Source organism: Nonomuraea sp. NPDC054003, assembly GCF_055585125.1.
Map to the genome: position 1 here is coordinate 223,878 of NZ_JBVJKR010000008.1, position 111,056 is coordinate 334,933.

General features: G+C 71.6%; 112 protein-coding genes, 1 tRNA gene and 2 riboswitches (2 of these 115 cut by a window edge). Of the genes, 70 read left to right on the forward strand and 43 right to left on the reverse strand.

Translation table 11 applies throughout. The features are described 5' to 3' along the window. The 3 genes in view from ACZ6YG_RS22525 to ACZ6YG_RS22535 are tightly spaced (at most 29 nt apart) and all read left to right on the forward strand, a layout consistent with a single transcriptional unit that may run on beyond the window. Positions 1-1,038, forward strand: the 3' portion of a protein-coding gene (locus ACZ6YG_RS22525) for an ABC transporter permease (protein ID WP_246641218.1). It extends 63 nt beyond the left edge of the window; 1,038 of the gene's 1,101 nt are visible here — the last part of the coding sequence; the start codon falls outside the window, past its left edge; the stop codon is at positions 1,036-1,038. Continuing rightward, entirely contained in the window at positions 1,038-2,210 is a 1,173-nt protein-coding gene (locus ACZ6YG_RS22530) for a sensor histidine kinase (protein WP_148033904.1), read from the forward strand. The genes ACZ6YG_RS22525 and ACZ6YG_RS22530 overlap by 1 nt, the downstream gene beginning before the upstream one ends. Before the next feature lie 29 nt (positions 2,211-2,239). After that, positions 2,240-2,557, forward strand: coding sequence for an STAS domain-containing protein (locus tag ACZ6YG_RS22535; protein ID WP_148033903.1), 318 nt, complete (start codon positions 2,240-2,242; stop codon positions 2,555-2,557). A 63-nt stretch (positions 2,558-2,620) separates the two neighbouring features. On the opposite strand, the gene ACZ6YG_RS22540 is transcribed toward ACZ6YG_RS22535, so the two are convergent. The 3 genes from ACZ6YG_RS22540 to nucS form a co-directional block, all read right to left on the reverse strand. Beyond that, positions 2,621-3,160: a TetR/AcrR family transcriptional regulator gene (locus ACZ6YG_RS22540; protein WP_246641212.1), complete on the reverse strand. Its 540-nt coding sequence runs from the start codon at positions 3,158-3,160 to the stop codon at positions 2,621-2,623. Positions 3,161-3,303: 143 nt separating this feature from the next. Further along, positions 3,304-4,776: an aldehyde dehydrogenase family protein gene (locus tag ACZ6YG_RS22545; RefSeq protein ID WP_271279422.1), complete on the reverse strand. Its 1,473-nt coding sequence runs from the start codon at positions 4,774-4,776 to the stop codon at positions 3,304-3,306. 48 nt (positions 4,777-4,824) lie between these two features. Then, complete coding sequence (gene nucS / locus ACZ6YG_RS22550) at positions 4,825-5,487, reverse strand: endonuclease NucS (RefSeq protein WP_148033900.1); 663 nt, start codon at positions 5,485-5,487, stop codon at positions 4,825-4,827. A gap of 36 nt (positions 5,488-5,523) precedes the next feature. Here nucS and ACZ6YG_RS22555 point away from each other — a divergent pair, with 36 nt between their 5' ends. The 5 genes from ACZ6YG_RS22555 (at position 5,524) to ACZ6YG_RS22575 (ending at position 9,670) form a co-directional block, all read left to right on the forward strand. Further along, positions 5,524-6,972, forward strand: a complete 1,449-nt coding sequence (locus tag ACZ6YG_RS22555) for a 3-hydroxyacyl-CoA dehydrogenase family protein (protein WP_148033899.1) — start codon at positions 5,524-5,526, stop codon at positions 6,970-6,972. Next, on the forward strand, positions 6,969-7,259 hold the full coding sequence (locus tag ACZ6YG_RS22560) for an ATP/GTP-binding protein (protein ID WP_148033898.1): 291 nt from the start codon (positions 6,969-6,971) through the stop codon (positions 7,257-7,259). Before ACZ6YG_RS22555 ends, ACZ6YG_RS22560 begins: the two co-directional genes overlap by 4 nt. Before the next feature lie 32 nt (positions 7,260-7,291). Beyond that, positions 7,292-7,996, forward strand: coding sequence for an alpha/beta hydrolase (locus tag ACZ6YG_RS22565; RefSeq protein ID WP_148033897.1), 705 nt, complete (start codon positions 7,292-7,294; stop codon positions 7,994-7,996). A gap of 40 nt (positions 7,997-8,036) precedes the next feature. Next, on the forward strand, positions 8,037-8,795 hold the full coding sequence (locus ACZ6YG_RS22570) for an SDR family NAD(P)-dependent oxidoreductase (protein ID WP_148033896.1): 759 nt from the start codon (positions 8,037-8,039) through the stop codon (positions 8,793-8,795). A gap of 80 nt (positions 8,796-8,875) precedes the next feature. Beyond that, entirely contained in the window at positions 8,876-9,670 is a 795-nt protein-coding gene (locus ACZ6YG_RS22575) for an alpha/beta fold hydrolase (protein ID WP_219551074.1), read from the forward strand. Here the strand turns inward: ACZ6YG_RS22575 and ACZ6YG_RS22580 are convergent. The 3 genes from ACZ6YG_RS22580 to mce all read right to left on the reverse strand — a co-directional run bounded on the left by ACZ6YG_RS22580 (position 9,630) and on the right by mce (position 12,918). Continuing rightward, a complete protein-coding gene (locus ACZ6YG_RS22580) occupies positions 9,630-10,883 on the reverse strand; it encodes an AI-2E family transporter (protein ID WP_466019114.1) in 1,254 nt (417 codons plus the stop codon). The two genes, ACZ6YG_RS22575 and ACZ6YG_RS22580, sit on opposite strands and share 41 nt — an antisense overlap. A gap of 121 nt (positions 10,884-11,004) precedes the next feature. Beyond that, positions 11,005-12,303 (reverse strand): DivIVA domain-containing protein, encoded by a 1,299-nt coding sequence (locus ACZ6YG_RS22585; protein ID WP_148033893.1) that lies wholly within the window; start codon positions 12,301-12,303, stop codon positions 11,005-11,007. Between the two features lie 192 nt (positions 12,304-12,495). After that, a complete protein-coding gene (mce, locus tag ACZ6YG_RS22590; protein WP_148034891.1) occupies positions 12,496-12,918 on the reverse strand; it encodes a methylmalonyl-CoA epimerase in 423 nt (140 codons plus the stop codon). An 82-nt stretch (positions 12,919-13,000) separates the two neighbouring features. On the opposite strand from mce, the gene ACZ6YG_RS22595 reads away from it, so the two are divergent. After that, positions 13,001-14,191 (forward strand): acetyl-CoA C-acetyltransferase, encoded by a 1,191-nt coding sequence (locus tag ACZ6YG_RS22595; RefSeq protein ID WP_466019115.1) that lies wholly within the window; start codon positions 13,001-13,003, stop codon positions 14,189-14,191. A 113-nt stretch (positions 14,192-14,304) separates the two neighbouring features. Here the strand turns inward: ACZ6YG_RS22595 and ACZ6YG_RS22600 are convergent, their stop codons facing one another. The 3 genes from ACZ6YG_RS22600 to ACZ6YG_RS22610 form a co-directional block, all read right to left on the reverse strand. Further along, complete coding sequence (locus ACZ6YG_RS22600) at positions 14,305-14,457, reverse strand: hypothetical protein (RefSeq protein ID WP_187281349.1); 153 nt, start codon at positions 14,455-14,457, stop codon at positions 14,305-14,307. Between the two features lie 122 nt (positions 14,458-14,579). After that, complete coding sequence (locus ACZ6YG_RS22605; RefSeq protein WP_148033891.1) at positions 14,580-15,251, reverse strand: DUF4230 domain-containing protein; 672 nt, start codon at positions 15,249-15,251, stop codon at positions 14,580-14,582. Positions 15,252-15,275: 24 nt separating this feature from the next. Next, positions 15,276-16,655 carry a hypothetical protein gene (locus ACZ6YG_RS22610; RefSeq protein WP_148033890.1) on the reverse strand — a complete coding sequence of 460 codons (1,380 nt, stop codon included), beginning with the start codon at positions 16,653-16,655 and terminating at the stop codon, positions 15,276-15,278. A gap of 234 nt (positions 16,656-16,889) precedes the next feature. On the opposite strand from ACZ6YG_RS22610, the gene ACZ6YG_RS22615 reads away from it, so the two are divergent. From ACZ6YG_RS22615 to ACZ6YG_RS22635, 5 genes are all read left to right on the forward strand, one after another. Further along, positions 16,890-17,441, forward strand: coding sequence for a MarR family winged helix-turn-helix transcriptional regulator (locus ACZ6YG_RS22615; protein ID WP_148033889.1), 552 nt, complete (start codon positions 16,890-16,892; stop codon positions 17,439-17,441). Next, the gene (locus tag ACZ6YG_RS22620) at positions 17,425-18,357 is read left to right on the forward strand and encodes a tetratricopeptide repeat protein (protein ID WP_397198354.1); all 933 of its coding nucleotides are present in this window, start codon (positions 17,425-17,427) and stop codon (positions 18,355-18,357) included. Before ACZ6YG_RS22615 ends, ACZ6YG_RS22620 begins: the two co-directional genes overlap by 17 nt. 9 nt (positions 18,358-18,366) lie before the next feature. Beyond that, a complete protein-coding gene (locus tag ACZ6YG_RS22625; protein ID WP_219551088.1) occupies positions 18,367-18,996 on the forward strand; it encodes a cytidylate kinase-like family protein in 630 nt (209 codons plus the stop codon). A 56-nt stretch (positions 18,997-19,052) separates the two neighbouring features. Beyond that, complete coding sequence (locus tag ACZ6YG_RS22630) at positions 19,053-20,462, forward strand: NAD-dependent malic enzyme (protein ID WP_148033886.1); 1,410 nt, start codon at positions 19,053-19,055, stop codon at positions 20,460-20,462. A 198-nt stretch (positions 20,463-20,660) separates the two neighbouring features. Then, a complete protein-coding gene (locus ACZ6YG_RS22635; RefSeq protein ID WP_148033885.1) occupies positions 20,661-21,275 on the forward strand; it encodes a TetR/AcrR family transcriptional regulator in 615 nt (204 codons plus the stop codon). A gap of 3 nt (positions 21,276-21,278) precedes the next feature. Here ACZ6YG_RS22635 and ACZ6YG_RS22640 read toward each other — a convergent pair whose 3' ends face one another. Then, positions 21,279-21,782, reverse strand: a complete 504-nt coding sequence (locus ACZ6YG_RS22640; RefSeq protein ID WP_148033884.1) for a hypothetical protein — start codon at positions 21,780-21,782, stop codon at positions 21,279-21,281. 128 nt (positions 21,783-21,910) lie between these two features. On the opposite strand from ACZ6YG_RS22640, the gene ACZ6YG_RS22645 reads away from it, so the two are divergent. Continuing rightward, positions 21,911-22,489 carry a YqgE/AlgH family protein gene (locus ACZ6YG_RS22645; RefSeq protein ID WP_148033883.1) on the forward strand — a complete coding sequence of 193 codons (579 nt, stop codon included), beginning with the start codon at positions 21,911-21,913 and terminating at the stop codon, positions 22,487-22,489. On the opposite strand, the gene ACZ6YG_RS22650 is transcribed toward ACZ6YG_RS22645, so the two are convergent. Continuing rightward, positions 22,490-23,098, reverse strand: coding sequence for a TetR family transcriptional regulator (locus tag ACZ6YG_RS22650; RefSeq protein ID WP_148033882.1), 609 nt, complete (start codon positions 23,096-23,098; stop codon positions 22,490-22,492). Between the two features lie 133 nt (positions 23,099-23,231). Between ACZ6YG_RS22650 and ACZ6YG_RS22655 the strand changes: the two genes are divergently transcribed. The 11 genes from ACZ6YG_RS22655 (at position 23,232) to ACZ6YG_RS22705 (ending at position 32,413) form a co-directional block, all read left to right on the forward strand. Beyond that, positions 23,232-24,836, forward strand: a complete 1,605-nt coding sequence (locus ACZ6YG_RS22655) for a DHA2 family efflux MFS transporter permease subunit (RefSeq protein WP_219546530.1) — start codon at positions 23,232-23,234, stop codon at positions 24,834-24,836. Positions 24,837-24,922: 86 nt separating this feature from the next. Then, the gene (locus tag ACZ6YG_RS22660; protein ID WP_148033880.1) at positions 24,923-25,183 is read left to right on the forward strand and encodes a DUF3039 domain-containing protein; all 261 of its coding nucleotides are present in this window, start codon (positions 24,923-24,925) and stop codon (positions 25,181-25,183) included. A gap of 48 nt (positions 25,184-25,231) precedes the next feature. Beyond that, the gene (locus ACZ6YG_RS22665; RefSeq protein WP_271279919.1) at positions 25,232-26,626 is read left to right on the forward strand and encodes an MFS transporter; all 1,395 of its coding nucleotides are present in this window, start codon (positions 25,232-25,234) and stop codon (positions 26,624-26,626) included. A gap of 71 nt (positions 26,627-26,697) precedes the next feature. Beyond that, positions 26,698-27,333 (forward strand): hypothetical protein, encoded by a 636-nt coding sequence (locus ACZ6YG_RS22670; protein WP_466019116.1) that lies wholly within the window; start codon positions 26,698-26,700, stop codon positions 27,331-27,333. A 123-nt stretch (positions 27,334-27,456) separates the two neighbouring features. Further along, positions 27,457-29,202, forward strand: a complete 1,746-nt coding sequence (locus tag ACZ6YG_RS22675; RefSeq protein ID WP_271280154.1) for a DEAD/DEAH box helicase — start codon at positions 27,457-27,459, stop codon at positions 29,200-29,202. A 148-nt stretch (positions 29,203-29,350) separates the two neighbouring features. Next, the gene (locus ACZ6YG_RS22680) at positions 29,351-29,728 is read left to right on the forward strand and encodes an STAS domain-containing protein (RefSeq protein WP_148033876.1); all 378 of its coding nucleotides are present in this window, start codon (positions 29,351-29,353) and stop codon (positions 29,726-29,728) included. 80 nt (positions 29,729-29,808) lie between these two features. Next, entirely contained in the window at positions 29,809-30,384 is a 576-nt protein-coding gene (locus ACZ6YG_RS22685; RefSeq protein WP_261808803.1) for an RNA polymerase sigma factor, read from the forward strand. Then, positions 30,377-31,195 (forward strand): hypothetical protein, encoded by an 819-nt coding sequence (locus tag ACZ6YG_RS22690; RefSeq protein WP_466019117.1) that lies wholly within the window; start codon positions 30,377-30,379, stop codon positions 31,193-31,195. The genes ACZ6YG_RS22685 and ACZ6YG_RS22690 overlap by 8 nt, the downstream gene beginning before the upstream one ends. A 73-nt stretch (positions 31,196-31,268) precedes the next feature. Further along, entirely contained in the window at positions 31,269-31,628 is a 360-nt protein-coding gene (locus ACZ6YG_RS22695) for a nucleotidyltransferase domain-containing protein (protein WP_466019118.1), read from the forward strand. 132 nt (positions 31,629-31,760) lie between these two features. After that, entirely contained in the window at positions 31,761-31,991 is a 231-nt protein-coding gene (locus tag ACZ6YG_RS22700) for a ribbon-helix-helix domain-containing protein (RefSeq protein ID WP_148033874.1), read from the forward strand. Further along, on the forward strand, positions 31,991-32,413 hold the full coding sequence (locus ACZ6YG_RS22705) for a PIN domain-containing protein (RefSeq protein WP_148033873.1): 423 nt from the start codon (positions 31,991-31,993) through the stop codon (positions 32,411-32,413). Before ACZ6YG_RS22700 ends, ACZ6YG_RS22705 begins: the two co-directional genes overlap by 1 nt. Here ACZ6YG_RS22705 and ACZ6YG_RS22710 read toward each other — a convergent pair. Continuing rightward, positions 32,410-32,979, reverse strand: a complete 570-nt coding sequence (locus tag ACZ6YG_RS22710; protein WP_397198350.1) for a nicotinamidase — start codon at positions 32,977-32,979, stop codon at positions 32,410-32,412. The genes ACZ6YG_RS22705 and ACZ6YG_RS22710 overlap by 4 nt on opposite strands. A gap of 15 nt (positions 32,980-32,994) precedes the next feature. Then, a complete protein-coding gene (locus ACZ6YG_RS22715; RefSeq protein WP_466019199.1) occupies positions 32,995-34,278 on the reverse strand; it encodes a nicotinate phosphoribosyltransferase in 1,284 nt (427 codons plus the stop codon). Between the two features lie 46 nt (positions 34,279-34,324). Here ACZ6YG_RS22715 and clpS point away from each other — a divergent pair, with 46 nt between their 5' ends. From clpS to ACZ6YG_RS22740, 5 genes are all read left to right on the forward strand, one after another. After that, positions 34,325-34,618, forward strand: coding sequence for an ATP-dependent Clp protease adapter ClpS (gene clpS / locus ACZ6YG_RS22720; RefSeq protein WP_148034889.1), 294 nt, complete (start codon positions 34,325-34,327; stop codon positions 34,616-34,618). A 10-nt stretch (positions 34,619-34,628) separates the two neighbouring features. Continuing rightward, positions 34,629-35,153, forward strand: coding sequence for a DUF2017 domain-containing protein (locus tag ACZ6YG_RS22725; RefSeq protein ID WP_219546539.1), 525 nt, complete (start codon positions 34,629-34,631; stop codon positions 35,151-35,153). Between the two features lie 10 nt (positions 35,154-35,163). Continuing rightward, a complete protein-coding gene (locus tag ACZ6YG_RS22730) occupies positions 35,164-35,565 on the forward strand; it encodes a M67 family metallopeptidase (protein WP_148033869.1) in 402 nt (133 codons plus the stop codon). 159 nt (positions 35,566-35,724) lie between these two features. Next, complete coding sequence (locus ACZ6YG_RS22735; RefSeq protein ID WP_148033868.1) at positions 35,725-35,997, forward strand: MoaD/ThiS family protein; 273 nt, start codon at positions 35,725-35,727, stop codon at positions 35,995-35,997. 1 nt (position 35,998) lies between these two features. Further along, positions 35,999-36,946 carry a PLP-dependent cysteine synthase family protein gene (locus ACZ6YG_RS22740; protein WP_466019119.1) on the forward strand — a complete coding sequence of 316 codons (948 nt, stop codon included), beginning with the start codon at positions 35,999-36,001 and terminating at the stop codon, positions 36,944-36,946. A 51-nt stretch (positions 36,947-36,997) separates the two neighbouring features. Here the strand turns inward: ACZ6YG_RS22740 and ACZ6YG_RS22745 are convergent, their stop codons facing one another. Continuing rightward, on the reverse strand, positions 36,998-38,821 hold the full coding sequence (locus tag ACZ6YG_RS22745; RefSeq protein ID WP_466019120.1) for a DUF3352 domain-containing protein: 1,824 nt from the start codon (positions 38,819-38,821) through the stop codon (positions 36,998-37,000). A 265-nt stretch (positions 38,822-39,086) separates the two neighbouring features. Between ACZ6YG_RS22745 and ACZ6YG_RS22750 the strand changes: the two genes are divergently transcribed. The 8 genes from ACZ6YG_RS22750 (at position 39,087) to ACZ6YG_RS22785 (ending at position 46,995) form a co-directional block, all read left to right on the forward strand. Beyond that, entirely contained in the window at positions 39,087-39,878 is a 792-nt protein-coding gene (locus tag ACZ6YG_RS22750) for a thioesterase family protein (protein ID WP_148033865.1), read from the forward strand. A 61-nt stretch (positions 39,879-39,939) separates the two neighbouring features. Then, positions 39,940-40,806, forward strand: coding sequence for a glutamate racemase (gene murI / locus ACZ6YG_RS22755; RefSeq protein ID WP_397198347.1), 867 nt, complete (start codon positions 39,940-39,942; stop codon positions 40,804-40,806). Further along, positions 40,760-41,512 (forward strand): MBL fold metallo-hydrolase, encoded by a 753-nt coding sequence (locus ACZ6YG_RS22760; protein ID WP_397198346.1) that lies wholly within the window; start codon positions 40,760-40,762, stop codon positions 41,510-41,512. The genes murI and ACZ6YG_RS22760 overlap by 47 nt, the downstream gene beginning before the upstream one ends. Before the next feature lie 31 nt (positions 41,513-41,543). Further along, positions 41,544-42,263 (forward strand): ribonuclease PH, encoded by a 720-nt coding sequence (gene rph / locus ACZ6YG_RS22765; RefSeq protein ID WP_148033863.1) that lies wholly within the window; start codon positions 41,544-41,546, stop codon positions 42,261-42,263. Continuing rightward, positions 42,260-42,850: an RdgB/HAM1 family non-canonical purine NTP pyrophosphatase gene (rdgB, locus tag ACZ6YG_RS22770; protein ID WP_397198345.1), complete on the forward strand. Its 591-nt coding sequence runs from the start codon at positions 42,260-42,262 to the stop codon at positions 42,848-42,850. The genes rph and rdgB overlap by 4 nt, the downstream gene beginning before the upstream one ends. Positions 42,851-42,897: 47 nt before the next feature. Further along, on the forward strand, positions 42,898-44,475 hold the full coding sequence (locus ACZ6YG_RS22775) for a molybdopterin-dependent oxidoreductase (protein WP_466019121.1): 1,578 nt from the start codon (positions 42,898-42,900) through the stop codon (positions 44,473-44,475). Positions 44,476-46,075: 1,600 nt separating this feature from the next. Beyond that, the gene (locus ACZ6YG_RS22780; protein ID WP_271279083.1) at positions 46,076-46,729 is read left to right on the forward strand and encodes a toxin glutamine deamidase domain-containing protein; all 654 of its coding nucleotides are present in this window, start codon (positions 46,076-46,078) and stop codon (positions 46,727-46,729) included. After that, positions 46,726-46,995 carry a hypothetical protein gene (locus ACZ6YG_RS22785; protein ID WP_148033860.1) on the forward strand — a complete coding sequence of 90 codons (270 nt, stop codon included), beginning with the start codon at positions 46,726-46,728 and terminating at the stop codon, positions 46,993-46,995. The genes ACZ6YG_RS22780 and ACZ6YG_RS22785 overlap by 4 nt, the downstream gene beginning before the upstream one ends. Before the next feature lie 197 nt (positions 46,996-47,192). Here the strand turns inward: ACZ6YG_RS22785 and ACZ6YG_RS22790 are convergent, their stop codons facing one another. The 4 genes from ACZ6YG_RS22790 to ACZ6YG_RS22805 form a co-directional block, all read right to left on the reverse strand. Next, positions 47,193-49,676 carry an ABC transporter permease gene (locus ACZ6YG_RS22790; RefSeq protein WP_466019122.1) on the reverse strand — a complete coding sequence of 828 codons (2,484 nt, stop codon included), beginning with the start codon at positions 49,674-49,676 and terminating at the stop codon, positions 47,193-47,195. Position 49,677: 1 nt separating this feature from the next. Next, a complete protein-coding gene (locus ACZ6YG_RS22795; protein WP_466019123.1) occupies positions 49,678-50,421 on the reverse strand; it encodes an ABC transporter ATP-binding protein in 744 nt (247 codons plus the stop codon). 108 nt (positions 50,422-50,529) lie between these two features. Next, positions 50,530-51,180 (reverse strand): response regulator transcription factor, encoded by a 651-nt coding sequence (locus tag ACZ6YG_RS22800; RefSeq protein WP_466019200.1) that lies wholly within the window; start codon positions 51,178-51,180, stop codon positions 50,530-50,532. Positions 51,181-51,199: 19 nt separating this feature from the next. Further along, entirely contained in the window at positions 51,200-52,366 is a 1,167-nt protein-coding gene (locus tag ACZ6YG_RS22805) for a sensor histidine kinase (RefSeq protein ID WP_466019124.1), read from the reverse strand. A 146-nt stretch (positions 52,367-52,512) separates the two neighbouring features. Between ACZ6YG_RS22805 and ACZ6YG_RS22810 the strand changes: the two genes are divergently transcribed. The 3 genes from ACZ6YG_RS22810 to ACZ6YG_RS22820 all read left to right on the forward strand — a co-directional run bounded on the left by ACZ6YG_RS22810 (position 52,513) and on the right by ACZ6YG_RS22820 (position 54,948). Continuing rightward, on the forward strand, positions 52,513-52,911 hold the full coding sequence (locus tag ACZ6YG_RS22810) for a hypothetical protein (protein WP_397198342.1): 399 nt from the start codon (positions 52,513-52,515) through the stop codon (positions 52,909-52,911). A 63-nt stretch (positions 52,912-52,974) separates the two neighbouring features. Further along, complete coding sequence (locus ACZ6YG_RS22815; protein ID WP_466019125.1) at positions 52,975-53,928, forward strand: 2-hydroxyacid dehydrogenase; 954 nt, start codon at positions 52,975-52,977, stop codon at positions 53,926-53,928. 33 nt (positions 53,929-53,961) lie between these two features. Continuing rightward, on the forward strand, positions 53,962-54,948 hold the full coding sequence (locus tag ACZ6YG_RS22820; protein WP_466019126.1) for an HNH endonuclease signature motif containing protein: 987 nt from the start codon (positions 53,962-53,964) through the stop codon (positions 54,946-54,948). Positions 54,949-54,952: 4 nt separating this feature from the next. On the opposite strand, the gene ACZ6YG_RS22825 is transcribed toward ACZ6YG_RS22820, so the two are convergent. Together ACZ6YG_RS22825 and bcp are read right to left on the reverse strand one after the other, a co-directional pair. After that, positions 54,953-55,036, reverse strand: a tRNA-Leu gene (locus ACZ6YG_RS22825). 84 nt (positions 55,037-55,120) lie between these two features. Then, a complete protein-coding gene (bcp, locus tag ACZ6YG_RS22830; RefSeq protein WP_148033853.1) occupies positions 55,121-55,594 on the reverse strand; it encodes a thioredoxin-dependent thiol peroxidase in 474 nt (157 codons plus the stop codon). A gap of 112 nt (positions 55,595-55,706) precedes the next feature. Here bcp and ACZ6YG_RS22835 point away from each other — a divergent pair, with 112 nt between their 5' ends. Beyond that, a complete protein-coding gene (locus tag ACZ6YG_RS22835) occupies positions 55,707-56,036 on the forward strand; it encodes a DUF3618 domain-containing protein (RefSeq protein WP_148033852.1) in 330 nt (109 codons plus the stop codon). Positions 56,037-56,039: 3 nt separating this feature from the next. On the opposite strand, the gene ACZ6YG_RS22840 is transcribed toward ACZ6YG_RS22835, so the two are convergent. Then, a complete protein-coding gene (locus ACZ6YG_RS22840) occupies positions 56,040-57,230 on the reverse strand; it encodes an amino acid deaminase/aldolase (RefSeq protein ID WP_466019127.1) in 1,191 nt (396 codons plus the stop codon). A 138-nt stretch (positions 57,231-57,368) separates the two neighbouring features. On the opposite strand from ACZ6YG_RS22840, the gene ACZ6YG_RS22845 reads away from it, so the two are divergent. Both ACZ6YG_RS22845 and ACZ6YG_RS22850 read left to right on the forward strand, forming a co-directional pair. Beyond that, positions 57,369-57,968 (forward strand): DUF6286 domain-containing protein, encoded by a 600-nt coding sequence (locus tag ACZ6YG_RS22845; protein WP_466019128.1) that lies wholly within the window; start codon positions 57,369-57,371, stop codon positions 57,966-57,968. Then, the gene (locus ACZ6YG_RS22850; RefSeq protein WP_148033849.1) at positions 57,968-58,477 is read left to right on the forward strand and encodes a hypothetical protein; all 510 of its coding nucleotides are present in this window, start codon (positions 57,968-57,970) and stop codon (positions 58,475-58,477) included. The genes ACZ6YG_RS22845 and ACZ6YG_RS22850 overlap by 1 nt, the downstream gene beginning before the upstream one ends. A gap of 26 nt (positions 58,478-58,503) precedes the next feature. Here the strand turns inward: ACZ6YG_RS22850 and ACZ6YG_RS22855 are convergent, their stop codons facing one another. The 7 genes from ACZ6YG_RS22855 to ACZ6YG_RS22885 form a co-directional block, all read right to left on the reverse strand. Beyond that, positions 58,504-59,880, reverse strand: a complete 1,377-nt coding sequence (locus ACZ6YG_RS22855) for an L-serine ammonia-lyase (protein WP_148033848.1) — start codon at positions 59,878-59,880, stop codon at positions 58,504-58,506. 57 nt (positions 59,881-59,937) lie between these two features. Continuing rightward, the gene (gene gcvH, locus ACZ6YG_RS22860; protein ID WP_148033847.1) at positions 59,938-60,327 is read right to left on the reverse strand and encodes a glycine cleavage system protein GcvH; all 390 of its coding nucleotides are present in this window, start codon (positions 60,325-60,327) and stop codon (positions 59,938-59,940) included. Continuing rightward, positions 60,324-61,415, reverse strand: coding sequence for a glycine cleavage system aminomethyltransferase GcvT (gene gcvT, locus ACZ6YG_RS22865; RefSeq protein WP_466019129.1), 1,092 nt, complete (start codon positions 61,413-61,415; stop codon positions 60,324-60,326). Before gcvT ends, gcvH begins: the two co-directional genes overlap by 4 nt. Before the next feature lie 32 nt (positions 61,416-61,447). Next, a riboswitch (glycine riboswitch) is annotated at positions 61,448-61,545 on the reverse strand. Further along, positions 61,546-61,643, reverse strand: a riboswitch (glycine riboswitch). A gap of 17 nt (positions 61,644-61,660) precedes the next feature. After that, the gene (locus ACZ6YG_RS22870; RefSeq protein ID WP_466019130.1) at positions 61,661-62,389 is read right to left on the reverse strand and encodes a gamma-glutamyl-gamma-aminobutyrate hydrolase family protein; all 729 of its coding nucleotides are present in this window, start codon (positions 62,387-62,389) and stop codon (positions 61,661-61,663) included. Next, the gene (locus ACZ6YG_RS22875) at positions 62,386-63,150 is read right to left on the reverse strand and encodes a 3-oxoacyl-ACP reductase (RefSeq protein ID WP_466019131.1); all 765 of its coding nucleotides are present in this window, start codon (positions 63,148-63,150) and stop codon (positions 62,386-62,388) included. Before ACZ6YG_RS22875 ends, ACZ6YG_RS22870 begins: the two co-directional genes overlap by 4 nt. Positions 63,151-63,154: 4 nt before the next feature. After that, positions 63,155-64,447, reverse strand: coding sequence for an aldehyde dehydrogenase family protein (locus ACZ6YG_RS22880; RefSeq protein WP_466019201.1), 1,293 nt, complete (start codon positions 64,445-64,447; stop codon positions 63,155-63,157). A 44-nt stretch (positions 64,448-64,491) separates the two neighbouring features. Next, entirely contained in the window at positions 64,492-65,862 is a 1,371-nt protein-coding gene (locus ACZ6YG_RS22885; protein ID WP_271275891.1) for a glutamine synthetase family protein, read from the reverse strand. A 122-nt stretch (positions 65,863-65,984) separates the two neighbouring features. On the opposite strand from ACZ6YG_RS22885, the gene ACZ6YG_RS22890 reads away from it, so the two are divergent. From ACZ6YG_RS22890 to ACZ6YG_RS22905, 4 genes are read left to right on the forward strand one after another with little or no spacing between them, the layout of a single operon-like run. Then, the gene (locus ACZ6YG_RS22890) at positions 65,985-66,689 is read left to right on the forward strand and encodes a FadR/GntR family transcriptional regulator (protein WP_219546595.1); all 705 of its coding nucleotides are present in this window, start codon (positions 65,985-65,987) and stop codon (positions 66,687-66,689) included. 41 nt (positions 66,690-66,730) lie between these two features. After that, positions 66,731-67,489, forward strand: coding sequence for a hypothetical protein (locus ACZ6YG_RS22895; protein WP_148033840.1), 759 nt, complete (start codon positions 66,731-66,733; stop codon positions 67,487-67,489). A gap of 3 nt (positions 67,490-67,492) precedes the next feature. Beyond that, on the forward strand, positions 67,493-67,810 hold the full coding sequence (locus tag ACZ6YG_RS22900) for a hypothetical protein (RefSeq protein WP_148033839.1): 318 nt from the start codon (positions 67,493-67,495) through the stop codon (positions 67,808-67,810). Then, on the forward strand, positions 67,807-68,502 hold the full coding sequence (locus tag ACZ6YG_RS22905; protein WP_466019132.1) for a nucleotidyl transferase AbiEii/AbiGii toxin family protein: 696 nt from the start codon (positions 67,807-67,809) through the stop codon (positions 68,500-68,502). Before ACZ6YG_RS22900 ends, ACZ6YG_RS22905 begins: the two co-directional genes overlap by 4 nt. 12 nt (positions 68,503-68,514) lie before the next feature. Here ACZ6YG_RS22905 and ACZ6YG_RS22910 read toward each other — a convergent pair whose 3' ends face one another. From ACZ6YG_RS22910 to ACZ6YG_RS22920, 3 genes are all read right to left on the reverse strand, one after another. Beyond that, positions 68,515-70,095, reverse strand: a complete 1,581-nt coding sequence (locus tag ACZ6YG_RS22910; protein ID WP_466019133.1) for a High-affinity nickel-transporter — start codon at positions 70,093-70,095, stop codon at positions 68,515-68,517. After that, a complete protein-coding gene (locus tag ACZ6YG_RS22915; protein WP_466019134.1) occupies positions 70,092-71,288 on the reverse strand; it encodes a tetratricopeptide repeat protein in 1,197 nt (398 codons plus the stop codon). The genes ACZ6YG_RS22910 and ACZ6YG_RS22915 overlap by 4 nt, the downstream gene beginning before the upstream one ends. A gap of 115 nt (positions 71,289-71,403) precedes the next feature. Then, positions 71,404-72,780, reverse strand: coding sequence for a DUF4331 domain-containing protein (locus ACZ6YG_RS22920; RefSeq protein ID WP_466019135.1), 1,377 nt, complete (start codon positions 72,778-72,780; stop codon positions 71,404-71,406). A gap of 216 nt (positions 72,781-72,996) precedes the next feature. On the opposite strand from ACZ6YG_RS22920, the gene ACZ6YG_RS22925 reads away from it, so the two are divergent. Genes ACZ6YG_RS22925 through ACZ6YG_RS22935 form a run of 3 tightly spaced genes read left to right on the forward strand, consistent with a single transcriptional unit; the run spans position 72,997 to position 77,288 of the window. After that, the gene (locus ACZ6YG_RS22925; RefSeq protein WP_466019136.1) at positions 72,997-74,703 is read left to right on the forward strand and encodes an ABC transporter ATP-binding protein; all 1,707 of its coding nucleotides are present in this window, start codon (positions 72,997-72,999) and stop codon (positions 74,701-74,703) included. A gap of 26 nt (positions 74,704-74,729) precedes the next feature. Then, the gene (gene hutU / locus ACZ6YG_RS22930; RefSeq protein ID WP_466019137.1) at positions 74,730-76,406 is read left to right on the forward strand and encodes a urocanate hydratase; all 1,677 of its coding nucleotides are present in this window, start codon (positions 74,730-74,732) and stop codon (positions 76,404-76,406) included. Between the two features lie 48 nt (positions 76,407-76,454). Next, positions 76,455-77,288 (forward strand): MurR/RpiR family transcriptional regulator, encoded by an 834-nt coding sequence (locus ACZ6YG_RS22935; protein ID WP_148033833.1) that lies wholly within the window; start codon positions 76,455-76,457, stop codon positions 77,286-77,288. Here ACZ6YG_RS22935 and ACZ6YG_RS22940 read toward each other — a convergent pair. Genes ACZ6YG_RS22940 through ACZ6YG_RS22950 form a run of 3 tightly spaced genes read right to left on the reverse strand, consistent with a single transcriptional unit; the run spans position 77,268 to position 79,505 of the window. Further along, positions 77,268-78,017 (reverse strand): ABC transporter permease, encoded by a 750-nt coding sequence (locus ACZ6YG_RS22940; RefSeq protein ID WP_148033832.1) that lies wholly within the window; start codon positions 78,015-78,017, stop codon positions 77,268-77,270. The genes ACZ6YG_RS22935 and ACZ6YG_RS22940 overlap by 21 nt on opposite strands. Further along, positions 78,014-78,967, reverse strand: coding sequence for an ATP-binding cassette domain-containing protein (locus ACZ6YG_RS22945; protein ID WP_466019138.1), 954 nt, complete (start codon positions 78,965-78,967; stop codon positions 78,014-78,016). Before ACZ6YG_RS22945 ends, ACZ6YG_RS22940 begins: the two co-directional genes overlap by 4 nt. Positions 78,968-78,974: 7 nt before the next feature. Beyond that, positions 78,975-79,505: a PadR family transcriptional regulator gene (locus ACZ6YG_RS22950; protein WP_148033831.1), complete on the reverse strand. Its 531-nt coding sequence runs from the start codon at positions 79,503-79,505 to the stop codon at positions 78,975-78,977. 55 nt (positions 79,506-79,560) lie between these two features. Here ACZ6YG_RS22950 and ACZ6YG_RS22955 point away from each other — a divergent pair, with 55 nt between their 5' ends. Next, the gene (locus ACZ6YG_RS22955) at positions 79,561-80,247 is read left to right on the forward strand and encodes an SDR family oxidoreductase (protein ID WP_466019139.1); all 687 of its coding nucleotides are present in this window, start codon (positions 79,561-79,563) and stop codon (positions 80,245-80,247) included. Between the two features lie 24 nt (positions 80,248-80,271). On the opposite strand, the gene ACZ6YG_RS22960 is transcribed toward ACZ6YG_RS22955, so the two are convergent. After that, a complete protein-coding gene (locus tag ACZ6YG_RS22960; RefSeq protein ID WP_466019140.1) occupies positions 80,272-81,870 on the reverse strand; it encodes a P-loop NTPase family protein in 1,599 nt (532 codons plus the stop codon). A 250-nt stretch (positions 81,871-82,120) separates the two neighbouring features. Here ACZ6YG_RS22960 and ACZ6YG_RS22965 point away from each other — a divergent pair, with 250 nt between their 5' ends. From ACZ6YG_RS22965 to ACZ6YG_RS23025, 13 genes are all read left to right on the forward strand, one after another. Then, a complete protein-coding gene (locus ACZ6YG_RS22965) occupies positions 82,121-83,536 on the forward strand; it encodes an allantoate amidohydrolase (RefSeq protein ID WP_466019141.1) in 1,416 nt (471 codons plus the stop codon). Positions 83,537-83,585: 49 nt separating this feature from the next. Then, on the forward strand, positions 83,586-84,908 hold the full coding sequence (locus ACZ6YG_RS22970) for a formimidoylglutamate deiminase (RefSeq protein WP_466019142.1): 1,323 nt from the start codon (positions 83,586-83,588) through the stop codon (positions 84,906-84,908). Then, positions 84,905-86,053, forward strand: coding sequence for an imidazolonepropionase (gene hutI / locus ACZ6YG_RS22975; RefSeq protein ID WP_466019143.1), 1,149 nt, complete (start codon positions 84,905-84,907; stop codon positions 86,051-86,053). Before ACZ6YG_RS22970 ends, hutI begins: the two co-directional genes overlap by 4 nt. 103 nt (positions 86,054-86,156) lie before the next feature. Further along, positions 86,157-87,098: a sigma-70 family RNA polymerase sigma factor gene (locus tag ACZ6YG_RS22980; protein WP_466019144.1), complete on the forward strand. Its 942-nt coding sequence runs from the start codon at positions 86,157-86,159 to the stop codon at positions 87,096-87,098. Between the two features lie 80 nt (positions 87,099-87,178). Continuing rightward, positions 87,179-87,949, forward strand: a complete 771-nt coding sequence (locus tag ACZ6YG_RS22985; RefSeq protein WP_466019145.1) for an MOSC domain-containing protein — start codon at positions 87,179-87,181, stop codon at positions 87,947-87,949. Positions 87,950-88,125: 176 nt separating this feature from the next. After that, the gene (locus ACZ6YG_RS22990) at positions 88,126-89,436 is read left to right on the forward strand and encodes an ammonium transporter (RefSeq protein ID WP_148033824.1); all 1,311 of its coding nucleotides are present in this window, start codon (positions 88,126-88,128) and stop codon (positions 89,434-89,436) included. After that, positions 89,433-89,771, forward strand: a complete 339-nt coding sequence (locus ACZ6YG_RS22995) for a P-II family nitrogen regulator (RefSeq protein ID WP_148033823.1) — start codon at positions 89,433-89,435, stop codon at positions 89,769-89,771. Before ACZ6YG_RS22990 ends, ACZ6YG_RS22995 begins: the two co-directional genes overlap by 4 nt. 30 nt (positions 89,772-89,801) lie before the next feature. Then, on the forward strand, positions 89,802-92,027 hold the full coding sequence (locus tag ACZ6YG_RS23000; RefSeq protein WP_466019146.1) for a [protein-PII] uridylyltransferase: 2,226 nt from the start codon (positions 89,802-89,804) through the stop codon (positions 92,025-92,027). 133 nt (positions 92,028-92,160) lie between these two features. Next, complete coding sequence (locus tag ACZ6YG_RS23005) at positions 92,161-95,013, forward strand: sensor histidine kinase (protein WP_466019147.1); 2,853 nt, start codon at positions 92,161-92,163, stop codon at positions 95,011-95,013. Positions 95,014-95,035: 22 nt separating this feature from the next. After that, positions 95,036-95,458 carry a roadblock/LC7 domain-containing protein gene (locus ACZ6YG_RS23010; protein ID WP_148033820.1) on the forward strand — a complete coding sequence of 141 codons (423 nt, stop codon included), beginning with the start codon at positions 95,036-95,038 and terminating at the stop codon, positions 95,456-95,458. 27 nt (positions 95,459-95,485) lie between these two features. Further along, complete coding sequence (locus ACZ6YG_RS23015; RefSeq protein WP_148033819.1) at positions 95,486-95,848, forward strand: DUF742 domain-containing protein; 363 nt, start codon at positions 95,486-95,488, stop codon at positions 95,846-95,848. Beyond that, positions 95,829-96,404, forward strand: a complete 576-nt coding sequence (locus tag ACZ6YG_RS23020) for a GTP-binding protein (protein WP_148033818.1) — start codon at positions 95,829-95,831, stop codon at positions 96,402-96,404. Before ACZ6YG_RS23015 ends, ACZ6YG_RS23020 begins: the two co-directional genes overlap by 20 nt. Before the next feature lie 76 nt (positions 96,405-96,480). After that, positions 96,481-97,251 carry a hypothetical protein gene (locus ACZ6YG_RS23025; RefSeq protein WP_466019148.1) on the forward strand — a complete coding sequence of 257 codons (771 nt, stop codon included), beginning with the start codon at positions 96,481-96,483 and terminating at the stop codon, positions 97,249-97,251. Between the two features lie 115 nt (positions 97,252-97,366). Here ACZ6YG_RS23025 and ACZ6YG_RS23030 read toward each other — a convergent pair whose 3' ends face one another. The 6 genes from ACZ6YG_RS23030 to ACZ6YG_RS23055 all read right to left on the reverse strand — a co-directional run bounded on the left by ACZ6YG_RS23030 (position 97,367) and on the right by ACZ6YG_RS23055 (position 104,780). Beyond that, positions 97,367-98,140, reverse strand: a complete 774-nt coding sequence (locus ACZ6YG_RS23030; protein WP_466019149.1) for a TetR/AcrR family transcriptional regulator C-terminal domain-containing protein — start codon at positions 98,138-98,140, stop codon at positions 97,367-97,369. Positions 98,141-98,197: 57 nt separating this feature from the next. Beyond that, positions 98,198-99,850, reverse strand: coding sequence for a choline dehydrogenase (betA, locus tag ACZ6YG_RS23035; protein ID WP_466019150.1), 1,653 nt, complete (start codon positions 99,848-99,850; stop codon positions 98,198-98,200). Further along, the gene (locus ACZ6YG_RS23040) at positions 99,847-100,782 is read right to left on the reverse strand and encodes an ABC transporter substrate-binding protein (protein ID WP_148033814.1); all 936 of its coding nucleotides are present in this window, start codon (positions 100,780-100,782) and stop codon (positions 99,847-99,849) included. The genes betA and ACZ6YG_RS23040 overlap by 4 nt, the downstream gene beginning before the upstream one ends. Positions 100,783-100,846: 64 nt before the next feature. Then, positions 100,847-101,818, reverse strand: a complete 972-nt coding sequence (locus ACZ6YG_RS23045; RefSeq protein ID WP_466019151.1) for an ABC transporter substrate-binding protein — start codon at positions 101,816-101,818, stop codon at positions 100,847-100,849. Then, a complete protein-coding gene (locus tag ACZ6YG_RS23050) occupies positions 101,815-103,728 on the reverse strand; it encodes an ABC transporter permease (protein WP_466019152.1) in 1,914 nt (637 codons plus the stop codon). The genes ACZ6YG_RS23045 and ACZ6YG_RS23050 overlap by 4 nt, the downstream gene beginning before the upstream one ends. Beyond that, positions 103,725-104,780: a quaternary amine ABC transporter ATP-binding protein gene (locus ACZ6YG_RS23055; RefSeq protein ID WP_466019153.1), complete on the reverse strand. Its 1,056-nt coding sequence runs from the start codon at positions 104,778-104,780 to the stop codon at positions 103,725-103,727. The genes ACZ6YG_RS23050 and ACZ6YG_RS23055 overlap by 4 nt, the downstream gene beginning before the upstream one ends. A 354-nt stretch (positions 104,781-105,134) precedes the next feature. Here ACZ6YG_RS23055 and ACZ6YG_RS23060 point away from each other — a divergent pair, with 354 nt between their 5' ends. The 4 genes from ACZ6YG_RS23060 to ACZ6YG_RS23075 all read left to right on the forward strand — a co-directional run bounded on the left by ACZ6YG_RS23060 (position 105,135) and on the right by ACZ6YG_RS23075 (position 109,380). After that, a complete protein-coding gene (locus ACZ6YG_RS23060) occupies positions 105,135-108,032 on the forward strand; it encodes a sensor histidine kinase (RefSeq protein ID WP_466019154.1) in 2,898 nt (965 codons plus the stop codon). Beyond that, positions 108,032-108,454, forward strand: coding sequence for a roadblock/LC7 domain-containing protein (locus ACZ6YG_RS23065; protein WP_148033809.1), 423 nt, complete (start codon positions 108,032-108,034; stop codon positions 108,452-108,454). Before ACZ6YG_RS23060 ends, ACZ6YG_RS23065 begins: the two co-directional genes overlap by 1 nt. A 67-nt stretch (positions 108,455-108,521) precedes the next feature. Further along, positions 108,522-108,830, forward strand: a complete 309-nt coding sequence (locus tag ACZ6YG_RS23070) for a DUF742 domain-containing protein (protein WP_246640374.1) — start codon at positions 108,522-108,524, stop codon at positions 108,828-108,830. Further along, positions 108,811-109,380 (forward strand): GTP-binding protein, encoded by a 570-nt coding sequence (locus ACZ6YG_RS23075; RefSeq protein WP_148033807.1) that lies wholly within the window; start codon positions 108,811-108,813, stop codon positions 109,378-109,380. The genes ACZ6YG_RS23070 and ACZ6YG_RS23075 overlap by 20 nt, the downstream gene beginning before the upstream one ends. On the opposite strand, the gene ACZ6YG_RS23080 is transcribed toward ACZ6YG_RS23075, so the two are convergent. Then, a complete protein-coding gene (locus ACZ6YG_RS23080; RefSeq protein WP_148033806.1) occupies positions 109,374-110,339 on the reverse strand; it encodes an SIS domain-containing protein in 966 nt (321 codons plus the stop codon). The genes ACZ6YG_RS23075 and ACZ6YG_RS23080 overlap by 7 nt on opposite strands. Next, positions 110,336-111,056, reverse strand: partial view of a hypothetical protein gene (locus tag ACZ6YG_RS23085; protein ID WP_466019155.1) — the 3' portion only. Its footprint extends 311 nt past the window's final position; 721 of the gene's 1,032 nt are visible here — the last part of the coding sequence; its start codon lies beyond the right edge, outside the window; its stop codon occupies positions 110,336-110,338. The genes ACZ6YG_RS23080 and ACZ6YG_RS23085 overlap by 4 nt, the downstream gene beginning before the upstream one ends.

Genomic DNA, 111,056 nt, shown 5'->3' on the forward strand with positions numbered 1-111,056 from the left:
CTGCTGGTCACCGTCGTGGTGGTGGGAGCGCTGGCGTTCGCGCCCAAGCTGTTCGACCGTCCTGACTCGTACACGATCGGCACCGTGAACTCGCAGCAGCTGCCGCTGGAAGCGGCGGCGCCGGACATCGAGTTCGAGTGGCGCAGCTTCCCCGACGAGGCCGCGGCCACGCGGGCCGTGCTCGACGGGGACGTGGACGCGGTCCTGGTCGACGGGGCCAAGGTGTTCACCGACGGGCAGATCGAGACCGAGCTGGGCGTCCTCCTGCAGAGCACGCACCGTGAGGCGAAGCTGGGCGCGGCCGGGGTGCAGATCGCGCCCCTGCAGATGGAGTCCGTCGGCGCGGACACCCGCTACCAGGCGGCCAGGACCGGCATCGCCGTGGTGCTGGTGCTGGTGCTGTTCATGCTCATCCTCGGACAGGTCATGATGGTCGCCATGGGCGTGGTGGAGGAGAAGGGCAGCCGGATCGTGGAGATCCTGCTCAGCTCGGTGCGCCCGTGGCAGCTCCTCGGCGGCAAGGTCATCGGTCTGGGCGTGCTCGGGCTGATCAACCTCGGCGCGATCCTGGTGGCCGGCATCGGCGCCTCGTTCGCCTCCGGGTTCGCCGCCGACTTCCCGCCGGGCATGACGGGCATCGTGGCCGGGGTTCTCGTCTGGTTCGTGCTCGGCTACGCGTTCTTCGCCACGCTGGGCGCCGCGCTGGCCTCTCTGGTGTCGCGCCAGGAGGAGGTCGGCAACGTGATGTCGCCGATGACCATGCTCATCATGGCGGCCTACTTCGTGGCCTTCTACGCGACCACCGACCCCACCGGCACCCTCGCCACGATCGTCTCGTTCGTCCCGCCGTTCTCCTCGATGGTGATGCCGGTGCGGATGGCGGCCACCGAGGTGCCCCTCTGGGAGGTCGCCGCGTCCGCCGGGCTCATGGTGCTGGCGGTGCTGGCCATCCTGGCCTTCGGGGCCAAGGTGTACGAGCGCGCCGTCCTGCGTACCGGGGCCAGGGTGAAACTCGGCGAAGTGCTGCGCGCGAAGTAATGAACGAGATCGACCGGGCGCGACGCAAGACCTGGTGGATGCTGGCGACTCTGGTGGGCTTCCTGTGGCTGTTCACCGGCACCCGCGTGGTCTTGTCGGCGCTCAACGGGGAGCCGCTTTCCTGGGCCCGCACCGTGCCCGCGATGATCTTGATTGCTGGTTTCACCTGGGTCTACCTGCGTATCTCCGCGGCCCTGACCGAGCGCCGCTACCCCGTCCGTGAGGTGGCGGTGGCCGGGGCGACGGCCGTCGTGACGGCGGCCGTCGGCGGCGCGGACCCGATGTCCTTCGGCTTCGTCCTGATCGCCTGGCTGGCGGTGGCCTCGCTGGAGGTGCCGTCCAGGGTGGCCATCCTGATGGCGGTGGGCACGTTCGTCACGGGCGTGGGACTGGCCTACGTCACCTACCTGAGCGATCCGGGCCACCTGCTGGGCGGCGACTGGAGCGCGGGCCGGAACCTGCTGTACCTGGCCCTCATGTACGGGGTGTTCTGCGCCGCCTTCCCTCCCACGAACCGGGTGTGGATGTGGTTGCTGGCGCTGACCATCCAGGCGCACGAGGGCAGGGAGGCGCACACCCGCCTGGCCCTGGCCGAGGAGCGGCTGCGCTTCTCCAGGGACCTGCACGACCTCGTGGGGCACCGGCTGTCCGCGATCGCGGTCAAGGCGGGGCTCGCGGTGCGGCTCTCGGACCAGGACCCGGCGGCGGCCAGGTCGCAGATGGCCGAGGTCAACGAGCTCACCAGGACGGCACTGCGCGAGCTGCGGCAGGCCGTGCGCGGCTACCGCGAGCTTGACTTGACCGCCGAGCTGAATAGCGTGAAAGACGTGCTCGAAGCGGCGGGCATCGCCTGCCACACCCGGCTGCCCTATCGTGACCTGCCGGGCGAGGTGGCGCCGGTGTTCGCCTACGTGGTGCGCGAGGCGGTGACCAACGTGCTCAAGCACAGCACCGCCACCCGCTGCGACATCCTCCTGCGGTTCACCGAGGACGAGGCGGAACTGCGCGTGCACAACGACGGCGCCGGCGCGCTGGACGGCGCCGGGACCGGTAGCGGGCTGCTGGGGCTGGAGGAGCGGGTGGCCGCCGTGGGCGGCGAGCTCACCGCCGGGCCCGACGGCGACGGGGGGTTTCTGCTCACCGCTGTCGTGTCCTTGCCCGTACGTGGGTAGGGGGCATATATCCCCATGGAGGAGGTGGCATGCGCGTCCGGGGCAATCCCAAGGGTCAGGTGGTGCGGCTCGGCGCCCGGCTCGACGCGGGCACGTCGGCGGGAGTGCGCGAACGCCTGCACGAGGCGGTCGAGTCCGGCGCCGGCGACCTGATCCTCGACCTTTCCGAACTGGAGATGATCGACGCCACCGGCCTCGGCGTGCTCGTGGGCACGCACAGGCTCGCGCTCGACATAGACCGCCGCGTGGTGCTGCGCGCGGTGCCGCCGCGGATCATGCGGATCCTGGCGGTGACCCGGCTGAACCGGGTCCTCCACGTCGAAGCGCACACCGCCGCGGTGGCGTGAATCCGTATTTCGCCGGATTCGGACGTTGAATAACGGGGGGCCGCAAATTGCGGAGGGCGGCCGTTACGGTGTCAGCGCCCGGAGGAAGAGATGGACGGCCACGCCCACGAGTTCGTCGAGCTCCGGCGGCCGGTCGGCCAGTAGCCATTCGATGAGCAGCTCCTGAAGGCCGCCAATTACCCCCAGCGCCACCAGCCGCCGATTCACCCCCGGCGCCTGCGGGAAATCGGCCCAGGCTTCCTCCACGAGCCCGGCGAAGGAGTCGATGGCGCGCTGCCGCGACATCATCAGCACATCGCCGGATCTGCGCACCTCCACATGCATGATCCGGGCCCTGCGCCAGTCGGCGGTGGTGAACTCGATATAGGCCCGAATTCCCGCCCTGATCCGGCCGTCCAGCGTGTTGGGCGCGTCCTGCACGGCCTTCGACACCACGGCGAGGCTTTCTTCGACGCAGCGCTCGTGCAACGCCTGTAAGAGTTCCTCCCGGCCGCCGAAACATTCATAGAAGGCGCGGTTGGAGATCCGCGCCTCGGAGCACAGCCTTTCGATCGTCGTGGCCGCGAAACCAGGCTTCGCGTATAGCGTGTAGGCGGCTGTCATCAGCCGCTCGCGTCTGTCGGCCAGCCTTTGTTCCGCTGACATCCCCCGGTAAGACCGGTTCACATTCCACCCGTCCAACATGATCGTGGCCCCCGAGCACACAATTATGGATGGATGATCGGATTGTGGAAAGGGCGGGCAGTTTACCTCTTACGTCGTCCGTGCAAGAACGTGACAAGTCTGATCAGCCGCTCAAGCTCGTCAGGCTGCCGGGAGAACGAGGTCAGCCGCATTCCGGGCACCGGGAAGCGCTGCCGCGCGATGGCCTTGGCGCGGGCGAACTCACGCAGCCCGTCGGCGCCGTGGATACGCCCGAAACCGGAGTCGCCCGTACCGCCGAACGGCAGCGAGGCCACGCTCGCGAACGAGATGACCGAGTTGACGGACGCCATCCCGGTGCGCATCGCGCGCGCCAGCGCCATCGCCCTGCGCCGGTTCCCGGAGAACACCGTGCCGGCCAGCCCGTACGCCGTGTCGTTGGCCAGTTCCAGCGCCTCTTGCGCGTCCTTGGTGCGGCGCACCGTGATCGTCGGCCCGAACGTCTCCTCGCGCACCGCCGGTGAGTCCTCGGGCACGTCCTCCACGATCACCGGGTCCACGTACGGCGGCCGCACCGAGTCGGGCCCGCCCGCGACCGTCCTGCCGGACTTGGTGGCGTCGTCGATGTGCCGCTTGATGATGTCGAGCTGCCCCGGCATGGTGATCGGCCCGTAGTGCTCGCCCGCCTTCACCGTGGCGGCCCGCTCCGACAGCGCCCGCATGAACGGCTCGTACACGGCGTCGACCACGTACACCCGCTCCACGCCCACGCACGTCTGCCCGGCGTTCGACAGCGCGCCCCACAGGCACGCGTCCGCCGCCGCCTCGACGTCGGCGTCGGCGTCGACGATGAACGCGTCCTTGCCGCCGCACTCCGCCACCATCGGCGTCAGGTTCTCCGCGCAGGCCGCCATGACCCGCTTGGCCGTCGCCGTCGAACCGGTGAAGGCGATCTTCTTCACCCGGGGGTCCCGCGCCAGGGCCGCGCCCGTCTCGCCCAGCCCCGTCACCGTCTGGAACACCGGCCGCTCCGGCACCGCCTCCGCGAACAGCTCCGCCAGCCGCACCCCCACCCCGGGGGTGAACTCGCTCGGCTTGAACACCACCGCGTTGCCCGCCGCGAGCGCGTAGGCGATGGACCCCATCGGGGTGAACACCGGGTAGTTCCACGGCCCGATGACCCCGACCACGCCCAGCGGCAGGTACTCCAGCGTGGCCGACAGGTTGGCGCCGACCATCCCGGGGGAGACCCGGCGCGGCCCCAGCACCTTCCGCGCGTTGCGGGCGGCCCAGTCGATGTGCGTGATCGCCAGCACGATCTCCAGCGTGGCGTCCGCGACCGGCTTGCCCGTCTCCTCGTGCACCAGCGCGGCCAGCTCCCGCAGCTCGCGCGTGACGACCGCCTTGTAGTCGAGCAGTCTGCGCCTGCGGCCCGCGTGTCCCAGCCCCTCCCACCACTCGGCGGCCTCCTGCGCCCGGGCGACGGCCGCGCGCACCGCCTCGGCGTCGTGCTTGGGGTGACTGGCGACGACCGTTCCGGTCGCGGGATTCAGGGAGTCGAATGTGAGCGTCGTCATGACGCCAACATAGAACGGTAAGCCGTCGCTTACTAGCGGGCCGGCGGCTCAGAAGAGCGTCGGGTTCTCCGGCTCGATGCCGCGCAGTGCCTGGTAGTCGAGCGTGACGCACTCGATGCCGCGGTCGGCCGCCAGCACCCTGGCCTGAGGCTTGATCTCCTGGGCGGCGAACACCCCGCGCACCGGGGCCAGCAGCGGGTCGCGGTTGAGCAGCTCCAGGTAGCGGGTGAGCTGCTCGACGCCGTCGATCTCGCCGCGGCGCTTGATCTCGACCGCCACCGTCGCGCTCTTTGCGTCGCGGCACAGGATGTCGACGGGGCCGATGGCCGTCATGTATTCACGCCGGATGAGCGTGTAGCCCTCGCCGAGAGTGGTGATGTGCTCGGCGAGCAGCTCCTGCAGGTGGGCCTCGACGCCGTCCTTGATCAGCCCGGGGTCGACGCCCAGCTCGTGGGAGGAGTCGTGGAGGATCTCGGCCATCGTCAGGACCAGCTTCTCGCCGGTCTTGCCGTGGGTGACGGTCCAGGTCTCGCCGTCCTCCTTGAGCTTGCACGGCGGGTTCATCCAGTTGAGCGGCTTGAAGGCGCGGTCGTCCGCATGGATCGACACGCTCCCGTCCGCCTTGATGAGCACGAGCCTCGGCGCCATCGGGAGATGTGCCGTGAGCCGTCCGATGTAGTCGACGCTGCATCGCGCGATGACCAGCCGCATGAGAGTCCACCCTAGCGGCTCTGTAAAACTACAAGCATGGCGTTTGAAATGGTGGGAGTGGTCGGGCTCGGCACGATGGGTGCCGGGATCGCGGAAGTGTTCGCCCGGGGCGGGCTGCGGGTCATCGGGGTGGAGGCCGACGCCGACGCGCTCGCCCGCGGCCGGGGCCACCTGGAGAGATCGACGCAGCGCGCGGTCGACCGGGGCAAGCTGGCGGCCGGTGACCGCGACGAGGTCCTGGGCCGGATCACGCTCACCACCTCCCGCGAGGACCTGCGCGAGGCGGACCTGGTGGTCGAGGCCATCCCCGAGGTGCTCGGCTACAAGACGGCGCTGATGAACGACCTCGACGGGATCTGCAAGCCGGAGACGGTGCTGGCCACCAACACCTCCTCGCTGTCGGTCACCGCGATCGCCGCCGCCACCGGGCGGCCCGGCCGGGTGGTGGGCCTCCACTTCTTCAACCCGGCGCCGGTCATGCGGCTGGCCGAGGTGGTGCGCACGGTCGTGACCGACGACGACGTGGTGCCGGCGATGCGCGAGCTGGCCGTACGGCTCGGCAAGACGGCGGTGGTCGTCGGCGACCGCGCCGGGTTCGTGGTGAACCGGCTGCTCCTGCCGTACCTCAACCACGCCGCCGTGCTGATGGAGCAGGGCGTGGCCGGGCGCGACGACATCGACGCGGCGATGCGCCACGGCGCGGGGCTGCCGATGGGCCCGTTCCAGCTGCTCGACCTGATCGGGCTCGACACCGCGTACGAGATCATGGGCGTGCTGTTCGACGAGACCCGCGACCGCCGCCACGCGCCCGCGCCGGTGCTGCGCGAGCTGGTCTCGGCGCGGCTGCTGGGGCGCAAGAGCGGGCGCGGCTTCTACGGCGACGAGCCCCGGCCGCACGAGCCCGCCAAGTCCTCGGTGATCACGTTCGACGTCGCCGGGCAGGGCGGCGACGAACTGGCCGAGCGGCTGGGCACCGCCGGGTTCAAGCGGTCGGCGGAGCCCGACGTGCTGCTCCGGATGGCCGACCGGCCGGTGATCGAGCACGCCGTCCAGCTGTCCGACCCGTCGCGGCTGGTCGGTGTCCACGTGGTGGGCGGCCGGGTGGCCGAGGTCGTCTCCACGGTCCTCACCTCTCCGGAGGCGGCCTTCGCGGCCGCCGACCTGATGAAGGTGATCGGGCTGGCCCCGGTGGCCTGCAAGGACCGGGCCGGGTTCGTGGTGGACGCGCTGCTCTACCCGTATCTCAACGACGCCGTGCGGATGTACGAGTCGGGCTACGCCTCGATCGACGAGATCGACTCGGCCATGCGGCTCGGCTGCGGCTACCCCGCCGGGCCGTTCGAGACGCTGGAGTCCGTCGGCCTGGACGTGGTGCGCGACGGGCTGCGGGCGCTGTACGCGGAGTACCGCGAGCCGGCGTTCGCCCCCGCGCCGCTGCTCGACCAGCTCGTCACGGCGGGCGTGCGCACCTTCCCGCGGCCATGAGCCCGCGCCGCGCCCGGCGCAAGGAGCCCGCCCGGCCCCCCGTCTTCCCGCGCAGCTCCGACCGGGTGGAGGAGTGGCCGGACGGTGAGTGGAAAGTACGCTCACTCACCGGCGGGACCTCCACCAAGGACTACCGCTGTCCCGGCTGCGACCAGGAGATCCGGGGCGGCCAGCCGCATCTGGTCACCTGGCCCGACTGGCCGGGCGGCGAGGACGAGCGCCGCCACTGGCATCCGGTGTGCTGGCGCAAGAGACTGGACCGCGGCCCGGGCCGCAGCCGCTACTGACCGACTCGTACCCCGAAGGACGAAGGAGCGACGTGGAAATTCGCGCGGCGACCGTGCTGCCCGCCCGGCGTGAGCCGATCGAGCTGCACACCGGCGACGGCCTGACCCTGGTGGGCGAGCTCGCCCTGCCCGAGGACCGGCCGCCGGCGGCGACCCTGGTGATGCTGCACCCGCTGCCGACCCACGGCGGCTTCATGGACAGCCATGTCTACAAGAAGGCCGCCAACCGCCTGCCCGCGCTGGCCGATCTGGCGGTGCTGCGCTTCAACACCCGCGGCACCTCCTCCGACCGGGGCACCTCCGAGGGCACGTTCGACGGCGGCGAGGACGAGCGGTTCGACGTGGCGGCGGCGCTGGAGTACGCCGAGTTCCACGACCTGCCCCGGGTCTGGGTGGTCGGCTGGTCGTTCGGCAGCGAGCTGGCGCTCAAGTGGGGGCACGACCCGTTGGTCGAAGGCGCCATCCTGCTGTCCCCGCCGCTGCACCGGGCCAACGAGACCGACCTCGACGCCTGGGCGCGGTTCGGCCGGCCGCTGGTCGCGCTGGTGCCCGAGTTCGACGACTACCTGCGCCCAGACGAGGCCAGGCGCCGCTTCGCGCGGGTGCCGCAGGCCGAGGTGGTCGGCGTCGAGGGCGCCAAGCACCTGTGGGTGGGCGAGCCGTACGTGCGCGTCGTGCTGAACGAGATCGTCCGCCGCGTCGTCCCCGACCGGCACCCCCTCCCCACCGAGGTGTGACCGCCATAGAATCTCGTTCGGTCCGTACGGAGGAGGCAACATGGGCGCGTTCGCTCTCGACGGCAAGAAGGCTCTGGTCACCGGGGCGTCCAAGGGCATCGGCAAGGCGATCGCGCTCGCGTACGCCGAGGCGGGCGCCGACGTGGCGCTGACCGCGCGGTCGGCCGACGCGCTGGCCGAGGTGGCCAAGGAGATCCAGGCGCGCGGCCGCGAGGCCGTGGTCATCCCCGCCGACCTGACCGACAGGGACACCGCCGCCGCCGTCGTGCGCGAGGCCGTCGCCGGGCTCGGCCACCTCGACGTGGTGGTCAACAACGCGGGCGGGTCCAACTTCCTGGTCGAGTTCAAGGACCTGCGGCTGGCCGGCTGGGACAAGATCATGCGGCTCAACCTCGACTCCGCCATGGCCGTCTGCCACGCCGCCGCGCCCCACCTGCTCGGCCGCGGCGGCGGGTCCGTGATCAACATCGCCTCCGCGGCCGCGCTCGGCGCGCCCTTCCTGGCCCCGTACGCGGCCGCCAAGGCCGGTCTGGTGGCCCTGACCAAGACGCTGGCCCTGGAGTGGGCGTCGGCGGGCGTACGGGTCAACGCGCTGTGCCCCGGCTGGACCGCCACCGACCTCAACCGCAACCTGTGGGACGACGAGAGCGGCGGCCAGGCGACGGTGGCGAACGTGCCGATGCGCCGCTGGGCCACGGTGGAGGAGATCGCCCAGCCGGCCGTGTTCCTGGCCAGTGAGGCCTCGTCCTACATGACCGGCCAGATGATGATCGTCGACGGCGGCCTCACCACCGCCTGACGAACCGGACGGACCATTCACCGCATATCGGCACCGGCTGTGGAGTGATTGTCGCGGGGAACCGGGCTACCGTGAGGTCCGTGCAGCTCTACACGAGAACAGCCGGGACCGGGCTCCCGGTCGTACTGCTCCACGCGTTCCCGCTCTCGTCGGCCATGTGGCTGGCCCAGCGGGAGGGGCTGGCCAGGGCGTGCCGGGTGATCACCCCCGACCTGCGCGGCTTCGGCGGATCGCGGCTCGGCGACGACGAGCCGTCACTCGACCTCATGGCCGACGACGTCGCCAGGGTGCTCGACGGGGAAGGCGTCGAGCGGGCGGTCATCGGAGGGTTGTCGATGGGCGGTTACGTGACCATGGCGTTCTGCCGCCGCCACCCCGACCGCGTGCTGGGCGTCATCCTGGCCGCCACCAAGGCGAGCCCCGACGCCGCGCCCGCCCGCGACAACCGCGAGCGCATCGCCCAGGCGGTGCTCGCCGACGGCAGCGGCGTGCTGGTCGAGGAGGTGCTCCCTGGCCTCATCGGGACCACCACCAAGCAGCGCAGGGCCATGGTGTTCGGCCGGGTCAAAGGGCTGGTGCAGTCGGCGCCGCCCAAGGCCGTGGCCTGGGCGCAGCGCGCGATGGCCGCGCGGCCCGACTCCTTCGACACGCTGGCCGCGCTCAAGGTGCCCGCGCTGGTGCTGGTGGGCGACGAGGACGAGCTGGCGCCGCCGGCGGACGCCCGGGCCATGGCCGGAGCGGTGCAGGACGGCCGGCTGGAGGTCATCTCCAAGGCCGGTCATCTGATCGCCGTCGAGCAGCCCGAGGCGTTCAACGCCGCCGTCGAGCGCTTCCTCAGCTCTGAGCTTGCCGGGGTATCACGATCTCACGAATGATCAGGGCGATCGCGGCGGCCACCGGGATGGCCAGCAGCGCGCCCACGATGCCGAGCAGCGTGCCGCCCACCAGGGCGGCGATCACGGTCACCGCCGGGGTCACGTCGACCGAGCGTTTCATCACCTTCGGATAGATGACGTAGTTCTCGATCTGCTGGTAGATCACGAAGAAGATCGCGCAGGCGATGCCGGCGGGGAGCGAGCCGAGCAGCGCGACGCCGGTCACCACCACGGCCCCGATCGTGGCGCCCACCAGCGGGATCAGGTCGGTCAGGGCCACCACGAGGGAGAGCGCGAGCGCGTACTCCACGCCCAGGATCGACAGGAAGATCCACGTCAGCACGCCGGCGATGAGCGAGATGAGGATGTTGCCGGCGACGTAGCCGCCGATGCCGCCCAGGATCTCCTCGGCGATCGCCCCGGTGCGGTCGCGGCGCGAGGCGGGGACCAGCTTGAGCAGGTAGGCCTTGATCGTGTGCAGCGAGCCGAGGAAGTAGAGCATGAGCACCAGCAGCGTCACCGTGGTGAACAGGCCGTCGATCACCACCAGCCCGGCTCCCACCACGCCGGTGGCCAGCGACGGTCCGAGCGTGCTCGTGACGAACGTGGCCAGCTGCGGCAGGATCTGGTAGTCGGCGTCGAGCTCGCGCAGCGTCGGATGGCTGCTCAGCTCGCGGATGTAGCCGGGCACGGCCGCCACGAAGTCGGCGAGCTCCCGGCTGACCGGCGGCACCACGGCCAGGCCGAACAGCACGAACGCCACGATCACCGCGGCGAACACGGACGTGATCGCCCACCGCCTGGCCAGGCCGCGCCGCTGCAGCGCCTCCACCGCCGGGTTGAGGCCGACGGCCAGGAACATCGCCACCACGATCATGATGATCACGCTCAGCGAGCTGACGACCATCTGCGCGATCGCGATGGCGGTGAGCACGCCGAGCCCGCCGGTCAGCCCGAACAGGAACGGGCCCCGGGCCAGCGGCTTCCCCGGCATCCCGTACGAACCCAGCGAGATCCCCGCGGGGACGTCGCCGGGGATGACGGTGTGCGCGCCCTGCTCCGCGCGCGGGGGACGCGGGGTGGCCTGAGCGTGATCTCCGGACCCGGCCGGCGCGGCCGTCCTGGCCCCGTCCGTGAGGGCGGAGGGCGGGTCCGCGGGAGGCTCCGGGCTCGGGAGGGAGTCCGCTCCGGCGGGCTCGGCTGCTGCGGTCACGGGGTCTCCTGCACAAGGGGGGCGCACAACGAGAGAGAGCCTAGCGACCTTGGTCGCCAGGCTCTCTCCGGTTATGCGATCGATCCCCGTGCAGCCGGCCCGGGACGCCCCTCGTGCCGGCCTACTCCTGCCACCACTCGGCGTCGTCGTCGGACTTGCTCTCGGCCTTGGCGGGAGCCGCCGGGGCGGCCACCGGGGCCGGGCGGTCGTCGACCGACGCGGCGGCGATGGCCGGCTTCGGCGGGGCCGCGGTGACGGCGGGGTCGGGGTCGAGGCCCGGCAGCGCCGCGCCGCCGAGCAGCTGGCGCAGCTGGGCGAGGTGGCTGGTGATGCTGTCGCGCTGGCGGGTCAGCTCGTCGACCTGGCGCTGCATCGAGGTGCGGGTGCGCTCGGCTTCGTTCTTCGCCTCGGTGACGATGGTCTCGGCGCTGCTCTTGGCCTCGGCGACGATCTGCTCGGAGTTCTTGCGCGCGTTGGCGACCAGCTGCTTGGCGTGCAGGTCGGCCTCGCGGCGGGTCTGCTCGGCCTGCTGGGTCGCCTTCGTGGCCCGGGACTCGGCGGTGGCGGCGCGCTGCTCCGCCTCGGCCACCAGCTTCTGCGTCGCGGCCTGGGTGGCGGCGTGGCGCTCGGCCTCCTGGCGCTCCGCCTCCTCGCGCCGGGCGGCGAGCTGGATCTCGAACTCGGCCTCGTCCTGCGCCCGCTTGGCCTCGGACTCCTCCAGCACCCGCTGAGCCTGCGCGCGCATCTCGTCGGCCTGCCGCTTGGCGGTGGTCAGGACCTCGTCGCGCTCGCGCTTGGTCGAGGCGCGCAGCTGGGCGACCTCGCGCTCGGTGGTGGTGCGCAGCTTGGCGATCTCGCGCTCGGCGTCGGCCCGCTTCTCCGCGACCTCGTGGTCGGCGGTGGCGCGGAGCTTGGCCACCTCGCGCTCGGTGGTCGCCGTCAGCTCGTCGGACTCGCGGCGGGCGGTCGAGCGGATCTCCTCGGCGTCGCGCTCGGCGCTGGTGCGCATCTCCTCGCTCTCGCGCGTCGCCTGCGCCCGCTTCTCGGCCGCCTCGGCCTCGGCGGCGGCACGCAGGTCGGCCGCCTCGACCTTGGCCGCGGCCTTGATCTCGTTGGCCTCGGACCTGGCCGCCTGGACGAGCTCCGTGGCCTGTTCTTCCGCCAGGCGGAGCAGCTGTTCGATACGGGCGCCGAGACCGGAGTAGGTGGGCCGCTCCTGCTCCTGCAGCTGGCGCTGGGAGTCGGAGAGCTCGCGCTGCAAGGACGTGGTCTGCTCGCGAGCCTGGCGCAACTCGGCGTCGAGCTGCTTCAGGTGGTCGTGGACCTGATGCCGGTCGTAACCTCGGAGCACCACGTCGAACTCGCGGGCTGGTGCGTCCTCGAAGAAGTTGTTGAGCTGGGCGTCGATGTCGGACTGCATGGAGGCTCGATCCTGGGTTGTCGAGACGGCTACACGGGCCGGACGGGGGGTTCGGGGCATCCGAGCCTGGAGCCCGTGCCTCGGGGCAGGCTCCATGTCCGGTGGAAGGCCAGCGTACTCCGCCGATGCCGAGTACGAAGCCCCGTCCGGGTTTCTGCGTGACTAGTTACTTATGAACGATTTTTGCGTTTGCTAGCCCTTGGCCGCTTGCACCAACTCGGTCAGCATTCCTCCCACGTCCTTGGGGTGCAGAAACGCGATCCGGGAGTCCATGGAACCGTGACGGGGGCGCTCGTCGAGCAGCCGGACGCCCTTGTCGCCGATCTTAGACATCGCCTCCGCGACGTCCGGGACGCCGAACGCCACGTGGTGCACTCCCTCACCCCTCTTGGCGAGGAATTTCCCCACGGGGGAGTCGGGCGAGAGCGGTTCGAGCAGCTGGATGTAGGAGCCGCCGCCGTCGGCGTCGGCGATGCGCAGCATGGCCTCCTTCACCCCCTGCTCCTCGTTGACCTCGCGGGCGACCACCTCCAGCTCGAACAGTTCAGAGAAGAGCGCGATCTTCTCTTCGAGGTCGTTGCACGCGATCCCGATGTGGTCGATGCGCATGAACATGTGGGCCACCTCCATAGCGAACACCCTGCTACCGATAGGTATGGTGTCAAAGAGCTCCCCTCGTGTGCACAGGAGGCCCCGCATGTCTGGTTCCGTCATCGTCGCCGGAGCGCGTACCCCCATCGGAAAACTGCTCGGCTCGCTGTCCGGCCTGAGGGCGGTGGACCTGGGCGCCATCGCGGTCAAGGCCGCGCTGGACCGTGCCGGGGTGGCGCCGGAGGCCGTCGAGTACGTGATCCTGGGCCAGGTGCTGCAGGCCGGGTCGGGTCAGCTCCCCTCCCGCCAGGCGGCGGTCAAGGCGGGCATCCCGATGACGGTCCCGTCCATCACGATCAACAAGGTGTGCCTGTCGGGCCTGGACGCCATCGCCATGGCCGACCAGCTCATCCGCGCGGGCGAGTTCGACATCGTGGTCGCGGGCGGCATGGAGTCGATGACCAACGCCCCGCACCTGCTGCCCGGCTTGCGCAAGGGGGTCAAGTACGGAAGCGCCGAGATCCTCGACTCGATGGCCCATGACGGCCTGTTCTGCGCGTTCGACCAGTGCGCGATGGGCGAGTCGACCGAGCGCTACAACACGCGGCTGGGCATCGGCCGCGAGGAGCAGGACGCCGTGTCGGCCCGCTCCCACCAGCTCGCCGCCGCGGCGGCCAAGAACGGCGCGTTCGAGCCGGAGATCGTGCCGGTGGAGATCCCGCAGCGGCGCGGCGAGCCGCTGGTGGTCAAGGACGACGAGGGCGTGCGCGGCGACACCACCGCCGAGACGCTGGCCAGGCTGCGGCCCGCGTTCGCGGCCGACGGCACCATCACGGCCGGCTCGGCGTCGCAGATCTCCGACGGCGCCTGCGCGGTGGTGGTGATGTCCAAGGCCAAGGCCGAGGAGCTGGGCCTGGAGTGGCTGGCCGAGATCGGCCGCCACGGCAACGTCGCGGGCCCCGACTCCTCCCTGCAGTCGCAGCCGGCCAACGCCATCAAGCACGCCCTGGCCAAGCAAGGGCTGAGCCCGCAGGACCTGGACCTGATCGAGATCAACGAGGCGTTCGCCAGCGTGGTGATCCAGTCGGTCAAGGAGCTGGGCGTGCCGATGGACATCGTGAACGTCAACGGCGGCGGCATCGCGCTCGGCCACCCGATCGGCGCGTCCGGCGCCCGCATCGTGCTCACCCTCGCCCACGAGCTGAAGCGGCGCGGCGGCGGCGTCGGCGCCGCGGCCCTGTGCGGCGGCGGCGGCCAGGGTGACGCGCTGATCATCAGCGTGCCGAAGAACGCGTAACACCCGCGCGCCCGCTCCCCGAACCCAGGGGAGCGGGCGCGCCGGTGCGTGTCGCTAGGGGGGGAGATGCGCCCGGCCGCGAGGGAGGGTGCGGCCGGGCGTCCTTGGCATGGTCATGACTCGCGCAGCAGGCCGAAGAGGGAGCGGTGACGGCGCTCGGGCTTGCGCGCCCTGGCCGCCGCGCGGGCCAGCCGGCGCTCGGCGGCCTCCTGGCGCAGCTCGCGCGCCCGATGCTGCATGACGGTGTACTCGAACTCGGCGTTCATGAGAGTGCTCCTCGTGGTCGTTTCTCCGCACTCTCAAGATTCGTCCTAAGGCCCGTGGCGGCACATCGGGCGGATGCCTTATCTCCCGGCCTCAGCCGTGGCCGGCCCGCGTCTAAGGGTGCCTAGGGCTCGTCCGCGAACTTGACCGTGACCTTGGTGAAGCCGAGCGACTTCAGCATGCCCTCCAGCATGGTCCGGGTGTTGGCGTCGGCCCGGGCCCGCAGGTCGCTGGAGGCGGCCGCCTCGGCGATCTTGCGTTCGGCGAGCACGTACAGCTCCCGCTGGTCGGCCGGAGAGCCGGACAGGAAGTCCTCCACCCGGTCGAACAGCCCCCGCCGCTGGGCGAAGACGTAGGAGCGCTCGTTGTCCAGGTTGGGCTTCTCCAGTTGGGCGCGCGGGAGGGTGACCGTGACCGCGGTGCGGTCCTCCGACACGGTCAGCGCGTCGCCGGCCAGGCCGGCGAAGTCGACGTACGCGTCCACGCCGCCGGCGCCGACGAAGAGGGTGCGGGTGCCCTTGACCGCGTCAGGCAGGAAGTTGGCGTCCTTCTCCAGGTCGACCACGACCTGGAAGGTGCCCGTCGCGGCCTCGAACCTGCTCAGGTCCTTGATCGATTCGAGCAGCACCGGCTGGCTGCGGTCGACGGTCTGCGTGCCCATGGGATTGAGCCAGGACCAGGCCAGCCGCCCGGCCACCACCAGCAGGACCGCCACGACCAGCAGCCCCGCCACATATCGCCACGTGCGGCGCCGGCGAGGAGAGACCGCCGAGGGCGCCGTCTGCGAAGTCGTCATGCCCCCTGACTACCCCCGGATCGATCATCTGTGCCACCCATGAGGTGACATCTCCGGTCCCCAGTTCGGCGAGGGGTGCCCGCTCGGGTCAGGGTAGACCGGGTAGACCTGCGGGGCGCTCTCCTGGTGCACCTGCGTGGCCACCGGGGTGGCGGCCTGGGGCGGAGTGCCGGCCGGGCCGCCGCCGAAGTGGGTGGCCGACAGCTTGCAGGCCTGGAAGTCGCTGAAGAACATGCGCAGCCACTCGCGGCGCTGGTGCTCGTTCAGGCCGGAGAACCAGGCGGCGGCGTACTCGTGCTCCAGCAGCGGCCCCCCGGGCAGCGGCTCGCCGCGCAGCCAGGCCGTCACGATCTCGCGGTAGCCGTCGGCCGGCCTGCCGGGACACCGGGCGGCCAGGGCCTCGACGTACTCGTGCACGGCCTCCTCGGCGAACCCCGCCGACAGGTCCGGCACGTGGATCGGCGCCAGCCCGTTCGAGGGCTTGAGCGGGTCGTCCAGCGGCCGCTGCTCCACCCGGGTGAACGCGGCGGGCGTCTCGGCCAGGCGGGAGGCGATCTCGGTGAAGGCGGCGCCGAGCTCGGTCAGCCCGCCCCGCATGCCGGGATGGACGCAGACCGTGATGGGCCACTCCTGACAGCTGTAGGCGATGTCCTGGGCGGCCGCGGGACGCGGCTCGCCGAGCACCCGCGCCACGCCCGTGCCGGCCGCCAGCACCGCCAGCAGCGCGAAGGCCAGCACCACGGCCTGCCGGGTGACCAGCGCGGCCCAGCCCAGCAGCAGCGCCCCGGTCACGCCGAGCAGCCAGATGATCTGGTTGACGAAGACGGTGCCGCTCAGCCCCTGGAACAGGTCGTACGGCTCGCCCGTACCGGGTGCGAGGCGGTCGGCCCAGCCGTCGCCGTCGGCGACCCAGCTGAACAAGGCGTAGCAGCCCAGCCCGGCCAGCGGCGCGGTCGGCGCGTACGGCAGCACCCAGCCGGCCACCCACCCGATCACCGAGTAGAGGGCCAGCCCCGCCATGCCCATGCCCAGGCCCGTCAGGCTGAGCCGGCCCGCCTGCTCGGTGAGCACCGTCTTGACGGCCAGCACCAGCACGGTCGCGGCGAAGGAGCCCAGCACCACCAGCACGATCGCCAGCGGCGCCTTCAGCGCGCGCCAGGTCGTCAGCGGCAGGTCGCGCGAGGCCCGGCGCTTGCGCAGGGCCACCCAGGCGGCGAAGGCGGCGGCGACGGGCCCGGTCAGCCTGAGCGAGCCGATGACCGCCGCCACGATGTTCTCCCACGCGTCCACGCCGGGGATCAGGACGCTCCACGCCGCGACCAGGCCGAGCGCGAGCAATACGGCCACCGTGACGGCCGCGCCCTGCTTCAGCTCCTCGCGTGAAACGCCCCCGTGCTCACGCACGCGTCATCCCAATGAAGTTCATCAAAAGCACCCCCCGTGCCCCGTCGGCGACAGGGGGAGCCGGCAGTCCGGCCGGTCCCCACACGGCTGATGGACTTGGCTCCCCCGTCACCATTCGATGCGAGAACCATAACGGAGCGTGATGAAGGACGCCCGGATTCTTGGCCAAGCGGAGAATGCGATTGCGCTCCGTAAGCAGACGAAACTGGACGAGCAGCGCGCTAACGTATCTGCGTGTCGCAGCCCAAGCCGCTCAACCTGCCGTTCGACCCCATCGACCGTGCCGCGGAGACCTGGCGCGATCACTTCGGGCCCTCGTCCGCCATGGCCGCCGTCACGTCGATCATGAGAGCCCACCAGATCCTGCTGTCCCAGCTCGACTCGCTGCTGAAGCCGTACGACCTGACCTTCGCCCGCTACGAGGCCCTGGTGCTGCTGACCTTCAGCAAGACCGGGGCGCTGCCGCTGTGGAAGATCGGCGAACGGCTGATGGTCCACCCGACGAGCGTCACGAACACCGTCGGCCGGCTGGAGAGGTCCGGGCTGGTGCGCCGCCTGCCCAACCCGCGCGACGGCCGGGGCGTGCTCGCGGAGATCACCGAGGCCGGTCGCGACGTCGTGCGGCGCGCCACGGGCGATCTCATGACCGCCGAGTTCGGCCTGGGCATGTACGCCGAGAGCGAGCTTGGCCGGATGTTCGACCTGCTGCGCACGCTGCGGGTGGCGGCGGGTGACTTCTCGGTCCCCCCGATGGGGCAAGATGAGGAGCATGGCGGACTTCTCTAGGCCCGGATCGCTCTACGGAGCGGTCGATCTGGGCGCACGTAAGCAGGCTCTGGAGGCGCAGGCCCGGCGGGAGACCGGTGGTGCCCAGGCAGCCTCATCGGCCTCGGTCGTCGACGTGACCGAGGAGACGTTCACCACCGACGTCATCGACCGCTCGATGAGCGTGCCCGTCGTGCTCGACCTGTGGTCGCCGCGGGCGCCCGGCAGCGCCCAGCTCAGCCCGGTGCTGGAGAAGGTCGTCGGCGACCTGGGCGGCAGGGCCGTGCTCGCCAAGGTCAACGTCGACGGCAGCCCGCAGATCGCGCAGGCGCTGCGGGTGCAGGCCGTGCCGACCGTCCTGGCGATCTTCCAGGGGCAGGCCGTCACCGGCTTCCAGCAGGTGCTGCCCGAGCCGGAGGTGCGTCGCTGGCTCGACGAGCTGATGGCCGCCGTGGAGCAGTTCTACCAGGCCAACCCGGGGGCCAGGCCGCCCGCCGAGGGGCCGGGCGAGCCGGAGGCGCCGCCCGCCGACCCCGACCTGGTCGCCGCCGAGCAGGCCATCGACCAGGGCGACCTCGACGCCGCCGCGGCTGCCTACGAGCGACTGCTCGCCCGCGTGCCCGGCGACGAGGACGCCAGGATGGGGCTCGCCGGCGTCAGGCTGATCAAGCGCACGTCCGGCGCCGACCCGGACGACGTGCAGCGCCGTCTGCAGGATCCCGCCGACATCGACGCGCACCTGCTGGCCGCCGACCTGGAGATGCTGTCCGGCTCCGTCGACCAGGCGTTCGAGCGGATCATCGCGGTGGTCAAGCGCACCTCGGGCGACGACCGCGACAAGGCCCGCGTCCACCTGCTGGGCCTGTTCGAGACGCTGCCGGCCGAGGACCCGTCCCTGGCGAAAGCCCGGCGAGCGCTGGCGAGCGCCCTGTTCTAACCTGAAGGTGTGCGAGTCGTCACAATTTCGGCGACCTACGGCACCGCCGGCCACCAGGTGGGCCCGGCCGTCGCCGAGCGGCTGGGCGTGCCCTTCGTCGACCGGGCGATCCCCGGCGCCGTCGCCGGAGAGCTGGGCTGCACCCTCGAGGAGGCCCTGACCTACGACGACCGCGCCGAGCACGGCCTCGGCCGCCTGCTGTCGGGGACGCTGCGGCTGCCGACCGTGACGTTCGGCGGCGTCGACATGTACGTCCCGGGCCCGCTGCCGCACGCGCCGGAGGAGTTCGTCCGGCGCACCGAGCAGGTGCTCCGCGACACCGCCCGCACCCAGGGCGGCGTCTTCCTGGGCAGGGCGGGGGCGATCGTGCTCGCCGATCTGCCCGGGGCGCTGCACGTACGGCTCGACGCCCCGCTGGAGCGGCGGGTCCGTCAGGCGGCCCGGCTGGGCGCGACGACCGAGCGGGAGGCCCGCAAGGTCATCGAGGACAACGACCGCGCCAGGAACGCCTACGTCCGCCACTTCTACCGCGCGGACCCGTCCGATTGCTGCCTGTATCACCTGGTGATCGACAGCACCGTGCTCCCGGTGCCGGTGTGCGCCGACATGATCGTCATGGCGGCCGAGGCGCTGGCTTGACCCGAACACCCCTAACATGGGAGCACTTCATGGGCAGGCGCGAAGGAGCGATTGACGTGGCGACCGTCCCCAGTGTGTCGTACTCCATCACCGTGCGGCTGGAGGTGCCGGCCGGGGGCAAGGCCGTCAGCCAGCTCACCCACGCCGTAGAGTCGGCGGGGGGCGTCGTGACCGCCCTCGACGTCACCAACGCCGGCCACGAGAAGCTCCGGATCGACGTCACCTGCGCGGCCCGCGACACCGACCACGCCCAGGCCATCGTCGACCAGCTCGAAGCCGTCGAGAGCGTGGTCATCCACAAGGTCTCCGACCGGACCTTCCTCATGCACCTCGGCGGCAAGATCGAGATGCAGTCGAAGGTGCCGCTGCGCAACCGTGACGAGCTGTCCATGGCCTACACGCCGGGCGTGGCGCGGGTGTCCATGGCGATCGCCCGCAACAAGGAGGACGCGCGCCGCCTCACCATCAAGCGCAACACCGTCGCCGTCGTCACCGACGGCTCGGCCGTGCTCGGGCTGGGCAACATCGGGCCGGAGGCGGCGCTGCCGGTGATGGAGGGCAAGGCGGCGCTGTTCAAGCGGTTCGCCGGCATCGACGCCTGGCCCATCTGCCTCGACACCCAGGACGTCGACGAGATCGTCCGGACCGTCCAGCTCCTCGCCCCCGGCTTCGGCGGCATCAACCTCGAAGACATCGGCGCCCCGCGCTGCTTCGAGGTGGAGCGGCGGCTGCGCGAGCTGCTCGACATCCCGGTCTTCCACGACGACCAGCACGGCACCGCCATCTGCGTGCTGGCCGCGCTCACCAACGCCCTGCGCGTGGTCGACAAGAAGCTGGAGGACGTGCGCATCACCATGGCGGGCGCGGGCGCGGCGGGCAACGCGGTGCTGCGGCTGCTGCTGGCGGCGGGCGCGCGCAACGTGATCGTCTGCGACTACCGCGGCGCCGTCTGCCGCACCCGCGACGACCTCGACGACTCGCTGCGCTGGATCGCCGAGCACACCAACGCCGAGGGCTACTCCGGCGACCTGCGCGGCGCGGTCAAGGGCGCCGACGTCTTCGTGGGCGTGTCGGCGCCGGGCATCCTCACCGGTGACGACATCGCCGCCATGGCGCCGGGCGCCGTGGTGTTCGCGCTGGCCAACCCCGAGCCCGAGGTGTCGCCCGACGAGGCCCGCGAGCACTGCGCGGTGGTGGCCACCGGGCGCTCCGACTACCCCAACCAGATCAACAACGTGCTGGCGTTCCCCGGCGTCTTCCGCGGTCTGCTCGACGCGCAGGCCACCGAGGTCACGGAGGAGATGCTCCTGGCCGCGGCCCGCGCCCTCGCCGCCGTGGTGACGACGGAGGAGCTGGGGCCCAACTACATCATCCCGAGCGTCTTCCACCCGGACGTGGCGGGCGCGGTCGCGGCGGCGGTCCGCGAGTCGGCGGGCGGCCGCGCCCGCGGCTTCACCGAGGCCTGACCCTTCCGCGGGTCCTCCCGGGCCGGGCCGCGGATCCTCACGGGTCCGGGCGCGGCCCCTTCCCGTGCCCGCGAACGTGTCTCGCCCGCGGGCGGCGGCCATCGCTCGCCCTCCCGGGCGGGTCGGTCATGCCCGTCCGGCGGCGCTCTCATCGAGTACGCGCCCATGCCCTGGTGAAGCAGAGCGAAAGGAGAGTCGATGGAATCAGGGTCCCGCTTGGCGGGAACGGTCCGTCCTGGCGGACGCACGGCGAAGGTCCGCGCGGCGGTGCTCCAGGCCACCCAGGACGAGCTTGCCGAACGCGGCTTCCACCGCCTGACCATGGACCAGGTGGCCAGCAGGGCGGGCATCGGCAAGACGACCATCTACCGGCGCTGGGGCACCCGCGTCCGCCTGGTCACCGATCTCATGAGGGAGCTGGCCGAGCGGTCACTGCCGCCCCCCGGCGCGGGCTCGGTCGAGGACGTGCTCATGGCCAGCGCCAGGTCCGTGCTGGAGTCGCTCACCGACCCGCACCTCGGCGTCACCCTCCAGGCGGTCATCGCGGCCGCCGTCTCCGACGAGGAGGCGGCCGGCGCGCTGCGCGCCTTCTACGACCGGCGCATCGGGGAGTGGGCCCGGTTCGTGGACGCCGCGGTCGAGCGCGGCGAACTGCCGCCGGGCACCGACGGGGCGGAGCTGATCCGCGCCGTCTCGGCGCCCCTCTACTACCGGCTGATGGTCGTCAGGCACCCCCTGGACGAGACGACGGCCGCCCGGTCGGTCGCCCGCGCCCTGATCGCCGCCAGGGCGGGCGCGTTCGTGCCCACCTGAGGCTCAGCGCTCGAAGGGTGAGCCGGAGCGCGGCCAGAGGGACCCGTACCACCACACGACGCCGCCGGTGAGGATCAACCCGCCCGCCGTCGCCAGCTTGGCCATCAGGTCGAGCGGCGGGCCGGTCATCGGCAGCCGGTGACCCCACGGACAGTCGTTGCGCACCCGGGTGGAGTCGATCAGCGTGTCGGCCGCCGACCCGCTCACCGAGTACGCCTCGATCTCCGCGCTGCTGCCCTGACGTACCTTCACCGTACGGGTGATCGCCTTTCTGGCCGGGATGGAGCCCGACGCCACGGTCGCCGAGTCGGCGCGCAGGTCGAAGCGGGCGAGCTGGCGGGTCTGGTTGCGCAGCGTGACCCGTACCGTGTTCGCGCGGCAGCCGATCCGGTCCACCGACATCGTGAACGGGTCACCGGGGTCGGGGCCCGGCCAGGCGCAGGCCGTCGCCGGCAGGAGGAAGACCACGAAGGCGGGCAGGGCGGCGAGGGCGAGGCGGGCGCGCATGCGATGGCTCCTCCAGGCACGGGCGAACGTGACACATTTTCGTCCCGCATCGTGCCCATATCGCTACGTTGAGTAACATGCGGCGGCTGTAGGCGCGAAGAGCCCCCTTCCTCCTTCATGATGGATGTATGGCGGAAGCGATCTACGTCGGCGGGTTGTTGGTGGCGACGCCGCTTCTCGACGATCCCAACTTCCGGCGTAGCGTCGTGCTCATCCTCGAACACGACCACGACGGCGGCACGCTCGGCGTGGTGCTCAACCGGCCGAGCGAGATCTCGGTGACCCAGGTGCTGCCCGTGTGGGACCCCCTGGTGACCGGGCCGCCGGTGCTCTTCGAGGGCGGGCCGGTGCAGACCGACAGCGCGCTCGCGCTGGCCGCCGTGCCGAGCGGGGAGGAGCCGCTGGGCTGGCGCCGGCTCCACGCCGGCACCGCGGCGGTGTCGCGGCTCGGCACGGTCGACCTGGACGCGCCGCCCGAGATCCTCCAGGGCGAGATCGCGCAGATGCGCATCTTCGCCGGCTACGCGGGCTGGACCACGGGCCAGCTGGAGAGCGAGATCGCGGAGGGCGCGTGGTACGTCGTCGACTCGGAGGCCGGCGACACCTTCCACGCCGATCCCGGCTCGCTCTGGCGACACGTGCTGCGGCGGCAGAAAGGTGAGCTGGCGTTCGTGGCGACCTGCCCGGACGATCCCACGATGAACTGACTAGGCGTCCCAGCCGGGGCGCAGCGATCGCTCCACGAGCTGGAGCGTCTCCTCCATGCGCCGGACGATCTTCTGGAGGTCGGGCGGGTCCGCCGGGCAGGTGAATCCGATCCGCATGGCGGCCATCACGAACGTCACGACGAGATGGGGGAGCGGGCTCTCGTACGGGTCGACGCCCTGGCGGGCGGCGATGGCCTCGACCAGGCGCCGTTCGGACTCGACGGCCCGGGCGAAGGTGCTGTGGGCCAGGTGGGGGGTGGTGTCGAGAAGGCGCCTCACCTTGAGGAATCGCGCGACGTCGTCCGGTGTTGCGTACTCCATGGTGCGCAGCTGCGCGCGCAGGGCGTGGGTCATGGAGACGAACGGCGGCTCGTCCGCGGGGCGGTCGGCCAGGACCTCCAGCATCGTCTCCTCGACCTGGTCGTGGAGCCACAGGATCAGGTGTTCCTTGCTGGTGAAGTAACGGAAGAAGGTGCGTGGAGAGACCTCGACGGCCTCCGCTATCTGGTCGATCGGCGTCGAGTCGTACCCTTGTTCGAGGAAAAGATCGAGTGCGGCATCCAGAAGGGCGACCCGCGTCTTTTCCTTCTTGCGCTCTCGTAGTCCCATGTCTGTCACTCCCTCGACATCGTGATGTCACATACTGCCACATGTCAGCTTCTGGCGAATAAAACCCGTTTGTCATGTGGCAGCGTCTGCCACTATGGTTCCTGAGGTTTAAGAGACAATTGAGGGGGATTCAATGGCAGATGCGAAGACGGTGGCCGCGCCGTCGTCGCCGCCGGGCAAGACCGGGGCTCGCGGCAATCCTTGGCTCGTGCTGCTGGCGGTGAGCCTGGGCGTCATCATGGTGATGCTCGACGGCACCGTGGTCGGCATCGCGAACCCGGTGATCCAGGCCGACCTGGGCGCGACGCTGGCCGAGCTGCAGTGGGTGACCAGCGGCTACCTGCTGGCCCTGGCCGTGTTCCTGATCACCGCGGGGAAGCTGGGCGACCTTTTCGGGCACAAGCGCGTCTTCCTCATCGGCGTGGGCGGCTTCGCCCTCGTGTCGGTGGGCATCGGCTTCAGCGCCGAGCTGGCCGACGTCGTCCCCGGCGTGTCGCCGGCCGGCATGCTGATCGGCCTGCGCGTGCTGCAGGGCCTGTTCGGCGCGCTGCTGCAGCCCGCCGCGCTGGCGCTGCTGCGCGAGGCGTTCCCCGGCGACAGGCTGAAGCAGGCGATGGGCGCGTGGGGTGCGATCATCGGCCTGTCCAGCGCCGCCGGCCCGATCGTGGGCGGCGTGCTGGTGGAGAACGTGAGCTGGGAGTCGGTCTTCTTCATCAACGCCCCGGTGGGCGTCATCGCCCTCATCATGGGCGCGCTGCTCATCGAGAAGAGCCCGATCAAGGTGCTGAACAAGATCGACTGGGGCGGCGTGGTGCTGCTGTCCGGCGCCATGTTCGCGCTCGTCTGGTCGATCATCAAGGCGCCCGAGTGGGGCTGGGGCGACTCGACCACGCTGACCTTCCTCGGCATGTTCGCGGTGCTCACCGCCGCTTTCGTCTTCTGGCAGAGCCGGGCCAAGCAGCCGCTGGTGCCGCTGTCGCTGTTCGCCAACGCGTCGATCTCCATCGGCACCGTGCTGATGATGATGGTCGCCTTCGCGATGTTCGGCGCCATGTTCTTCCTGGGCTTCTTCTTCCAGGGCACCCACGGGCTGACCCCCCTGGAGGCCGGCATCCGGATGCTGCCCATGAGCGCGGGCATGATCGTCGCCTCGCCGCTGGCGGGCATCCTGCTCGGCAAGCTCGGGCCGCGGCTCACCATGGCGGCCGGTCTGGTGGTGACCTCGGGGGCCATGTTCCTGATGTCCCAGCTGACGATGGACGCCACGTTCCTGGAGACCTCGATCCCGTTCGTGGTGCTGGCGTTCGGCATGTCGCCGGTCTTCGTCGGCGCCACCGAGATCATCGTGGGCAACGCCCCCGAAGGGCTCACCGGCGTGGCGGGCGGCCTTCAGCAGTCGGCCATGCAGGTCGGCGGCGCGCTCGGCACCGCCATCCTGGGCGCGGTCATGGCGGGGCAGATCTCCGCCAAGCTGCCCGGCTACCTCGGCCCGGCCGCCCAGTCGATCCCGCCCGACCAGCTCGCGCAGCTGGAGGCGGCGGCCTCGTTCGGCGGGCTCCCGCCGGGCACTCCCGAGCAGATCGCCCAGATCGTGGGCCCGGCCGCGAAGAGCGCCTTCATGGACGGCATGCACCTCGCCTTCCTGGTGAGCACCGGGATCGCGCTGCTGACGGCCGTGCTGGCCCTGTTCGTCAAGGCCGGACGCAAGACGGAGGACGTCCCCGTCCACGTCGGCTGAACCCCTTGGACACGGCCCCCGCCCGCACCGGGCGGGGGCCGTACCACTTTCCTGGATCGGCGCGCGGCGGGCATAGACTCGGTGGGGTGAGCACGAAGATCCTTCCAGAGCAGGAAACGCGTCCGAAGACGTCACACGGCGACGGTGACCACGAACGCTTCGCCCACTACGCCGACAAGCACAAGATCACCGAGTCCATGGTGACGGGCACGCCGATCCGGGCCCTGTGCGGCAAGGTGTGGGTGCCCAGCCGCGACCCGAAGAAATACCCCGTATGCCCGGAGTGCAAGGAGATCTACGAAGGTCTGCCGTCCGGTGGCGGCGAGGGCGACGGCAAGGACAAGTAACCCGGCCACCGGGTCTGCCCTGGGGTCACGCCTGAATACGATGTCCGGGTGACAGCACCGAAAGCACTCGACACCCCATACGATGCCCCGCGCATCTTCGGCCCCGCATACCGCACGGCGACCCTGGGCATCCTCCTCGTCGTCACGCTGGTCGCCTTCGAGGGCATGTCGGTCAGTGTCATCATGCCGGAGGTCTCCAAGGACCTGCGGGCCCTGGAGCTCTACGGCGTCAGCTTCTCCGCCTTCTTCATCGCCAGCCTCTTCGCCAACGTGGTGGCGGGTCTGTGGGCCGACCGGCGCGGCTACGCGCTGCCGTTCCTGGCCGGTCTGGTGCTGTTCGTGCTCGGCATGGCGCTGGCCGGGGCCGCGACGGGCAAGGAGATGTTCCTGCTGGCGCGGGCCGTGCAGGGGCTCGGCGCCGGGCCGACGGTCGTGGCGCTGTATGTCATGATCGCCCGGGTCTATCCGCAGGACGTGCGGCCCCGGGTCTTCGCGGCGCTGTCGGCCGCGTGGGTGCTGCCGTCGATGATCGGCCCGTCCGTGGCGGGGTTCGTCGCCGAGCACCTCGGCTGGCGTTGGGTGTTCTACGGCATCATCCCGCTGGTCGTGCCCGCCCTGCTCATGCTCCTGCCCTCGCTCAGGCGGCCGGCCGACGACCACGAGCCCGCCACCGGCCCGCGCTCGCGCCCGATGGCCATGACGGTGGCCGCCACCGCCACCGCCGTGGGCAGCGGTGTGCTGCTGTACGGGGTCGAGGAGCTGTACGACGCGCCGCTGGTCAGCGTCGTGTGGTGTGTGCTCGGGCTGGCGGCGCTCGGCTACGGGCTGGCCAGGCTGCTGCCGCCGGGTGCGCTCCGGTTCGGCCGCGGGCTGCCGACGACCGTCATGATGCGCGGGCTGTTCGCCGCCGCGTTCTTCGGGGTCAACGGCTTCATCCCGCTCGCCCTGACCGACGTCAAGGGGTTCACCACCGCCCAGGCGGGCATCGCGCTGACCACCGGGGCGCTCGGCTGGTCGGCCGGCTCCTACCTGCAGAGCAGGCGCGTGATCGACCCGTACCGCAGGATCAGGATGGGCGCGGCCTGCGTGACCGCCGGCATCCTGCTGGTCGTGCCCTCGGTCGTGGCCGGGGTGACCGGCTGGGTCGCGGTGCCGGCCTGGATCGTCGCCGGGTTCGGGATGGGGATGGCGATGGCCACCATCAACGTGACCGCGCTCAAGCAGTCGCCGGTCAACGAGCAGGGCGCCAACAGCGCCGCGCTGTCCGTGACCGACATGCTCGGCGCGGCGCTCGCGCTCGGCGTCGGCGGCGCTCTGTCGAACGTGATCGGCTTCACGCCCAGCCAGATCGCGGTGGGATTCGCGGTGATCTGCGGGCTGATGGCGCTGATCGGGCTGGCCGCCACCTTCCTTTCGGCCCGGGTCACCGACCCGGCAGCCTGAATCCGTCCCTCCAGCCACACCGGCAACGGATCGCCGGACCGGGGCCGCCCCGGGATGGTAGGACAGCGGTCGTGGAGCGTGACGACCGCGTCCGTACGCGATGGGACTCCCTGCCGCCGTCCGCGCGCATGTACGGCACCCCTGCCGACCCCGGCCCCCGGGTGCCGCGGCGCGCGCTGGGGCGCCTGGCCCGGCCCGTGCTGGCGGTCGTGGCCGCGGCCGGGCTGGTGGCGGCGCTCGCCCTCGTCGTGCTCCGGCTGATGCCCTCGGGCGGGGAGGCCACGCCGCTGACCGACACGCTGGCCGGGGTGCGGCTGGCGCTGCCGCCCGGCTGGGAGGAAGAGAAGGTGGCGCCCGTCACCGGGTTCACCTCGTCGGCCAGGAACGACGACGGCGGCCTGGTCATGACCAGGCCGCTGCCGGGAGAGATCGCCGACCCGCGCGCGGGCGTCAAGGACGCCGCCGAGCACTACGCGCGCCTCCTGCTGAAGGGGGACAGGGTGAAGGTGGTCGACGACCGGCCGGTCGCCGGCGGCCACACCAGGGCGCTGCTGGCCCGGTACGACGACGTGGTGAACCGTCCCGCGTACCTGCGTGTGACGCTTGTCACGAACGGCGGGAAGGCGGCGCTCGTCCTCGGGCTGCTCCAGCCCGAGGAGACGGCCGCCAGGCAGGCGCTGGACGAGGTGATGGCCAGTGCCCGATAACGCCCATAGCACGCGCGGGAGAGCTTGGCCAGGATCGAGGAGCACGGCACGTCTTGTCGGTGGGCCGGTCTACTCTTGGGACACTGTGAGAAAGCGAAGCACACGAACCCCAGAGGTGATGCGGTGAGCACCTTCGCCGCATCCCACCTGTCGCCTTCCTATCCCGACCGCGCCGCGTGGGGCACCGCGCCCAAGTTGCGCGCCTGGCAGCAGGAGGCGTTCGACCTCTACTTCGGGCGAGAGCCGCGAGACTTCCTCACCGTGGCCACGCCGGGCGCCGGCAAGACCACCTACGCCCTGCGCATCGCCAGCGAGCTGCTCACCCGCGGGGTGATCCGCGCGATCACCATCGTCACCCCGACCGAGCACCTCAAGCGCCAGTGGGCCGACGCCGCCGGCAAGGTCGGCATCAGCATCGACCCCGAGTTCAAGAACAGCCAGGGCACCACCAGCCGCGACTACACCGGGGTCGCGGTGACCTACGCCCAGGTCGCCATGCACCCCGCGCTCCACCGCGCCCGCACCGAAGCCCGCAAGACGCTGGTCATCTTCGACGAGATCCACCACGCGGGCGACGCCAAGTCCTGGGGCGACGGCGTGCAGGAGGCGTTCGAGCCGGCCGCCCGGCGGCTGCAGCTCACCGGCACCCCGTTCCGCTCCGACGACAGCCCGATCCCGTTCGTCACCTACGAGGAAGACGCCGAGGGCCTCAAGCGCAGCCGCGCCGACTACTCCTACGGCTACGGTCCCGCGCTCGCCGACAACGTCGTGCGGCCGGTCATCTTCCTGGCCTACTCCGGCGAGATGAGGTGGCGCACCCGCGCCGGCGACGAGCTCGCCGCCACGCTCGGCACCCCGCTCACCAAGGACCAGCTCTCCCAGGCCTGGCGCGCCGCCCTCGACCCGAAGGGCGACTGGATCCGCCAGGTCATGCAGGCCGCCGACCGCCGCCTGACCGAGGTGCGCCGCCACGTGCCCGACGCGGGCGGCCTGGTGATCGCCACCGACCACGAGACGGCCCGCGCCTACGCCCGCCACCTGCGCAACATCGCCGGCGAGGCGGCCACCGTCGTGCTCTCCGACGACCCCGGCGCGTCCAAGAAGATCAAGAACTTCGCCGCCTCGGGCGACCGCTGGCTGGTGGCGGTCCGCATGGTCTCCGAAGGCGTCGACATCCCGCGGCTGTGCGTGGGCGTCTACGCCACCTCCACCTCCACCCCGTTGTTCTTCGCCCAGGCCGTGGGGCGCTTCGTGCGCGCCCGCAAGCGCGGCGAGACCGCCTCGGTGTTCCTGCCCTCGGTGCCGACCCTCATGGGCCTGGCCAACGAGATGGAGGCCGAGCGCGACCACGTGCTCAACCGCCGCCCGCCCGAGGACGGCCTCGACGACAGCCTGCTCGACGACGCCAACCGCAAGAAGGACACCCCCGACGTCCTCGGCGACGAGCTGCCGTTCGAGACCATGGAGACCTCGGCCACCTTCGACCGGGTGCTCTTCGACGGCGGCGAGTTCGGCACCGGCGCCGAGGTCGGCTCCGCCGAGGAAGAAGACTTCCTCGGCCTGCCCGGCCTGCTGGAGCCCGACCAGGTGGCCACATTGCTGCGCAAGCGTCAGTCCGATCAGCAGGCGGCCAAGCGCAAGCAGCCCGAGCCCAAGGACACCCTGGCCCCGCACGAGCGCATCGCCGAGCTGCGGCGCGAGCTCAACGGCCTGGTCGGCGCGTGGAACCACCGCACCGGCCAGCCCCACGGCGTGATCCACGCCGAGCTGCGCCGCTCCGCCGGCGGGCCGCCGATCGCGCAGGCGACCGCCGAGCAGATCCAGGAACGCATCGACCTCATCCGGCGCTGGGCGACCCAGCGCCGGTAGGCGGCTTTCGGATCAGCGGCCCCGGAGATCGTGACGCTCCGTAACCCTATGCGTTTGGCAACAGAGCAGTAGCCTTCCGTTAGAAAGCAGGCCGGACAGGCAACACTTTCCGATGGGCTGCCTAACGGAGATCCAGAGGGACGTGCTCATGTCGCCTGAGGCCATGGGAAGGTCGATGCTCGCCGTCTCGTCCGGGCTCTTCTCCAATGCGATCGTCATCCGGCTGAGCGGCGAGATCGACGTGTACGGGCTCCCGGCGCTCCGCGATCACCTCACCCGGGTGTGGGACCTTCCGCCCACGCCGTTCCTGATCCTCGACATGCAAGAGGTCGGTTTCTGCGATTCGATGGGCATGAACGAGCTCCTGGACATCATGCACCGGTGCGAGGCGCGTGACACCGGGCTGCTGCTGGGCGGCGTGCAGGGCGTGATGGCCCGGGTGCTGTCCATCACCGGGCTGCGCAACGCCTTCGAGGTCTTCGGCACTCTCGACGAGGCGTTGCGCCACGCCGGCATGCGGGCCTGAGAACCCGTTTCCCGCCATCGGGTGAAAGGGAGTACGACACCCGATGGAAAGGGGGCGATTTGATTACGGACACAGAACGCGTGTCCACGGACGCCGAGGTGATCGAACAGTCCTGGCGGGACCCGGCCGCCTTCTCGACGCTGTTCGACCGTCACGCGCCCGCCCTGCACCGCTACGTCACCCGGCGGCTGGGCGACTCGCTCGCCGACGACGTCGTGGCCGACACGTTCCTGGCCGCCTTCCGGCGGCGCGACCGGTACGACGTGCGCCACACCGACGCCCGCCCCTGGCTGTACGGGATGGCCGCCAACCTGATCGGCAAGCACCGCCGCAGCGAGGTCAGGTCCTACCAGGCGCTGGCCAGGACCGGCGTGGACGACGTGGTGGAGAGCTACGCCGACCGGGTGGACGCGCGGGTGTCGGCGTCGGCGGCGCAGCGCGACCTGGCCCGCGCGCTGGCCGAGCTGTCCCCCGACGAGCGTGACGTGCTGCTGATGATCGCGTGGGCCGACCTGGGCTACGAGGAGGTGGCCCAGGCGCTCGGCATCCCGGTGGGGACCGTCAGGTCCCGGCTGCACCGGGCCAGGAAGAAGACCCGCGCCGCTCTGGGCGGGATGAATCCGACGGACGTCGACGAGGAGAACGATCATGGATGACCTGCGGTTGCTCCAAGAGATGCGCGCGGACGCGCCGGAGCCCGGGGAGGCGCGGCTCGTTGAGATGCGTGCCGCGCTCAGCGAGGAGATCACACTGAGCGGCCTGACAGCGGGCACGCCACCCCGCGAGGCTCTGGCGGCGGGCGCGCTCGCCACCCAGGGCTCCGTCCGGGGGACCGCGGCGCGACGGGTGCCGCGCTTCGTCAAGCTGGGGGTCGCGCTGTCGGGGGTCGCGGCGGCTGCTCTCGCGGCGCTGCTGGTCAACGGCGGTGCGGCCCCGGCGTTCGCCGTCACCTCTCAGGCCGACGGCTCGATCAAGGTGACTATCAACGAGTTCAGCGACCCCGGCAGCCTTGAGGAAGCGCTGGCGGACAAGGGCGTCAACGCCGCGGTCGACTACCTGCCCGAGGGGAAGACCTGCCAGGGCACGCGGGGCGAGCCCGCCAAGGCGAGCGGGCGGGTGGAGACCGGCCTCCGCTCGAACGGCGGGGGCGTGGACTTCACCATCACCAAGGGCGCGGTCGGCAGCGGCGAGACGCTGGTCCTGGCCATCTCCGGCGGCGGGTCCGGCAAGGCGCCCTCCGGCATGAATGTCGCGGTGATCAAGGGCGAGGTGAAGGAGTGCACGCCGGTCTCGGTGCCCGCTCCCGCCGATTCCGGCGAGGGTGAGAAGGGTTCCGAGGTCAACGAGCAGGGCGGCCCGGAGAAGGGGACCCACACCGTCACCGAGGGTGACGACCAGGGTCCCCGGCACGACACGGGCGGCAGCTCCGACGACGGCTCCAAGATCCTCCACCACAGCGGCGACTAGCGACGCGCCCTCACCCGGCGGCCCCGCCACGGGGCCGCCGGGAACCCGGGTCTCCTAGGGTCGGCCGCTTCGCATGACACGTGGCCTCGCCGAGGTGGCCGCCCTGCTGGCGACCGCGCCGCTGTCATGGTGGATCGGCGGCGGACACGCGATCGAGCCGGCGGTCGGCCACGCGTACCGCACACACGGCGACGTGGACCTCGGCCTGCTGCGCCGCGACCACGTCCCGGCCGCCCCAACCGTCGCCGACGGTCCCCTGCGCCGGCTCGCTCCGGAGGTTCAGCTCCTCCATAAGGCGCGGGCGCCGCGCCCCAAGGGCGAGATGGACTTCGACCGCATGCTGCCCCTGCTCACCCCGTCCCAGCGAGACTGCGGAGACCGAGCACGGCGCCCATCCGTGGCGGGGCCGTCTGATGATGTGAACCGGTGGTAGAGATCTTTCCTCTCGGAGGGAGAAAGGTCTTCGGGTTCTTGGCGCCTGCATACCCGGAGCGTGAGGAAATCTGTACTCTTCGTGATCGGTGGTGTCGCAGGGACGCCGCGTTACCGTAGAGGAGTGCCAGAGGTGAGTCTGTACCTGCCGGAGGATATGAAGCAGCGGGTCGCGGAAGCGGCCAGGGCGCATCACATGTCCGAGGACGCCTACATGCGCGAGGCGATCGCGCGGATGCTCGGCGCCGAGGTCCTGACCGAGCGGCCCCGTCCCACGCTGCCGCTCTTCGACAGCGGCGACCCGAGCCTCGCCCGCAGGGTCGACGAGATCATGGAGGACTTCGACCCGGGCGGGCGCGACTGATGCTCGTCCTCGACACCAGCGGCGCCTTCGCCGCCATCGACCGCGCCGCCGAGGACCACGGGGCGGCCAGGCGGATACTGGAGGCGGAGAAAGGGCCGATCCTCCTGTCGCCCTTCGTGCTCGCGGAGCTCGACTACCTGCTCCTGACCCGGATCGGCCTGCGGGCCGAGACCGACTATCTACGCGAGGTGACTTACGGAACGTACGATCTCGTACCGATGGCGCGGCAGGAGATCGTCGAGGCCACCGACGTCATCCTCCGCTACGCCGACATGAAGGTCGGCCTGGCCGACGCTTCCATCGCGGTGCTGGCGGCCCGCTATGAGACGACCCGGGTGCTGACGCTGGATCAGCGGCACTTCCGGGCCATGAAGCCGCTCTGGGGCGACGCGTTCACCGTGTTGCCCGCCGATCTGAACTAGCGGACGATCGGGGCGCCGTGGAGGGTGGCGCCGGCGGCGTCGAGCTGGGCCACGGCGGCGTCCGTCGTCTGCTTGGCCACGCCGGCCGTGAGGTCGAGCAGCACGCGGACCGTGAGGCCGTGCTTGACGGCGTCGATGGCGGTGGCGCGGACGCAGTGGTCGGTGGCGATGCCCACCACGTCGACGTCGCGCACGCCGTGCCGGCGCAGCCACTCCGCCAGCGGGACGCCGTCGCCGGAGGTGCCCTCGAAGCCGCTGTAGGCCGCCTCGTGGGCGCCCTTGCTGAAGACCTCCTCCACGGCCGACATGTCGAACGCCGGGTGGAAGTCGGCGCCGGGGGTGCCCGCCACGCAGTGGGCCGGCCAGGAGGTGGCGAAGTCGGGCTCGTCGGCGAAGTGGGAGCCGGGGTCGACGTGGTAGTCGCGGGTGGCCACCACGTGGTCGTAGCCGTGGTCGGCCACGTGTCGCGAGATCGCGGCCGCGACCTCGGAGCCGCCCGCCACGGCGAGGCTGCCTCCCTCGCAGAAGTCGTTCTGCACATCGACGATGATCAGCGCCGTACCCATACGGCCCACGATACGTCAGGCGAACTCCGTGGGGATCGCCGCGTACCCCCGGGCGAGGTGGAGCGCGTCCTGCGGCAGGCGGGCGATCGCCTCGGCGTGCCGCGCCCGCGCCTCGGCGAGGGGTTCGCGGCCGACGATTTCGCCCTCGCGTACGAACTCGGTCAGCAGCGGCACGCCGCCCTCCGGCACCAGCCCGGACGTGGTGACCAGCTCCGTCTCGTAGTGGTCCGACTTGTTCAGCAGGCGGTAGGCCTGCTTGCGCCCGCCCCGCGACGGCTTGCCGACCGACCGTTTGGCCACCGGCTCCAGCTTGCCGGTCCTGGTCTCGCGGGCCACCAGCTTGTAGACCAGCGCGGCCGTGGGCACGCCCGAGCCGGTCACCAGGGAGGTGCCGACGCCGTAGCCGTCGACCGGGGCCGCGGCCAGCGCGGCGATCGCGTACTCGTCCAGGTCGGAGGTGACCAGGATGCGGGTGTGGAAGGCGCCGAGCGAGTCGAGCTGCTCGCGTACCTCCTGGGCGGCGGCGGCCAGGTCGCCGGAGTCGATGCGGACGGCGCCCAGCTTCTCGCCGGCCAGTTCGACCGCGGTGCGCACGGCCTCACGCACGTCGTAGGTGTCGACGAGCAGCGTGGTGCCGGGGCCCAGCGTGGCGATCTGGGCCTCGAACGCCTGCTCCTCCGAGTCGTGCAGGAGCGTGAACGCGTGTGCGGCCGTGCCGGCCGTGGGGATCCCGTACAGCCGCCCGGCCTGCAGGTTGGAGGTGGAGGAGAACCCGGCGAGGTAGGCGGCGCGGGCGGCGGCCACCGCGGCCTGCTCGTGCGTGCGGCGCGCGCCCATCTCGATGATCGGCCGCTTGCCGGCCGCGTTCACCATCCGGGAGGCGGCCGAGGCGATCGCGCAGTCGTGGTTCAGCACCGAGAGGATCAGCGTCTCCAGCAGCACGGCCTCGGCGAACGTGCCCTCCACGACCATGATGGGGGAGGCGGGGAAGTACAGGTCGCCCTCGCGGTAGCCGTGGATGCTCCCCGAGAACCGGTATTCGGCCAGGAACGCGAGGGTCGGCTCGTCGACGACGTTGTGCTCCTGGAGAAAAGTGAGTTCTTCGTCACCGAAATGGAAGCGTTCCAGCTCGTCGAGGACGCGTCCCGCCCCGGCGACCACTCCGTAGCGCCGCCCGCCGGGCAGGTGGCGGGCGAACACCTCGAAGACCGCTCGCCGGTGTGCCGCGCCGCTTCGCAACGCCGCCTGCAGCATCGTCAGCTCATAGTGATCTGTCAGCAACGCGGTGCTCATGGTCATCGTCACGAGTCGAAGACTACGGCCCACATAGGGCAGACTCATGGATGTGGGTAGCACCGCTCCAATCACCGTCGAGCGTCCTTCACAGGACGTCCGGCCCGATCTGCCGTGGGTGACGATCGTCTGGAACGACCCGGTCAACCTCATGTCCTATGTGACCTATGTCTTCCAAACGGTCTTCGGCTACACCCGGGAGAAGGCCGAGAAGCTGATGATGGACGTCCACCACAAGGGGAAGGCCGTCGTGTCCAGCGGCACGCGCGAAGAGATGGAACGCGATGTGCAGATTCTCCACTCCTACGGCCTGTGGGCGACGGTCCAGCCGGATTCGGTCAAGTGAGGCGGTGCCGGTGAGCTCGGGGTTCTCCTCCGGACGCGACGGAGCGGTGATCGCGAAGTTCGAGGCCGCGGAGGTCTCGATCCTGTCCTCGCTCGTCGGGATGGTGCTCGGGCTGGTCGCGCCCGGCGAGACCAGCGACGACCCGCTGGAGCGGGCGCTCGGCATCGGCGACGGCGCGGCGCCGTCCGATCCGGTGCTGGCGCGGCTGTTCCCGTCGGCATACGAGGACGAGAAGGAGTCGACGGAGTTCCGCCGCTACACCGAGGCGACGCTCCGCGACGGCAAACGCGCCGACGCCCAGACCCTGCTCGACACCGCCGCGCCGGGCCGGGTGGAGCTCACTCCCGAGCAGGCCCAGGCCTGGCTGCGCTCGCTCAACGACGTCCGGCTCACGCTCGGCACCCGCCTGGAGGTGACCGAGGAGATCCACGACGAGCTCGAGTCGATGTCCGAGGACGACCCGCGCTACCCGGCGTTCGTCACCTACGACTGGCTCACCTACCTGCAAGACAGCCTGGTCCGAGCGCTCTGGTAACTTCCGCAGCATGCTGACCATCTCGAAGGAACTGGCCGACAAGATCGTCGCGCATGCCCGGGCCGACCACCCCGACGAGGCATGCGGCGTGATCGCGGGGCGTGACGGCGTCCCGGAGCGGTTCATCCCGATGGAGAACGCCGAGCGCTCGCCCACCTTCTACCGGTTCGACTCGATGGAGCAGTTCCGCGTCTGGCGTGAGATGGACGACCGCGACGAGGAGCCGGTGGTGATCTACCACTCCCACACGGCCACCGAGGCATACCCGTCGCGGACCGACGTCTCATACGCGTCAGAGCCGAACGCCCACTACGTCCTGGTCTCGACCAGGCACGAGACGGACGTCGAGTTCCGCTCGTACCGGATCCTGGACGGTGAGATCACCGAGGAAGAGGTAAGGTTCATCCCATGATGGGCTGGCCTGTGCAGAGTTTCCTCTTCGCACACACTCCGGCTGTCCTCCTGTACGACTGTCGCTGGCTCTGATCAGGTAACTGAGCAGGAATCCCCAGACACCCGTCGGTGTTGCATGCCGATGGGGACGACGACCAGATCGAGGAGATTGACAGCGATGGCCATCGAGGTCCGCATTCCGACCATCCTGCGTAACTACACCGACGGCGCCAAGGCCGTCAGCGCCGAAGGCGCGACCCTGGACGAGCTGATCGCCAGCCTGGAGTCCCGCCACCCCGGCATCAAGGACCGCCTCGTCGACGACAACGGCCTGCGCCGCTTCGTCAACGTCTACCTGAACGACGAGGACGTGCGCTTCCTCGGCGGGCTCGGCACCCCCGTCTCCGACGGCGACACGGTGACCGTCCTCCCGGCCGTCGCCGGCGGGTGACATGCGGTTCGAATCGCTGACCGACTCGGTCGGCCGGACGCCCATGGTGGGGCTGCCGAGGCTGTCCCCGTCCGCCGACGTGCGCGTCTGGGCCAAACTCGAGGACCGCAACCCCACCGGCTCCATCAAGGACCGCCCGGCGCTGTGGATGGTCGAGCAGGCGGAGAAGGACGGCCTGCTCACCCCCGGCTGCACGATCCTGGAGCCGACCAGCGGCAACACCGGCATCTCGCTGGCCATGGCGGCCAAGCTCAAGGGCTACCGCCTGGTGTGCGTCATGCCGGAGAACACCTCGGATGAGCGCCGCCAGCTGCTGCGCATGTGGGGTGCGGAGATCATCTCCTCGCCGGCCGCGGGCGGCTCCAACGAGGCGGTGCGGGTGGCCAAGGGCCTGGCCGAGTCCCATCCCGACTGGGTCATGCTCTACCAGTACGGCAACCCGGCCAACTGGCGCTCCCACTACGAGACGACCGGGCCGGAGATCCTCGAGGACCTGCCCACCGTGACCCACTTCGTGGCGGGCCTGGGCACCACCGGCACCCTCATGGGCGTCGGCCGCTTCCTGCGCGAGCGCGTGCCCGAGGTGCAGATCGTGGCCGCCGAGCCGCGCTACGGCGAGCTCGTGTACGGGCTGCGCAACGTCGACGAGGGCTTCATCCCCGAGCTGTACGACGAGTCGGTGCTGACCACCCGGTTCTCCGTGGGGTCCGCCGACGCGCTGCGCCGCACCCGCGAGCTGCTGTCTTCCGAGGGCATCTTCGCGGGCGTGTCCACGGGCGCGGCCCTCCACGCCGCCCTGGGCGTCGCGCGCAAGGCCGTCAAGGCGGGCCAGCGGGCCGACGTCGTGTTCGTGGTGGCCGACGGCGGCTGGAAGTATCTCTCGACGGGCGCGTACGAAGGCACCCTCGACGAGGCCGAGCAGCGGCTCGAAGGCCAGCTCTGGGCCTGAGACCGCGAAGGGGCGGCCGGCGCGCGCCGGCCGCCCCTTCGCGTCCCGTCATCAGTTGAACAGCACCCGCATGGAGAACGTCACTTCCGTGTCGGTCTGCTTGCCGCTGAGGCCGACGGCGCGCAGCACCTCCAGGTTGGCCTTCTCCTCGCCCCGCATGTTCGCCAGGTAGAGCTTCTCCACCTTGTCCAGGTCGACGAACAGGCCGTACGTGGCCTCGCCCGCGTCAGGGATGGCGGTCTGGAAGGTCTCGCTCTCGCCGAGCGTGCCCTCACCGGCGAGCGTCTTGGCGTACTCGTCGGTGGTCGCCACGGTGAAGACGCCGTCGCCGGCGACCTTGGCGATCTGCACCTGCTGCCCCTGGGCGTTCAGGCTCTGCTGCACCCGGTCCAGGATGGCCTGGGCCTTGGCGGCGTCGGTGGTGATCCGCACGCCCGCCTTGAACTGCTGGGTGTCGAGGCCCTCGCTGTCGACGGCCACGGTGAAATTCTGGCCGAGCACGGTGGCCAGGTCGTCCGGCAGCTTGAGCCCGAACTGGGTCTGCGCCTGCTGCAGGAACGTCTGGAACTCCTGGGACGCCCCGGCCGACTTCTGGATCTCGGCCCACTGCTTGGTGACGATCTTGTCCAGGCCGGAGATCGTGAGCGCGCCCGCGGTCGAGCCCGGCAGCGCGGCCAGGTTCGCGGTCGGCACGTCCTCGCCGCCGGTCAGGTCCTTGGCGCCGCGCAGCACGCCGGCGAGCTCGACGTACCCGCCGTCGAACCGCAGCGCGCCCGCGAACCTGGCGGTCTTGACCTGCTCGACCACCTGCTGCTGCTCGGCGGTCAGCGTCTCGCCCGAGAGCTCGGCGACCTTGCCCATGTGCGCCCAGAACGACAGCACGCCCTGCTCCCCGATGGCGCTCAGGTCGTCGCCGAAGTCGGCGTTGTCGGCCAGCGTGGTCTCCGCGGCCGCGTACTTGTCGGCGTTCTCCTGCGTCTCGGCGACGATCGCGTAGTCCTCGCGGAAGGCCAGGCCGTGCTTGCTCTTCCCCATCATCTTGGCGATGCCGGCCTTGGCGGCTTCCTCGTCCTTCACCTGGATCGCCATCGCGACGCCGGGCTCCTCGCCGCCGCTGGGCAGCACGCCGACCCCGACCCGGCTCCCGAGCCACGGGTCGATGTCCTTGGCGAAGTCGACGTCCTTGAGGCTGTTGTCGCTCTCCTTCAGGGAGTCGAAGAAAGCCTTGCGCGGGTCGTCGCCCTGGAAGGTGTCCTTGGTGGTGGAGAACTTCTGCGCGATCTGGAACAGGGCCAGCTTCTGGTTGGCGGCCGGGTCGAGGTCCAGGCGGACGTAGGCGATGGCGTCGGCGGGTAGCACGTCGTGCGGCTGCGTGCCGCCGCCGCCGAGGAACGAGCCCACGGCCCAGGCGCCGCCGCCGAAGAGCACCACGGCGAGCGCCGCCGCGACGGCGATCACCCAGCCCTTGCGGCCCTTCTTGGGCGGCTCGCCGCCGTGGCCGGGGAAATCCTGGCCCGGGGCCTGCCAGCCGAGCTGCTCCTGCTGCCCGTAACCCTGCTGTCCAAAGCTCTGCTGCCCGTAGCCCTGCTGCTGACCGTACTGCTGCTGCTGGCCGTACTGGGGCTGCTGGCCGTACTCAGGCTGCTGGCCGTATTGGGGCTGGCCGTACTGGGGTTGCCCGTACTGCTGCGGGTCGTAGCCGGGCTGGCCGCCGTGCGGAGGCTGCTGCCCGTAGGACGCCTGCTGCCCGTAAGGGGACTGCTGACCTGGGTCGGCCTGCTGACCGTACTGCGGCTGACCGTACTGGGGCTGCTGGCCGTACGGGGCCTGCTGCTGGTACGGCTGCTGCGGGGGATACGGCTGGCCGTGAGACATAGGCGTCGTCGGCGGGTTCTCGGGCTGCTGCTCCTGATTCCACCGGAACGCTGTCGTCCGGTCAGGATCCTGCCCCGGCGGGGGATTATTCGCAGACATCACTCAACTCACAGTGTGGACATTTAAATCACACAGAAGGTAGCTGATGTTGCTAGACCCCCGCTTGCAATGCGCTGAAGTGTGCAGGCGGCCCGGTTTGGGGCGGGTTTCTGGATGTACAGTATGAACTCACTAGAATATAGTTCCGTACTTGAGGCAGGGGCGGATGACCAAGTTCGACGAGGCCACGCAGGCGATCCGGGTCGACGAGACCACCTACGACGTCTGCCTCGACCCCGGCTACCAGATCGGCGGCCCGCTCAACGGCGGCTACCTGATGGCGGTGGTCCTGCGGGCGGTGGTCGACGACTCGCCGTTCGCGCACCCGGTGAGCACCACCGCGCAGTTCCTCAAGGCTCCCGTGCCAGGGCCCGCCACCGTACGCGTCGAGCGGATCAAGACCGGCAAGACCGCCGCGTTCACCCGCGCCACCCTCGTCCAGGACGGCGTCGCGCAGATCGAGACCCTCGTCACCACCGCCACCCTGACCAACGCCGATCCCGTCTACGCCGACGGGCCCGCGCACGCCATGCCGCCCCTGGAGGAGTGCGTCAAGCTGCCGGACCCCAAGCCCGAGTCGAACATGAACATGAACGCCCAGGTGGAGGTCGTGTTCGACCCGCCGAGCATCGGCTGGCTCTCCGGCGCGCCCGCCGGTCGGCCCGAGTCGCGCGCCTACTTCCGGATGGCCGAGCCGCAGGACCCCGACCCGTTCGTGCTGGCGGTGGCCGTGGACGCGCTGCCGCCCGTGGTGTTCTCCGCCGGCCTGCGCGGCTGGGCGCCGACCGTCGAGCTCACCTGGCACCTGCGCGCGCTGCCCGCCCCCGGCTGGCTCACCGTGCTGGCCGGCGGGCGGCTCGTCGCCGACGGCTGGTTCGACGAGGACGCGGAGGTGTGGGACTCGACGGGCCGCCTGGTGGCGCAGTCGCGGCAGCTGGCACGGGTGGGGCGAGGTTGACACGCGCGCTGTGAGCATTCTTACGCAGTGAAAAGAGCGCAGGTCGCCTACCCTCTGAAGCGTGCCGGACGCGAGTATTGGGATCTTCGACAGCGGGGTGGGCGGCCTCACGGTCGCCCGGGCGATCATCGACCAGCTGCCCCATGAGTCCATCACCTACGTGGCCGACACGGCCCGGCAGCCGTACGGGCCCAAACGCATCGCCGAGGTGCGCGCCTACGCCCTGGAGGTGATGGACCACCTCGTCGAGCACGACGTCAAGATGCTCGTGATCGCCTGCAACAGCGCCAGCGCCGCCGTGCTGCGCGACGCCCGCGAGCGCTACGACGTGCCCGTCGTCGAGGTGATCCAGCCCGCCACCCGGCGGGCGGTGCGCGCCACCCGCAACGGCAGGGTCGGTGTGATCGCCACCCGGGCCACGATCGAGTCGATGGCCTACCACGACGCCTTCACCGCCGCTCCCGACGTCCAGCTCACCGGCGTGGCCGCCCCACACCTGGTGTCGTACGTCGAGCGCGGCGAGACGATGAGCGAGCAGCTCATCGAGGTCGTCCGCGGCTACCTGGAGCCCATCCAGGACGCCGGATGCGACACGCTCATCCTCGGCTGCACCCACTACCCGCTGCTCACCGGCGCGATCTCCTATGTCGCGGGCGACGGGGTCACGCTGGTGTCCAGCGCGGACGAGACGGCCAAGGACGTCTACCGCATCCTGCACGACCGCGGCCTGGCGGCCGGCGGCGAGGCCAGCCCCCGGCACCGCTTCCGCGCCACCGGCGACTCCACGCTCTTCGCCCGGCTCGGACGCCGCTTCCTGGGTCCGGAGATCGACGCGGTCGAAGTCGCTCCAGTGGGGGGTACCACCGTCAAGGGAGGCCCGCATGAAAGTGACCATCATCGGCTGCTCGGGAAGTTTTCCCGGCCCTGACAGCCCCGCGTCCTGCTACCTCGTCGAGGCGGAGGGCTTCCGGCTGCTGCTCGACTTCGGCAGCGGGTCCCTGGGAGTGCTCCAGCGCCACATCGGCCTGTACGACGTCGACGCGATCTGCCTGACCCACCTGCACGCCGATCACTGCCTCGACCTGTGCGGCTACCACGTGGCCCGCACCTACGGCCCCGACGCCCCGTACCCGCGGGTGCCCGTCTACGCGCCGGCCGACGCGCCGCGCCGGCTCGCCGCCGCCTACGGCATGCCGGACGAGCCCGGGCTGGAGACCGCCTTCGACTTCGCGGGGCTCGCGCCGGGCACGATCGAGGCCGGCCCGTTCACGGTGACCGCGGCCCTGGTCAACCACCCGGTGGAGGCGTACGGGTTCCGCGTCGAGCACGGCGGGCGCAGCGTCGTCTACTCCGGCGACACCGGCGAGTGCGCCGAGCTGGTCAAGCTGGCCGCCGACGCCGACCTGCTGCTGTGCGAGGCGTCGATGCTCGACGGCCCCGACCTGCCCACCGGGCTCCACCTGTCCGGCCGCCAGGCGGCCGAGCACGCCGCCGAGGCCGGGGCCGGGCGGCTCGTGCTCACCCACCTCGTCCCCTGGAACGACCCGGCCGACGTGCTGGACGACGCCACCCGCGGCGGCTTCTCCGGGCCGATCGAGCTGGCCCGCAGCGGCGCCGTCTACGACCTGGCGTGAGGTCGTGCGGGGCGGGGATAGGCTGATCTGCATGTCGCGACAGGATGGCCGAAACCCCGACCAGCTCCGCCCCATCACCATCACCCGCAACTGGATCACCCACGCGGAGGGGTCCGTGCTGGTGGAGTTCGGCCAGACGCGGGTGCTGTGCGCCGCGTCCGTCCAAGACAGCGTGCCGCGCTGGCGGCGCGGCACCGGCCAGGGCTGGGTGACGGGCGAGTACGCGATGCTCCCGCGCGCCACCAACACCCGCAACGACCGCGAGTCCGTCCGCGGCAAGATCGGCGGACGGACCCACGAGATCTCCCGCCTGATCGGCCGCTCGCTGCGCGCCTGCGTCGACTACAAGGCCCTGGGCGAGAACTCGATCCTGCTCGACTGCGACGTCCTGCAGGCCGACGGCGGCACCAGGACCGCCGCCATCACCGGCGCCTACGTCGCGCTCGCCGACGCCGTCGCCTGGATGCGCGAGCGCAAGATGTGCCCCGGCGACCCGCTCATCGGCTCGGTGTCGGCGGTCTCCGTGGGCGTCGTCGGCTCGGTGCCGATGCTCGACCTCTGCTACGTCGAGGACGTCGCCGCCGAGACCGACATGAACGTCGTCATGACCGGCGAGGGCAGCTTCGTCGAGGTGCAGGGCACCGCCGAGGGCGCCCCGTTCGACCGCGGCGCGCTCGACCGGCTGCTCGACCTCGCCGTGACCGGCTGCGAGGAGCTCACGCTCATCCAGCAGGAGGCGCTGTCCGCATGAGGATCCTGCTCGCCACCCGCAACCCCGGCAAGATCGCCGAGCTGCGGCGCATCCTCGCCGGGTTCGACATCGTGGGGCTGGAGGAGTTCCCGGAGATCGGCGACGTGGCCGAGACCGGCGTCACCTTCGAGGACAACGCCCTGCTCAAGGCCCGCGAGGTGGCCAGGCAGTCGGGCCTGCCCTCGGTGGCCGACGACTCCGGGCTCTGCGTCGACGTGCTCAACGGCATGCCCGGCGTGTTCTCCGCCCGCTGGTCGGGCCGTCACGGCGACGACCAGGCCAACCTCGACCTGCTGCTCGCCCAGGTGTCCGACGTGCCCGACGACAAGCTCACCGCCCACTTCACCTGCGTGGCCGCGCTGTCGCTGCCCTCGGGTGAGTCCAGGGTGGCCGAGGGCGTCCTGCCCGGTCATCTCGTGCGCGCCCCGCGCGGCTCGGGCGGCTTCGGGTACGACCCGATCTTCGTGCCCGACGGCGACAGCCGCACCACGGCCGAGATGACGGCCGGCGAGAAGGACGCGATCTCCCACCGGGGCCGCGCCTTCCGCGCGCTCGCGCCGATCGTGCACGAACTGCTGGCGCCGTAACCATCCCTTAAGACCTGCCGGGCGCCGCGCGGCGTAGCGTCGGAGTCGTGCGAAGTAATCAGGTCACGCCCGTCTGGGCGGGCGCGCTGGCAGGCATCGTGGCGGGCGCCGTGGCGCTCGGCGTCGCGCAGCTCGGCGCGGGGCTGGTACGAGCCTCGTCGTTTCCGGTCCTGGCCGTGGGCGACTGGGTGGTCGACCTGTCGCCGGCGCCGCTGAAGGAGTTCGCGATCCGGACCTTCGGCGAGAACGACAAGAACGTCCTCATCGGCGGCGTGCTCGTGGTGCTCACCCTGATCGCGGCCGGCATCGGCGTCGTGGCCCGGCGCCGCCGCGCGTACGGGACGGCGGGGCTGGCGCTGTTCGGGGTGGTGGGGCTGGTGGCGGTGCTGACCAGGCCCGGCGCGACGGCCGCCGACGCGCTGCCGACGCTGGCGGGGGTGGCGGCGGGCGCCCTGGCCCTGTCCTGGATCCTCCGCCGCGCCACCCCTTCCGTCCGCGAGGTTTCCACCGGGGACGTCGAGCGGCCCGGGGTCATGTGGGCTCCGGGCATGCCGTACGCGTTCGACCGGCGCAGGCTGCTGACCGGGGCTGCCGGGGGAGTGGTGGCCGCCGGGGCCGCCGCCGTCGTGGGCCGTTCGCTCAGTGGTGCTCGCGCCGTCGACGCGGCACGGGTCAACGTCGCGATCCCCGCGCCCGCCGTGCCGGCCCCGCCCCTTCCGGCCGGAGTCGATCTCCGGATCAGGGGCCTGTCGCCGTTCGTCACCCCGAACGCCGACTTCTACCGGGTGGACACCGCGCTCATCGTCCCCCAGGTGGACCCGCGGGCGTGGACCCTGCGCGTGCACGGCCTCGTCGACCGCCCGATCGAGATCACGTACGAGGAGCTGCTCAGGCGCCCGCTCATGGAGGCCGACATCACCCTCGCCTGCGTCTCCAACGAGGTCGGCGGCCCTCTGGTGGGCAACGCGCGCTGGCTCGGGGTGCGGATGGCCGACGTGCTGCGCGAGGCGGGGCTCCGCCCGGAGGCCGACATGCTGCTGTCGACCTCCTCCGACGGCTTCACCTGCGGCACGCCGGTGGACGTCGTCATGGACGGCAGGGACGCCCTGTTCGCCGTCGCGATGAACGGCGAGCCGCTTCCCGTGGCCCACGGTTTCCCGGTGCGGCAGGTGGTGCCGGGTCTGTACGGGTACGTCTCGGCGACCAAGTGGGTGGTGGACGTCAAGGCGACCAGGTTCGACACCGACGAGGCCTACTGGACGCCGCGCGGCTGGTCGGCCAGGGCGCCCATCAAGACGGAGTCCCGGATCGACGTCCCGGCGCCGGGGGCCACGGTGCCGGCGGGCCGCACCACGATCGCGGGCGTCGCCTGGGCTCAGCACAAGGGTGTCGACGCCGTGGAGGTACGGGTCGACCGAGGCGCGTGGCGGGAGGCCCGGCTCGCCCAGGTGCCCGGCCCGGACACCTGGCGGCAGTGGGCGCTCGACTGGGACGCCACGCCGGGGGATCACACGCTCGAAGTACGGGCGACGGACGCGGCCGGATACACCCAGACCGAGCAGCGCGCCCCGGTGATGCCCGACGGCGCCACCGGCTGGCACACGATCGACGTCCACGTCACCTGACTCGTCCGTTGATAGGGGCGTTTGTGCTGGTAGGGCGCCCAGTCCTGGCCGAGAATCTTCCTGACTTTCGCCCCTGCGTCACGCTGTCCGCCCCTACGATCGGTCGTCGAGCAGTGACAGGAGGCAGGACGTGGCCCGCGACCGCAAGTCCGGCGTCCGGTGGGTCCTACCCGAGGGGCAGTACAACCCCGTGGTCGCAGACGGGGTGCGGTGGCTCGACTACGAGAACGCCACTGCCCCCGGACCGCCCGACTCCGAACCGACCGACCCATCCCCGACCGACCCCACGGGTGGCGGCGAACCCGTCCAGGGCAGCCGCGAAGGCCCCTGGAACTCCGGCCCGCCGCCCGCCCACGCGACGCTCCGGCCTGCCGCGAGCCCGCGCCCGGAGGAGCACGCCGAGAGCCCCGGCAACCGGCTCGCCGACGGCCCGTCCCGTTCCTGGCGCGATGACCGGAATCCTGACGTTTCGGTACGCCGGCGGGACCGCGACGACCGGAACTCTGACGCCCCGGTGTGGCGGCGGGACACCGACGGCGATGCTCCGCCCGTGACGTGGCGTGGTGAGGATGCTGATGGTTCGCCCACCAGCAGTCCTGGTCAGCGGGACAGCGATAGTGCTGGCGATCCCTCTGCGGGGGATCCGACGTGGGGTGGTGGTGCGGATTCTGATGGTTCGCCCATCGGAGGTGCTGGTCAGCGAGGTGGCGCGAGTGCCGCGCCGCATATTGAGGGCACGGCGGGGCGTGGGAATGACGGTCTCCCTGCTGGAAGGTCGTTTCGGTGGGGCGATGCGGGACGGGACGGTTCGCCCGTCAGAGGTTTCGGTCAGCGGGGATCGGCGACGGTGGCCGGGGGTTCCGGGTGGCCGGTGCCGCAGGAGAACCTCGCCGATTCGCCTGCTGACGGGAGGGCCGGTACCCAAGGTGACGGGGCGTGGGGGAACGGCGGGTCCGGGAGTGAGATACCCCAGCCTGCCGAGGGTGCCGGGTTCGGCGGTAAGGCAGGGGCTTCGGAGGGTGGCGGTTCGCCGTCGTTCGAGCGGCGTGAAGGTGACGAAGAGGGTGGCGACTCGCGGCCGTTCGAGCGGCCTGAACGCGATGCGAATGGTCAGGGCGTCGCGCCTGCTGTCCCTCCAGTGAGCTTCCTCCAGGCGCGGATGAGGGCCGACGGCGGTGCGCCGGCACCGTCCGCAGGAGAGAGCGGCGGTCCCGTACGGGCAGGTGGGCCGACGTCCTGGCCCGCCACCGCCCGCCCGTACGATCACGAGCCCACCACCGCTCGCCCGTACGATCACCAGCCCGCCACCGCTGGTCCTCTTGATCAGGGGGCGGCGATCGCCGGTCCTCCTGATCACGGGTTGGCGGGCACCGGGCCGGTTGGTCAGGGGGCGGCGACTGCCGGGCCGTCCGGTCGCGGGTCGGTGACTAGGAAACCGTTCGGTCAGGGGTCGGAGACTGCCAAGCCGTTCGATCAGAGGTTGGAGACTGGGGGCCCCTTCGATCAGATGTCGGCGGCTGGCGGGTTCTTCGATCAGGGGTTGCCGGTCGGTGGGGTCTTCGATCAAGGGTTGGCGCCCTGCGGTCCCGGGGCCGATGGGGTGGATGCGGGGGTCAGGCGGGGGGTCGCCGAGTATGACTGGTTCGACTGGCCGCATCGGCCGCCGAAGCTGGCCGGGAGCAGGTCGTACGGGGCGCCGGGCGGGCTGGCGCGGCCGGACCCGCAGGTGGAGCAGGACCTGGCGATGGCGGTGGAGCCGGGCGCCAGGTTCCCGGACCCGCGCGGCACGTGGGTGCGGCTCATCAACGGCGGCGGGCCGGCCGACGACCCGTTCCGGGCCTCGAACGCCGCCGACTGCGCACTGGCCGTGCTGTCCACCTGGCACGGGGAACCGGCCGCCGCGGCGCCGAGGACGCCCGAGTACGACGCCATCGGGCGTCCGCTGGTCACCGGAGAGGCGGGCAGCACGGCGCGGATGGAACGCTGGGCGGGACAGCGCTTCCAGTACGCCGGGCAGGGGCGGCACGCGTACCCCATGCTGGCCCGCCGCCTGCGGGAGGCGGGTCACGGCGCGTCGGCGATCATCGTGGTCCGCTGGCCCGCCGGCGGGTCGCACGCCTGGAACGCGGTCAACTACCTGGACGAGGTCATCTGGATCGACGCCCAGCGTGGTCACATGGCCGTCGAACCCCTCTACACCACCGTGACCGGGGTGTTCTGCGTCATCCTCGACAGGCAGGGGCAGCCGCGATGAACCTCGACCAGGCCAGGGCGCTGGCGGAGGAGTACTTCAACGGGGTGCGCCCGCAGGAGGAGGCGCTGCCGGTGGGGATCTACGGGTTCGGTGACGGGTACGTGGCGTGGGCGCGCGAGCCGGAGCCCGACGACCCGGCCCGGTTGCCGGACACGATCGGCGGCGGGTGCGTCGTCATCGACAGGTCCTCGGGAGAGGTGGTGGCCCGCCCTCTGCTGGACCCGGAGTCGGTCGCCGACCTCTGGCCCGGCCGCCACCCTCGCTGAGCGCTGCCATACGAAGTACGGAAAAAGCGCCCCTCCGTCATAGAAACGCTGGAAACTAGGGCAAGGCCGGGCGTCGCCCCCATGGACGCCCGGCCTCCCTCGGGCACGCGAGAGCGAAGGTCCCGCGCGCAACCGAGCTACACATATCCGGATTTGACCGCCTATAACTGATTTATCCGGGTTTGTGGCTAGAAGGGTCAGCCTGCCAGCGATCCCACGATCGACGCCCTGGCCGCACGCCGGCCCGGCAGCACCGCGGCCACCATGCCCGCCACCCCCGACAGCAGCACGAACAGCCCGATCTGCCACGGCGACGCGGTGAAGACCGCCCCGTCCAGCATCGCCCGCATGGCCGCCCATCCGAACACCAGGCCGAGCGCCACCCCGACCACCGCGCCGATGAGCCCGAACACCAGCGCCTCCACCGACAGCATCCGCCGCAGCTGCGCCCTGGTCAGCCCGAGCGCCCGCAGCAGCGCCGACTCCCTGGCCCGTTCGTGCACCGACAGGGAGAGCGTGTTGGCGATGCCGAGCAGCGAGATGAGGATCGACAGCCCGAGCAGCCCGGTGATGATCATCAGCAGCATGTCCAGCGTCTGGTCGAACTCCTCGCGCACCTCGGTCGAGCTCTGCACCTGGACCGTCGGGTGGGCGGCCGTGGCCGCCTCCACCACGGCCCGCGCCCGCTCGGGCGCCACGTCGTCCGCGATATCGATCAGCACCCGGCTGTCCTGGACGTCGCCGAACAGCTCCGCGAACTGCCCCGGGGCCAGGGCGAGCGTCGGCAGCGGCGACTCGTCGTCCACGACCGCCACCACCTCCAGCGGCACCGCCCCGGAGCCCGGGCCGACCCGTACCGTGTCGCCGACCCCCACGCGCAGGTCCCGCGCGGCGTGCGCGGCCACCGCCACCTGCCCGGCGGCCAGTTCGGGCAGCGCGCCGGAGACCAGCTTCGGGCTGATCGGACCCTCGTACGTGCCGACCCGCACCCTGACACCGCCCACTGTCGCGGCGGTGTCGCGGACCCGCAGCACGGCGGCGAACTCCGGCCGGTCCTTCAGCTCCTCGCCGACCGACCGGGGGATGCCTCCCTCGCGGCCCTGGGTCATGAGCGCGTAGTCCACGGGGAACTGCTCGTCCAGCTTGTCCGTGACCGTCGCCCGGGTGGACGCGGTGACCACCGAGATCAGCGTCATCAGCGTCACCCCGATCGTCAGCGCCACGGTCGTGGTCGCGGCCCGCTTGGGGTTGCGGCCCGAGTTGTCCACGGCCAGCCGCCCCGGCACCCCGAACAGCTTGGCCGGGACCCAGCCGAGCACCGCGCTCAGCGGCCTGACCAGCACCGGCCCCAGGATCAGCACCCCGAGGAAGGTCAGCACGCCGCCCGCCATCACCACGAACAGCGAGGTCTGCTCGCCCGGCGGCAGCACCAGCGCCCCGGCGCCCCCCGCGCCGAGCCCCGCCAGCAGGAACAGGGCGGCGAAGACCACCCGCGGCGCGCCCGTGCGGAACGTCCGCTCCTCCACCTGCGTGCGCAGCGCGGCCACCGGCGCGACCCGGGTGGCGGTCCGCGCGGGCAGCACCGCGGCGCCGACGGTGACGGCCAGGCCCACGCCCAGGCCCACGGCGATGGTCTCCGGCGACAGCGCGAGCGCCGCCTCGGTCGGCAGCGGCGCGTCGAGGGCGCCCAGGACCGCGAGCGTGAGCGCGCCCAGCCCGTATCCGGCCGCGAGCCCGGTCACCGACGCCACCACGGCGACCACCGCCGACTCGATCAGGACCGAGCCGAACACCTGCCCCCGGGTGGCCCCGATGCAGCGCAGCAGCGCCATCTCGCGGGTGCGCTGCGCCACCAGGATGCCGAACGTGTTGTAGATGACCAGCGCGGCCACCAACATCGCCACCAGCCCGAACATGAGCAGCCCGACCGTCAGCGTGCGCATCTCCAACCCGGCCTGCCTGGCCAGGTCGGCGGCCAGTTCCTCGCCGGTCAGCACCTCGTGCCCGGCGCCCGCGGCCGCCGCCACGGCAGGCTTGAGCGCGGCCGGGTCGTCCCCGGCGACGTCGATCTCGGCGAAGCCCTTGGCGCCGGTCATCCGCTGCGCCGTGGCCGTGGTGAAGCCGACCGCGCCCGTGTAGGCGAGCTCCTGGTCGAGGCCCGGGTCCAGAAGGCCGACGAGCCGGAACACGTGCTCGCGCCGCCCGCTGTCGAGCACCTTGATCGTGTCGCCGACCCGGAAGCCCGCGGCCTCGGCCGTGTTCTCGTCGAGCACCGCCGCGTGGTCGTCGGAGCCGGGGCCGGTGCCGCTGACGATCGTCGTGCGGTCCAGCGCCCCAGGGACGATCGACACGGCCGTGGTCGGCATGCCGCCGACCGCCTTGCCGTCCTGGCCCAGCAGCGGCGCGCTGCCCCGTACCAGCCCCACGGCCTCGCGCACGCCCGGCACGGCGCGCACCCGCTCCAGCACCTCCGGCCCGATCCGCTCGCCGGGACCTTCCGGCAGTACGGCGACCGCGACCTTCTCGGCGTCGGCCGTGACCCGCTCGGCGAACCCGGCCTGGATGGTGTCGTTCAGCACGAACGTGCCGGCGATGAACGCCACCCCCAGCATGATCGCCAGGGAGGTGAGCAGCAGCCGGAGCCGGTGCGCGCGCAGCCCGGCGAGAGCCGTCCTCAGCACCTCACGCCTCCAGCTTCATCAGCGTGTCCAGCACCGTCTGCGGCGTGGGCGCGGACAGCTCGTCCACCAGCCGGCCGTCACGCAGGAACACCGCCCGGTCGGCGTACGAGGCCGCCATCGGGTCGTGCGTCACCATGACGATCGTCTGCCCCAGCTCGCGCACCGACGTGCGCAGGAACGACAGCACCTCCGCGCCGCTGCGCGAGTCCAGGTTGCCCGTCGGCTCGTCCGCGAAGATCACCTGCGGCTTGCTGATCAGCGCCCTGGCCACCGCGACCCGCTGCTGCTGGCCGCCGGACAGCTCCGCCGGCCGGTGCCCCAGCCGGTCGCGCAGCCCCACGGTGTCGATCACCCGGTCGTACAGCACCTGGTCGGGCCGGCGGTCGGCGATCCGCAGCGGCAGCAGGATGTTCTCCTCGGCGCTCAGCGTGGGCAGCAGGTTGAACGCCTGGAACACGAAGCCGATCCGCTCCCTGCGCAGCAGCGTGAGCCGCTTGTCGCTGAGCCCGGTCAGCTCCACCTCGCCGACGCGCACGGTCCCGGAGGTGGCCGTGTCGAGGCCCGCCAGGCAGTGCATCAGCGTGGACTTGCCCGAGCCCGACGGGCCCATGATGGCCGTGAAGGCGCCGGTGCCGAAGGACACGTCCACCTCGCGCAGCGCGTGCACCCGGGCGTCGCCCTCGCCGTACACCTTGGTCAGCGCCTCGGCCACCACGGCGGGGTGCCGGGTCTTCGTGAAAGTCACGTCCACTCCTCGTCGGGATCTGAAGAACGCGACTCACGCTATGGCCGGAAATTTCGTGATCTATGGGCCCTGAGGAGGGACTTCTCCTGCGACGCCAGACGACCCCACTCAGCCGTTCGGCCGATGCGACGGCACGATCAGGCCCGCCTCGTACGCGTACACCACGACCTGCGCCCGGTCCCGCAGCCCCAGCTTGGCCAGCACCCGCCCCAGATGCGTCTTCACCGTGGCCTCCGCCACCTCCAGCTCGGCGGAGATCTCCAGGTTGGAGCGCCCTCGCGCCACCATCAGCAGCACCTCACGCTCGCGCGGCGTCAGCTCCGCCGCCGCGGCCGGCGCCTCCGACGGCAGGTGGACGGCGAACCGGTCGAGCATCCGCTTCAGCGTGCGCGGCGACACCACCGCGTCACCCGCGTGCACCGAACGGATCGCGCTCACCAGCTCCGCCGGCGGCACGTCCTTCAGCAGGAAGCCCGAGGCCCCCGCCCTGATGGCCGCGAACGCGTACTCGTCCAGGTCGAACGTCGTCAGGATGAGCACCTTCGGCCCTCTGATGTGGCCGATCGCCTCCACCCCGTCCATGCGCGGCATGCGCACGTCCATGAGCACCACGTCCACCTCGACGGAGCGCAGCAGCTCCACCGCCCGCAGCCCGTCGCCCGCCTCGGCGACCACCTCGATGTCGGGCTGCGCGCCCAGGACCATGCGGAACCCGGCCCGCAGCAGCTCCTGGTCGTCCACCAGCATCACCCGGATCACCTGGTCCACCCCGACCTCCCTAAGCCGCCCTGACCCGCGGCACCGGCAGCCTGGCCAGCACCTCGAAGCCGCCACTCGGCCGCGGCCCCGCCGTGACCTCGCCGCCGTACATGCCGACCCGCTCCCGCATCCCCACCAGCCCGTGGCCGCCGGAGGCGAGCGGCGCCGCCGCCCCCCTGCCGTCATCGGTCACCCGCACCACCAGCTCGGAGCCGCGGCAATCCAGCTCCACCACGGCGCGCGCGTCCGGGCCGCCGTGCTTGAGCGCGTTCGTCAGCGCCTCCTGGACGATGCGGTAGACGGCGAGCTGCACCCCCTCCGGCAGCTCGCCCGGCGTGCCTGTGACCCGCAGCGTGGCCGGCACGCCCGCCCCGCGCACCAGGTCCTCCAACTGCGCCAGCCCCGGCTGCGGCGTGTAGTCGGTGCCGCCGCCCGCGCCCTCGTCCTCCCTGAGCACGCCCACCAGCCTGCGCATCTCCGCAAGGGCCTCCCGTCCGGTACGGGAGATCGTCCGCACCGCCAGCCGGGCCTGCTCCGGGTCGGAGGCGATCGCGTAACCCGCGCCGTCGGCCTGCACCACCATGACGCTCACATGGTGGGCCACCACGTCGTGCAGCTCCCTGGCGATCCGCGCCCGCTCGGCCGCCGCTGCCATCTTGGCCCGCTGGTCGCGCTCCAGCTCCGCCCGCCTGGCCCGCTCCTCCAGGCTCTCCAGGTAACGCCTGCGCGTGCTCGCGTACAGCCCGGCCAGCCAGACCGTCACCACGAGGATCGAACCGGTCGTGAACATGCCCAGCGTGGGCGTGTCCCACCGCACCAGCGCCAGGAACACCCCCAGCTCGGCCACCAGCAGGGCGGCCAGCGCCCACCGGAACGAGCTCCGCGCGGCCACCGCCCAGAGCGCCACCAGCACCACGAAGTTGGCCGGCAGCACGTCCACGCTCGCCGCCCACTGGCCGAAGCTCACCAGCGCGACACCCGCGAACGCCGCCACCGGCCGCCGCCACCACACGAACAGCGGCGCCAGCAGCACCAGCGTCAAGAAGACGTAGCCGGTCACCCCGCCGGGCTCGTAGAACACCTGCGGGACCGCCGGCAGCAGGCACAGCACCGCGACGGGCGCCACCCGGAGGGCGTCCATCAGCCTCCCGCGGCGCGCCGACCACGCCCTCACCTTGCCGAACACATCCTCACGATACGGATGCCGCCAACCACTCGGCTCAGCCTTGAGGGGGAAGTACGCGTACAACCCAGGTCTTACGCCACGCTTACGGGTGCTGCGGCAATCTAGTTCCCGGGAGCGCCCTCCGGGGCGAGTAAAGGGAGATCGTGATGGCGGATCATGATCGTGACGCCGGGTCGCGCGGTGAAGAGGAGCCACCGCGCGACCCGAACCGCCGGGACACCCGCCCCACGCCTTACGGTGAGCTCGGGCCGGGCCCGTACTCCGGCCCCGGCTGGGGCCCCCTGCCCGCACCGCCCGCCAAGCCCACCCTCCGCGACTTCCTGCGCCGCAAGCAGACCCAGGTCGTCGGCGCCGGCCTCGCCGGCCTCGTCGTGGGCGGCCTCATCGGCGGCGGCGCCGTCGCCCTGACCGGCGCCCTCTGGGCCCGCCCCGGCCCGGCGGACTCCTGGCAGCGGCCCGGCGAGCGCCCACCGGTCTGCCTCCGCATCGAGGGCCGCGTCATCTGCGACCTCCAACCGGCGCCCCTCCCGACGCGCGTCGGCTAGATCCCCAGGTTCTCCGATCCGATACGGGGAATGAACCCGTGGCAGCCGAACCCCGGGAACACCATGCCGACACAAGAGCCCATCACGCCCGCCCAGTCCGGAGCGTCCGACCAGCCCCTCATCGCCCTCGTGCCCGAGCCGCGCGGCCTCGACGCGCTCGCCGCCGTCGACGGGGTCACCGCGCTCCTGTACGACGTGCGCGACGAACCGCCAGAAGGCGCCGAGGCGGCCGAGGTCATGGTCATCCCCTCCCGCCCGGTGGACCGCGTGCTCGCCCTCGTCGACCGGCTGCCCGCGCTCCGGCTCGTGCAGACGCTCAGCGCCGGCACCGACAACTGGACCGGCCGCCTGCCCGCCCACGTCACCCTGTCGAACGCGCGCGGCGCCCACGGCCCCGCCGTCGCCGAATGGGCCGCCGCCACCCTGCTGGCCGTCGCCCGCGACCTGCCCGCCTTCGCCGCCGACCAGGCCGCCGCCCGCTGGAACCCGCACGTCGCCGAGACGCTCTGGGACAAGCGGGTGCTCATCCTCGGCGCCGGCGACCTCGGCGTCCAGCTCCGCGCCCGCCTGGAGCCGTTCGGCCCGCACATCACGATGATGGCCCGCCACCCCCGCCCCGGCGTCGTCACCATGGCCGACCTCCCGGCCCTCCTGCCTGCCCAGGACGTGGTCGCCCTCATGCTGCCCCTCACCCCCGACACCCACCACCTGGCCGACAAGGACTTCCTCGCGGCCATGAAGGACGGCGCCATCCTCCTCAACGCGGCCCGCGGCCCCGTCGTCGACACCCAGGCCCTGCTCGCCGAGACCCGCACCGGCCGCCTGCGCGCCATCCTCGACGTCACCGACCCCGAACCCCTGCCCCCGGACCACCCCCTCTGGCACACCCCCGGGGTCCTCATCACCCCGCACGTGGCAGGCGACGTCCCCCAGGCGGACGCCCGCGCCTGGCAGGTGGCCGCCGCTCAGATAGCCCAGTACGCCCGCGGTGAACGACCGGCCAACATCGTGTCGTGATCGACTGTCGGTGACCGTTTCTATGCTCCTCGCATGTCGTACGGCCGAATCGATCCCGAAGAACTGGCCCTGCACGTCCGACGAGCTCGTTCCGTGACCGAAGTGCTCGCCCTGCTCGGACGGCGCGGTTCCGGCGGCGCCCGGGCGAGCATGCGCCGCACGATAGACAGGCTGGGCTTGGACACCTCGCATTTCCGCCGGAGATCGGCCTACACCTACACACCCGAGGTCCTCGCCGAGGCGGTGGCGGCGTCGGCGAGCGTCAACGGCGTCCTCGATCACCTGGGTGTGCCGCGCAGCGGTGGCGCGCACGCACATATCAGCAGGCGCATCAAGGCGGCCGGTCTCGACATCTCCCACTTCGCCCGCGCCTCGGAAACGGCTGTCGAGCCCCGCGCCATGCCGGACGCCCGAGCCCTGGCCGAGGCCGCGGCGGGCGCCAGGAGCATGCGCGAGGTCCTGCGTCGCCTCGGCCTGCCCGAGCGCACCACGACACGTGATGAGATCCGCCGGAGGCTGAGCGCGTCCGGCGTTCCCGTCCCCGGCGGATACCGGCGCCTCCGGCTCAGCCCTCCGGCGGTCGCCGAAGCCGTCAGGACCTCCCGGTCGGTCGCGGAGGTGATCCGCCTCCTGGGCCTACCCGCCGACGAGACGAACCGGCGTCGGGTGCTGCGGTGCATCGACCGCCACGGCATCGACATGTCCCACTTCACCCGCCGGTCAGACCCTCCGCCGCGCTCACGGAGCGATCCGGCGGCCGTCCTCGTGCGGCGTCCGCCCGGCTCTGGCCGCGTCCGCGGGGCGCTGCTCCGCCGAGTGCTCCGGGACATCGGCGTGCCGGTCGCGTGCGTACGGTGCGGAACGGGCGAGACGTGGCAGGGTGCTCCCTTGACCCTGGAAGTGGATCACGTGAACGGCGATCCGCTGGACAACCGGCGAGAGAATCTCAGATTGCTGTGTCCGAACTGTCATGCGCAGACGCCGACGTACGCGGGGCGGAATCGTGGGGCGCGGCGATGAGAAGTGCGGGCGGGGGGACTCGAACCCCCACAGTGTCTCCACCAGCAGGACCTAAACCTGCCGCGTATGCCTATTTCGCCACGCCCGCGCATCCCGCCTGAGCGGGCTTTCGACATTTTAGCGCTCTGGCCAGGCGCCGGAGGAACCGCTTTTCCGGTGCCTGGCCGGGCGGTCAGGAAAGGCCGAGTTTCTTCTTGAGGCTTGCGACGTGGCCGGTGGCTCGCACGTTGTACAGCGCCTGTTCGATCTTTCCGGCGGGGTCGATGACGAAGGTGGAGCGGATGACGCCCTCGACCTCCTTGCCGTACAGCTTCTTGAGCCCGAACGCGCCGTACGCCTTGTGGATCTCCAGCTCGGGGTCCGACAGGAGCGGGAAGGTCAGGGCGTCGCGTTCGGCGAACTTGGCGAGTTTGGCGGGCTTGTCCTTGGAGACGCCGAGGACGACGTAGCCCTCGTCGGTGAGCCGGCCGAGGTTGTCGCGGAAGTCGCAGGCCTGTTTGGTGCAGCCGGGTGTCATGGCGGCGGGGTAGAAGTAGAGGATCACGCGCTTGCCGCGGTGGTCGGCGAGAGAGACGCTGCCGCCGTCGGAGGTGGGCAGCGTGAACTCGGGCGCGGCGTCGCCGGGCGCGAGCTTGGATTCGGTCATCAGGTCCTCCCGTGGTTCTCCTGGAGAACCTACCGGCCGGGCTGGCGTGCCGTCCGGGGTGATGACCTGACAGACTGATCGTCACGAGCAGGAGCGCGCCGGAAGGAGAGTCATGGCTGACACCGATCCTGATGAGCTGGAGCGGCGGATCGCGCGGACGCGCGCGGAGTTGGCGCAGACGGTGGATGCCATCGCCGACCGGGTGAGCCCGAAGCGGGTCGCCGAGCGCACGGTGGCGGACGTGAAGACCAGGGCGGGCAACCTGGTGGCGCAGGTGAGTGACGCGCTGGGCATGTCGCCGCGGCCGGTGGAGCTGGGGCAGGACCCTGAGCGGCTGTGGGACGAGGAGCCGCCGGATCTGGCCCCGGTGCTGATCGGGGTGGGCGCGGTGCTGGTGCTGGGGGCGGCCGTGGTGCTGTGGCGGCGGCGCAGGCGCCGGTAGCGGTCAGAGGAACGTCCTGCCCTCGCCGCGGTAGGTCGGCACGGATTCCACGACGGTGTCGCCGTCGACGAGGTGGAGGGTGTCGAAGCGCTCGCACAGCTCGCCCGCCTTGGCGTGCCTGAACCAGACGCGGTCGCCGACGCGCAGGTCCTCGGCGGCCTGGCCGGTGAGGGGGGTCTGCACCTCGCCCGCGCCCTCGTCGCGGCTGTAGCGCAGGCCGGCGGGCAGGTACGGCTGGGGCGCGCGGCCGGTGCCCGGGGGGCCGGAGGCGATGTAGCCGCCGCCGAGCACGGTCACGGTGTCCGGTGAGGGACGGCGCACGACGGGGAGCGCGAACATCGCGGCGGGGTGGCCGGTGAAGCCGCGGTAGAAGTCGAACAACCTGGGGTGGAAGAGCCCGGATCCGGCGGCGACCTCGGTGACGGCCTTCTCGCGTACGGTGCGTTCGATGGAGCCGGTGCCGCCGCCGTTGACGAACTCGAGGTCGGCGACCTGGCGGACGGCGTTGACGATGCGGCCGCGGCGCATCACGAGCTCTCTGGCCGAGAGGGTCTGCATGAGCCGCACGACGCGGCCGTAGGCGGCGCTCTGGGGGGCGTCGCCGACGCCGGCGATCTGGGCCTCGTACGCGAGCAGTCCGGCCAGCCGGTAGCCGGGGCGTTTGGCGATGTCGGCGGCCAGGCGGGCGGCCTGGTCGGCGTCGCGGACGGGGGAGCGCAGCGCGCCGGCCCTGAACCGGCCGCCGAGGGCGACGAAGCCGGCGTCGATGTCGAGGCAGAGCCGGATCTCGTGCCGGGGGTGGACTCCGGAGAGCGCCTGGTCCAGGTAGGCGAGGTGGTCGGCCGAGTCGACGGTGATCGTGATGTGCCGCGCGGCGTCGGCGTCCGCGGCCAGGGCGGCGAGGGCCTGCCGGTCGGCGGTGGGGTAGGCGACGAGGATGTCGGTGCGGCCTCGCGACGCGAGCCAGAGCGCCTCGGGGAGGGTGAACGCCATCAGGCCGCGGAAGCCCTCGATGGCCAGCACCCGCTCCAGCACCGGCCGGGATCGGAGTGATTTGGTGGCCACCCTGATCGGCTTGCCCGCGGCCCGGCGCACCATGCTCGCGGTGTTGGCGCGCATCGCGGCCAGGTCGAGGATGGCGAACGGCGGCTCGAGCGCGGCGGTGGCACGGTCGTAGCGCTGGCGGTCGTCCATACCGGCAGCGTAACGGCATAACCGGCAATTGAACATGAGGCTGATTCGCATTGATCGCGTGGCCCGTAATGATCCTGCAAACGGGCGGCGGGGACACGGTCGAGCGGGAGCCTCGCCCGTGTACCTCTGATGGTTGTGATGACCACGCTCCAGCAGCTTCTGCCCGGTACCTCCGCCACGGTGCGCGACTCCCCGGTCCGCAGATCCCGCCGGGTGCTCCGGCCGGCCAGAACGCCCGCCGGTGTGGCCGTGGCGGCGCTGCTGACCGCCGGGCTCGGGCTCCTCGCCGCGGAGATCGTCGCGGGCCTGTGGGCCCGGCCGCTGGGCCTGGTGTCGATCGACGAGGCCGCCGCGCTGGCGTCCGCGTCGTCGTGGAAGGATCTGTCGGCGCCCGCGCTGGGGGTCGCGGGCCTGGGCGTGGGCCTGCTCCTGCTGGCGGTGCTGCCGGGCCGGTGCAGGCTCGTACCCGTGGAGACCACGGACCCGCTGATCGTCATCGGCATCACCCGCTCCGGCCTGCGCCGCACGCTGCGCGAGGTCGCGCGGCAGGCCGACGGGGTGGACCGGGTCAGGGTACGGCTGCGCAGGCGGCGCATCGAGGTCACCGTGGTGACCGGCCCCGAGTCGTCGGGCGCGATGCTCAGGCAGGTGGGCACCGCGGTGGGCGACCGGCTGGCGGGGCTGGGCACGCTCGGCACGGGTGAGGTCGTGGTGCGGCTGCGCAGGAAGGGGCTGTGATGCGGCAGTACGGGGGCAACCGCCTGGGGCTGGCCGTGGTGGGCGCGGTGCTGCTGATCGCCGGCGGCTTCGCCTGGCTGCGCGGCCAGGGCCAGCTGCGCGGGCTGTCGCCGCGGGCCAGGGTGCTGCCGGAGCGCACCGCCGACGCCCTGAGCGGGCAGCCGTGGGTGCCGTGGCTGGTGGCCCTGGTGCTGGTGGTGCTCGCGCTGGTGACGCTCCGGTGGCTGCTGCTGAGCCTCGGCTGGGGCCGGTTCGGGACGCGGTCCGGCACGGGCACGGCGATGCTCTGCGTGGGCCTCAAGGACGTGGAAGGGCTGTCGCGGGCGGCGGTGCGGGTGCTCGGCGAGCTGGAAGGCACGGCCCGGCTGCGGATCTCGCTCTCCTGCCCGCCGGGGGCGGACGTGGGCGCGGTGGTGGGCAAGCTGGACCGGGAGATCGTCGGCCGCATCCGGCGTGAGGTCCGCGACGACGAGCTGGGCGCGGTGGTCCGCATCCACGTCCGTCGCTAGACCTCACGCCGCCTGGGATTAGCGTCTCAGCACTCGATGACGTTCACGGCGAGGCCGCCGCGCGAGGTCTCCTTGTACTTGTCGAGCATGTCCCTGCCGGTGTCGCGCATGGTCTTGATGGCCTTGTCGAGCGACACGTGGTGGCGGCCGTCGCCGCGCAGCGCGATGCGGGCCGCGGTGATGGCCTTGATGGAGGCGACCGCGTTCCGCTCGATGCACGGGATCTGCACCAGGCCGCCGATCGGGTCGCAGGTCAGGCCCAGGTTGTGCTCGATGCCGATCTCGGCGGCGTTCTCCACCTGCTCGGGGGTGCCGCCGAGGACCTCGGTGAGCCCCGCCGAGGCCATCGAGCAGGCCGAGCCGACCTCGCCCTGACAGCCGACCTCGGCGCCGGAGATGGACGCGTTCTCCTTGAACAGCACGCCGATCGCCGCCGCCGTCAGCAGGAAGCGGATCACGCCGTCGTCGTCGGCGTTCGGGGTGAAGCGGGAGTAGTACGTGAGCACGGCGGGGATGATGCCGGCCGCGCCGTTGGTGGGGGCGGTGACGATGCGGCCCCCGGCGGCGTTCTCCTCGTTGACGGCCAGGGCGAACAGCGACACCCAGTCCATCGCCTGCAGCGGGTCCTTCTCGGCGGACTCGGCCTGCAGGCGGCGGTGCAGCTGGTGGGCGCGGCGCTTGACCTTGAGCCCGCCGGGCAGCACGCCTTCCTTGGCGATGCCCCGCCGCACGCACTCCGTCATGACCCGCCAGAGGTCGAGGACGCGGGCGCGGATCTCGTCCTCGCCGAGGCCGAACGCCTTCTCGTTCTCCAGCATCAGCCCGGAGATCGACAGGCCGGTGGCCGAGCAGTGCTTGAGCAGCTCCTCGCCGGTGGTGAACGGGTAGGGCAGGACCGTGTCGTCCGGCTTGATGCGGCCGGCGCCGGTGGCGGTCTCGTCGACCACGAAGCCGCCGCCGACCGAGAAGTACACCTTCTCGCGCAGGCTCCCGCCCGCCTCGTCGTAGGCGGTGAAGCGCATGCCGTTCGGGTGCTCCGGCAGCGAGATCTTCCGCTCGAACACCAGGTCCTCGCCGATCACGAACGGGATCTCCCGCTCGCCGAACAGCCGGACCGTGCCGGACTCGCGCATCGCGGCCAGCCGCTCGTCCACGGTGTCGACGTCCACCAGCTCGGGCTTCTCGCCCGACAGGCCCAGCAGGACGGCCTTGTCGCTGCCGTGGCCCTTGCCGGTCAGGCCGAGGGAGCCGTACAGGATGGCCTCGACACGTGCCGTACGGCCGAGCAGCCCGTCCTGGTGCAGGCCGCGCGCGAACCGGTGGGCGGCGGCCATCGGGCCGCCGGTGTGGGAGCTGGACGGACCGATCCCGATCTTGAAGAGGTCGAAGACGCTGATCGCCATTGATGTGCGCCTTTCACGCGCGGGGCCGGGGCCCGGTGCCGGGCCCCGGCGGGTGGGTCAGGACTCGCCCGAGGTGAGGGCGGCGTACTCCTCGGCGGAGAGCAGGTCGGCGGCGTCGCCGTCGGCGCGCACCTTGAACATCCAGCCCTCGCCGTACGGGTCGCTGTTGGCCAGCGACGGGTCGTCCACCAGGGTCTGGTTGACCTCGACCACCTCGCCGCCGACAGGCGTGTAGATCTCGCTCACGGACTTGGTGGACTCGACCTCGCCGATCGAGTCCCCGGCTTCCACGGTCGAGCCGACCTCCGGGAGCTGCACGTAGACCACGTCACCGAGGGCCTCGGCGGCGAAGGCCGTGATGCCGATCGTGGCGACCAGGCCGTCCTCCAGGCCGGAGATCCACTCGTGCTCCTTGGTGTAGCTCAGGTCGTCAGGGATGTTGCTCACTTGTTCCTCCTGTAGAAGGGCAGCTCGACCACGTCCACGGGTTCTTGCCTGCCCCTGATGTCGACGGCCAGACCTTCGCCGGCGTCGATGCCGGCGTCGACGTAGGCCAGCGCGATGGGCTTGCCCAGCGTCTGCGAGGGCGCGCCGCTGGTGACCTCGCCGACGACGGCACCGTCCTTGGTCACCGGGTATCCGTGGCGGGGCACCCGGCGGCCGCGCGCGACCAGCCCGGTCAGGCGGCGCCGCGGCGGGGTGTCCTTGACCGCCTCCAGCGCCGACCTGCCCACGAAGTCGCCCGGCTTGTCGAATTTCACCACCCTGCCCATCCCCGCGTCGAACGGGGTCAGCTTCACGCTCAGCTCGTTGCCGTACAGCGGCATGCCCGCCTCCAGGCGGAGCGTGTCACGGCTGGACAGCCCGGCCGGCTTCAGCCCGTACGGTTCGCCGGCGGCGGTCAGCGCGTGCCACAGCGGCACCGCGTCCTGGACGGCCACGAACAGCTCGAAGCCGTCCTCGCCGGTGTAGCCGGTGCGGGCGATGAGCGCCTCACGCCCGTCGACCCTGCCGGGCAGGCCGGTGTAGTACTTGAGCCCGGCCAGGTCGGCGTCGGTGAGGGTGGCGAGGATCTCCTGGGAGCGCGGGCCCTGGACGGCGATGAGGGCGTACTCGTCGGAGCGGTCCTCGACCCGCGCGTCGTACGCCTTGGCGCGGGTCATCAGCTCGTCCGCGACCTTGCCCGCGTTCGAGGCGTTGGCCACGACCATGAACTCCTCGTCGCCGAGCCGGTAGACGATGAGGTCGTCCAGCACCCCGCCGCGCTCGTCGACGATCATCGTGTAGCGCGCCCGCCCGGTCGCCAGCGCCGACAGGTGTCCCACCAGGGCGTAGTCCAGGGCGTCCGCCGCCTGCGGGCCGGTGAGGAAGATCTCCCCCATGTGCGACAGGTCGAAGAGCCCGGCCGCCTGGCGGACCGCGTTGTGCTCCGCGGACTCGCTGCCGTAGCGCAGCGGCATGAGCCAGCCGGCGAAGTCGGTCAGGGTGGCGCCGAGAGACTCGTGCACGTCTCTCAGCGGCGTCGGTCGTGACATGTCGCACCTCAGGACAGGATCGGATGCCGGGATCCTCCCCCTCTGTCGTCGGTGCCTGAGAGCTTCACCCGGCTTTTTTCCGGACTTTCACCTTCGGCGAGGTCGCGCGGACCTGCTTTCCAGAGGACACCTCGGCCGTACGGTCCTTTGCCTTGAGAGGTTCGCGGGGAGGGCTTGCTCCTTCAGGGGCCCCGACCGGCTGTCAGGGCGCTCTCCCGCACGGCTTCGACGGTGATGTGGCAAGCCTAATGGCCTTCGGGGTGAATTGTCGCGTCCGCGAACTCCGCGGCATGCGCGACCAGGGCTTCGAAGAGCGCGCAGTCGTCGGCGGCCTCAGGGTGCCACTGGACGGCGACGGCGAACGGGTGGGAGTCGAGCTCCACGGCCTCGATCGTGCCGTCCTCGGAGGTGGCCGTCACCGTCAGGCCCGCCCCCAGGCGGTCGACGGCCTGGTGGTGGTAGTGGGGCACGGTGACCGGGGCGCCGCCGAGGATCTTGGCGAGCTTGCTGCCGGCGGCGGGGCGCACGGGGAGGGGGCCGAACCGGCCCGGGGCGGGGGAGTGGCCGGTGTGGCCGACGACGTCAGGCAGGTGCTGGTGGAGGGTGCCGCCCATGGCGATGTTGAGGACCTGGAGACCCCGGCAGACGCCCAGGAAGGGGGTCCGGGCTTCCAGGGCCGCGGTCATCAGGGCGAACTCGGCGGTGTCACGAAATTTCCGGATGTAGTCGGTGCGGGGGTGGGGCGACGCGCCGTACCGGTCCGGGTCGATGTCCCCGCCGCCCGCCAGGATCAGCCCGTCCAGCCGGGTCACCAGCGCAGCCGGATCGCCCGCCGGCGGGATGAGCACCGGCTGCCCGCCCGCCCGCGTCACCTGCTCCACGTACATGTACGGCAGCAGCGCCACGGGCAGGTCCCACACCGTGAACCGGGCGGGCTCGACGTAGGTGCTGACGCCGATGACGGGCCGGCTCACAGCGGCGTCACGTACGCGCCGGAGATCCCCCCGTCGACCAGGAACTGCGACGCCGTGATGAACGACGCGTCGTCGCTGGCCAGGAAGGCGGCCGCGGCCGCGATCTCCGACGCCTCGGCGAAGCGGCCGAGCGGCACGTGCACCAGCCGCCGCTGCGCCCGCTCGGGGTCCTTGGCGAACAGCTCCTGGAGCAGCGGCGTGTTGACCGGCCCCGGGCACAGCGCGTTGACCCGGATGCCCTCCCGGGCGAACTGCACCCCCAGCTCGCGCGACATGGCCAGCACCCCGCCCTTGGAAGCGGTGTAGGAGATCTGCGAGGTCGCCGACCCCATGACGGCCACGAACGAGGCGGTGTTGATGATCGAGCCCTTGCCCTGGCGGCGCATGTAGCCGATGGCGTGCCTGCAGCACAGGTAGACGCTGGTCAGGTTGACCTCCTGGACCCGGCGCCAGGCGTCGATGCCGGTCTCCAGGATGGAGTCGTCGTCGGGCGGCGAGATGCCCGCGTTGTTGAACGCGACGTCCACGCTCCCGTAGGTCTCGAACGCGGTCTCGTACATCCGCGCCACGTCGTCCTCGCTGGTCACGTCGGCCTTGACGAACAGGCCGCCGATCTCGGTGGCGGCCTTGGCGCCCGCCTCCTCGTCGATGTCGACGCAGACGACCTTGGCGCCCTCCTCGGCGAACCGGTGCGCGGTGGCCAGGCCGATGCCGCTGCCCGCTCCGGTGATGACGGCCACGCGGTCCAGCAAACGCTGCATAGGGCTACTCCGTTGAGATGAAGACGTTCTTGGTCTCGGTGAAGGCGGCGAGCGCGTCGGGGCCCAGCTCGCGGCCGAGCCCCGACTCCTTGAAGCCGCCGAACGGGGTCCAGTAGCGGACCGAGGAGTTGGAGTTGACCGAGAGCGCGCCGGACTCGACCGCGCGGGCCACCCGCAGCGCCCGGCCGATGTCGCGGGTCCAGATGGAGCCGGACAGGCCGTAGCGGGTGTCGTTGGCGATGCGGACCGCGTCGGCCTCGCCGGCGAACGGCACCACGGACACGACAGGCCCGAAGATCTCCTCGGTGAACGCCCGGTCGGTGACGTTCGAGGTCAGCACCGTCGGCGGGAACCAGTAGCCGCGGCCCTGCGGGCACGAGCCCTGCAGGTACGGGTCGGCGACGAAGCCGCGGACCCGCTCCAGGTGCTCGGCGCTGATCAGCGGGCCCATCTCGGTGGCGGGGTCGAGCGGGTCGCCGACGCGCAGCCCGCGCACCGCCTCCGACAACCGCTCCAGGAACTCGTCGTACACGCTCTCCTGCACCAGCACGCGCGAGCGGGCGCAGCAGTCTTGACCGCTGTTGTCGAAGACCGCGTACGGGGCGGCGGCGGCGGCCTTGGCGACGTCGGCGTCGGCGAAGACGATGTTGGCCGACTTGCCGCCGAGCTCCAGCGTGAGTCGCTTGACGTGGGCGGCGGCCTTGGCCGCGATCTCCTTGCCCACCTCGGTCGAGCCGGTGAACACGATCTTGGCGACGCCGGGGTGCTCGACCAGCCGGGCGCCCGCGACCTCCCCCACCCCGGGCAGGACCTGGAGCACCCCCTCGGGCAGGCCCGCCGCCAGGGCCAGCTCGGCCAGCCGCAGCGCGGTCAGCGGGGTCTGCTCGGCGGGCTTGACGATGACCGTGTTGCCCGCCGCGAGGGCCGGCGCGACGCCCCACGACATGATCAGCATCGGGAAGTTCCACGGCACGATCACGCCCACCACGCCCAGCGGCTCCTGGAACGTGACGTCCACGCCGCCGGGCACCGGGATCTGCCTGCCGTGGTTGCGCTCGGGAGCGCCGGAGTAGTAGTGGAGCACGTCGCGGACGGCGGCCGCCTCCCAGCGGGCGTTGCCGACGGGGTGGCCGGCGTTGGCCACCTCCAGCATCGCCAGCTCCTCGGCGTGCGCGTCGACCAGGTCGGCGAAGCCGCGCAGCAGCCGCGCCCGGTCGCCCGGGGCCACCTCACGCCACTCCCGGTAGGCCTTCGCGGCCCTGGCCACGGCCTCGTCGACCGCGGCGGCCCCGGCCATCTCGACCTCGGCCACGACCTGCTCCGTCGCCGGATTGATGATCTTCACAGGCGCTCGAATCCCCGGAACATCTCCCAGTCGGTCACCGCCGCGTCGAAGGCCGCCAGCTCGACCCGCGCGTTGTTGGCGTAGTGGGCCACCACGTCCTCCCCGAACTCCTCCCCGGCCAGTTTGGAACCCTCGAACAGGGCCAGCGCGTCGCGCAGGGTGTGGGGCACGGTCTCGGCGCCGGAGGTGTAGGCGTTGCCCTCGAACGCCTCCTCCAGCTCCAGCTCCCCGTCGATGCCGTGCAGGCCGGCCGCGACCAGCGCGGCCACCGCGAGGTACGGGTTCACGTCGCCGCCCGGCACCCGGTTCTCCACCCGCAGCGAGGGGCCGTGGCCGACCAGGCGCAGCGCGCAGGTGCGGTTGTCGACGCCCCACTTGACGGCCGTGGGCGCGAAGCTGCCGGGCACGAACCGCTTGTAGGAGTTGATGTTGGGCGCGTACATGAGGGTGAGCTCGCGCAGGCAGGCGAGCTGACCGGCGATGAACCGCTGCCCCAGCGGCGAGAGCCCGTGCGGCCCGTCGCCCGCCATCACCAGCTCGCCGTCCGCCCCGCGCAGCGAGATGTGGATGTGGCAGGAGTTGCCCTCGCGGTCGTTCGGCTTGGCCATGAAGGTGATCGACTTGCCCTCCTGGGCGGCGATCTCCTTGGCGCCGTTCTTGTAGACGGCGTGGTTGTCGCAGGTGACCAGCGCCTCGGCGTAGCGGAAGGTGATCTCGTGCTGGCCCGGGTTGCACTCGCCCTTGGCGGACTCCACGTACAGGCCCGCACCCTCCATGTCGCGCCGGATGCGGCGCAGCAGCGGCTCGACGCGGGCGGTGCCGAGCAGCGAGTAGTCGACGTTGTAGAGGTTGGCGGGGGTCAGGTCGCGGTAGGCGCGGTTCCAGGCTCCCTCGTACGAGTCCTCGTAGACGACGAACTCCAGCTCGGTGCCGACGCAGGCGCGCAGGCCGCGCTCCTGGAGCCGGGCGAGCTGGCGGCGGAGGATCTGGCGCGGCGAGGCGGTCACCTCGCCGCCGTCCTCCCAGGTGAGGTCGGCCATGACCAGGGCGGTGCCCTCCTGCCAGGGCACCCGCCGCAACGTCGACAGGTCGGGCCGCATCACGAAGTCCCCGTACCCGCGATCCCAGGACGACATCGCGTATCCGCCGACCGTGTTCATGTCGACGTCGACGGCGAGCAGGTAGTTGCACCCCTCGGAGCCGTGGTGCAGCACCTCGTCGAGGAAGTAGCGCGCGGACAGGCGCTTGCCCTGGAGGCGGCCCTGCATGTCGGCGATGGCCAGCAGCACCGTGTCGACCAGGCCCGCCGCGACCTCCTGCCGTAGCTCGTCGACGGTGAGGAAGCCATGACTGGACCGCTCGCTCACGTGCTGGCTCCGATCTCGCAGGAGGCGGTTTCCCGTTGATTGGGCTAGTCTCAGACCATTGATGTGTATGGCGGGATCGCTTGTCAAGACCTGAGGACACGTTGGACGAGTCGGCGCGTTTGATGACGGTGCTGCGCCCCGTGAGAGCCGGAAACGCCTTCGAGGAGACCGTCGAACGGCTCCTGCAGGCGATCAAGCTGGGCGTGGTGGCGCCGGGAGACAAGCTCCCGCCCGAGCGCGAGCTGGCCGTCCAGCTCGGCATCAGCAGGGTGACGCTGCGCGAGGCCATCCGCGCCCTGCAGGACGCGGGCTACCTCGACGTGCGGCGCGGCCGTTACGGCGGCGCGTTCGTCACCTACGTGCCGCCCCGGCCGGGGCCGGCCGACCTGCGCAAGGCGGTCGCCGACATGGGCACCGACGACCTGGCGGACGCGCTCACCTTCCGCCTGGCCGTCGAGTGCGGCGCCGCGCAGGCGCTGGCCGGGATGGAGCTGACCGGCGGGCAGCGCGACACGCTCAGGCGCAGGCTGGCCGACCTGGACGGCGCCTCGCTGGAGGACTACCGCCGCCTCGACACCGCCTTCCACCTGTCGATCGCCGAGCTGACCGGGTCCGCCCTGCTCGCGTCCGCCTGCGCCGACGCCCGCCTGCGGGTGAGCGACCTGCTCAACGCCATCCCCATGCTCCAGGTCAACCTCGACCACGCGGCCGCGCAGCACCGGGCGATCGTGGCGGCCATCCTGGCGGGCGACCCCGAGGGGGCCGGCCGCGCCATGAGCGAACACCTGGAAGGCACCGCCGCCCTGCTGCGCGGATTCCTCTCCTGACCGCACCACTGCCCACAGGCTCGTAGAGTCGGTTCACGGTCATGGAGAAATGGTTTCACGGAAGCATCATCGCGACGGGACGGCTGCCGCTGTTCTGTTTCTTCGTCGCGCTCATCGTGGCGTTCATCGCCACCCGCATCAACGTACGGCTGATCAGGGCCAAGGTCGGCTGGTTCCGCAACGTCAACGTGGGCGAGATGCACATCCACCACGTGGTGTTCGGGGTCGTGCTCATGCTGGTCGGCGGGGTGGCCGGGATGGTCGTCTCCGGCGCGTCGCAGGTGGGGCACGCGGTCGCGGCGTCGGTGTTCGGGATCGGGTCTGCCCTGGTGCTCGACGAGTTCGCGCTGATCCTCCACCTGCACGACGTCTACTGGGAGGAGGAGGGGCGCACCTCGGTGGACGCGGTGTTCATCGCCGTGGCGGTCACCGGGCTGCTGCTCATCGGGCTGCGGCCGCTCAGCTGGGACTTCGGCCCGCCGCTGGTCGACCCGGCGGCGCTGATCCTGGGCAACCTGGTGCTGGCCGTGATCACGCTGCTCAAGGGGAAGATCTGGACCGGCATGGCAGGGCTGTTCCTCCCCTTCCTGCTGCTGGTGGGCGCGGTGCGGCTGGCCCGGCCTGGGTCGCCGTGGGCCCACTGGTTCTTCGTCGGGCGCTCGCCGCGCAAGATGGCCAAGGCCATCCACCGGGAGGAACGCTGGCGCCGGCCGGCGATCCGGGCCAAGATCGCCTTCCAGGAGTTCCTCTCGGGCCGCCACGACCTGCCTTCCACCCGCCGTCTGCGCCGCCATACTTGAGCCATGGCGCTTCCCTCCAGGTCTGACGGGCTGCTGGCCCAGATCCCCGACTCGCTCACGGACCTGCGCGGACCCGTGGACGGCAAGGTGGCGCTGCCACCCCACCTGTCATGGTCGGGCCCCCGCGAGTACGACCTGGCCGATCTGCGCCTGAGGCTGTCGATGTACCGCATGGTGATCACGGGCGGCGGGCGCGTGGACGCGGAGAGATACCTGAACGCACGCCACCTGACCGCCGACTGGCCGCTGCTCAGGAAAGGGCTCGGCCCGGGCCACCGCCGGGCCTGGGAGCACAAGCTGGCCCTCGGCATGCTCCCGTGATCCGCTTCCCGCCGTTCCAGGAACGGGTGCTGGGAATGGTGCTGCCGGCATGCAAGCGCTTCCATCTGCTGCTCGCGGGCGGGCACGCGATGCGGGCGCACGGATTCATGGACCGGCCGAGCACCGACCTGGACTTCGCCACCAGTGCGGACACGCCGCTGCCGGAGGTGGCGGAGGGGATCGCCCAGGCGCTCCGCGCCGCCGGTCTGGAGGTGTCCGTGCTGGAGGTGACACCCCGGTACGGGCGACTGCTCCTCAAGGATCCCTCGACGGAGGAGCACTGTGAGGTGGACCTCCTCAGGGAGGCGCTCCAGCAGCAGCCCAGCGTGTGCGGCGAACTGCGGGTCGTCGCGCTCGACGACGCCGTGGGCCTGAAGATGCGGGCACTGTACGAACGCAGCCTGGCCCGCGATGTCATCGACATCGCCGCCGTGGCCCACCTCTACTCCTTCAGAGATCTGGAGCGGCTGGGCGGCCTGCACGCGGAGGACTTCTCACTTCCCGAGCTCGTCATGCGGCTGGAGTTCGTGGAGTTCATCGCCGACGAGGAGTTCGCGGCCTATGGGGTGACCGCGGATCGGGTGCGAGACATCCGGAGGCTGACCTCGGCGTGGGCGGACGACATCAAGATGCGGCGGGCCGACGACGGTGATGCCGAGTACGACGTCTCCGATCTGCCCGGGGTCGACTGAGGCATCGGGTGGTCACAGCGTCACGGCTGAGCGGAGGGCCAGGCCGGCGCCGAGGAGCACCACCATCACGGCCGTGCCCAGCGGGGCCGCGCCCGACAGGCGGGCGGCGAGCCGGCGGCCCGCCGACGCCCGCGCCTCCAGCCGGTCGACCAGCTTGACCAGCAGCAGGCCGGTGACGGTCAGGGTGGCGGCCATGCCGACCCCGTAGGCGGTCACCAGCGCCACCCCGAACCAGGTCCGGCCCAGCGCGACCGCGCCCAGCAGCACGACCAGCGCCGACGGGCTCGGCACCAGCCCACCGGCCACCCCCAGCCCCACCAGCCCACTCCTCCGATGCCCGTGGCCGTGTCCATGGCCGTGTCCATGGCCGTGTCCATGGCCGTGCCCATGGCCGTGCCCGTGCCCGGCGGCATGGGCGTTCCGGGAGCGGCGGGCGGTGTGGATCAGGCGGAGGCCGATGGCGGCGATCAGCACGCCGCCGGCCACCCCCAGCCAGGCCAGCACCGACTCGCCGGCCAGGGCCGTGAAGACGCTCAGCGCGAGCCCCACCGCCAGCACCCCCACCGTGTGGGTGGCCGTCACCGTGGCGCCCACGACGAGCGCGTCCCTGGGCCGTCCGCGGCGCCCTGCCAGGTAGGCGGCCATGACGGTCTTGCCGTGCCCGGGGATCAGCGCGTGCCCGGCCCCCAGCACCACCGCCAGGCCCAGCGCCAGCAGCCCGAGCGGCACGGTCAGCGAGTCGGCGCCGACGAGCCCGGTGAACGTCCGGTCCAGCGTGTCGAGCGCCTGGCCGACGGGTCCGCCGACGGAGAGGCCGGGGGTCCCGGACGCGGGGGTTCCGGTCCCGGCGCCGAGCCGTGAGACGGTGAACGAGGCCGTCCGCTGGTCCAGCGGTGACGTCAGCAAATCGTCTGGGTATCTGCGCAGTTCCCCGCTCACGCTGGACTCGGGCACGGTGGCGTCGAGGAGCCGGACCCCTGCGCCGGTCGCGGTGATCTCACGCCAGCCGATCCGGTCCTGCTCGAAGCCGTCGGTGAACGTCACCGCCCCGGACACCGCGGTCTCCGCCACCAGGGCGCAGGTCAGCCGGCTGGTCCTGAGCCCGCCCTGGCCCGGCGTGTACGCGTGCCCGGCCCGTACCACCCGCCAAGGGACGGCCGCGCCGCCCACCGTCAGCCGCTGGGCGGCGGCGAGCGCGGCGCAGCGGCGGGAGGCGTACGTGGCGTCCACCTCCGTTCTGGCCTGCAGCGTGGGCAGCTCGGCCAGGTCCACCACGGCCAGGTTCTCCACCTGCCCGCCGGAGACGGTCAGCCCGTTGTAGTGGTTGACCGTGAAGTTCCCCAGCGGATGCGCGGCGGCGGCCCGCGCCGGCACGCTCAGGAACACCGGCACCAGCCCGAGCAGCAAGACCCCCAACCGCCACCACCTCCTGCGCGAGGCGGCGTGACGGGCGTCTTCCGGGAGGTCGGCCCGTTCTGCGGGGTGGGTCCGGTTCGGTGTGCGGGCGGCGTTACGGACCTGGTCGGGAGTGGCGGCCGATTTCGTGGGGTGGGAGGGGGCTTCGGTGAGGGGGGTGAGCTCGGGATCGGTCATGAGAACCTCGCCAGGGTGGCCAGCTCCGGGTCGAAGCGGGGGTCGAGGGGGACGTCGCGGCCGAGGGATCGTTCGATCTCGGCGCGGTGGTAGCGGAGGACGGGATGCAGCCAGCCGGTCGACGTGGCCTGCTTCGCGTACCGCAGCGCCTCGCGCGGCCGGTCGGCCTTGAACAGCGCCCAGCCGAGCGCGTCGGCGGCGATCAGGCCGGGGTTGCGGGCGTACTCGGCACGGGCGTGCCGCACCGCCTCGTCGGGGTCACCGTGGTCGGCCTCGAACTCGGCCCACGTCAGGTCGTCGCGGACGCCCGTCCTGGCGAGCAGGTCGCGCTGGGCGTCCAGCAGCGTCCAGTCGGCGGGCAGGCCCGCCTTGAGCCGCACCTCGCCCTGCTCGATCAGATACTGGGGCAGCGGCAGCCGCCGGACCACGCCCTCGTACCGGGTGAGCGCCTCGTCCAGCCGGCCGCCGAGCGCGGCGGCCCTGGCCCGGCCGGCGAGGGCGGGCGTGTGGCCGGGGTCGGCCTCCAGCGCCCTGGCGTACCACCGGTCGGCCGTCTCGAAGTCGTGGGCGTGCAGGGCCAGCTCGCCGAGCTGGTGGCGGGCGTAGGCGAGATCGGCGGGGACGCGCGCGTCCTCGTGGGCGTACTGGAGGTAGCGGCGCGCGCCGTCGAGGTCGCCGCGCAGCTCGGCCGCGTACGAGGCGCGCGCGAAGGACGCGACGCCGGGCCGCAGGCCCAGCATCCGCTCGACCGCCTCCCGCGCGCCGCGCAGGTCGCCGAGCTGGACGCGGGCGTCGGCGAGCACCCCGTACGCGGCCGCGCTGTAGGCGTTGGCGTCGAGCGCCCGCTCGGCCAGCCGCTCGGCCTCGGCGAACTCGTGGCGGCCGGCGGCGAGCGTGGCCCGGCCGGTCAGGACGGCGTCGTCGCGCGGGCTGAGCCGGGCGGCGGTGTCGAGCGCGCCTGCCGCCTTGGTGTAGTACGACGGGTCGCCGCTGATCCTGGCCTGGTCGACGTACTGGACGCCGAGCTGGGCCCAGCCTCGGTGGTCGTCCGGCAGCCGCTTGAGCCGGTCCTGCAGGGTTTCCCGCCCGGCCGCGGGCGCCGGCGCGCCGGCCGGTGCGGCGGCGACGCCGAAGACGGTGAACAGCAGCGCGCCGGTCAGGACGAGACCTGCCAGCAGGAGTAGTGAACGCATCGAAGGGCTCCGGAGTCGTGGGAGGGAACCGGCCGGCCGCCGGAGCGGCCGACCGGTCCTGGGGCGGCGGGGCGGGAGAGGGCCCGCCACCGGGAGAAGGTCGGCCGGGCGGGGGTCAGCGCTGGTTGACCGAGGCGTTGCTGGGGAGCGGGATGTACGGGAACGTGCCGCCGAACGGCTTGTCGTTCATGTCCACCTTGTCGGTCAGGGCGGGGATGAGCTTGCCGGACTGCGCGGCGCCCGCGACGGCCTGCAGTTCGATGTCCACCACGTCGTCGGCGAGCCGGCGGCCGTTGGGGAAGCCCTGCAGGTCACCGCCGAGCACGCCCAGCCTGTTCGGGTCCTTGCTGGGCGGGATCGACATGTTGAGCCTGAGCATCTCGGCCGGGCGGAGCTTGCCCGCGTCCTTGTTCAGCGACTGCGCGTTCAGGTCGGCCGCGATCGGCCCGTTGCCCTTGGCGATCCCGGTCAGGAAGATCTGGACGAGATCCTTGCGCGGAGTGGCGGGCGCCTTGATGCCGTAGATGGACGCGAGCAGCCTGGCCACCTCGGGGTCGGTGACCCGCTTGACCAGGGCGGCCACGTCGGCGTCCTTGGCGGGCGGCAGCGCGTTGAAGGCGTCCTTCAGCCCGGCGGGGGACACCACCTCGTTGACCAGCGGGTTGCCCAGGCGGGAGACCTGGACGAACTTGCCGCCGTTGTGCTTGTCGGTGGTGGACCAGACGCCGACGACCGGGTTGCGCTTGGGGTCGCCCTTGAGCGCGAGGTCCTCCTTCGGCACCTGCAGGCCGAGCGTGTTGACGTTGTAGCCCTTGAGCGTGTCCCGGCCCACCTCGGACAGGTCGCCCCCGTACAGCAGGTCGAAGACGCGCAGGTCGAGGAAGAACGCCTCGTCCGACTGGCCCGCGAGGGTCTTGCCGCCGCCCTTCAGGCTGGTGATCGCCTGGGAGCGCAGGGTGCCGTAGTTCGGCATGGACGCGGGGCCGACGTTGCTCGGCGCGACGATGCCGTTGGAGACGAGCGTGCTGCTGCCGTTCTCGGTGATGCGCCTGAGCGTGTAGCGCTGGCGGAAGAGCAGGTTCTGGTCGTCGAGCGAGGTGACCGGTCCGTTGTTGTAGAGGAAGGTGGCGTTGCCGCGCCGGTCCTCGTTGCGGAAGGTCCACTGGTAGGTGATGTCGGGCTTGGCGTCGCCGTCGTTGTCGATCTTGATGTTGTAGCGCGACCTGGTGTCGAACGGGTAGAAGTTCGGCCCGCCCTGCGGCTCCTGGAACGGGATCCAGTTCGACAGCAGGGTCACGGTGCCGGGCTTGTCCGGGCTGACGAACGCGTACACGTCGGTGTTGTCGTTGAGCGGGTCGCCGATGACGGCGGGCGCCTCGCGGTGCGAGGAGGCCGTGCCGGAGTCCGTACGGAACATCGCGAGCGAGGAGGCCGTCAGGGCCACCGCGACGCCGAGTCCGATGAGGGCGCGCCGGTCGATCCGGTGCTCCATGGTCGGTCCTTTCGGAAAGGTGCTGATCGATGACGAGGTTCCGGCCGGGTTCCTCGCGCCCTATTCGCGTGACGGGGGCGGGCGGATGTCGCTCTCATCCTCAAGGAGGAGTCGTCAATCGAAGTTGACATACCAAAGGAGTCAATTTAGGTTGACGGGTGCGGAACGCGCGCGCCCGTTCGTTGAGAGGTTGAACGGCCCCTGGAAGGAGATTCGGTGATCAAGGACTTACTGGCCTACTTGCGCCCGCACCGGTGGATCCTGGTGGCGGGCGGGGTGCTGGGCCTGATCGGCTCGGCGGCGGGCCTCGCCATGCCGCTGCTCGCCAAGTACGTGGTGGACGCGTTCGGCGAGAACGGGTCGATGGCCGGGCCGCTCATCGGCCTGACCGTCGCCGTCCTGGTCGGCGCCGTGGTGTCGGCCGCCGGCTCCTACCTGATGGAGCGCACCGGTGAGAGCGTCGTGCTGGGCGCCCGCCGCCGCCTGGTCGACCGCATCCTGCGGCTGCGGGTGGCCGACGTCGACCGGCTCAAGCCCGGCGACCTGCTCTCCCGCGTCACCGGCGACACGACGCTGCTGCGCGCTGTGCTCACCAACGGCGTCGTCGACTCCGTCAGCGCCGTGTTCATGCTGGTCGGCGCCATCGTCCTGATGGCCGCCATGGACGGCACGCTGCTGCTGGTCACGCTGCTCGTGGTGGTGGTGATCGGCGGGCTGACCGGCCTGGTGATGCCGCGCATCATGCGGGCGCAGAAGGACGCCCAGGAGGCCGTGGGCGAGATGGGCGCGGTGCTCGACCGGGCGCTGCAGGCCTACCGCACGGTCAAGGCCAGCGGCGCCGAGGAGCGCGAGATCGCCGTCGTGGGCGGCGCCGCGGAGCGGGCCCGCGACCGGGGCCTCCAGGTGGCCGGGTGGACCTCGCTGGCCGGGGTGTCGACCTGGATGGCCGTGCAGATCGCCTTCCTCGGCGTGCTCGGCGTCGGCGGGGCCAGGGTCGCCTCCGGCGCGCTGGAGGTCTCCTCGCTGATCGCCTTCCTGCTCTACCTGTTCTACCTGGTGGCGCCGATCGGCCAGCTCGTCGAGGGCGCGGTCCAGCTCCAGCAGGGCCTGGCCGCGATGAAGCGCATCAAGGAGGTCGAGGACCTGCCCGGCGAGCCCGTCGGCGTGCCGGCCGGCACCGGCGACCGCCCGCTCGGCGTGCGCTTCGACGGCGTGGTCTTCCGGTACGGCGACGACCGGCCGATCGTGCACGACGGGGTCAGCTTCGAGGTGCCGCCCGGCGGCCTCACCGCGCTCGTCGGCCCGTCGGGCGCGGGCAAGTCCACCGTCTTCGCCCTGCTCGAACGCTTCTACGAGCACCAGGGCGGGGTCATCTCGCTGGACGGCAGGGACATCCGCGACTGGTCGCTCGGCGAGCTGCGGGCCGCGCTCGGCTATGTCGAGCAGGACGCGCCCGTGCTGGCCGGCACGCTCAAGGAGAACCTGCTGTTCGCCGCCCCTGACGCCACCGAGGACGAGCTGCGCCGCGCGATCGTCCGCACCCGCCTGGACGACCTGGTGGCCAGGCTGCCCGACGGCCTCGACACCGCGGTCGGGCACCGGGGCGTGCTGCTGTCGGGCGGCGAGCGGCAACGCGTCGCCATCGCCAGGGCGCTGCTGCGCAAGCCCAGGCTGCTGCTGCTCGACGAGGCCACCTCGCAGCTCGACGCGGTCAACGAGCTGCGGCTGCGCGAGGTCATCGCCGAGGTTGCCGCCGAGACGACCGTGCTGGTCATCGCCCACCGGCTGTCGACGGTGACCAACGCCGACCGGATCGTCCTCATGGAGAGCGGCGGCGTGCGGGCCATCGGCACCCATGACGAGCTGGTGGGGGCCGACGAGCTCTACCGCGAGCTGGCGGCCACCCAGTTCCTCGTGAGCTAGCGCGTTGTACTCTTCGGGTGACGTTGATGAATGTGTTCATTCAGGAGGTCGCCATGAGCCGCACCGTGCGCGCGCCGCGAGGCACCACGCTCACCGCCAAGGGGTGGCCGCAGGAGGCCGCGCTCCGCATGCTCCGCAACAACCTGGACCCGGAGGTGGCCGAGCATCCCGAGCAGCTCGTCGTCTACGGCGGCTCGGGCCGCGCGGCCCGTGACTGGGCCTCCTACGACGCGCTGGTCAGGACGCTCACCACGCTGGAGGGCGACGAGACGCTGCTGGTGCAGTCGGGGCGGCCCGTCGGCGTCTTCCGCACCCACGAGTGGGCGCCCAGGGTGCTGATCGCGAACTCCAACCTGGTGCCCGGCTGGGCCACCTGGGAGGAGTTCCGGCGGCTCGAAGCCGCCGGGCTCACCATGTACGGGCAGATGACCGCGGGCTCCTGGATCTACATCGGCACCCAGGGCATCCTGCAGGGCACGTACGAGACGTTCGCGGCGGTGGCGGCCAAGCGGTTCGGCGGTTCGCTGGCCGGCACCGTCACGCTCACCGCCGGGCTCGGCGGCATGGGCGGCGCGCAGCCGCTCGCCGTCACCATGAACGGCGGCGTGGCCATCTGCCTCGACTGCGACCCCCGCTCCGTCACCCGCCGCATCGAGCACCGCTACCTCGACGTGCGGGCGGAGTCGCTGGACGAGGCGCTGCGGCTGGCGTACGAGGCGCGCGACGCGCGGCGGCCGCTGTCGATCGGCGTGGTGGCCAACGCCGCCGAGGCCGTGCCCGCGCTGCTCGCCCGCGGCGCCGGGATCGACATCGTCACCGACCAGACCTCCGCCCACGACCCGCTCATGTACCTGCCGCTCGGCGTCGCCTTCGACGACATGGCCGCCGAACGCGACAAGGACCCGGCGGGCTTCACCGAGCGCGCCCGCCAGTCCATGGCCGCGCACGTCGAGGCCATGGTCGGCTTCCAGGACGCGGGGGCCGAGGTGTTCGACTACGGCAACTCCATCAGGGGCGAGGCGCAGCTGGCCGGATACGCGCGGGCCTTCGACTTCCCCGGGTTCGTGCCCGCGTACATCAGGCCGTTGTTCTGCGAGGGCAAGGGGCCGTTCAGGTGGGCGGCGCTCAGCGGCGACCCCGCCGACATCGCCGCCACCGACCAGGCGATCCTGGAGCTGTTCCCCGACAACGAGCCGCTCGCCCGCTGGATCCGCCAGGCCGGCGAGAAGGTCCACTTCCAGGGCCTGCCCGCGCGGATCTGCTGGCTGGGCTACGGCGAGCGCAACGTGGCGGGGGAGCGGTTCAACGACATGGTCGCCTCCGGAGAGCTGCGGGCGCCCGTCGTGATCGGCCGCGACCACCTCGACAGCGGCTCCGTCGCCTCCCCCTACCGCGAGACCGAGGCGATGGCCGACGGCTCCGACGCGATCGCCGACTGGCCGCTGCTCAACGCCATGCTCAACACGGCCTCTGGGGCGGCCTGGGTGTCCATCCACCACGGCGGCGGCGTCGGCATCGGCCGCTCCATCCACGCCGGCCAGGTGACGGTCGCCGACGGCACCGCGCTGGCCGGGGAGAAGCTCGACCGGGTGCTCACCAACGACCCGGGCACCGGCGTCATGCGCCACGTCGACGCGGGCTACGAGGAGGCGGCCGCGGTGGCGGCCGCGCGCGGGGTCCGCGTCCCGATGCGTGAGTCCTGAGTGATCCATGTGGGATGAGAATGCCGTGCGCACGGTGTTGGAGCAGGAGTGACTGGCGCATATCACAGCGGGCTGGACCGGCTTCTCGACGGCCACAGGCTCTCGCCGGTGCAGAGGAGGATCGCTCACTACCTGTCGGAGCACCTGGAGGAGGCCATCTTCCTGTCGAGCGTGGAACTGGCCGAGCGGGCGGGGGTGAGCCAGCCGTCCGTGACCAGGTTCGCCATGGTGCTCGGCTTCGCCGGATACCCGGAGCTGCGGCAGGCGCTGCGTCCCCTGGTGCTGGGCGGGCCGCCGGAGGGCGAGCAGGAGAGCCTGATCAAAGGAGCCATCGACCGCGAGATCAGGAACCTGACCGCGGTCCGCGACCGGCTGCCGTCGCTGCCGCTGAAGGAGCTGGGCGCGTTCCTGGCCGCCGCCGAGCCGCTCCCCGTGCTGGGGCTGCGGGTGTCGGCCGGGCTCGCGACCACGTTCGCGTACTACACCCGCCGCATCCACCCCGACGTGCGGCTGCTCACGCACGGCGGGTCGGAGCTCATCGACGGCCTGCACTCCGCCCGCCGTGCCGGCGCGGAGTGGCTGGTCGCCGTGGTGCTCCCGCGCTATCCGGTCGAGGTGATGAACGCGCTGGAGTACGCGGGCAAGCTCGGCTACAGGGTGGCCGCGATCTGCGACCGGCCCGGCTTCCCCGCCGAGGTGGTGCTCGACGCGCCGGTGGGCGACCGGCTGGTGTTCGACTCCCACGCGGCGCCCCTGGCCCTGGCCATGGCCCTGGTGGAGGCCATGGCCGACGCGGCGCCGCTGCGCACCCAGGCGCGGCTGGAGGAGTACGAGCGGATGACGGACGAGACCGGCACGTTCCTAACCGGTGATCTTCCTTAGGGACCGCACGGACCAGGTCACGGTGAGCGCCGCCAGGCCCAGCATGATGGCGAACGCGAGCGGGATCGACACGTCGGTCAGGTTGCCCGCGAACAGCGCCCGCCCGGCCTCGACCGGGTGGTAGAAGGGCGTGAACCAGGCGACCCGCTCCAGCCAGTCGGGCCCGAGCGCCATCGGCAGCAGCGCTCCCGACAGCAGCATCAGCGGCAGCGCGAAGAACTGCATGATCTGCCCCATCGCGTTCTCGTCGCCGAGGCTGAGCGCCAGCCCGTACGCCACGCCCGAGGAGAACAGCCCCGTGACGGCCAGCAGGAGCAGCGTGAGCACCAGCCCGGCCGGGCCGATCCGCAGCCCCATGAGCAGCGCGATGAGGATGACCATGAACGACTGCACCACCAGCACGGCCACATCCCGCAGCATGCGGCCGAGCACGATCGAGGGCCGCCAGGTCGGGGTGACCGCGATGCGTTCCAGCACGCCGCTGCGCATCTCGTAGATGGTCCCGTACGCGACGCCCATGGTGCCGAACAGGGCGGTGATGACGAGCATGCCGGGCGCGAACATGGTCAGCGCCTGACCGAGGTCGCCGCCGTACGCCATGCCGGCGAAGAGCGGCGCGAACAGCAGCAGGTACATGACCGGCTGCATGATGCCGAACAGCGGCCAGATCGGGTTGCGGAAGGTGTTGCGCAGCTCGTGGCCCAGGAAGAGGCCGGTGTCCCTGATCATGCTTCGGCTCCCGTGTCACGAAGGGATCGGCCCGTCTTGGCCAGGAAGACGTCGTCGAGCGTGGCTCTGTCGAGCGAGATGGACGTGAGGGCGAGCCGCTGCTCCTGCAGCTCGCTCAGCAGCTTGGGCAGCGTGTGCTCGCCGTCGTCGACGTAGACGCGCAGCACCTGGTCGTCCACCCTGGCCTCCCTGGCGAGCGGGCCGAGCACGGCGGCGGCCCGCTCCGGCTCGTCGAGGCGGAGCGTCACCACGTCGCCGGAGACCTCGCGCTTGAGCTCGGCGGGGGTGCCCTCGGCGACGACCACGCCGTGGTCGACGATCGCCAGGCGGTCGCAGAGCGCGTCGGCCTCCTCCAGGTAGTGGGTGCTGAGCAGGACGGTGGTGCCCTGCTCGCGCAGCTCCCTGATGCGGTCCCACAGGTTGGCGCGGTTCTGCGGGTCGAGGCCGGTGGTCGGCTCGTCGAGGAACAGCAGCGGGGGCGTGTGGACCAGACCGAGCGCGATGGACACCCGGCGCTTCTGCCCGCCGGACAGGGTGCGGCCCGGCCGGTCGGCGATGTCGGCCAGGTCGAACCTCTTCAGCACCCGGTCGGCCGCCGCCGCGGCGTCCGCGACCCCGTACAGCCTGGCCGCGAACATCACCTGCCTGCGCGGCGAGTTCTGCTCCTCGACCCCGCCGGCCTGGCTGACGTAGCCGAGGGCGCGGCGGATCGCGGCGGGCTCCTTCAGCAGGTCGTGGCCGGCGATCGCGGCGGTGCCCGCGTCGGGCCTGATGAGGGTGGCGAGCATCCGGATCGTGGTCGTCTTGCCCGCGCCGTTGGGGCCGAGCACGCCGTAGATCTGGCCGGTCTCGACCTCCAGGTCGACGCCGCGCACGGCCTCGACGGTCCGCGCGCCCTTGCGGCCGCGCGAGGTGAAGGTCTTCTTCAACCCTTTCGCGTCAATGATCATGCTTCTCCTAAGGAAGCTCGTCGCTCTCGACCTTGTCCAGCGCCTGCCGGCACCAGTCGAGCTGCGCCCGCAGCATGGCCGTGTTGAGCCTGAGCGTCTCGTCGATGTGGCGGGGGGCGCCGAAGCGCTGTTTGGTGCCGTACGACCGGTCCGCGCCGGCGATCGTCAGCTCCAGGAGCTCGCTCCGGCTGCGGAGCGCGCTCATCAGGGTCTCCTTGTCGAGATGGTTCATGAACGTGAGCGCCACCTGGAACGGGTCGACGATCGGCATCAGCTCGTGCCAGACCGTCAGGAGCAGGCGGTGGAACTCGAACCGGCCATCGTCGGTCATGGCGTAGACGGTGGCGCCGCCCTTGCCGGACTCGACGACCTCCAGCAGCCCTTCGTCGGCCATCTTGCCGAGCCCGTGGTAGATGGAGCCGAACTTCACGCTGGCCCAGCTGTCGGCGCCCCAGGTCTCCAGGTGGCGGCGGACCTGGTAGCCGTTGCGCGGGCCGTCGAGGAGGGTGCCGAGGATCAGAATGCGAGTTGTGGACACGGCTCAAGTTTGTACTCAAATTTGAGTGACTGTCAACCGTGAAAAGCTGCTGTCCATGAGTGAACGACCCAGGGCCCTGATCACGGGCGCCTCCCGCGGCGTGGGCGCGGCCGTCGCGCGCGCTCTCGCCCCGACCCACGACGTCCTGCTCGGCGGGCGCGACACCGAGGCGCTGGACGAGGTCGCGGCCGGGTTGCCCGGCGCACGGGCGTGGCCGGTGGAGCTGACCCAGGTCACCGAGGCCGACGTGGCGGACGTCGACCGGCTCGACGTGCTCGTGCACAGCGCGGGCGTCACCCGGCTGGGCCGGGTCGCCGAGCTGCCCGCCTCGGTGTGGCGCGACACCATGGAGCTCAACCTGTTCGCGGTGGCCGAGCTGACCCGGCTGCTGCTGCCCGCGCTGCGACGGGCCGGCGGCCACGTGGTGTGCGTCAACTCCGGGGCCGGCCAGCGGGCCAACCCGGGCTGGGGGGCGTACGCGGCCAGCAAGTTCGCGCTGCGGGCGTTCGCCGACGCGCTCCGGCAGGAGGAGCCGGAGCTGCGGGTGACCACGGTCTACCCGGGCCGGATCGACACCGACATGCAGCGGAGCGTGCGCGAGCAGGAGGGCGGCGACTACCAGCCCGACCGTTACCTCGCCGCGGACACCGTGGCCCGTGCGGTGCTGGCGGCGGTCACCGCCGGGCCGGACGCGCACCTCACCGAGCTGACCATCCGGCCGAGCGCGGGCCCGGTCACCTGACCCTCCCTCCAGGCCCTTCCCCCGCTATCCACGGAGAACGGTGACCTGGCGGCCGGACGGCGTGGTCGCCTGCGCGAAACTCCCTCGCTCCTTCCACGCCGGGGCTTCGGGGCGCCTGTCGAAGATCACGAGCACGCCGGTGGTGAGGCTGAGCCGGTCGAGGTACCCGTCGAGCTGTACGAGACCGTCGGGCAGCGGGTCGTCCTTGCCGGCCCGCCAGACCTTCAGCTCCATGGCCTCGCGCTGCACCAGGCGTTCGCCGTCCGGGCCGGTGTAGGGCCAGCGGACCAGCACGTCCAGGCGCTTGGTGCCCGCGGCGTACTCCCGGTCGAGCTGGCCGCCGCCGTTGACCAGCCGGTGCAGGAAGGCCATGAGGATGATCTGGCAGGCGGCCTCGTGGTAGCCCTCCTGCCGGATGAGCACCTCGCCGTGCTCGCGCCAGAACACGACGAACTCCCGCAGCAGCCGCTGCAGGTCGAACCGGCCGTCCGGCAGCACGAAGCTACGCGGATCGGCCTTGACGAACCGCTCCGTACGGTCGCCCAGGACCCGTAGCAGAACCTCCCGATAGATCGGGTTGGCGATCTCCAGATCTTGGGTCCCCCGGATGAGGCCCAGATCGTGAACGTAGGAGACGTCGTCGTCGAAAGAGGTGTCCGTGCCGGGCCACGTTCCCGCCACGATCGGTTCGATCACCCGTTCCACCCGCGGTTCGTACAGCCGCGCGACGAGGGCGTCCAGATGGGTGGCACGCGCCCTTATCAACCGTTCCTTGGCGTCTTCCACGTGCCCGGCGGTGACGGTGCCGATCACCTCCATCTCGAAGGTGATCTCGTGGGCCACGGCGTTGACCAGCCACGGCTGTCCTTGCGTCAGCTCGAATACCCGGTCCACCGCGTCCTTGGTGAACTCCTGACCGGTCGCCTCGGTGTGCTGGCCGTACAGCTCACCGATCTGGCCGGCGGTGAAGTCGCCCAGGCGCAGCGACTTGGTGACGATGTTGAACGGGCTGGTGGGATTGCACCGGCCCGGGTCGGCGCCCACGGCGGTCTTGTAGTCACGCACGTCGCGCAGCCCGCACAGGATCACAGAAGAGGGGAACGGGTGCCCGTCCGGGCGGGCGTTGTGACCGTCCCTGAGCTGGCAGAGGAAGCTGACCAGGCTGCTGCCCTGCAGCGCGTCGATCTCGTCGAAGAACAGCACCACCCGGCGCGGACTGCGGCGGCACCACGCGCTCAGACCCGTACCGAATCGGGTGCCCGGCGTAGCCTCCGGCCAGGGGTCCGGCGGGAGCAGTTTCTTCGGCCAGCCCGACCGCTCGGCGGCCTCACGGATGGATTGCAGCAGGATCGACTCCGCGGCCGCGTAGTCGTCACCGGCCACCTTGGCGCGCTCGCAGGAGAACGCCAGGGCCGCGATGTCCCTCTCGGCCGTCAACTCCGACGCCAGGGTGCGCAGACCCGTCGTCTTGCCGGTCTGCCGGGGCGCGTGGACCACGAAGTACCGGTCCATGTCGATCAGCGCCCGCGCCTGGGGGAGCCGCGGAGTCGGCGGCACCATGTAGTGGAGCTGGGGATCACACGGACCTGCGGTGTTGAAGGTTTTCGCTCTGAGTGGGCGCATGGGCACATACTGTCATCACTCCTGCGCTGCGTCCGGAGAAGGTTCAAGTGCGACGGTCCGCCCGTTCAGCGCGATCGCCGAGGAAACGCGCCGTAGGCGAGCGAGGATGACGGATCGTGGTCGGCTTGCCGTGGTTCGTCGCCGCTGGCCGGGAGCCGACGACGGCTTCGCCGTTCTGATTCGTCTGATCCGGCTGGACGAACAGCCCGGGGTGGCGAGGCTGAATGGATCCATTCACTAGAGTGTGTTCATGCTCGACGCACTCGCGCACGTGGGGCGCGACCCCGCCACCGGCGGCTATGTCCGGGACGCCTGGTCCGACGCGGATCTCGAACTGCGCGGCTGGTTCGCCGGCGAGTCGGCGCGCAGGGGGCTGGATCTGAACGAGGACCGCAACGGCAACCTGTGGGCCTGGTGGGGCGACCCGTCCGGGGAGCCGGGCGTGGTCGCCGGGAGCCACCTCGACTCCGTCCGCCAGGGCGGGGCGTACGACGGGCCGCTCGGTGTGGTGTCCGCCTTCGCCGCGCTCGACCTGCTGCGCGAACGGGGGTTCCGGCCGGGGAGGCCGCTCGGGGTCGCCTGTTTCACCGACGAGGAGGGCGCCAGGTTCGGTGTGCCGTGCGTGGGGTCGCGGCTGCTCACCGGGGTGCTGGCGCCGGAGCGGGCGCTCGGGCTGACCGACGACCGCGGCGACACCCTGGCCGACGTGCTCACCAGGGCGGGACGCGACCCGCGCGGGCTCGGGCCCGACCCGGAGACGCTGGCCACCGTGGGGGCGTTCGTCGAGCTCCACGTCGAGCAGGGCAGGGCGCTGGCGGCGCTGGACCGGCCCGTCGGGGCGGGGCTCTCGATCTGGCCGCACGGGCGGTGGCGGTTCGACCTCGGCGGGCGGGCCGATCACGCGGGCACCACGCGGCTGACGGACCGCGACGACCCGATGCTCCTGCTGGCCCGCCTGGTGCTGTCCGCCCGCTCGGCCGCCGCCCGTCACGAGGCGCTGGCCACCGTCGGCAAGGTCCTGGTCACCCCCAACAACGCCAACGCCATCCCGGGCCACGTCGCCGCCTGGCTCGACGCCCGGGGGCCCACCGAGGAGAGCGTCCGCGCCCTCGTCCGAGACCTGTACGACCAGCTCACCGACGACACCCCACCCGGCACCACCGGGGAAAGAATCGAGGGCCCCTCGGGAGAGATTCCCGGAGCGGGAGAGATCCCTCCCGGATGGGGGGTGAACCCCTCCGGAGGCGGGGGTTTTCCCGGGGAGAGCGCGAGTTCTCGCGCGAGCGCGAGTTTCCCCGGAGGGGGCGGAGTCTCTGCCGGAGGGGGCGCGAACCTCTTTGGAGGGGGTGAGGGGTCTCCCGGGCGGGGGGGGAGTTTTTCCGGTGGGCGTGTGGTGGAGGTGCGGGAGGAGTCGTGGACGCCGCTTGTGGAGTTCGAGCGGGGGTTGCGGGAGCGGGTCGCGAGGGCGGCGGGGGAGGTGCCGGTGCTGGCGACCGGGGCCGGGCATGATGCCGGGATCCTCGCCGCCGCGGGGGTGCCGGCGGCGATGCTGTTCGTACGGAACCCCACCGGCGTGTCCCACTCGCCGGAAGAGCATGCCGAGGAGGCAGACTGCCGGGCGGGTGTGATCGCGCTCGCCGACGTGCTGGAGGAGTTGTGCCGCTGAATCGCCGGTGGTTCCCGGATGGTCCGGCTGATGACGTGGCGGAGGAGCTGTGTCGCTGATCTACTGGTGTGAGCAGGCGTGGCTGCCCGAAGGCGTGGTCGACGGCGTGCTGGTGGAGGTCGAGGGGGCGAGGATCGCCGGTGTCACCAGAGGGGAGCCCGGCGGGGCGCGGCGTCTGGCGGGGCTGACGATTCCCGGGCTGGCCAACGCGCACTCCCACGCCTTCCACCGGGCGCTGCGCGCCGCCACGCAGAAGGGCCGGGGCGACTTCTGGACCTGGCGTGACCGTATGTACGAGGTCGCCGACCGGCTCGATCCCGATGCCTACCTGAGGCTTGCGCGGGCGGTGTACGCGGAGATGGCCCTGGCCGGGGTCACCTGCGTGGGCGAGTTCCACTACCTGCACCATGGCCCCGGCGGCACCCCGTACGGGGACCGCAACGCGATGGGGCACGCGCTGATCACGGCGGCCCGCGAGGCGGGGCTGCGCATCGCGCTGATCGACGCCTGCTACGTGTCCGGCGGTCCCGGCGTCGCGCTGGCGGGCACGCAGCTGCGGTTCGGCGACGGCGACGCCGGCGGGTGGGCGGCGCGGGCGGAGGAGCTGGCCGCCGCGTACAGGGGAGAGCAGGACGTGCGGATCGGCGCGGCGATCCACTCGGTGCGCGCCGTGCCGCCCGAGCAGATGCCGGTGGTGGTGGAGTTCTCCCACCGGCACGCCGCGCCGCTGCACGCGCACGTCTCCGAGCAGCGGGCCGAGAACGCCGCGTGCGAGGCGGCGTACGCGGCCTCGCCCGTGCGGGTACTGCACGAGCACGGGGCGCTGGGCCCGCGCTCGACGGCCGTGCACGCCACCCATCTGTCGGAGGCGGACATCGAGCTGCTCGGCAGCTCGCGCACCCATATGTGCATGTGCCCGACGACCGAGCGGGAGCTGGCCGACGGGATCGGGCCGGCGCGCGAGGTGTTCGACCGCGGGTCGCCGATGACGCTCGGCTCCGACAGCCACGCGGTGATCGACCTGTTCGAGGAGGCGCGCGCCGTCGAGCTGAACGCGCGGCTCGCCACCGAGCGGCGCGGCCACTGGTCCGCCGCCGAGCTGCTGGGCGCCGCCACCGCCGCGGGCCACACCTCGCTCGGCTTCCCGGACGCGGGGCTGCTGGTGCCGGGCGCCTGGGCCGACCTGGTGACGGTACGGATGGACACGGTACGGACGGCGGGCGCGTCCGGGCTGGAGGCGGTGGCGTTCGCGGCGACGGCGGCCGACGTGCGCACGGTGATCTCGGGCGGACGCCGGATCGTGGACGAGGGCAGGCACGTGCTCGGCGACGTGGGCGCGCTGCTGGCCGAGGCGATGGAGGAGTTGCGGTGACCACGACGCTGATCGACGGGATCGGGCTGCTCTACACGGGCGACCCGGAGCGCGAGGAGATCGAGGGCGCCGCCCTGGTGATCGAGGACGGCCTGGTCGCCTGGACGGGGGAGGCCGGGCAGGCCCCTGACGCCGACGCGCGGGTGGACGTCGCGGGGCGGGGCGTCGTGCCCGGGTTCGTCGACAGCCACGCGCACCTGGTGTTCGCGGGCGACCGGACGGCCGAGTTCCAGGCCCGGATGTCCGGCGAGAGGTACACCGGCGGCGGCATCCGCACCACGGTCGCCGCCACCCGCGCCGCGAGCGACGCCGAGCTGGCCGTCCGCGCCGCCGCGCTGGTGGCCGAGATGAACGCGCAGGGCACCACCACCGTGGAGATCAAGAGCGGCTACGGGCTGACCGTCGAGGACGAGCGCCGCTCGCTGGAGATCGCCACGACGCTGACCGACGAGACCACGTTCCTCGGCGCGCACGTGGTGCCCGCCGGCGCCGATCCCGACGCGTACGTGCGGCTCGTCACCGGCGACATGCTCCGGGCGTGCGCGCCGTACGCGAGATGGGTGGACGTGTTCTGCGAGCGCGGCGCGTTCGACGGCGACCAGACCAGGGAGATCCTCACCGCCGGCATCAAGGCGGGGCTGCGCGCCAGGGTGCACGCCGGCCAGCTCGGCGAGGGCCCGGGGGTGCGGATCGCGTGCGAGCTGGGCGCCGCGTCGGCCGACCACTGCACCCACCTGACCAGCGCCGACGTGGACGCGCTCGCCTCGTCGGGCACGGTGGCGACGCTGCTGCCCGGGGCCGAGTTCTCCACCCGCTCCCCGTACCCCGACGCCAGGAGGCTGATCGACGCGGGGGTGAGCGTCGCGCTGGCCACCGACTGCAACCCGGGCTCCTCGTACACCTCGTCGATGCCGTTCTGCGTGGCGCTCGCCGTGCGGGAGATGCGCATGACGCCGCTGGAGGCGATCAGGGCGGCCACCGCGGGCGGGGCGCGCGCACTCGCCAGGACGGACGTAGGCTTGCTGCGGCCGGGCAGCCGCGCCGACCTCGTCGTCCTCGACGCTCCCTCCTACGTCCACCTCGCCTACCGGCCCGGCGTTCCCCTCGTTCACCAGGTGTTCCGCGGCGGTCTCCTTCTTGAGTAGGACATCCAGAACCCTCCCGTGGTCGTAGTTCTTTTGGGAATCTTTGCTTCCGTTCGGACGTTGGCCGGGTATAGAACGCAGCTGCGGAACGAGGTGCCTGGGGATGGCAAGGCCTACGGGGAGTCGCGCGCAGGAGCAGCACGTCGCGGACCGAGATCTACTGGGGACCTACCTGGCTGAGATCGGCAGGGTCCCGCTGCTCACCGCGGAGGAAGAGGTGGAGCTCGCCAAACGGATCGAGGCGGGTCTTTTCGCCGAACAGCTGCTCGACAGTGGGGGGTCGGAGCCGCGGATCGGTGACACGGCGGACGAGGAGCTGGAGCGCCTGGCGGTCTCGGGCCAGCGGGCGAAGGACGAGTTCATCCAGGCCAACCTGCGCCTGGTGGTGGCCGTGGCCCGCAAGTACTCGGGGCGCGGGATGCCCCTCATCGACCTGGTCCAGGAGGGCAACCTCGGGCTGGTGCGGGCGGTCGAGAAGTTCGACTACAAGCGTGGATACAAGTTCTCCACCTACGCCACGTGGTGGATCAGGCAGTCGGTGGGGCGGGCCATCCACGAGCAGGCCAGGCCGGTGCGGCTGCCGACGCACGCGGGGGAGCAGATGACCCGGCTGATGCGGGTGCGCCGCGACATGCTGGCGGAGTTCGACGCCGAGCCGACCGACGAGGACCTCGCGCAGATTCTGGAGCTGCCCGTCGAGCGCGTACGGGAGCTGCGCCGCTGGGCGTCCGACCCGGTGTCGCTGCAGCTGGGCGTGGGCGACGAGGACGAGACCGAGCTGGGCGACATGATCGCCGACGAGACCTGGGCAGACCCCGAGCAGCAGGCGATCGACATCCTGGAGCGTGAGCGGCTCGACGAGTGGCTGACCGGGCTGGAGGGCGACACGCGCGAAATGTTGCGCTGGCGTTACGGGCTGGTCGACGGGCGCGAGCACACGCTCACCGAGGTGGGCGAGCGTTACGGCATCGGGCGTGACCGCGCCCGACGGATCGAGCGCGACGCGCTGGCGCGGCTGCGCCGCATGGCCGACGCCGCCGCCTGACAAGGCTTCCACGAGGCCGGTTCCCCGACGGGGCCGGCCTCGCCGCTTGTCCGGCCGCAGGAGGGCCGTAGGCTCGGGTCATGATCGTGAAGACAATCCGCCGTTATCCGGTGAAGTCGCTGCTGGGTGAGGACGTTTCCGGCGTACGGGTGACCGAGCGGGGGCTGGACGGCGACCGGGTCAGGGCCGTGCTCGACGTCGCGACGGGAAAGATCGCCAGCGCCAAGAACCCGCGGCTCTGGCGCGGCCTGCTGGCCCTGCACGGCAGCGCGGTCCCCGGGGACGAGGAGCTGTCGGAGCTGCTGGGCCGCGAGGTCCGCGTGGTGGACGTGCCGCCGGACGGCGCGGAGCTGGAACGGTCGGTGCCGGAGGAGGTGCTGGGCAAGGGCGTCGAGGCCGACGTGGCGTTCACGGTCAGCCAGGTGGGTGGGATCGCCCCGCCGGGCACGTTCTTCGACTTCGCGCCCGTACACCTGATGACCACGTCGACGCTGGCCGCGATCGGCGAGCTCAGCCCGCGCGGGACGGTGGAGGCCGTGCGCTACCGGCCCAACCTGGTGATCGGGACGGACGAGCCCGGGTTCGTGGAGAACGGCTGGGTGGGCCGCGAGCTGGAGATCGGCGACGAGCTGGTCCTCCAGATCGTCATCCCCACCCCGCGCTGCGCGGTGCCGACGCTGGCGCACGGCGAGTCGCCGCGCGATCCCGACGCGCTGCGCACGGTGGCCCGGCACAACCGCGTCGACATACCCGGCCTGGGAGCGGAGCCGTGCGCGGGCGTGTACGCGCGGGTGCTGCGCCCCGGCGCCATCGTGACCGGCGACCCGGTGCGGCTGCGCCCGGCGGGCTGAACGCGACACGCCGGGAAGCGATCGGAAAGTTCCCGAATACCGGTCGTGAGGTGACCGAAACTCTCCCGAAACACCCGTGTGGCGAGATTCACGAACGTGAAACACACCAGGTCGAGCCCCGAAACGGGGGCCGAACACGCTGGGGCGATCACGTCACACCAAAGGAGGGTCGCGTCGTGCAGATCGATACCGGCACCACGGCCTGGATGCTCACCGCCACCGCGCTCGTGCTCTTGATGACCCCCGGTCTCGCGCTGTTCTACGGCGGGATGACCAGGGCCAAGAGCGTCCTGAACATGATGATGATGTCGTTCGCCGCGATCATCGTCGTCACCGTACTCTGGCTGTTCTACGGTCACTCCCTCGCCTTCACCGAGAACCCCGTCTCGGCGATCAACAACTTCGTCGGCGGGTTCGACGCGCTCGGTCTGCAGAGCCTCGTCGACACGGCCACGGCTGACGACGGCTCCGGCATGCCGAGCCTCGTCTTCTCGGCCTTCCAGCTGACGTTCGCCATCATCACCGTCGCGCTGATCAGCGGCGCGATCGCGGACCGGGCGAAGTTCGGCGCCTGGGTGCTGTTCGCGGCGGTCTGGGCGACGATCGTCTACTTCCCGGTCGCCCACTGGGTCTGGGGCGGTGGCTGGCTCAACTCGATGGGCATCGAGGACTTCGCCGGCGGCACCGTCGTGCACATCAACGCCGGCGCCGCGGCCCTCGCCCTGGCGCTCGTCATCGGCAAGCGGCAGGGCTGGCGCAAGGAGCCGATGCGGCCGCACAACCTCACGCTCGTGCTGCTCGGCGCGGCCATGCTGTGGTTCGGCTGGTTCGGCTTCAACGCCGGCTCCGAGCTCATCGTGGACGGCATCGCCGGTCTGGCCTTCATGAACACCCAGCTCGCCACCGCCATCGCGGCCGGCGCCTGGATCGTGGTGGAGAAGCTCCGCGACGGCCACGCGACCAGCCTCGGCGTCGCCTCCGGCGCGGTCAGCGGCCTGGTCGCCATCACCCCGGCCTGTGGATTCGTCGACCCCTGGGCTGCCGCGCTCATCGGCCTCGTCGCCGGCGCCGTCTGTGCCTTCGCGGTCGGCCTGAAGTACAAGCTCAACTACGACGACTCGCTCGACGTGGTCGGCGTGCACCTGGTCGGCGGCGTGATCGGCGCGGTCGCGCTGGGCTTCGTGGCCGCCTACCCGGCCACCGACGCGCAGGGCCTGGGCCTGTTCTACGGCGGCGGGCTCGGCCAGCTCGGCCTCCAGGTGCTCGGCCCGGTCGCGGTCGGTCTCTACTCGTTCGTGGTCACCTGGGTCATCGGCACCGTCATCCACAAGACGATGGGCTTCCGGATCCCGGTCGAGGACGAGGTCACCGGCATCGACGTCACCACCCACGCCGAGACCGGTTACGACCTCGGCACCGTGCACGCCTCGGGCGTGACCTCCCCCAACGGCCCCGTCACCCCGGCTCCCAAGAAGGTGGAAGCATGAGGCTCATCACAGCCGTCATCAAGCCGTTCAAGCTCGATGACGTGAAGGCCGCCCTGGAGCAGTTCGGCATCAAGGGCATGACCGTCAGCGAGGCGAGCGGCTACGGCCGCCAGCGCGGCCACACCGAGGTCTACCGCGGTGCCGAATACCAGGTGGACCTGGTGCCGAAGGTCCGCGTGGAGGTCCTGACAGAGGAGGACGACGCCGAGGACGTCATCGACGTCATCGTCAAGGCGGCGCAGACCGGCAAGATCGGCGACGGCAAGGTGTGGTCGGTCCCCGTCGACACCGTGATCCGGGTGCGGACGGGCGAGCGCGGGCCGGAGGCCCTCTGACGACGGCGCCTGGGTGGAGCAGGGGGAACAGTGAGGGATGAGGCGCGCTCGTACGCCGCGGCCCGCAAGGAGCGGACCGCCGACACCGATCGCTGGCTCAAGGATCTCTTCCGCACGGCGAGCGACGGAGAGCACGTCTCCCTGGTCGCGGTCGGCAGCCTCGGGCGGGGCGAACTCGCCCCGGGCAGCGACCTGGACCTCGTCCTGCTCCACAACGGCCGATCGGACGTCGGCCGGATAGCCGACCGCATCTGGTACCCCGTCTGGGACTCCGCCATCGGCCTCGACCACTCCGTCCGGACCGTGGACGAGGCCGTGGCGGTGGCCCGCGAGGATCTCAAGGCCGTGCTGGGCCTCATCCAGGCCCGGCACGTGGCGGGTGACCCGGACCTGACGCGGAGGGCCAGGGAGGCGGTGCTCGCCGAGTGGCGGGCCGACTCCCGGCGCAGGCTGGGCGAGCTGCGCGACGCGGCCGACCAGCGGGCCCAGGCCAGCGGCGAGCTGGCCTTCCTCCTCGAACCGGACCTCAAGGACGGCCGCGGCGGGCTCCGCGACGTCCAGGCGATGCAGGCCGTGGCAGCGGCCTGGGTGGCCTCCGCGCCCGGACCCCGGGCGCGTGAGGCCCACGAGTTCGTCCTCGACGTCAGGCACGCTCTCCACGTCGTCACCGCGCGCGGCACCGACAGGCTCGTGCTGCAGGAACAGGACGCGGTCGCCGGACTCCTCGGCCTGCTCGACGCCGAGGCGGTCATGCGCAGGCTCGCCGAGGCGGGCCGGACGATCTCCCACGCGTTCGACGCGACCTGGCGCTCGGTTGACAGGCTGCTGTCAGGGCCGGCGCCCCGCGGCCGCCGCCCGCTCGCCGACGGGGTGGTCGAGCACGGCGGTGAGGTGGTGCTCGCCAGGGGCGTCTCGCCCCGCAAGGACCCGGTGCTGGTGCTGCGCGCCGCCGCCGCGGCGGCCGAGTCCGGCCTGCCGCTGGCTCCCGCGTCCGTGTCCGTTCTCGCAGCTCAGTCGGCTCCGATGCCGGTGCCGTGGCCGGAGGAGGCGCGGGACGCGCTGGTGTCGATCCTCGGCGCGGGACGCGCGGCCGTGCCCGTGTGGGAGGAGCTGGACCAGGCGGGGATCATTGTCAGACTCCTTCCTGACTGGGAGCGGGTGCGGCACCGTCCGCAGCGCAACCCGATCCACCGCTTCACCGTCGACCGCCACCTGATCGAGGCGGCCGCGAACGCCGCCGGCCACACCCGCGAGGTCTCACGCCCCGACCTGCTGCTGATCTCGGCGCTGCTGCACGACATCGGCAAGGGCTGGCCAGGCGACCACTCCTCGACCGGCGAGGTCGTGGTGCGCGACATCGGCGTCCGCATCGGCCTGCCGCCCCGGGACGTCGACGTCCTGGCCACGGTGGTCCGCCACCATCTGCTGCTGCCCGAGACCGCCACCCGGCGCGACCTGGACGATCCCGTCACGATCGAGAAGGTCGCCGCCACCGTGGGCTCCCGCGAGGTGCTGGAACTGCTGGCGGCGCTGGCCGTCGCCGACGGCAACGCCACCGGCCCGGCCGCGTGGAACGCCTGGAAGGCCGGCCTCGTCGCCGACCTCGTACGCAGGGTGCGCTCGGTGCTGTCCGGCTCGCCGCCGCCCAAGGCACCCTCGCTCTCGCCCGAGCAGGCCGCGCTGGCCCGCCACGGCGGCGGGGCGGTGCGGGTCAACGGCGGCGCGGTGACGGTGGTCGCGCCCGACCGGGCCGGCCTGCTGTGGAGCGCCGCCGGGGTGCTGGCCGCGCACCGGCTCGTGGTGCGCTCCGCCTCGGCCGCCTCCGCCGGCGCCACCGCCGTGATCGAGTTCTCCGTCATCCCCGAGTACGGCTCGCCGCCGGATCCTGCGACCCTGGAAGCCGATCTCCGCCTGGTGCTTGCCGGGCGTCTTGACATCGAGCAAAGACTGGCCCGCCGTACGCGGTCGATGCGGCCGGCCCGGGTGCCGGTCGCGCCGCCCAAGGTGACGCTGGTGGACGACGCCTCCGCCACCGCCACCGTGGTCGAGGTCAGGGCACATGACAAGCCCGGACTTCTGTGGCGTATCGGGCGTGCCTTCGGCGACTGCGGTCTTGACGTGAGAGCCGCTCGCGTAGAGACTCTCGGCGCGGAGGCGGTGGACGTGTTCTACGTGGTCGACCGTGCTGGACGCCCCCTCAGCGACAGCACTCAACGCAACCAGGTCCGCGACGCCGTGCTTGCCGCACTGCGATAACCGACAGCACACGACACGCGGTCACATTTGTAACGATTGTGTCCGGTTTGTGCGTTACGTCAGATGCTGCGGATACCTTGTGGACGGCCTGATGACCGCATGGGATCGGGATGATTGAGGGGTAGCGGGAGCAGTGACTACGGGGAACTCCGACGGCGGCTTCGCCGCCAGGCGTGAACGCGCCAAGCGGGCACTGCCTCGGCTCGCGCTGCGCAACTGGCGAGTGAGATGGCGGTTGACCGCACTCGTCCTGGTTCCCACCATCGCCGGCGTCGTGCTCGGGGGAGCGCGCGTGGTGGAGTCCGTCCAGAGTGTCGCCGCCTTCGACCGCACGGCCGTCGCGGCCGAGCAGGCCGGGCGGATCCGCGATCTGGTGCAGGCCCTCGGGCTGGAGCGTGACACCGGTGGCTGGCACAACGCCGCCCGGACCCAGCGCAAGCGGCTGGAGAAGCCGTACGAGGAGCGCAAGGCGGAGGTCGACCGGCTCGTCAGGGCCGTGAAGGCGGACCTCGGCGCGATGGACGAGTCCTACGGCGACCGCGTCACCGACGTCGTCGCCCGCGCCCACATCGACCTGGACAACCTGCCCAGGACCAGGGCCGAGGGCCAGCGCGACACCACCCGGTACGACACGGTGCTCGACACCCTGCTCCGCCTGCACGACGAGCTGAGCCTGCTCAGCGAGGACCCCGAGATCGTCGGCCGGTTCCGCGCCCTGAGCGCCCTGACCAGGGCCAAGGAACAGGTCTCCCGCCAGCGCGTCCAGCTCCTGCGCGGCTACTACAACGCCGAGAGCGTGGACGCCAAGGAAGTCGAGCGGTTCATCGCGGCGAACGCCGCCCAGCGCAACCAGATCCAGGTCGTGACGCAGGAGGCCGGCGCCGTGACCGGCATGGAGCTGCAGCGCGCGCTGACCATCCCCGAGTACTACAACAGCGAGCTGACCAAGTCCCGGGCCGTCACGCTGGCCAGCGGCCGCGCGCCCGGCGTCCGGATCAGGGACAACCTGCTCGCCTCGACGAACCCCGACACGGCGCCGCCGGACCAGTGGTTCGAGGACAACGCCAAGGTCATCGCCGCGCTCGTCTCGGTCGAGAGCTCGCTGGGCGAGCAGGTGGCGCTGCGGTCGCAGGAGCTGCGCGACTCCGAGGTCCGCAACGCGATCATCGTCGGCACGCTGATCGTCGGGCTGCTGCTGATCGTGCTGCTGCTCACCGTCGCCATCGCCCGCTCGATGGTCACGCCGCTGCGCCGCCTGCGCACGGAAGCGCTGGAGATCGCCGGGTTCCGCCTGCCGGACGTGGTCCGCCAGCTGCGGGTCTCCGGCGAGACCACCGCCCCCGAGGTGCGCCCGATCGACGTCGCGGGCAACGACGAGATCGGCGAGGTGGCCCGCGCCTTCGACCAGGTGCACCGCCAGGCGGTGCGGCTGGCGGGCGAGGAGGCCGAGCTGCGCGGCAACATCAGCGCGATGTTCGTCAACCTCTCGCGCCGCACCCAGACGCTGGTCGAACGGCAGATCTCGCTGATCGACGGCCTGGAGAAGGGCGAGCAGGACGGCGGCCGGCTGGCCGACCTGTTCAAGCTCGACCACCTGGCCACCCGCATGCGCCGCAACTCCGAGAACCTGCTGGTCCTCGCCGGCCACGAGCCCACCCGCCGGCGCAGCCAGCCGGCGAAGCTGGTCGACGTGGTGCGCGCCGCGCTGTCGGAGGTCGAGGGGTACGAGCGCGTGCAGGTCAAGGTGCACCGCGCCACCTCGGTGCTCGGCAGCGTCGCCAACGACCTGGTCCACCTGGTGGCCGAGCTGGTGGAGAACGCGCTGCAGTTCTCGCCCAGCAACTCGCAGGTCACCGTCTCCAGCAGCCTCATCGAGGGCGGCGGGGCCCTGCTGTCGGTCACCGACAGCGGCATCAGCATGACCGAGGAGGAGCTGGCCGAGGCCAACCGCCGCCTGGCCGAGCCCCCAGTGGTGGACGTGTCGGTGTCCCGGCGCATGGGCCTGTTCGTGGTCGGCCGCCTGGCGCTGCGCCACGGCATCCGGGTGCAGCTGCGCAGGGGCGAGGGCATCGGGCTGATCGCGATGGTGCTCATCCCGCCGGCGCTCATCCAGGACGCCACCAGGCAGCCGCTGCCGCAGCGGCCCGCGTTCGGCGGGGGCAGCACGTCCGTGCCGCACCGGCCGCAGGTGCCCGCGCAGAACGGCTACCGCTCGCACGGGAGCCTCGACTCCTACGACTCCGGAGCGGGCCGGCCCGCGCTGGGGCCGTTCGGCGCCGACACCGACGCGCCGCGTCATTCCTACGACTCGGGGACGTTCCCGTCGTACCCGAGCGCGCCCCCCGGCCAGCAGGGGTTCGCGCCCGGCTCGTACCCGCCCGTCCAGCCGCCCGCCCAGGAGCGGCCCGGATCCTTCCCCTCGTTCCCGAGCCAGGAGCTGCCGCGCAGGCAGCCCGGACGCTCCGACTTCCCGAACCCGGACGTCCCGAGTCCGGAGGGTCCGCCGCCGACGGCCCGCCACGCCGCGAACGACGTGCGCAGGCCCGAGCCGCCGCCCTCGGCGGACGTCTCGCCGATGGAGGCCGAGCGGGAGGAGTACCTGCCGATCTTCGCCGCGGTGGAGTCGGCCTGGTTCCGCCGGCCGCCGGAGGAGCAGGCGCAGGAGGCAGGCGGGAGTGAGGACAGTTCCGCACAGCCCGTACCCTCTGGGGAGGAAGCGTGGCGGAACGCCGCCGACGCCGGTTGGCAGGCGGCGGCCGCCGCGAGCGACCCGAGCCTGGGCGGCGTCACCTCCGCGGGGCTCCCCAAGCGCAAGCCGAAGGCGAACCTCGTGCCGGGATCGGCCGGTCGCCCGGCGCCTCAGCAGGAGGCTCAGCCGCCCAGGCCGCCCCTGTCGGCCGAGCGGATGCGCAACAGGATGGCCAGCTTCCAGCAGGGAGTGCGGCGGGGTCGTGCGGAAGTACGCGAACAGGAGGAGCAAGAGTGAGCGAGCGTCCTGAGGAGGGCGAGTGACGACCCTCAGTCACGAGGCGCACCGGTTCGACTGGCTGATCACCGACTTCGTGCGGAACACGCCCGGGGTCGCGCACGCGGTCGTCGTATCCGCTGACGGGCTGTGCCTGGCCGCCTCCGAAGGCTTCCCGCCGGACCGGGCCGACCAGCTCGCCGCGGTGTCGGCCGGACTGCTGAGCCTCACCGTGGGAGCCTCGCGGGTGTTCGAAGGCGGGGCCGTCACGCAGACCGTGGTGGAGATGCAGCGCGGGCTGCTCATCGTCATGGCCATCAGCGACGGCTCGGTCCTGACCGTGCTGGCCGGGCCCGACTGCGACATGGGGCTGGTGGCGTACCAGATGACGCTGCTCGTCGACCGCGCGGGCCAGGCGCTCACGCCGGCGCTCCGCGCCGAGCTGCAAGCGGCTAGGACGCGGTGATGTGAATGGACATGGAGGGACAGGGCCGTGTACGGGAGTGACGGGCACGGGGACGAAGAGCCCCTGTTCCGTCCTTACGCGGTGACCGGTGGCCGTTCAGAGCCGCGCTACCACCTGGCGATGGAGACGTTGATCTCGTCGATGTCCATACCGGACGACGAGATGGCCATGCTCACTCCTGAGCAGGATGCGATCATGCAACTCTGTCGCTCGTTCCGGTCGGTCGCCGAGATCTCGGCCCTGCTCCGGGTCCCGCTGGGCGTGGCCCGCGTGCTGGTGGCGGACATGTCCGATGAAGGGCTCGTCCGCCTCCACGCGCCACGCCTCGAACAGGGACAGCCAGACCTCAACATGCTCGAAAGGGTGCTCAGTGGACTTCGCAGGCTCTAGCCCCGGCCTCACCTCGACGAAGATCGTGGTCGCGGGCGGGTTCGGCGTCGGCAAGACGACGTTCGTGGGGGCGGTGTCCGAGATCCTCCCGCTGACCACCGAGGCGGTGATGACCGACGCCTCCGCCGGGATCGACGACCTCGCCATGACGCCGAACAAGCAGACCACGACCGTGGCCATGGACTTCGGCCGGGTGTCCCTGGACCGGGACCTCATCCTCTACCTGTTCGGCACGCCCGGACAGCACCGGTTCTGGTTCATGTGGGACGACCTGGTGCGCGGCGCGATCGGTGCCGTGGTGCTGCTCGACACGCGGCGGCTGGCCGACAGCTTCCCGGCCATCGACTACTTCGAAGAGGCCCAGCTGCCCTTCATCGTGGGCATCAACGGCTGGGACGGGCAGTTCCCGCACACCGACACCGAGGTGCGCGAGGCGCTGGCCCTCTCCCCGCACGTGCCCATCGTCCGTACGGACGCGCGCAACCGCGAGTCGGTCAAGTCGACCCTGATCTCGCTGGTGGAGCACGTGGTCCGGCTCCGGGCGGCGCCGGTTTAGGTCACGCGAATTACCGGAAATATGAGGCTTGCCCACACTACGCTGCATATCTCCGGAATTGATCGTGAGGGCGTGCATGGTGTGGATCGCCTTGGCGGGCGGCCTGGCCGTCATCGGTGTGATCGTCTGGTCCTTCGGACGCGACGCCTCCCGCGCTGAGGAGGCGCCTCCCGAGCGGCCCCCGCGAGGCTGGGCGGCCGGGCTCGGTGAGGACGCCCGGGTGGCCTTCTTGGAAGGGCTCCGGGCGTACCAGGACAAGGTGGGCCCGCATCACCTCCGCGAGGACCACGGCCTGCTGGCCGTCCACGACCCGCCGAGGCTCGTCTCCCTGCACCTGCTCGCGGACCGGTTCGCCGCGCGCGGCCCGGAGGGGCTGCACGACCCCGAGGAGACGGTGCGCGCGCTGGTGACCGCGTGCGTGACCACCGAACAGCCGGGCGTCCTGCACCTGCGCCCCGGCTGGCTGGGCAGCGGCGAGGTCGACGGCATGGACCGGCGCGCCTTCGTCGAGGCCGTACGGGAGATCGTCTGTCCGGACGGCGCCGAGGGCGTCGCCGGTCGGTTCGCTGACGAGAGCGTCGGCAGCCTGGTGGTCACCCTCGCGGCCGAGGGCGGCGACTCGGGCAACACGCTGCTGCTCGACCTGGCCCGCGTCCTCGACCGCTACGAGAAGCTCCGTGCCGAGCGTCCCGGAATGCCCGCCCGCGCGCTGCTGCGCGACGTGCTGTTCCGCCTGCTGGCCGAAGACGGCCCAGGCCTGACCTGGACCGAACCACCGGCCGAGCGCCACCGCGCAGCCCTGCTCGCCGCCGGGCAACCACCCACGGAACGACGCCCGGCAAGCTGAGTCACAGACGCACGCCACCACCGTGGCGGATACCGCCGGTCTCGGGGATGCCGCCAGTGAGCCGGGCGCCGCAAGCTTGGCGGACGTGGGTGGGTCTGCAGGTCAGGAGTGGGTTTCAGGTGGTTGAGGGGGTGCGGTTGTCGATGAGGGCTTGGATGCCGTCGAGGACGCGCTGGAGGCCGAACTCGAAGGCGTGGTCGGCGCTGTAGGCGGCGCCGAGGGTCTCGCCGGCGGCCTGGCCGACCCGTGCGGCGGTGGGGAAGCGTGACGGGTCGGCGATGCGGCTGAAGAACGGCGCGTGCGCGGCCCACCACTGCTCGTCGGACATGCCGGTCTGGCTCTCCGCCTGGGCGGCCTCCACCGCGCCCCGGGCCGTGCCGTGCACGAAGCCGGTGATCAGCGTGATCACCGAGTCCATCTCCACGTCGGTCAGCCCGATGCCGTCGACCGCGCGCAGCTCGTAGTCGTACTTGGCGGTCACGTTGGGGCCGAGCACCGGGCGGCTCGCGGCCACCTGCAGCAGCCAGGGATGGCGCAGGTAGAGCGCCCAGTTCTCGCGGGCGATCAGCTCCAGCCGGGCCCGCCAGCCGCCGGGCGCCTCCTCCGGCCTGGCCGTCTCGCCGTAGACGGTGTCGAGCATGACGTCGAGCAGCTCCGGCTTGCCCGGCACGTACGTGTAGAGCGACATCGTGCCCACGCCCAGCTTCTCCGCGACCCGGCGCATGGACAGCCCCTGGAGCCCGTCGGCGTCGGCCACCTCGATGGCGGCGCGCACGATCCGGTCGACGCTCAGGTCGGGCTTGCCCTTCCGGCTGACGCGCTCGCTGGTGCGCCAGAGCAGCGCGAGGCTGCGCGCCGGGTCTCCCCTGCCGCTGTACTCCACTGTCACCCTACGTACGGTACACCGTACGGTTGCACCTCCTGAACCGGGCGCTGACGGCCGTCCTCAGGACGTGCCAGCGGCCGGACCGCTGACCTGGTGGCGGTAGAACTCGACCGGTTCCGGCGGCAGCGGGGTGTTGCCCAGGATGAGGTCGGCGGCCTTCTCCGCGAGCATCATCACCGGGGCGTAGATGTTGCCGTTCGTCACGTACGGCATGACCGAGGCGTCGACCACGCGCAACCCTCGCAGGCCGTGCACGCGCAGCGTCGCGGGGTCGACGACCGCCATCTCGTCCACGCCCATCTTGCAGGTGCACGACGGGTGCAGCGCCGTCTCGGCGTCGCGGGCCACCCACTCCAGGATCTGCTCGTCGGTCTCCACGGACGGGCCGGGGGAGAGCTCGCCGCCGTCCAGGTCCGCCCAGGCCGGCTGGGAAAGGATGTCCCTGGCGTGCCTGATCGCCTCCACCCACTCGCGGCGGTCCTGCTCCGTCGACAGGTAGTTGAAGCGCAGGGCCGGTTTGACGCGCGGGTCGGCGGAGGTGATGCGGACCGAGCCGCGGGCGTCGGAGTACATCGGGCCGATGTGCACCTGGTAGCCGTGGCCGCCGGCCGGCGCGGAGCCGTCGTAGCGCACCGCGATCGGCAGGAAGTGGAACATCAGGTTCGGGTACGCGACCTCGTCGTTGGAGCGGATGAAGCCGCCCGCCTCGAAGTGGTTGGTGGCCCCCGGCCCGCCGCGCAGGAACAGCCACTGGGCGCCGATGACCGGCCTGCGCCACTTGGCCAGCGACGGCTGCTGCGACACCGGCTGCCTGCACGCGTGCTGGACGTACACCTCCAGGTGGTCCTGCAGGTTCTCGCCGACGCCCGGCAGGTCGTGCACCATCTCGACGCCCAGCGGCTCCAGCAGCGGGGCGGGGCCGACGCCGGACAGCTGCAGCAGCTGCGGCGAGTTGACGGCGCCGCCGCAGACGACGACCTCGCCCGCGGTGATGCGCTCGCCGTCGCAGATGACCCCCACCGCGCGGTCGCCCTCGAAGACGATCCGCTCCACGAAGGCCCTGGTCCTGACCGTCAGGTTGCGGCGGCCGCGCACCGGGTGCAGGTAGGCGCGGGCCGCGCTGAGCCGGCGGCCCCGGTGCAGGTTGCGGTCGAAGGCGGCGAAGCCCTCCTGCCGGTAGCCGTTCACGTCGTCGGTGAGCGGGTGCCCGGCCTGCTGGACGGCCTCGAAGAAGGCCCGGAACAGGGGCCCGTCGGCGGGGCCGCGCTCCAGCTTGAGCGGGCCCTCGCCGCCGCGGAAATCGGTGCCCGGGTCGGCCAGGCAGCTCTCCATCTTCTTGAAGTACGGCAGGCAGTGCGCGTAGTCCCAGCTCTCCATGCCGGGGTCGGACGCCCAGCGCTCGTAGTCGAGCGGGTTGCCGCGCTGGAAGATCATGCCGTTGATGCTGCTGGAGCCGCCGAGGACCTTGCCGCGCGCGTGGTAGACGCGCCGGCCGTTCATGTGCGGCTCGGGCTCCGACTCGTACTTCCAGTCGTAGAACCTGCTGCCGATGGGGAACATCAGCGCGGCGGGCATGTGGATGAACACGTCCCACCGCCAGTCGGCGCGGCCCGCCTCCAGCACCAGCACCGACACGGACGGATCGGCGCTCAGCCGGTTGGCCAGGGCGCAGCCGGCCGAGCCGCCGCCCACGATGACATAGTCGTAGCTCACCGGGGGATCCAGTCCTTCCACACGATCTCGTTCTCCTCGACCCAGCGCTTCGCGGCCTCGGCGGCCGACAGGTCCTCGTTGATCATGTCGCTGGCGACCTTGTTCTGGTCGTCGTTGGTCCACTGGAAATTGCGGACCAGCTCGTACGCCCTGCCGCCGTTCTCGGCGAACCGCTTGCTGACGATCTTGTCGAGCAGGTACGGCGGATAGTCGCACGCGACCCTGGCCGGGCGGGCGTCACAGCCGATGGCGTGCGCGGGAAGATTGATCTTCACCAGCTTGACCTTGGTGAAAAGCCATTGCGGCTCATAGAAGTAGAGCAGCAGCGGCGTCTTGTTCTTGGTCGCCGACTGGGCGGCCTTGATCAATGCGTCCTCGCTGCCCGAGTAGACGACCTTGTAATTCAGCCGGAGATTCTTGACCAGTGCCTCGTCATTGGTGACGAACGACGGGTCACCGTCGAGCACCTGGCCGAGTTCGCCGGATTTCGGAGTCTTGAAGAGGTGCGCGTAGTCGTTGAGGTTTCTCCAGTCGGTGATGTTCGGGTGTTCCTTGGCCATCCACTCGGGGACGTACCATCCGATCACCCCCTTGTTGCCGGTGAGACCTGCGGAAAGGGCGACCTTCTTCTTCTCGATGTACTCCTCCTTGAGGTCGTTGTGACCCCAGTTCTCGACGATGACGTCGACCTCACCGGTCTCGAAGCCCTTCCAGGAGTCGGCTTCGGCCATTTCGCGCGTTTCCACCTTGTAACCGAGCTGAGTTTTGAGCAGGTGGGACAGCACGGCGGCCTGGGCCTCGTACCCGACCCAGCCGTGGATGTCGATCTTGACCGTCTGGTTGGCGTCGGCCTGCGTGCTGGGCTCCTCGCCCGTACAGGCGGTCAGGAGCAGGGCCAGCGCGAGCGGGCCGGCGAGAATCTTGGTTCGCATGAGAGTCTCCGGCGACCGTGACCCCGCCGGGGCGGGGTCACGGGTCTTGAGGGATCGGAGGGGGTTACTTGGGGATCCAGGCCTGCCACTTGTCCGGGTTGGCCTCGATCCACGCCTTGGCGGCCTCCTCACCGGACATGCCGCCGTTGGTCATGTCGTCGGACACCTTGTTCTGGTCCTCGTTGGTCCACTGGAAGTTCTTGACCAGCTCGTACGCCTTGCCGCCGGTGTCGGCGAACTTCTTGCTGACGATCTTGTCGAGGTCCATCTCCGGGTAGTCGCAGGCGACCTTCTTCGGGTCGGCGTCGCAGCCCTCGGTGTACTCCGGCAGCTTCACGCGGACCAGCTCGGTCTGGCTGAACAGCCAGTGCGGGTCCCAGAAGTAGAACAGCAGCGGCTTCTTCTGCGCCTGCGCCTGCTGGGCGCTCTTGATCAGCGCGGCCTCGCTGCCACCGGTGACGATCTTGAAGTCCAGCTTGAGGTTCTTGATGAGCGCGGCCTCGTTGCTGACGTACGACGGGTCGCCGAACAGCAGCTGGCCCTTGCCGCCCGACTCGGAGGTCTTGAACAGGTCGGCGTACTTGTTGAGGTTCTTCCAGTCGGTGATGTCGGGGTTCTCGTCGGCCATCCACTTGGGGATGTACCAGCCGATGACGCCCTTGTTGCCGGTCGAGCCCGCCTCGACGGCGACCTTCTTCTCCTCGATGTACTGCTTCTTGAGGTCCGGGTGGCCCCAGTTCTCGATGATGACGTCGACGTCGCCGGTCTCGAAGCCCTCCCAGGCGAGCTGCTCCTTGATCTCCGGCAGTTCCACGGTGTAGCCGAGCTCGTTCTTCAGCAGGTACGCCACCACGTTGGCGCTCGCCTCGTAGCCGACCCACGGGTTGATCGCGATCTTCACCGTGCCGGCCGGGGTGGCGGCGTCGGCCGAGCCCTCGGGGGAGGCGGCGGTGGTCGCCCCGCCGTCGACGGTGGCCCCGCCGCAACCGGCGGCCAGGCCCAGCGCTAAGAGGCCTGCGAACAGGCGAATTTTCATGTGAATTTCCTTTTGTGGGGCAGAGAACGCCTGTCGGCGCCCTGCGTGATGCGGTCCAGCATGACTCCGAGCAGGACGGTCGCGACACCTGCGACGAAGCCCATGCCGAAGTCGGGGCGCTGGGAGAACCCGAGCACGACGTCGTAACCGAGGGCGCCGGCGCCGACCAGCCCGCCGACGACCACCATGGCGAGCGTCAGCACGATCCCCTGGTTGGCGGCGAGCAGGATGGCCCGGCGGGCCATCGGCAGCTGCACCTTCCACAGGATCTGGGCGGAGGTGGAGCCGGTGGAGGCGGCGGCCTCGATCAGGGAGGTGGGCACGTGCCTGATGCCGTCCTCGACCAGGCGCACCACGGGCGGCACGGCGTAGATGATCGAGGCGAAGATCGCGGTGAACCGGGTGGTCCCGAACAGGGCCAGCGCCGGAAGCAGGTAGACGAACGCGGGCATGGTCTGCGCGGCGTCCAGCAGCGGGCGCTGCACGGCGGAGAACCGGTCCGAGCGCGCGGCGGCGACGCCCAGCAGCACGCCGATCGCCAGGGTCGCGACGACCGCGACGGCGACCGTGGTCAGCGTCCGCATCGAGTGCTCCCACGTGCCGAGCAGGGCGATCCCGAGCAGGCAGACCAGCGCCGTCAGCGCGGGCCGTACCCCGCTGACCCGCCAGGCGACCAGCAGCACCGCGGCGGCGACCAGCCACCACGGCGCGGTGGTGAACACCGTCTCCAGCGGGTTGAGCAGGTAGATCGTGACGGTGTCCTTGACGAACGTGGTGACGCCGTACCAGCTCGTCTCGGCCCAGAGCACGGCCTCGTTGATCGGGCGGGTGACGCTGACCGTCAGGTCCTCCGGCCACTGCCGGGGCACGAACGCCGCGGCCACCAGCCCGGCGACCGCCAGCACCCCGGCGGCGGCCACGTTGCCGCGGCCGATCCGGCTGTGCGGGTCGCGCCTGGCCACCGAGACCATCATCCGGTCCAGGATCACGGCCATGATCACGATCGCGATGCCCGCCGGCAGCATGATGCCGACCTGGGCCCTGGACAGGCCGCGGATGATGTCGGAACCGAGGCCGGGCGCGGAGATCAGGTTCGCGATGACCACCATGGACAGCGCCATCATGATGGTCTGGTTCACCGCCAGCGCCATGGTGGAGCGCGCCAACGGCAGATACACCTTGAACAGCGTCTGCGCCCGGGTGGCGCCCAGCGAGGCGGACGCCTCGACCGCGGTGGGGGAGACCTGCTCGATGGCCAGCGCCGTGATGCGGATCGCGGGCGGGATCGAGTAGATCATCGTCGCGATCACGCCGGCCGGCGCGCCGATGTGGAAGAACAGCGCGAGCGGCGCCAGGTAGGCGAACGTCGGCATGATCTGCATGACGTCCAGCACCGGCGTGACGGCCTTGCGCACCCGCGCCGACATGCCCGCCCAGATGCCCAGCGGCACGCCGATCGCCAGCGACAGCAGCACCGCCGCCGAGACCAGCGCGAGCGTCTCGACGCTCGACTCCCACAGCCCGAACACGCCGAACGAGCAGAACCCGGCCACCGCCATCAGCGCGACGCGCCGGCCGCCCGCCAGCCAGGCGAGCCCGCCCATGACCCCGATCAGCCCCGGCCAGCCCATCGCCACCAGCACCGCGTGGAAGGAGGTGTAGAGGGCGTCCACGAACAGGCGGATGTAGTTGAGGAAGTACAGGAAGAGCGGATTGTCGTTGCGGTGGTCGTCGATCCACTCGCGCAGCTCGGTGACCGCGGTGAACGGCGCCGCCTCGCTGTTGTGCGGCAGCGTGCCGGTGCCGCGGAAGGCCAGGTACGCGAGCGCGAACAGGGCCGCGACCCCCGCCGGGACCACCCACCTCGGCACGCGCAGCCTGGAGGCAGGCGTGACCGCGGTGCTGCTCATGCGCCGACCTGTGCGGCCGCGGGCGTCTCCTGACCGGAGAGGAAGGCGAGCATGTCCACCCGGTCGAACACCCCGGCCAGTTCCTCGCCGTCCATCACCCGGATCGGCCTGGAGGAGGTGGAGACGGCGCCGATGGCGTCCTTGATCAGGGTGTTGGCGGGGAGCTCCGGCCCGTCCAGGTTCTCGCGCTCCTCCGGCGGCCGGGCGATCCAGTGCAGCGTCAGCACGTGGCTCCTGGGCACGTCCCGTACGAAGTCCGCCACGTAGTCGTCGGCCGGCGCGCCCACCAGCTCCTCGGGGGTGCCGAGCTGGACGATCCGGCCGTCCCGCATGATCGCGATGCGCTCGCCGAGCTTGAGCGCCTCGGACAGGTCGTGGGTGATGAACACCATCGTCTTGCCGACCTCGCGGTGCAGGCGGACGACCTCGGCCTGCATGTCGCGGCGGATTAGCGGGTCCAGCGCGCTGAACGGCTCGTCGAACAGCATCACCTGCGGGTCCACGGCGAGCGCGCGGGCCAGGCCGACGCGCTGCTGCATGCCGCCGGAGAGCTGGTCGGGGTAGGAGTCGGCGTGGCCGTCCAGGCCCACCAGCGACAGGATCTCCCTGGCCCGCTCGTGCCTGGCGGCCTTGGCGGCGCCCTGGACCTCCAGCCCGTACGCCACGTTGTCGATCACTCTGCGGTGCGGCAGCAGGCCGAAGTGCTGGAAGACCATGCTGACGTGGTGCCGGCGCAGATCGCGGAGCTTGGCCGGGGAGGCGCCGATCACGTCCTCGCCGCCGATCGTCACGCGGCCGGCCGTGGGCTCGATGAGGCGGGTGAGGCACCGTACGAGGGTGGACTTGCCGCTGCCGGACAGGCCCATGACGACGAAGACCTCGCCGGGGCGGACCTCGAATCCGACGTCCCTGACGGCGGCGGTGCAGCCGGTCTTCTCTCGAAGCGCGGCGGGATCCAGGTGTTTGTCCTCGCTCGCCAGCACTCTCTCGGACTTGGGCCCGAAAATCTTCCAGAGCCCTTCGACCGCGATGGCCGCGTTGTCAGGGGACACCCCGTACTCCTCGCCTTCTCGCCCAGGGGGCTCAACATATGGGGTTAAGAAAGCAAATCTCAACGTTGTGACCGTTAGGAGACCTCTGTGCATCTGCGGTGTTACGTCGTTGGATCGTTCCAAACACCCATTTCTGGACATAGGCGGGCGTAATGCAATATTTCTCGCCATATGGTCTTCATAAGTGGAGCTCCAGGTTCTATGCTCATGCGTCACACTGCTTGACTTATGTCGCGTTATGGTCGCTTGGCTGGCCTGGCGCGGGTGTGTTCCAATTACCCGAGCTTGCATGGATTTCCCCACAGGTCACGAGGCCTTGCATATACGCCGATACTGGGCGAGAGGTTGCGTTCGGTGAGTACAGAGTTAGCAGAGCGGCCGCCGGAGGAAGGCAGGTGGCGGCTGCGTAATTGGCGGGTCCGCGCCAGGCTGGTCGCCCTGATCCTGGTGCCGACGGCTGCCGCCGTGCTCCTGGGCGGGATCCAGGTCTTCGCCTCGACGGGCGCGGCCGCCGACTACGCCCGCATCAACCAGCTCGCCCGGCTGAGCGAGCAGGTCGGCGGTCTCATCCACGAGATGTCCGGGGAACGCGCCAGAGTCTCCTGGCACATCGCCCGGAACCGCCCCCAGGCTCAGCTTCCCGACGTACGCGCCCAGATCGGCAGGACCGACGCCGCCATCCGCGAGGTGAGAGACACCGCCGGCCAGCTGCTCGGCGGGGTCAGCGGCCGTACCGCCGACCAGATCGAGAACATGCTCAACCGGTTCGACGACCTGGACGGGCTGCGCGACCAGGCCATCGAGGCCGACCTGCTCCCCGCCCCGGCCGTCGAGCTCTACACCACCGTGATCAACGACCTGCTCTCCATCCACGACGAGCTGGTCAGCGGCAGCCAGGACGACGAGCTGTTCCGGCAGACCCGCATGCTCGACGCGCTGGCCCGCGTCAAGGAGAGCGTCTCCCTCCAGCAGGCCCTGCTCACCACCGCGCTGGTGGAAGGTTCCTTCGGCCAGGAGCAGCTCAAGACCTTCCTCGGCGAGCTGTCCCGCGAGGAGAACCAGCGCGAGGCCTTCTCCGAGGAGGCCACGGCCGGGGAACGGCGCTTCTTCGACGAGACCGTCAACGGCCGCTCCGCCGACGACATGCTGTTCCTGCGCGAGCTGGTGCTCATCCGGGCCACCGCGGGGCAGACGCTGCGCGGCCTCGACCTGGCCAAGCGCGACGACGCCGGGCAGTGGTTCGAGGCGTCCACCGTCGTCATCGACTCCCTGCGCACGGTCGAGCAGCGCCAGGCCGCCGGCATCCTCAGCCGCAGCGAGTCGCTCAGCTCCGGCGAGCAGCAGAGCGCGTACCTGATCGCGGGCGCGGTCATCGCCCTGCTCATCGCCGTCCTGGCGATCACCACCGGGGTGGCGCGCTCCCTCGTCCGCCCGCTGCGCCGGCTGCGCGCCGAGGCCCTGGAGATCGCCGGAAGGCGGCTGCCCGACTTCGTCCAGCACCTGCGGGAGTCCCGCGACGGCGCGGTCGACGCGGAGGTGCCGCCCATCGGCGTCTTCTCCCGCGACGAGGTCGGCGAGGTGGCCAGGGCCTTCGACGAGGTCCACCGGGAGGCCGTGCGGCTGGCCGGCGACGAGGCCAGGCTACGCGCCAACGTCAACGCGATGTTCGTCAACCTGTCGCGGCGCAGCCAGACGCTGGTCGAGCGGCAGCTCACCCTCATCGAGCGCCTGGAGCGCGGCGAGCGCGACGACGACCGGCTGGCCGACCTGTTCAAGCTCGACCACCTGGCCACCCGCATGCGCCGCAACTCCGAGAACCTGCTGGTCCTCGCCGGCCAGGAGGCCGCGCGTAAGTGGAGCCAGCCGGTCGAGCTCATGGACGTGGTCCGCGCCGCGCTGGGCGAGGTCGAGAGCTACGACCGCGTCAGCATCCAGGTCCAGTCGGACGCGGCCATCGCCGGCCAGGCCGTCAACGACGTCGTGCACCTGCTGGCCGAGCTGATCGAGAACGCCGTGTCGTTCTCCTCGCGCGACACCAAGGTCATCATCTCCAGCAGCCGCATCGACGGCGGCGGGCTCATGGTCGCCGTCACCGACCAGGGCATCGGCATGAGCCCGGAGGAGCTCTCCGAGTCCAACTGGCGGCTGGCCCACCCGCCGGTCGTGGACGTGTCGGTGTCGCGCCGGATGGGCCTGTTCGTGGTCGGCCGGCTGGCCCTGCGGCACAACATCAAGGTCCAGTTGCGCCGCCAGGACGTGGGCGGGCTCACCGCCATGGTCCTGCTCCCGGAGGCGCTGCTCACCCCCGTCCCCGGCGCCTCGGCCACCGCGCCGCCGTTCCCGCAGGCCGCCGCGTCCCAGGACCCGCCGTCGTTCGCGCACGTGCCGATGCAGGCCAGCACCGCGCACCCGGGCATCGGCCACCCGTCCATGCCGGGCACGGCGCATCCGTCGATGGACTCGCTCCCCGAGCCGTCGTCGTGGTTCAACTCGACGCACACCCAGTCGGGTGACGTCTCACGCGACAGCGTCTTCGGCGCCGACCCGCCGCGGGGTTTTCCCTCGGACGGCGCGTTCGCCGACCCGCCGCGCGGCTTCGCCGGGGACGGCGCCTCCGGCGACGGCCCGCGTGACTTCCAGCAGGACGGCGCGTTCGGCGGGGAACTGCCGCGTCGCCTGCCGCCGGACAACGGCACGGGCGGAGAGCTGCCGCGCCGCCTCGCCGCCGACAACGGGGCCTCCGGGGGCCTGCCGCGCCGCCTGCCGCCGGAGCAGCCGGCCTTCCCGCAGCAGGGCGACTACCTACCCGTCCACGCCTCGATGGAGCCGAGCCCCGAGGTGTCGAGCTGGTTCACCAAGCCCGCCTTCACCGACGAGCGGGACCAGCCCGGCACCGGCCCCGATCCGGCCTGGTCGTCGGGCGACTCGTGGTCCGCGCAGGGCGACACCGCCGCCATCCCCAAGATCGACATCTCCGCGCCGCCGCCCGAGCCGTCCCACAGCGGCAGCTGGTCCTCGCCCGCCGACAACGGCTGGCAGGCCGCCGGCGCGGTCCGCGAACCGGCGCTCGGCGGCACGACCAGCTCCGGGCTGCCCAAACGGACGCCCAGGGCGAACCTGGTGCCGGGTACCGCGGCGCCGGCCCCGCCGCCGGCGCCCGCGCCCCCGGTGTCCCCCGACCGACTCCGCAGCAGGCTCTCCAGCTACCAGCAGGGCGTCCGCAAGGGACGCGCCGAGCTAGAGGAGGACTGATGAAGGATTTGAGCCAGGCGGCAAGAGACGTCAACTGGCTGGTGTCCAACTTCGTGGAGGAGGTGCCCGGCGCCGCGCACGCCGTGGTGGTCTCGGCCGACGGGCTGCCGATGGCCTTCTCCCGCGGCTTCCCGAAGGACCGGGCCGACCAGCTGTCGGCCATCGCGGCCGGCCTGGTCAGCCTGACCCAGGGCTCGGCCAGGGTCTTCGAGGGCGGCAACGTCGTGCAGACCCTGGTGGAGATGGAACGCGGCCTGCTCCTGGTGATGTCGATCAGCGACGGATCCTGCCTGGCGGTGCTGGCCGCACCCGATTGCGACATGGGCCTGGTGGCCTACCAGATGACGGTCCTGGTGGAGCGTGCGGGGCAGGTGCTGACGCCTGACGTGCGCGCGGAACTGTCGGCCGTGCGACCGTGGTGATGGGAGTAGGACGTTGGCATCGTGGCATGGCGGGGAGCCGGAGCCAGAGCGCAGCTCACTGGTCAGGATGTACGCCGTCACGGGCGGCCGTACACGCAGCACGCTCGCGATGGAGGCGCTCGTCTCGTCGGCGACGTCCATCCAGCTCGGCCATACCTACACGCGTGAGTACCGGCAGATCAGCGAGCTGTGCCGGCAGGTGAGGTCGGTCGCGGAGATCTCCGCGCTGCTGGCCATGCCCCTCGGCGTGGCACGGGTGCTGATCGCCGACATGGAGGCGGAAGGGCTGGTCAGGGTGTACCAGCCGCAGTTGGACGCAGGCAAGCCGGACAGGGGCCTGCTCGAAAGGGTGCTCAGTGGACTTCGCAGGCTCTAACGCCGGGCTCACCTCGACGAAGATCGTGGTGGCCGGCGGGTTCGGGGTGGGCAAGACGACGTTCGTGGGGGCGGTGTCCGAGATCATGCCGCTCACCACGGAGGCGGTGATGACGGACGCCTCGGCCGCGGTGGACGACCTCTCGCTCACCCCGACCAAGACGACCACCACGGTGGCGATGGACTTCGGCCGCGTGTCCCTGGACCGCGACCTGATCCTCTACCTGTTCGGCACGCCGGGCCAGCACCGGTTCTGGTTCATGTGGGACGACCTGGTGAAGGGCGCGATCGGCGCGGTCGTGCTGGTCGACACGCGCCGGCTCGCCGACAGCTTCCCGGCCATCGACTACTTCGAAGAGGCCAAGCTGCCGTTCGTGATCGCGCTCAACGGCTGGGACGGGCAGTTCCCGCACGTGGAGAACGAGGTCAGGGACGCGCTCACCCTCGCCGCGCACATCCCGATCGTCCGCACGGACGCCCGCAGCCGCGAGGCGGTCAAGTCGACCCTCATCACCCTGGTCGAGCACGCGCTGACCGTCCGCTCCTACTGAGGCCGGCCCGACCACCAGTACGCCGCCACGAGCTCCGCCACCAGGGTCTCCGTCAGCAGGCGGACGTCCGGGTCGTCGTCGTGCGCGTACCGCACGACGGCCGCCGCGTCCTTCACCTCGCCGCCGACCGCGACGACCGTGGAGCCGCGCTCGCGTACCCAGTCCATGGCCTGCTCGTCGTAGCGGGAGCCGGGGAACAGCAGCGCCCGGTAGGACAGCGTCTTCGTCAGGTAGACGTCCACGTGCGCCCAGTCGCCCGTCTCGCAGGCGTCGGCCGGCCTGCGGGGCCCCTCGCGCACCATGAGCGCCGACTGCTCCGCGGACGAGAGCCGCTCGGCCGGGGCGATCGCGTAGACGCCGTTCGGCCCGTTCAGCAGCTCCAGCACCATCGGCAGCCAGGCGTCGCGCCGCTCCAGCAGGTCGGCCGTGGCCTCGGCGGCCCGCCGCACCAGCCCGGCCACGTCGCGGCCCGCGCCGGTGAGGCGGGACTCCAGGGCGAGCAGCAGGGCGAGCGTGTGCTGGAACGTCCGGCACGCCACCCCGCCGCGCTCCTCGCCCGCGTGCATGGGCACCACCAGGCCGGCGGCCTGCGCCAGCGCGGAGCCGGGCGCGTTGGTGAGCGCCATCAGGAACGACGCGCCGCCCGCGTACCGTTCGACCGCGTCCAGCGTCTCCCGGCTCCCGCCGGTCGCCGAGATCGGGACGACCAGCGTACGGGGGCCGGGCGGGAACGTCGCGGCGGCCGAGGCGTACTCGGCCCAGGCGTCCACCCCGGCGGCGCGCAGGCGCAGCGCGGCGACCCCGGCGGCGTACCGCGAGCTGCCCATGCCCAGGAAGAGCACCCTCCCGATGCCCTCGGGCAGCCCCGCGAACGGGTCCGCGGCGTCGAGCGCCCCGGCCAGTTCGGTGAGCGCGGCGGGCTTGGCCTCCAGGTCGGCCAGGAAGAGGTCGGGGTTCACAGGTTCTCCATCCAGTTGCGCAGCACGCCCATGGGGGCGTACCTCCAGCGGGGCAGGTGGCGTGCCGCGTAGATGAGCTCGCGGCACTCCTGCTCCACCTCGAAGGGCCGGACCAGGGATTCGTCCAGCAGGTCAGGTCGGCCGCCCGCGGCCAGGCGGCCCTCGTAGGCGGCGAGCATCAGGGCACGGGCCTCGGCGGCCCAGCGCGCCGCCCGCTCGGCGGGCAGGTCGCGGCGCTTGACCGCGACCTGGGCGACGTGCTCGATGCTGGTGGTCAGCTGGGCGACGTCGCGCGCGGCGGGCTGGTACGGGTCGGCCTCGGAGACGGTCGGGTTGCCGTCGAAGTCGATGACCGCGTAGCCGTCGCGCCACCGCAGGATCTGGCCGACGTGCAGGTCGCCGTGGATCCGGATCAGCGGGGTGGGGCCGGTGGAGGCCAGCGGCGCCAGCTCCGCGCGCAGGCGGCCGGCGACGGTCTCCAGCCAGGCGCCGTCGGGGCCGCCGGTCAGCGCCAGGGCCTCGCCGAGGGCGTCCTCGGCACGCGGACGGTGGTCGCGCGGGGCCGCGCCCCTGCCGTCGCCGGGGAGGGTGGCGAGCGTGAGGTGGAGGTCGGCCGCCAGGGCGCCGAGGACCGGGGCGAAGGCGGTGTCGCCGGTCTCGGCGTCGTCCACGCACCAGGTCCAGCCGTCCGTGGCGTCCGGGAGGTAGCCGGTGACG

What these genes read in the sequence shown, in the direction of transcription:
- ACZ6YG_RS22640 (WP_148033884.1), bottom strand. Translation starts at nt 21,782, where the DNA reads ATGCGCGCCCGCCTCGCCCTCGCCGCCCTGCCCGCCTTCGTGGTCTTC.
- ACZ6YG_RS22840 (WP_466019127.1), bottom strand. Translation starts at nt 57,230, where the DNA reads ATGGACGACCGCCAGCGCTACGACCGTGCCACCGCCGCGCTCGAGCCG.
- ACZ6YG_RS22835 (WP_148033852.1), top strand. Translation starts at nt 55,707, where the DNA reads ATGGCTGACACCGATCCTGATGAGCTGGAGCGGCGGATCGCGCGGACG.
- ACZ6YG_RS22695 (WP_466019118.1), top strand. Translation starts at nt 31,269, where the DNA reads ATGACACGTGGCCTCGCCGAGGTGGCCGCCCTGCTGGCGACCGCGCCG.
- ACZ6YG_RS22605 (WP_148033891.1), bottom strand. Translation starts at nt 15,251, where the DNA reads ATGACGACTTCGCAGACGGCGCCCTCGGCGGTCTCTCCTCGCCGGCGC.
- ACZ6YG_RS22595 (WP_466019115.1), top strand. Translation starts at nt 13,001, where the DNA reads ATGTCTGGTTCCGTCATCGTCGCCGGAGCGCGTACCCCCATCGGAAAA.
- rph (WP_148033863.1), top strand. Translation starts at nt 41,544, where the DNA reads ATGTCGCGACAGGATGGCCGAAACCCCGACCAGCTCCGCCCCATCACC.
- bcp (WP_148033853.1), bottom strand. Translation starts at nt 55,594, where the DNA reads ATGACCGAATCCAAGCTCGCGCCCGGCGACGCCGCGCCCGAGTTCACG.
- ACZ6YG_RS22535 (WP_148033903.1), top strand. Translation starts at nt 2,240, where the DNA reads ATGCGCGTCCGGGGCAATCCCAAGGGTCAGGTGGTGCGGCTCGGCGCC.
- ACZ6YG_RS22995 (WP_148033823.1), top strand. Translation starts at nt 89,433, where the DNA reads ATGAGGCTCATCACAGCCGTCATCAAGCCGTTCAAGCTCGATGACGTG.
- ACZ6YG_RS22965 (WP_466019141.1), top strand. Translation starts at nt 82,121, where the DNA reads ATGCTCGACGCACTCGCGCACGTGGGGCGCGACCCCGCCACCGGCGGC.
- ACZ6YG_RS22850 (WP_148033849.1), top strand. Translation starts at nt 57,968, where the DNA reads ATGCGGCAGTACGGGGGCAACCGCCTGGGGCTGGCCGTGGTGGGCGCG.
- ACZ6YG_RS22900 (WP_148033839.1), top strand. Translation starts at nt 67,493, where the DNA reads ATGGCGCTTCCCTCCAGGTCTGACGGGCTGCTGGCCCAGATCCCCGAC.
- ACZ6YG_RS22875 (WP_466019131.1), bottom strand. Translation starts at nt 63,150, where the DNA reads ATGCAGCGTTTGCTGGACCGCGTGGCCGTCATCACCGGAGCGGGCAGC.
- ACZ6YG_RS22620 (WP_397198354.1), top strand. Translation starts at nt 17,425, where the DNA reads ATGGCGGACTTCTCTAGGCCCGGATCGCTCTACGGAGCGGTCGATCTG.
- ACZ6YG_RS22845 (WP_466019128.1), top strand. Translation starts at nt 57,369, where the DNA reads ATGACCACGCTCCAGCAGCTTCTGCCCGGTACCTCCGCCACGGTGCGC.
- ACZ6YG_RS22740 (WP_466019119.1), top strand. Translation starts at nt 35,999, where the DNA reads ATGCGGTTCGAATCGCTGACCGACTCGGTCGGCCGGACGCCCATGGTG.
- ACZ6YG_RS23045 (WP_466019151.1), bottom strand. Translation starts at nt 101,818, where the DNA reads ATGAAAATTCGCCTGTTCGCAGGCCTCTTAGCGCTGGGCCTGGCCGCC.
- ACZ6YG_RS22945 (WP_466019138.1), bottom strand. Translation starts at nt 78,967, where the DNA reads ATGATCATTGACGCGAAAGGGTTGAAGAAGACCTTCACCTCGCGCGGC.
- ACZ6YG_RS22955 (WP_466019139.1), top strand. Translation starts at nt 79,561, where the DNA reads ATGAGTGAACGACCCAGGGCCCTGATCACGGGCGCCTCCCGCGGCGTG.
- ACZ6YG_RS23065 (WP_148033809.1), top strand. Translation starts at nt 108,032, where the DNA reads ATGAAGGATTTGAGCCAGGCGGCAAGAGACGTCAACTGGCTGGTGTCC.
- ACZ6YG_RS22750 (WP_148033865.1), top strand. Translation starts at nt 39,087, where the DNA reads ATGACCAAGTTCGACGAGGCCACGCAGGCGATCCGGGTCGACGAGACC.
- ACZ6YG_RS22910 (WP_466019133.1), bottom strand. Translation starts at nt 70,095, where the DNA reads ATGACCGATCCCGAGCTCACCCCCCTCACCGAAGCCCCCTCCCACCCC.
- ACZ6YG_RS22690 (WP_466019117.1), top strand. Translation starts at nt 30,377, where the DNA reads ATGGATGACCTGCGGTTGCTCCAAGAGATGCGCGCGGACGCGCCGGAG.
- gcvT (WP_466019129.1), bottom strand. Translation starts at nt 61,415, where the DNA reads ATGTCACGACCGACGCCGCTGAGAGACGTGCACGAGTCTCTCGGCGCC.
- ACZ6YG_RS22645 (WP_148033883.1), top strand. Translation starts at nt 21,911, where the DNA reads ATGGCGGAAGCGATCTACGTCGGCGGGTTGTTGGTGGCGACGCCGCTT.
- ACZ6YG_RS22680 (WP_148033876.1), top strand. Translation starts at nt 29,351, where the DNA reads ATGTCGCCTGAGGCCATGGGAAGGTCGATGCTCGCCGTCTCGTCCGGG.
- ACZ6YG_RS23050 (WP_466019152.1), bottom strand. Translation starts at nt 103,728, where the DNA reads ATGAGCAGCACCGCGGTCACGCCTGCCTCCAGGCTGCGCGTGCCGAGG.
- ACZ6YG_RS22650 (WP_148033882.1), bottom strand. Translation starts at nt 23,098, where the DNA reads ATGGGACTACGAGAGCGCAAGAAGGAAAAGACGCGGGTCGCCCTTCTG.
- ACZ6YG_RS22980 (WP_466019144.1), top strand. Translation starts at nt 86,157, where the DNA reads ATGGCAAGGCCTACGGGGAGTCGCGCGCAGGAGCAGCACGTCGCGGAC.
- ACZ6YG_RS22960 (WP_466019140.1), bottom strand. Translation starts at nt 81,870, where the DNA reads ATGCGCCCACTCAGAGCGAAAACCTTCAACACCGCAGGTCCGTGTGAT.
- ACZ6YG_RS22810 (WP_397198342.1), top strand. Translation starts at nt 52,513, where the DNA reads ATGGCGGATCATGATCGTGACGCCGGGTCGCGCGGTGAAGAGGAGCCA.
- ACZ6YG_RS22715 (WP_466019199.1), bottom strand. Translation starts at nt 34,278, where the DNA reads ATGACCATGAGCACCGCGTTGCTGACAGATCACTATGAGCTGACGATG.
- ACZ6YG_RS22560 (WP_148033898.1), top strand. Translation starts at nt 6,969, where the DNA reads ATGAGCCCGCGCCGCGCCCGGCGCAAGGAGCCCGCCCGGCCCCCCGTC.
- ACZ6YG_RS22855 (WP_148033848.1), bottom strand. Translation starts at nt 59,880, where the DNA reads ATGGCGATCAGCGTCTTCGACCTCTTCAAGATCGGGATCGGTCCGTCC.
- ACZ6YG_RS22710 (WP_397198350.1), bottom strand. Translation starts at nt 32,979, where the DNA reads ATGGGTACGGCGCTGATCATCGTCGATGTGCAGAACGACTTCTGCGAG.
- ACZ6YG_RS22785 (WP_148033860.1), top strand. Translation starts at nt 46,726, where the DNA reads ATGAACCTCGACCAGGCCAGGGCGCTGGCGGAGGAGTACTTCAACGGG.
- ACZ6YG_RS22555 (WP_148033899.1), top strand. Translation starts at nt 5,524, where the DNA reads ATGGCGTTTGAAATGGTGGGAGTGGTCGGGCTCGGCACGATGGGTGCC.
- ACZ6YG_RS22705 (WP_148033873.1), top strand. Translation starts at nt 31,991, where the DNA reads ATGCTCGTCCTCGACACCAGCGGCGCCTTCGCCGCCATCGACCGCGCC.
- ACZ6YG_RS22820 (WP_466019126.1), top strand. Translation starts at nt 53,962, where the DNA reads ATGTCGTACGGCCGAATCGATCCCGAAGAACTGGCCCTGCACGTCCGA.
- ACZ6YG_RS23040 (WP_148033814.1), bottom strand. Translation starts at nt 100,782, where the DNA reads ATGCGAACCAAGATTCTCGCCGGCCCGCTCGCGCTGGCCCTGCTCCTG.
- nucS (WP_148033900.1), bottom strand. Translation starts at nt 5,487, where the DNA reads ATGCGGCTGGTCATCGCGCGATGCAGCGTCGACTACATCGGACGGCTC.
- ACZ6YG_RS22880 (WP_466019201.1), bottom strand. Translation starts at nt 64,447, where the DNA reads ATGGCCGGGGCCGCCGCGGTCGACGAGGCCGTGGCCAGGGCCGCGAAG.
- ACZ6YG_RS22540 (WP_246641212.1), bottom strand. Translation starts at nt 3,160, where the DNA reads ATGACAGCCGCCTACACGCTATACGCGAAGCCTGGTTTCGCGGCCACG.
- ACZ6YG_RS22915 (WP_466019134.1), bottom strand. Translation starts at nt 71,288, where the DNA reads ATGCGTTCACTACTCCTGCTGGCAGGTCTCGTCCTGACCGGCGCGCTG.
- ACZ6YG_RS22985 (WP_466019145.1), top strand. Translation starts at nt 87,179, where the DNA reads ATGATCGTGAAGACAATCCGCCGTTATCCGGTGAAGTCGCTGCTGGGT.
- rdgB (WP_397198345.1), top strand. Translation starts at nt 42,260, where the DNA reads ATGAGGATCCTGCTCGCCACCCGCAACCCCGGCAAGATCGCCGAGCTG.
- ACZ6YG_RS22600 (WP_187281349.1), bottom strand. Translation starts at nt 14,457, where the DNA reads ATGAACGCCGAGTTCGAGTACACCGTCATGCAGCATCGGGCGCGCGAG.
- ACZ6YG_RS22570 (WP_148033896.1), top strand. Translation starts at nt 8,037, where the DNA reads ATGGGCGCGTTCGCTCTCGACGGCAAGAAGGCTCTGGTCACCGGGGCG.
- ACZ6YG_RS22940 (WP_148033832.1), bottom strand. Translation starts at nt 78,017, where the DNA reads ATGATCAGGGACACCGGCCTCTTCCTGGGCCACGAGCTGCGCAACACC.
- ACZ6YG_RS22735 (WP_148033868.1), top strand. Translation starts at nt 35,725, where the DNA reads ATGGCCATCGAGGTCCGCATTCCGACCATCCTGCGTAACTACACCGAC.
- ACZ6YG_RS22890 (WP_219546595.1), top strand. Translation starts at nt 65,985, where the DNA reads ATGACGGTGCTGCGCCCCGTGAGAGCCGGAAACGCCTTCGAGGAGACC.
- ACZ6YG_RS22760 (WP_397198346.1), top strand. Translation starts at nt 40,760, where the DNA reads ATGAAAGTGACCATCATCGGCTGCTCGGGAAGTTTTCCCGGCCCTGAC.
- ACZ6YG_RS22895 (WP_148033840.1), top strand. Translation starts at nt 66,731, where the DNA reads ATGGAGAAATGGTTTCACGGAAGCATCATCGCGACGGGACGGCTGCCG.
- ACZ6YG_RS22730 (WP_148033869.1), top strand. Translation starts at nt 35,164, where the DNA reads ATGCTGACCATCTCGAAGGAACTGGCCGACAAGATCGTCGCGCATGCC.
- ACZ6YG_RS22635 (WP_148033885.1), top strand. Translation starts at nt 20,661, where the DNA reads ATGGAATCAGGGTCCCGCTTGGCGGGAACGGTCCGTCCTGGCGGACGC.
- ACZ6YG_RS22655 (WP_219546530.1), top strand. Translation starts at nt 23,232, where the DNA reads ATGGCAGATGCGAAGACGGTGGCCGCGCCGTCGTCGCCGCCGGGCAAG.
- ACZ6YG_RS22585 (WP_148033893.1), bottom strand. Translation starts at nt 12,303, where the DNA reads ATGCAGTCCGACATCGACGCCCAGCTCAACAACTTCTTCGAGGACGCA.
- ACZ6YG_RS22815 (WP_466019125.1), top strand. Translation starts at nt 52,975, where the DNA reads ATGCCGACACAAGAGCCCATCACGCCCGCCCAGTCCGGAGCGTCCGAC.
- ACZ6YG_RS23025 (WP_466019148.1), top strand. Translation starts at nt 96,481, where the DNA reads ATGGTGTGGATCGCCTTGGCGGGCGGCCTGGCCGTCATCGGTGTGATC.
- ACZ6YG_RS23070 (WP_246640374.1), top strand. Translation starts at nt 108,522, where the DNA reads ATGTACGCCGTCACGGGCGGCCGTACACGCAGCACGCTCGCGATGGAG.
- mce (WP_148034891.1), bottom strand. Translation starts at nt 12,918, where the DNA reads ATGTTCATGCGCATCGACCACATCGGGATCGCGTGCAACGACCTCGAA.
- ACZ6YG_RS22745 (WP_466019120.1), bottom strand. Translation starts at nt 38,821, where the DNA reads ATGTCTCACGGCCAGCCGTATCCCCCGCAGCAGCCGTACCAGCAGCAG.
- ACZ6YG_RS22920 (WP_466019135.1), bottom strand. Translation starts at nt 72,780, where the DNA reads ATGGAGCACCGGATCGACCGGCGCGCCCTCATCGGACTCGGCGTCGCG.
- ACZ6YG_RS22545 (WP_271279422.1), bottom strand. Translation starts at nt 4,776, where the DNA reads ATGACGACGCTCACATTCGACTCCCTGAATCCCGCGACCGGAACGGTC.
- ACZ6YG_RS22530 (WP_148033904.1), top strand. Translation starts at nt 1,038, where the DNA reads ATGAACGAGATCGACCGGGCGCGACGCAAGACCTGGTGGATGCTGGCG.
- hutU (WP_466019137.1), top strand. Translation starts at nt 74,730, where the DNA reads ATGAATGTGTTCATTCAGGAGGTCGCCATGAGCCGCACCGTGCGCGCG.